This window comes from Methylomonas sp. 2BW1-5-20 (assembly GCF_052474515.1).
Genome location: NZ_CP184127.1, coordinates 3,445,180 through 3,560,522, shown reverse-complemented (window position 1 = coordinate 3,560,522; position 115,343 = coordinate 3,445,180). Strand labels below are relative to the sequence as shown.

The window sequence follows — 115,343 nt, the reverse complement described above, 5'->3', positions numbered from 1 at the left end:
GGAAGTGAAACCGCTTAGCGCCGATGATAGTGTGGCAGGTTGCCATGTGAAAGTAGGTCATCGCCAAGCGCCTAAACCAAAAGCCCTGCTGATACCAGCAGGGCTTTTTTTTTGACCGTTTGCTCCGCAGCGGTAACCGCTTTAAATTTGCAACAGCGGTTGCTAGAATCGGGCGATGTTAATTTTTTGAGTGAGAATAGCCATGAGTGCAATAGAACGAATCCAAGCCCAATTAACCGGTAACCCGGTAGTGTTGTACATGAAGGGCACGCCCGATTTTCCGCAGTGCGGGTTTTCCAGTCGAGTGGTTCAAGTCTTGGAGGCCTGTAATGCGGCGTATGCGCACGTTAACATCTTTGACGATCCGGAACTGCGCGAAGCCCTCAAGGCCTATTCAAACTGGCCTACCTATCCTCAGCTATATGTCCAAGGCGAGTTGATCGGCGGCTGCGACATCGTTTTGGATTTGTACAGCAAAGGCGAGCTGACGACATTACTGGCAGGTGCCGGCGCTACGCTTTAAGTCTAAAAGACTCATAATAGGCCGAATCTAACTGTTGTTCACCCTCTTTGCAGTTCAGAAAAGGGGTATTGATTGATGAGGATGTGCAATCACCTCATCGGGTATGCGGCGCTACTAAAGTGACAATGATCATGATATTGTCTGCCAGTGTGTAGCTCTGCTAAGGATCAACCGACTGCGCGCATGGGATATAATGTATGGCTAAATGCAACTCGCGTAAGTCGGTCAGGATTTAAATGGTCACTGGCGCTTATTTTTGGAGTCGGTAGATCGGTTTCAAAATCCTGACCTAATTTAGGCTGGATACGGTTAGGAATGAAGGACCGCTATGGGGGGCTTTTTGGTTACATTAGTCTTCCATTCGTAATTTTTCATCATGGGGACCGTAGTTTTACGATGTGCAATGGCTTCATTGTCGAGTGATTTGGCGATTCTAGGTACGCCGCATTCAGCTAAATACTCGATTCACTTCAATCGTTTGGCATGTCGCAAGGGTATGCTGGTTTTCTGTAAGCAACAAGTCCTCGAAGCTGATAAAACGCAATACATGAGGGCTCCAATTTACTGTCCATGGGCTTAAATTATGGTGTACTTAACTTTTCGGGGGGCCTCGCGAAGTGCCCGCAGCGAAGAAGAAACACGCTGTAGCCTTTTTACCGTCAAATTAAAGAGCGCTGACTAGGCCAAAATCCCTAGCTACCTAGGGGGAGAGTTGTCGCCGATAGCTTGTTCCGGATGCCGGGGAGCAAATTGAGCGATGATTGAGTGGTTTTCATCAGATGCATCAGTTTGTGACGTCGCTTTCTTGATTGGGCGTCCGGACATTGATGTTAATTATGGCGTCCACCGTAAGCGGCTCCGTTCCGTATGTTTGCTGAATAAAGAGTGCAAGGATATTTGAAGCAAGGGTTACTTAGGTGGCAATCTTAGATCAAATCCTTGACCGAGAGTCGGCATAAAAATGTTCAATTTATCTTGACAAGGATTGGTCAAGTGGTAGACTGCCACGCACCTCAAGGGACCGGGGTGTCTTCATAACGAAGGCTAGTAACATGGAAAAACAAAGAACTCCCGATACGATCGGGGATTTAGATAATCTTTTAGGAGGTAGAAATGGCTGCTACAACTGAATCAGTTAAGGCTGATGCTGCGGAAGCACCGCTTTTAAATCAAAAAAACCTGTGGGCAGGTATTACCCTGTACTTGGTTTTTTATTCTTTCATTCGTTGGTACGAAGGTGTTTACGGCTGGTCAGCTGGCTTAGACTCATTTGCTCCAGAGTTTGAAACATACTGGATGAACATGCTGTATATCGAGATTGTTATCGAAGTACTGTTGTTTGCTGGTATTAATGGCTATATCTGGAAAACTCGTGATCGTAAAGTAATGTCAATTACTCCACGTGAAGAACTGCGTCGTCATTTCACACACTGGACATGGTTGGTTTGCTACGGTTGGGCTATCTACTGGGGTGCTTCTTATTTCACAGAGCAAGACGGTACTTGGCATCAAACTATCGTTCGTGATACTGACTTCACTCCAAGTCACATCATCGAGTTCTACCTGTCATACCCAATCTACATCATTACTGGTTCAGCTTCTTTCATGTATGCAAAAACAAGACTGCCTACATACCATGAAGGTCTGCACTTGATGTATCTGATTGCGGTTATCGGTCCATTCATGATTCTGCCAAACGTTGGTTTGAACGAGTGGGGTCACACATTCTGGTTTATGGAAGAGTTGTTCGTTGCTCCATTGCATTACGGTTTCGTATTCTTTGGTTGGGCTGCTCTGGCTGTAATGGGTGTTGTGAACACCGAAGTAATGGCAATTGCAAAATTGCTGAAAAAAGATTTGGCTTAATAGCTTATCTTTAAAAGTAAAATACTATCTCCTTTCCTGCCGTTGCTTTTAAATAAGTGGCGGTAGGATAAAGAGAAGTGAAAAAAATATAATTTTAATTCTTTAGGAGGTAAGCTAATGAGCGCATCTCAATCAGCTGTACGTTCACGTGCGGAAGCGGTACAAGTTTCCCGTACGTTTGACTGGATGATTCTTTTTACACTGTTCACCGCAGTATTGGGTGGCTATCACATTCACTACATGTTGACCGGTGGTGACTGGGATTTTTGGACCGACTGGAAAGATAGACGTCTATGGGTAACCGTAGCTCCTATCGTTTCTATTACATTCCCTGCGGCTGTTCAAGCTTGCTTGTGGTGGAGATACCGTTTACCAGTTGGAGCGACTTTGTCTGTTGTTGCTCTGATGATTGGTGAGTGGATCAACCGTTACATGAACTTCTGGGGCTGGACATATTTCCCAGTTAACATTTGCTTCCCATCTAACCTGTTGCCAGGTGCCATTGTTCTTGACGTTATCCTGATGTTGGGTAATAGCATGACTCTGACAGCTGTTGTTGGTGGTTTAGCTTATGGTCTGTTGTTCTACCCAGGTAACTGGCCTGTTATCGCTCCATTGCACGTGCCTGTAGAATACAACGGCATGATGATGACTTTGGCTGACTTACAAGGTTACCACTATGTTCGTACAGGTACACCTGAGTACATCCGTATGGTAGAGAAAGGTACATTAAGAACTTTCGGTAAAGACGTTGCTCCTGTATCAGCGTTCTTCTCTGGATTCGTTTCTATCATTATTTACTTCTTGTGGCACTTCTTCGGCAGATGGTTCGCTAAAACCGACTTCATCGCTGACGACGCGTCTTAATTAGAAGAATAGTAAGAAAATGAACCTGGTGATTATTAGTCGCCAGAAAGTCTTAATTAAAATTCTCTAGTAATAGAGGAGGAAATATGAAAATAATAAAAGACAAAGTTGCAAAACTGTCCTTTGTCGCACTGTTGGTCGCAATGACAGCAGCGATGTTCTATGCTCCAACAGCATCTGCTCACGGTGAAAAATCACAGGCTGCGTTTATGCGTATGCGGACGATTCACTGGTTTGACCTGAACTGGTCAAAAGAAGAAGTGCCTGTTAATGAAACTATGACAATTTCTGGTAAATTCCTGGTATTCGCAGGTTGGCCAGAAACTGTTGATAAACCAGAAGTTTCATTTTTGAACGTTGGTATCCCTGGTCCTGTATTTATCCGTGCAGGTTCTTGGATCGGCGGTCAATTGGTTCCTCGTTCAGTTTCTTTGGAACTGGGCGAAGTTTATGAGTTCAAAGTTCTGTTGAAAGCTCGTCGTCCAGGTGACTGGCACGTTCACTCTATGATGAACGTTCAAGGCGGTGGTCCTATCATCGGTCCAGGCAAATGGGTAACCATTACTGGTTCTATGAGCGAGTTTGTTAACCCAGTTACTACTTTGACTGGTCAAACAATCAACTTGGAAAACTACGCACTGGACAACGTTTATTTCTGGCACGCAGTATGGTTCGCAATCGCGTTCGCATGGTTGTTGTTCTGGATCAAACGTCCATTGTTCGTTCCACGTCATATCGCTGTTAGCACTGGCAAAGCAGATTCTCTGATCTCAGCTGGCGATAAAAAAGTTGGTATCGTGTTTGCTGTTGGTACTCTGGTAATCGTTGCTGCATCCATGGGTGCAACAAATGAAAAATACCCTGTAACAACTCCATTACAAGCTGGTTTGTTGCGTGGTATGAAAACTTATCAACTGCCTGAAACTACTGTTTCGGTTAAAGTTGATGACGCTACCTACCGTGTGCCAGGTCGTGCAATGCAAATGACCTTGACCATCACAAACAATGGCGATTCAGCTGTGCGTTTGGGCGAGTTCAACACTGCAGGTGTACGTTTCTTAGATCCAGCGGTTCATGAAGATGATACAGCTTACCCAGATGATTTGCTGGCTGAAGAAGGCTTAACTGTTAGCGATAACAGCCCTCTGGCTCCAGGCGAAACACGTACAGTCGAAGTTACTGCTTCTGACGCTGCTTGGGAAGTATATCGTTTAGCTGACTTGATCTACGATCCAGACAGCCGCTTCGCAGGTCTGTTGTTCTTCTGGGATGAAAAAGGTAACCGTCAATTGGTAACAGTTGATGCTCCTCTGATCCCAACTTTCATCTAATAGTGAAAGTTTTCTAAGCCTAAAAACTTAGAAGGAAATTGAAACCCCCGCTATTGAAAGGTAGCGGGGGTTTTTTTTGGTAGAGCACTTGCGGAAATAAATGTTTTTAAGAGTAGAAATAATGAATAAAGTTTTATTGATTGTGGTAATGCTAGTCTTGAACGGTTGCGCTGAAAAAGAAGAGTATGAGAATGTGATTTTGGCACAAATGAAACAGGATAAAGATATTAAGGACTATGGAATCGAGCCCGAAATCATGACTAAATGTGTGATTGATAAATCCTCTAATAATATGCCCGGATTATTCTTAATAGATCCGGAAAGAAGGCAGGCTTATAAAAACTATACGAAAATGTTGGATCTTAATAAATCGACAGATCCGCAAAAGACATTAAATGATTTACGCGCAAGCTTCGGCGATCCGAAGAAATTAGCCGAAGCTCATTCAAATTATGTCGAGAGCGTAGTCGAATGTATGTCCGGTTTGGTTACTGGAGGCGAAGAAGGATTAAAAAAAGCTCAATAGCACTTTTGGCATTCCTAAATACAAGGATTGATAAAGTCTCTAAATTTTAAATCTATGTATGAATGTAAGTTGGCACATGCGGACGATAGTAGGTATTGAGTTTAAGTGGTATAAATTCGGTATGGTAGGGTGAAGCCTAAAATGTCAGGCGGAACTATTATTGAAGGCCTTATAAATAGTTCTTCAGGAGCACCGATTAATCGTAAGTTTGACTAGCTATAATCTGTTGCTTTGAAATCGGGATTTATTCATATGTAAATCCGAGACCGCAAGAAGCTTCAGTTAGCCTCCGGAGCTGATTTACGAACTTTGGCGAAGACCGGAATAGCATTCTGTTATGCATTTTTGACCTCATATCCCCTTTAAAGATCGATTCGGTACTTTTCGAAACATAAACTCCTCCACACGCGGTTTCAAACGTTTGCTGAACTGGCGCTACCGAAATACATTGACTATTATTCTGGCGTAGGTCAGTGAATAACGAATTGGGGGAGCGTATCGCTAAAAAATGATGTAAATTGTTGCGACAATTGGTTCAATTAAATTTAGGACGATAGTCGTGGCAATTATACTGAAAGTGCTTTCTTACAAAGGTTTGCCGCTACCAAGCGAATTATGTGTGGAGATCGATCAGCACGGCGGAACGATTGGGCGCAAACCTGGGAATAATATGGTGCTGCCGGATGCTGAAAGTTTTGTTTCCGGGCACCACGCAGAGATAATTTATTTGGGGGGGGATTATTTCATAAAAGATACGAGTAAGAATGGTACTTACCTAAGTAATGCGGCACAAAACTTAAATGATGCGCAAGCAGTCCTCACTAACAATGAAATATTACGTATAGGCGAGTATGAGATTCTGGTCGAAATATTGACCGAAAACGCAGTAAACGAAGCAATAAGTATCGAAAATATATTTTCTTCGCCTTTTGCCTCCCCATTTGCGAACGAACCGAAATCGGTGATTGATGAGCCATTAAGCTTTTCCCTTCCATTAAGCGCCACCGGAATGCCATTTTCCGAGCGTCCTCCAGTCTCCCCATTTCATGATAATTTTGCGGTACCAGATGTATCGCCCGCACAAAATGAAGGTAAAGACATAGCCGAATTTTTGAAGGGACTTGATTCCTTGAATGCGGTAGAGAAGCCGGTGTTTGCGTCCCCGGAAATGGATGATGCTATTTCGAAAAGCGCTAACGTATCGTTTATTCCCCCGTCCCTCAATTTATCGGAGCTCGACGAGATTGTCGAAACGACGGCGTCCGTGACAATTGAGCCGTCAAAGCCTGAACCAGTTTCTCCGAATAATAAAGCCGCATGGAAGCCACAATCGGAATTTGGCGGAACAAAAGCAGCCTCAAGCGATGGCGCACTAATGCATAAATTTTTAGAAGGTGCGGGAATAAAAGATCATGCCTTTTTGCCAGAGGAGCAATGGAGTGATGCGATGAAAGCAACCGGGCTATTATTCCGTAACTTGATCGAAGGATTAATGGATGTGTTACGAGCAAGGGCTGAAATGAAAAGTGAATTTCGCGTTTCTGTCACGACAATCCGCTCTTTTGACAATAACCCGCTAAAATTTAATCCCGACGTGGAAAGTGTGCTGAAACTGATGTTGGCACCCAATAATCCCGCATTCATCAACTCAAATGATGCAGTTAACGAAGCCTTCAAGGATATTAAGTATCATCAATTAGCTATGACATCGGGAATTCAAGCCGCACTTGCAGAGATTTTGCACCGCTTCGAGCCGGAAAGTTTTGAAAAAATATTGGGTGAAGGTATCGTTTTTCAAAAAAAAGCAAAATGCTGGGAGCTATATTGTGAAAAATATCCCGAGTTGAAAGCGCTCGCTATTGAAGGTTTTTTCGGAGATGAATTCGCGGAAGCATACGAAAAACAAATGCGATTGTTTGCGCGACGTTGATTTATTTACAGGTTTGCCAGTTAGCCCATTGCGTACGCTGGCGTTTCATTTAAATTGGTGACCAATAGAATATGTCAATCAACAATAGAGTTGTTTGGTCGGAAGGAATGTTCCTTAGACCCCAGCATTTTCAGCAGCACGACCGTTATCTGGAAAGTCTTATCGACGGCCGTTGTTACGGAATCCGCGCATACGATTGGGGATTCTCCGCGCTAAAGCTAGATACGGCACATTTGGCAATCGGCAAAATCAGTTTGACCGAAGCAAGGGGGATTTTTCAGGATGGTACGCCTTTTCATTTGCCGAATGAAGACGAACTACCATTACCATTGGAGGTCTCGGAAGGTATGGCCAATGAGATTGTCTATTTGGCGTTACCACTGAGGCGTCCTGATGCTGTGGAAGTAGATAGCGATAACAACCCCGATGGGTTAGCAAGATACCGAACTATTCATCGAGATGTCAGGGACAATAATGCCGGATACGACGGCCGTTACCCAGTCCAAATAGGCAGCATTCGGCCCAGGCTTATGCTAAGTAGCCAGGAACGCTCGGGGTATCTATGCTTAGGCATCGCCAATATAGTTGAAGTTCGCGCAGATAAAACTGTGGTATTGGACGACAGATATATTCCAGTCGTACTAAGGTCAGCTACCAGCAGTATTTTGTATGGTTTCCTTCGCGAGTTGCAGGGATTGTTACATACACGGGGCGAAGCTTTGGCCGCGCGCGTAGCGGGCACTTCGCAAGGCGCCGGTGTGGCCGAAGTCGCGGATTTTATGTTGCTGCAAACCATCAATCGTTATGAGCCTTTGCTAGCACATCTAACTGGAGATGCCGTGCTGCATCCGGAGTCGCTATTTTCCTTATGCTTACAATTGATGGGAGATCTTGCAACCTTTTACCGCCAAAATAAAAGGCCAGCAGTGTTGCCTGAATATCGGCATGACGATTTGCGCATTTGCTTCATTCCGTTAATCGAGGAGCTGCGACGCCTATTGAGCATGGTCCTCGAGCAGAATGCAATACAAATACCTTTAACCAAGCATAGTCCGTCGGTGTATTACTCCGGGCGTCCTGATCTTAAACTATTGGATCAGGCGATTTACGTGTTGGCGGCAAGCGCACAAGTGTCATCGGAGATGTTGCGGACGCATTTTCCGCCACAAGTCAAAATCGGTCCGGTCGAAGAGATCACGCAATTAGTCACGGCGGCGTTACCGGGTATCTCTATTCACCCATTACCGGTGGCGCCGAGGCAATTGCCGTATCACGCCGGATGCTCCTATTTCGAATTAGACAAGCAAAGCCCTTATTGGAAGAAAATGACCGATTCCGGCGGCTTCGCATTTCATATTGGCGGTAATTTTCCGGGATTGGAGTTGGAATTCTGGGCAATAAAAAAAGGGTGAAGACATGGTGCAACAAGGTCCGTTCGGCGATGACGACAAAACAGTGTTACGGCCTTCTCCGGGAGGAAGAATGCCGCAACAGCCGACATTCACACAAATATCGCCATCCCCTCAACCCCGCACAGCTCCTGATATAAACATTCCTGCGCTCAGCGTTTTTTCCGGTACGGATAACGATTCTTTATTGAGCATGGCGGCTGGAATACTTTCGTTGGCGGCAAGACTTAGGTCTACCGTTAGTTATGCCGGGGTTGACGAATTAAAGCAAAAGCTTGCGAAGGAAGTTAGGGAATTTGAAAATCGCGGTTTAAGCGCGGGCTTTCAGCAGGAATCCATGCGTATGGCTAGCTATGGCTTATGTACGTTTCTGGATGAAATTATCCAAAACACGCCCTGGGGCTCCCAAAGTAATTGGGGGCATCAGAGTTTGCTTATTCTATTCCATAAAGAAGCCTGGGGCGGTGAGCGTTTTTTTCAAATACTTGAACACTTGGTAAAACAGCCGGCGCAAAACCTGCCGCTCATTGAGCTCTGCTATGTGTTGCTCAGTTTCGGATTCGAAGGTAAATATCGAGTCATGGCGAATGGCAGCAACGAACTGGAAAAACAGCGGTTGGAACTGTATCAGCTGACTCAGCGAGTGCGGGGGGATTTTTCCCCGGAATTATCGCCCCGCTGGCACGGGCAAAAAACCGGTAATAGCTCTTTGATAACGCAAGTGCCGCTATGGGTATTTGCCAGCGCCGCAGGCGGGTTGCTGCTGCTTTGCTATCTCGGTTTTGCATATTTTATTAATTCGGCCTCCGACCCAGCGTATCGGGAACTGTTGAAGCTGGCCAAAGAGCCGGTACAGGTTTCCGCAGCGGTGACGATAACGCCGCCCGCGCCGGTTGTCGCCAATAGATTGGAACGTTTCAAGCCTTTATTACGGGACGAAATTTCCCAGAGTATGGTCGAAGTAGTCGACGATAGCATCATCCGCGTTCGTAATTCCTTTCCTTCGGGTAGTGACCAAGTCAAACCGGAGTTTCTGCCGATGCTAAAAAAAATCGCCAAGGAACTTGAGAATGAGCAAGACTCCATTTTGGTAACCGGACATACCGACGACAAACCCATCGTGTCGGCGCGTTTTCCGTCCAATTGGCATTTGTCCGCGGCACGCGCTAAAAACGTATTGGCGATTTTGACCGCATCCGCTCAATTAAAAGGTTCAGCCAGAGCGGAAGGCCGGGCTGACGGCGAGCCTTTGGCACCCAATGACACTCCTGAACATCGAGCCTTAAATCGGCGCGTCGACATCTTGATAAAGTGAGAATACCGCGTGGAACGGATAATCAGTTTTTTTAAAACAAAGTGGGTGCTTGAGCTGATCGGTATCGTGGTTTTGTCGGTATTGATTTGGTTTGTTGGGCCTTTAATAGCTATAGCCGGCACTGTGCCTTTGGAGTCCGATTTAAGCCGGATTATTACCATAGCGTTAGTAACCGGGATTTGGTTGATTTACCGATTAACAGTTTGGTTGGTATCGCGCAAGCGCGAGCAGCGTTTGATGGTCGATTTATCCGGCGGGACCGACGCAAACGATGCGCAATCGGCATCCGCCGCGGAGTTGGATGTTTTGAATCGCGGTTTCGACGAGGCCTTAACCTTGTTGAAAACGACTGGTTCCAAACAGCGGGGGCGTAAGCAATATCTTTACGAATTGCCTTGGTACGCCATTATCGGTGCACCGGGGTCGGGGAAAACCACGGCTTTGATTAATTCCGGGTTACATTTCCCCTTGGCTGAACGTTTAGGCAAGCATGCGGTAAAAGGCGTCAGCGGTACGCGAGATTGCGATTGGTGGTTCGCCGACGAAGCGATCTTATTGGATACGGCCGGCCGTTACACTACGCAAGACAGTCATCAAGAAGTGGACGCCTCGGCTTGGCACGGTTTCTTGCAGTTGTTAAAAAAGTATCGGCCACGCCGACCGCTAAACGGTGTGTTCGTGGCGGTGAGTGTCAGCGATTTAATACAGCAGACCGAGGAAGAGTTGCGTCGGCACGCGGCGGCGATTCGGCGGCGGATAATGGAACTCAATGGGCAGTTGGGTGTGCAATTGCCGGTATACGTATTGTTCACCAAAGCCGATCTCGTCGCCGGTTTTAGCGATTTTTTTGCCAATTTAACCGAAGACGAGCGCAGTCAGGTTTGGGGCGAAACCTTTATTCGTACCGACAACGATAAAGAGGATCTCGCCGCCCATTTAGCGCAGTTCGAACGAGCTTATGACGAATTGATTGGGCGATTGGTGCAGCGGCGCCTGAAACGCATTCAGGAGGAACGGGATGTCCATCGCCGCACGGCGATCTTCGATTTTCCACAGCAAATGATGTTGTTCAAATCGGTGGCAACCGGCTTTCTGGAGGCGGCGTTTTCCACCAATCGCTACGAAGAGCCTTTCCTATTACGCGGGGTTTATTTCAGCAGCGGTACCCAAGAAGGTACGCCAATAGACCGGGTGATGGCGGCACTGGCTTCGAGTTTTAGGTTGGAAAGGCAAGCAACGCCATTAATGAGTGGGCGAGGTAAAAGTTATTTTTTAACCAAGCTTTTGAAGCAAGTAGTATTTCCCGAAGCGGAATTAGTCGGGGTCGATCCAAAAGTCGAGCGGCGTTTCCGCTTGATGAATCTGGCAGGCTTTGCCGCTACCTTTGCGGTGGTGGCAATAGCTGTCGTGGTTTGGATGATCAGCTTTACCACCAATAAAATGGCGCTTGCCGATGTCGAGAAGCAGATAGAAGTTTATCGAGCCAGTAGTCTTGTCCCCACCGATTCGCGTTCCGGTTTTTTGGCGCTATTGCCAAAGCTAAATGCCCTGCAAGCCGCCAAGGATGTTTATAGTCAAACCGGCTGGAGCAGCGGCTTTGGTTTATACCAAGGCGATAAAATCGATTCGGCTGTCGATATTTCCTACCAACGCTTGCTTCGCGAAAATCTGCAGGGCTTGATTACCTTGCGTTTGAAAGAGCGTATGCAAGGCGATGAAGGCAAAAATCTGGATGTGCTTTATCAGCTGCTACGCGTCTATCTAATGTTCGGCGAGCCAAAACGGATGGATGCCAAAGTCGCTCAACCCTGGATCAAATTGGATTGGGAACAAATGTTTGCTACCGACCCGGAGGCCCAAGCCAAATTACAGTTGCATCTGGATAACTTGCTGGCCTTGAGCTTGGATCCGGCCGTTCTCGATAACGGTTTTGTCGATGCGGTACGGAATAAATTGACGCAAATTCCCTTGGTAAACCAAATCTATAGCCGTTTCAAAAGCGAAGCGCTGTTCGATCGCAGCCACGATATTGCGGTCGCCGGTCAATTGGCGCCCAATGGCGGCAGGGTGTTTACGGCAAACGGCAAGGAGTTGGATACGCTTATTGTCCCCGGCTTGTTTAGCAATTACGGTTATACCGAGCTGTTTCTGAAAAAAGGCATGTTTTACGTCAAGGAAGCCAGCGAACAAAATTGGGTGCTCGGAGCGGAGGGTGCTAGCACGCCTGTCGAAATTGACCGTTTATATGGCGATTTCAAACGTCTGTATTTGGGAGATTATCAAAAGACTTGGGACGGTGTGCTGACAGCGGTTAAATTTCGCCCGCAACCCAACAATAATCAGCTGGTAGATACCTTGGATCTGCTGTCCCGCCCCGATTCGCCGTTGAAGCTATTGTTGGAATTGGTTGAAAAAAATACCGCGTTAAGTAAGCTCTCATCCGAATTGGCCGATGCCTTGGCAAAATCTACCGGGGGCGCCTTGGCCGTGCCGGAGGCGGCGACCCAAAAACTGCTGGCGATGGCCAAACAAAGCGACGGCGGCGTTGATCCGGTTAAGGCCTTGGAGACTTATTTCGAACCTTACAATATGCAAGTGCGTGGCGCCGCCGACAGACCTGCTCCCATTGCCGCAACCTTGGCTAGCATTAAAAATCTGCATGATTACCTGATGCAGATTGGCTCGGCGCCGAATAGCGGCGGTCAAGCCCTGTCTACCGAGGCCGCGCGGTTTGCCGGTGGCGGCGTCGATCCTTTGCAAGCCGCCAAAATGGAGTTTGCTCGCTTACCGGGCCCGGTCGCGGCTTCGCTCAACGCCTTGACCAGCACGGGCGGACAGCAAATCAAAACCGGTGCGAAGGTCCAGTTGAACGAAATGCTGAAAACCGCCGTGACCATGCCCTGTAAAAGTGCATTGGCCGGACGTTATCCGTTCGCTAAAAATACCCAGCAGGATGTGTTGATGGCGGATTTCGGCAAAGTCTTCGCCAGTAACGGTATCGTCGATCAGTTTTTTAACGCCAATCTTAAGGCATTCGTCGATACTGCGGCGGTACAGTGGCAGGAGCTAGCCTCGGATAAGGCTTTGGGTTTGTCTGCAGTGAGTATTCGGCAGTTTCAGATCGCCTCGAAAATTCGCGACGCATTTTTTCCCGGTGGCGGGGCTGTGCCGCAAGTGCAGTTCGAATTAAAGCCATTGACGTTGGACGATAAAGTGGGAACTTTCAGATTAAACGTCGAAGGCCAGGAGTTGGTGTATCGCCACGGTCCGGAGCAGCTGACCAAGTTTCAGTGGCCCGGCACCAATAACAGTGCCGGCGTTAGAGTGGTGTTTGAAGCGTTGGACGGCAAACAGGTCAGTAAATCCAAGGAAGGCGCCTGGGCATTGTTCAGGATGTTCGACGAGTTTAATATCCAACCGACCGGCTTGCCGGACCGCTTCAATTTAACCGTGCAACTGGAAGGCTATACCGCCAAATTCGAGCTGCACGCGGCCAGCGTCAATAATCCGTTTGGTATCAGCGAGTATCAAAGCTTTCGTTGCCCGGAGACTTTATGAGTTCGCTCGATATGCTGAGCGTTGGTTTTTTTGGGAAAGTGCCCGGATTGGGCGATTTCGTCAGCCGGCGTTTGCCCAGGCATTTTATCGAGCCGTGGGACCAGTGGTTACAAGCCTCTATGCGTTCCAGCCAGGAAATATTAGGCCAGAACTGGTTATCCTTGTTTTTGGTTAGCCCGATTTGGCGATTTGCGCTTAGTCCCGGTGTTTGCGGCGCTAGCGCTTGGGCCGGCGTGATGATGCCTAGCGTCGATAGAGTTGGCCGTTATTATCCGTTGACCTTGGCGCAATCCGTTCCGGCAGACGTGTTACTGCCGCTGTTTTTACCGGAGTCCGATTGGTTTGCGCAATTGGAAGACGTCGCGCTGTCGGTATTGAACGAATCCTGCGATCTGGACAGCTTCGACAAAGGCCTGATGGCGATTGGCTCGGCTGAAAGCTGCGTGAGCCAACATTTTGCAGCGGATCTCGGCCGAGGACTCGGTACGGCCAATGGTAAGCTGGCGCTTGGTTTCGATTTGGAGAGTTTGGATCAGGCCGACGTCCTGTTTCCACGTTTGAGTCAGAGCCTGATCGAGCGTTTTTTTCCGTTGTACAGCATTTGGGCGAGCGAAGGCGGCCAGTCCAATCGGCCCAATTTGTTATTTTGCGAAGGTTTGCCGCCGATAGACACTTACGCGAGCTTCTTACAAGGTTTGCCGCAGACGGGCCGGTCCTGGCAGGTGCAGCGGTACCAGCAAACTCAAAGCGTAAAAAAAGTTGAGCGGGTTTTGAGCGTTGGGAAACCGGAAACGCTGGTAAATCAAGTTTCGGTGGCGTCCGAATCGGCTGCTTGGACTTCTTATGGGGTTACGGTGGTAGGCAACAAGCGTAAACACAATGAAGATGCGATGCTCGATTCCCCCGCTCTCGGCTTATGGGTTGTTGCCGATGGCATGGGTGGGCATCAGTCCGGCGACGTTGCCAGTCGCTTGGTGGTGGACTCTTTATCGACCTTGGAATTTGCCGAAAACCTGGATAGCCAGATAGAAGATGTTTGCAATAAATTACAGAAAATCAACGACGACTTATGCCGATTTGCCGCTGGAATCCAGCAAGGCAGTATTGTTGGCACCACAGTAGTGGCCTTGTTGGCGAAAAACGCGGATTGCGCGGCAATTTGGGCTGGCGACAGTCGCTTGTACCAATTGCGAAAGGGTGAATTTAAGCAGATTACCCGCGATCATACGCTGATTGACGAGTTGATGGATTCCGGTGTGATGAGCCGGGAAGTAGCCGCTCAGCAAGTTGGTGCCAATGTGATTACGCGGGCGGTTGGAGGACAATTGACCTTGGCGTTGGATGTTGTCCGTTTTCAAGCGGCGATTGGCGATCGTTATCTCTTATGCAGTGACGGTTTGGATAAAGAATTGTCGGAAGCCGAGATTGCGGAATCGATGGGGGCCGGCAGCTGTCAGCATGCTACCGAGGCTTTAATCAGTCAAGCTTTAAGCCGGCGTGGCCGAGATAACATTACTGTTTTAATCGCTGAATATAATGGCTGAGACGGCCGTTATGGGTCGGCGGTCTTTTCACGTAGTAGCGATTGCGCGCAACCGCTACTACTGCAAGCTCTAGAGATAGTTAAGAAGTTATTTAAACGCTATCTGCCGGTTTTATATTTCGGAATCGGACGCAGTAATTACCGAATACCGTATCTGTTACGAAATATCGTGCTAACTTTGTGCCACTGTGGCGGATATGATTCGTCATTCGAATGGTTTCTGATAAGTAACTTCTTTCCATATCAATGTTTTATGTTTTTTTGTTTGTCGTTTTCTATAGCTGGCACGCTTAATGATATCTATAAGTTATCTAATACGGCGCAAGCGAAATTTTAAGAATATCGAATTCGTTCAAATCGAAAGCGCTTTGTTTAATTCGCGACTTGAAAAAACGACTAGACTAACTCGGTTAGTTATAGGCGTAATGCAAAGGTGAAGAGAGCGGGCGGTAAACGAGAACTCAAGCCGATCAAAAGCAAGTTAGATAAATGCATTACATTGCTGCGGTTCATTGACGGAAACAATGTCATTACTAAAGAGGAGCGAAAATGGCGGATTTATCAGGGTTGTTAAGTGAGTTAAGCCCCGACAATCCCTGCGGAGAGAATCTTGAATACGACAACGCGCGTGTGGCGCTGGATAACGATATTCAGGGTACGCCGGAGAACCAGTTCAGCGGAGAAAAAGCATTACCGCCTAACTGGCGGGAAGTAAACAAACAGGCGATTGCGTTATTGCAAAAGTCTAGGGATTTGCAAGTAATTTTGTACTTAATTAGATCCTTGATTCCTTTGGAGGGGATTTGCGGGTTTCGCGATGGATTGCAGTATCTGGGGGAAGCGCTAAACCGTTATTGGGATTCCATCCATCCGCAGTTAGATGCCGATGACGGCTTCGACCCGACGATGAGGGTCAATATCCTAGAAGAATTGATTAATTTTGACTGGATATTAAGGCCTTTGAGTCTGGCGATACTTGTAGAGTCTAAAGCCGTCGGCCGGTTTAGTTTAAGGGACATTCAGTATGCCACAGACAAAATCGAGGCGCCGGCCGGCGTGGAAAAGCCGGATGTTAGTGCGATCAAAGCCGCTTTTTTGGATGTAGATAGCGAGGCATTGAATGCGTCGTATCAGGCGGTAATCGATAGCATTCGTAGTGTTGACCAATTGGACGCCTTCGTCGGTGAAAAAGTCGGGGTTGGTCAAAGGGCGAATTTATCGGGATTAAAAACACTCCTGAAGGACATCCTTTATCAATATGAACAATTCGGCGGCTCTAGGCTGGCAGGGGACGCTGAAGCGGAGCCGGAAAGCGAAAATACGGAGGTTGTGGCTGGCGGCGGTTCGGTTAAAGCAAAACCCATATCCGGAGCGATAGAGTCGAGGCAGGACGTATTGCGAACCTTGGATATGCTATGTAAGTACTACGCCGAAAATGAGCCATCCAGTCCGGTGCCGCTATTGCTAAAACGCGCTAAACACCTTGTGACGGCGGATTTTATGGAAATAGTCCAAAATTTGATGCCCGATGCACTTTCGCAAATTGATGCTATAAAAGGTCCTGATCCAAGTTAAAGTTTTTGGGGTCGTTAATCATAAGTAATTGGAGAATAAAATGGCAGAAAGCAGTCAGAAGTTTATACAACGAAACCGAGCTCCCCGCGTACAGATTGAATACGATGTCGAAGTCTATGGTTCTGAGAAAAAGGTGCAGTTACCCTTTGTAATGGGCGTATTGTCCGATTTGTCCGGCAAACCCGCGGAGCCGCTGCCACCCATAGCGGACCGGAAATTACTTGAGATAGACGTCGATAATTTTAATGAGCGCTTGAAGTCAATGAAGCCGCGAGCCGCTTTTCAGGTAGCCAACACGCTGACCGGCGAAGGTAACCTTAGCGTCGATATCACTTTTGAAAGTATGGATGATTTTTCACCGGCGGCGGTAGCCAAGAAAGTTGCCGGTCTGGATAAGGTACTGGAGGCCAGAACCCAATTGTCCAATTTAATCACTTATATGGACGGCAAGACCGGCGCGGAGGAACTAATCACCAAGCTAATTAACGATCCTGCCTTATTGCAAACCTTGGCATCCTCGGCAAAACCAAGCGAAGCCAAAGCCAGTGGTGAAGGCTCCGAAGGAACTGGGGAGTAAGACATGGCCGAATTAGATACCCAAACACAACAAGGCGCGACTCAAACACTTGAGCTGGACGACTTTTCGGCATTGCTGTCGAAGGAATTCAAGCCGGGAACCGAAGCCGCGAATCAAGTCACCACTGCGGTGGCTACTCTGGCGCAATATGCGCTGCAGGATGTTTCCAAAGTATCCGATGATGCAATCAAGAGCATTCAGGCCATCATCGCGGAGCTGGATCAAAAGATCTCCGAACAGCTTAGCTTGGTATTGCATCATCCCGATTTCCAAAAACTGGAAGGCGCTTGGCGGGGGCTGCATTATTTGGTGAACAACACCGAAACCGATGAAATGCTGAAAATCAAGGTGTTGAATGTATCCAAAAACGAACTGGGTAAAACCCTGAAGAAATTTAAGGGCACTGCCTGGGATCAAAGCCCGTTATTTAAAAAACTCTACGAGGAAGAATACGGCACCTTCGGCGGCGAACCTTTCGGTTGTTTGGTCGGCGATTACCATTTCGATCATAGTCCACCGGATGTGGAACTGCTCAGCGAGATGGCAAAAATCAGTGCCGCGGCGCATACCCCCTTCCTGTCCGGCGTGGCGCCGTCGGTTTTGCAAATGGAAAGTTGGTCTGAACTGGCCAATCCGCGCGATTTGACCAAAATCTTCCAAACACCCGAATATGCCGCTTGGCGGTCATTACGTGACTCCGAAGACTCTCGCTATATCGGTTTGGCGATGCCGCGCTTTCTGAGCCGATTGCCTTACGGCGCCAAGACCGATCCGGTAGATGAATTCGATTTCGAAGAAGATACCTCCGGCGCCGATAGCAGCAAATACACTTGGTCCAATGCGGCCTATGCGATGGCGGTCAACATCAATCGCTCGTTCAAGCTTTACGGCTGGTGTTCGCGGATTCGCGGTATTGAATCCGGCGGCGCGGTGGAAGGTTTGCCGGTGCATAGCTTTCCGACCGACGACGGCGGCGTGGATATGAAATGCCCAACCGAGATTGCGATTACCGACAGGCGCGAGGCGGAATTGGCAAAAAGCGGTTTCATGCCGCTGATCCATAAGAAAAATAGCGATTTCGCGGCATTTATCGGTGCGCAATCGCTGCAAAAGCCCGCCGAATATGACGACCCGGATGCAACGGCCAATGCCAATTTGGCGGCCCGCCTGCCTTATCTGTTCGCCACCTGCCGATTCGCACATTATCTGAAGTGCATCGTTCGCGACAAGATCGGTTCTTTCAAGGAGCGCGACGATATGCAAATTTGGCTGACCAGTTGGGTGAAAAATTATGTGGATCCCAATCCGGCGATGTCGGATGAATTGACCAAATCCAGAAAACCTCTATCGGCTGCCGAGGTGGTAGTGGAAGAAGTGGAAGGCAACCCCGGTTACTACACCTCTAAGTTTTACTTGCGTCCGCATTACCAGTTGGAAGGGCTTACGGTATCGTTGCGTCTGGTTTCCAAGTTGCCGTCGGTCAAGGGCGGTTAAGGTATCGAAGATTTTAATTTTCCGGGAGGTGCGTTTGAGATGATTCTGAGTTGTCAGATAGCTGTATTTCGTTAACAGATAGTTTTACATCAATTTAATTTTATTAGAAGAAAGGAGTAGGTTATGGCAGTAGATATGTTTATTAAAATCGATAATATTCCGGGTGAGTCCAAAGATCACAAACATAAAGGTCAAACCGATGTGCTGGCCTGGAGCTGGGGTTTGTCCCAATCAGGCACCATGCATGTCGGTGGTGGTGGTGGTGCCGGAAAAGTGAATGTTTCCGATATAAGTTTCACCAAATGGTTGGACAAAGGCAGTCCCGATCTGCTGAAAGCCTGCTGCAAAGGCACCCATATTAAAGAAGCGGTGTTGGTGGTTCGCAAAGCCGGCGATAAACCTTTGGAATATTTGACCATCACTATGGAAGAAGTCCTGATCTCCTCAGTTTCTACCGGTGGTTCAGGCGGCGAGGATAGGCTGACTGAAAATGTCACGCTTAATTTCGCCAAGGTAAAAGTCAAATATATCGAGCAAACCGAGAAAGGCGGCGAAGGTGATAAACCTGAAATGGCTTGGGATATTCAGGGAAACGTTCCTTATTAAGTTGTGCTGGAGTTCTGGTCGCGCGCCCGCCCGTGAGGGGGGCGCGTCCCTTTGCGAATCGACTTTCCGAATTTAAATGACTACAAGTACCGCAGAAATAAGTTTGAAAGAAGGGCGACTGGAGGATGCGCTGGCGCAATTGCAAGATCAGGTCCGTAAGAATCCGGACCAGGCTAAACATCGAATATTTTTGTTTCAGTTGCTGGCGTTGAACGGACAATGGGACAGAGCACTGAATCAGCTCAATGTCTGCGGCAATCTGGATGCGGCCAATTTGGCGATGGTACAAACCTATAGGGAAGCCATTCGTTGCGAAATGCTTCGAGAAAAAGTATTCCAAGGTCAAACCTCCCCGCTGGTTTTCGGCGAGCCCGAACAATGGATTGCCTTGCTGATCGAGGCCTGTAAGCTATCGGCCCAAGGGTGCCATGAGCAGGCTGGCGAGCTTCGCGATCAAGCGTATGAATTGGCGCCAGCTAGTTCCGGATCTTTCAACGGCGACGCTTTCGAGTGGATAGCAGACTCCGACACCCGCATCGGCCCGGTGGTGGAGGCGATAGTGAATGGCCGTTATTACTGGATACCCTTTTGCCGGATTGCCAGAATTGAGATAGAAGCGCCTAGCGATTTGCGCGATTTAGTCTGGTTACCGGCTCAATTTACCTGGGCCAACGGCGGCAATGCATTTGGCCTGATTCCTTCCCGCTATCCCGATTCGGATAAGGCCGCGGATGCGACGCTGCGTTTGGCCCGCAGGACCGAATGGCGGGAACTGCCCTTCGGCCATTATCACGGCTTGGGGCAGCGGCTCCTGGTGACGGATCAGGGCGAGCACTCATTATTCGAAGCTCGCCAGCTGATTGTAAATTCAACGGTCTCCATAGACCATGGCTGAACTGGCCGCTACCGAGCGCCTGCAGCCGTCGTTGCTGGATAGGCTGACCGACAACGCGCCGACGAATAAGACGGAATCGGGAGAACAGCGGGTTCTGTCGTATCGGCAGTTGCGGCAAAGCGTGTTGAGGGATTTGGGGTGGCTGTTAAATACCACGGCTTTCGAAGCATTGCAGGATTTGAGCGATGCACCGTATGTGGCACGTTCGGTCGTTAATTATGGCATTCCGGCATTGTCCGGCACCAATCTCAGCAGTACGGATGTCGGCAAGTTGGAGCGCAAGATCAAGCAAGCCATTGTCAATTTTGAACCGAGAATAATCGCCGCTTCGCTGAAAGTGCAGGTGGCTGTGGCCGATGAGAGGATGAGTCAGAAAGCCATTTGTTTCAAAATCGAAGGCGATTTATGGGCGCAGCCTTTGCCGGTGCATTTGTATATACGTAGCGATCTGGATCTGGAAACCGGGGAAGTCACGGTCAAGGATTTAGGGGGATAAGGGATGGACCCTCGTTTACTGAAATACTATAACCGGGAGCTTCAGCACGTTCGCGAGGTCGGCGCCGAGTTTGCCAGCGAATTTCCCAAAATTGCCGGTCGGCTGGGCCTGGATACTTTCGAATGTAGCGACCCCTATGTCGAACGGTTGTTTGAGGGCTTTGCTTTCATGGCCGCTCGGGTGCAACTCAAAGTTGATTCCGAGTTCCCCAATTTTACCCAGCATTTGCTGGATATTATTTATCCGCATTATTTGTCTTCGACGCCCTCGATGACCGTGGTCGAGTTCAAACCCGACTTGAGCGAAGAAGCTCTGGTTAAAGGGCTGACTATTCCAAAGGGTACCAGTCTGCGTAGTCTGGTGGCCAAAGGTGAACAGACGGCTTGCGAATATCGGACGGCGCAGCCATTGCAACTGTTTCCGCTGGAAATCAGCCAGTTGGAATATTTACCTACCTTGGCCGCTATTTCCAGTAACGGTTTGTCGTCGCCGAAATACCTGAGTCAGATCAAGGCTGCGTTACGCATCGTGTTACGCACCACTACCGGGGCGAAATTCAACCAACTAGCGCTGGACAAGCTACCGTTATTTTTACGAGGTTCCGGTAGCACTCCTTATCGGTTATACGAGCAATTTTTAGCTAACAGCAAGGCGATTGCCTGCAAATCGAAGCATGGCTCGTCGACCATGGTTAAATTTGCCGATGGCCGGCTGGTGCGTGGGGTAGGATTTGAGGAGGATGAGGCATTATTGCAACAACCCCCGCGTTCATTCGACGGCTATCGGATTTTGCAGGAATATTTTGCGTTTCCGGAACGCTACCTGTTTGTGGAGCTTGGCGAATTATCGGGTTTGATTGCGGAGTGTGAAAGCGACGAAATAGAGCTATTCGTCTTGTTGGATCGCAGCGACGCACAATTGGTTAATGCCGTGGATAAAACCAATCTGGCGTTGTTTTGCGTACCGGCTATCAATTTGTTTCCGAAGAAAGCGGACCGGATTCGCGTCGACCATCGCCAGTCGGAATACCATCTGGTTGTCGATCGCGGCCGGCCGATGGATTATGAAGTGTCCAGCGTCAAGCAGGTTGAAGGCTTTGGCAGCGGTCAGAGTGTTGAGCAAACCTTTTTACCGTTTTATGGCTCGAAGACGGCTTTTCACAGCCAAGCGGAAACGGCGTTCTACACATTACGCCGCCAGAAGCGGGTTCTCTCGACAAAACAGCGCCGCAAGGGCGTACGTTCCAGCTATATCGGCAGCGAAGTCTTCATTTCCCTGGTTGACGCCGCTCAGGCGCCCTATTCGGTCAATGTCGGCCAATTGGGTCTGGAAACCTTGTGTACCAATCGCGATTTGCCATTGGTTATGCCGGTTGGGCTTGGCGATACCGACTTTACCTTACAAATCAGCGCGCCGGTCAAATCGATACGCTGCATCGCCGGTCCGACCCGGCCGTTGCCGGCCGCATACGAAGCCGATACGGTTTGGCGCTTAATCAATCATCTTTCGCTGAATTATTTGTCGCTGGTCGATAACGATGCCAATACGGGCGCGACGGCATTGCGCGAGTTATTAAGTTTGTATGCGGAGAACCGTGAGCCGGCAATCAAAAAACAGATTGAAGGCGTGATTTCGGTCAGAACCAAAAATGTAGTCAGACGCATCGATGCCAATGGCCCTATGGTGTTCGGCAGGGGCTTGGAAATTACGGTGTTGTTAGACGAATCGGCTTTCGAAGGCGGCGGCTATTTTCTGTTGGGTACGGTGTTGGAACAGTTTTTTGCCCGTTATGTGTCGATCAACTCTTTTGTGGAAACGGTGATACGTACCACCGACCGCGGTGAGGTGGCCCGATGGCCAGTGAGAATCGGACGCCGCCACACGTTTTGATGGCGGAGTTGGAACAGGCGGCTCAAAGCTTCGATTTTTTCGAGGCGGTGCGGCTGATCGAATGTTTGAATGCCGACAGGCCCAGATTGGGCTCCAGCATTAAAGTCGGCGACGATCCGTTGCGTTTCGCCCAAGAACCGGAGTTGGAGTTTTCGCCTTCCACTATTGCCGCTTATGCCAGTCATGACCGAATTTCCGACAAGCCCCGGCTGGCGGTAAATTTTTTGGGGTTGTTCGGGCCACAAGGGCCGTTGCCGCTGCATTTGACAGAGTATGTTCGAGAGCGGCTGCGCCATCATCACGATCCAACCTTTGCCCGCTTCGCCGACATTTTTCATCATCGGATGATCAGCCTGTTTTATCGGGCTTGGGCCAATGCTCGGCCCACCGTGCAATACGACAGGCCGGAAACCGACCGCTTCGGATTTTATGTCGGTGCAATGCTGGGTATCGCCGGGCCAGCGCATCGGGACCGCGATGAGCTGGCCGATAGAGCCAAGCTATTTTATGCCGGACATTTTGCCGCGCAGACCAAGCATCCGGCCGGTTTGCAGTCTATTATTGCCGATGTGCTTAATGTGCGCGTGCGCATCGACGAATTTGTCGGCGAGTGGATGGATATTCAAGTTAGCGATCAAACCCGCCTCGGTGTCAGCGCCGATATTGCCTGTCTGGGTCAATCGGCGTTGTTGGGAGCGGCCGTCTGGGGATGCCAGCATAAATTCAATATTGCATTGGGACCTTTGCGTTTGCAGCAATACCTGGCCTTATTGCCGGGTGGCGAGGACTTACCGCAGCTGGTTGCTATCGTCCGTAATTATGTCGGCGACGAGTACGTGTGGGATGCGCAGTTGATACTGGAAAAATTCCAAGTACCAAATGAATTGGTCTTGGGCACCGCGGAGGCAGGCGATGGCCTGAGCATGAACGGCGACGCCCAGTTGGGGTGGAGTATGTGGCTGGGACTGCGGCGTAGCGCTTGCGATGCCGATGATTTGCGGCTGAATCCGTTCATCACCTTGGCTGTTGAGTGACAAACAATTTGTAAACTTTTACCGATAGGACATAAACCATGGCAGAAATTAGCCGAGTCAAGCTGTTTGGGAAATTAAACCGGGTCTGTTACAAAGCCATAGAGGGGGCGACGGTGTTTTGCAAGCTGCGCGGCAATCCCTATGTCGAACTGGTGCATTGGCTGAGCCAGTTATTGCAGTTGCCCGATTCGGATTTGCATAGATTGATTAAGCATTACAGTCTCGATTCGTCGGTGATTGCCAGGGACGTCACTAATTCCCTGGACCGCTTGCCGCGCGGTTCCACGGCAATTTCCGATTTTTCGCCGCACATTGAAGAGAGCGTCGAACGCGGCTGGGTTTATGGCACCTTGATGTTCGGCGAAAGTCAGGTTCGCAGTGGACATTTGCTGGTGGGTTTGTTGAAAACCAAATCGCTGCGCAATGAATTGCTGGGTATCTCCAAGGAGTTCGAAAAAATCAAACCGGATTTGCTTTCCGACGAATTGGCCGGGGTGACAGCCGGTTCGCCGGAGGACGGATTGTCGGCAACCGACGGTTTTCAAGGCGGAGCTGCGCCGGGCGAAGCCAGCGGCGCTATTGCACCGGCGGCGATGGGCAAGCAGGAAGCATTGAAACAATTTACCGTCGATCTCACCGAGCAGGCCCGCAACGGCAAGATCGATCCTATCGTCGGCCGCGACGAAGAAATCAGGCAGGTTATCGACATTTTGATGCGCCGCCGGCAAAACAACCCCATTCTGACCGGCGAGGCCGGGGTCGGTAAAACCGCCGTGGTGGAAGGCTTTGCGTTAAAGATAGTGGCTGGCGACGTGCCGCCTTCGCTGCGCGATGTGACCTTGCGTACCCTGGATGTGGGTTTGCTGCAAGCCGGTGCCAGTATGAAAGGCGAATTCGAGAACCGCTTGCGGCAAGTCATCGAAGAAGTGCAGTCTTCTCCCAAACCGATCATTTTGTTTATCGACGAAGCGCATACTTTGGTCGGCGCCGGTGGCGCAGCAGGTACCGGCGATGCCGCCAATCTATTAAAACCGGCGCTGGCGCGGGGCCAATTGCGCACCGTGGCTGCCACCACCTGGGCCGAATATAAAAAACATATCGAAAAAGACCCGGCTTTGACCCGCCGCTTCCAGGTGGTGCAGGTGCTGGAACCCAGCGAAGAGAAAGCGATTCGGATGATGCGCGGCGTCGTGACGGTACAGGAAAAGCATCATCAAGTGCTGATTCTGGACGAAGCGTTGGAAGCTGCGGTCAAGCTGTCGCATCGTTACATTCCTGCTCGGCAGTTGCCTGATAAGGCTGTCAGTTTGTTAGACACAGCTTGCGCGCGAGTCGGCATCAGTCAACATGCGGTGCCGGCGGAAGTCGACGATTGCCGTAAGCGCATCGAAGCCTTGGAAACCGAATTAGCGATCATCGGCCGGGAAAAGGCGGTAGGTGTCGAAGTAAGTGCCCGCGAACAATTGGCTAACGAGAAACTCGACGCGGAAAAGCTACGTCTGGCGGAACTGGATGTGCGTTGGAACGCCGAGAAAGAGTTGGTCGGTAAAATCCTGGACTTGCGTGCCAAACTCAGGGCGGCGGGCCATGCCGTGGACAATCCCGCGCCAGCGGCTGATGCAACGGAACAGCAGCAAGCCGGCGCGGAAGCCGTGGATCGTGAAGCATTACTCGGCGAATTGAAAACCTTGCAAACCCAGTTGCATGAGCAACAAGGCGAGTCGCCTCTGATTCTGCCGACCGTCGATCAACAAGCGGTCGGCGCGGTGGTGCAGGATTGGACCGGCATTCCGGTCGGACGGATGGTGAAAAACGAAATCGAAACCGTGTTGAAACTGCCGGATTTGTTGGAACAGCGCATCATCGGCCAACGCCACGCGCTGGAAATGATCGCCAAGCGGATTCAGACTTCCCGCGCCGGCCTCGACAATCCCAACAAGCCGATCGGCGTATTCATGCTGGCCGGTACTTCTGGCGTCGGCAAGACCGAAACCGCGCTGGCGCTGGCGGAAACCCTGTATGGCGGCGAGCAAAATGTCATCACCATCAACATGAGCGAATACCAGGAAGCGCATACCGTTTCCACGCTGAAAGGCGCGCCTCCGGGTTACGTCGGTTACGGCGAGGGCGGCGTACTGACCGAAGCCGTGCGACGCAGGCCCTATAGCGTGGTGTTATTGGACGAAGTGGAAAAAGCCCACCCTGACGTGCACGAGATCTTTTTCCAGGTCTTCGACAAAGGCTGGATGGAAGACGGCGAAGGTCGGGTGATCGATTTTAAAAATACGCTGATTTTGCTGACCACCAATGCCGGTACCGACTTGATCGCCGGATTGTGTGCCGACCCGGAACTGATGCCGGAACCGGAAGGCATCGCCAAGGCCTTGCGCGAGCCCTTGTTAAAAGTATTCCCGCCGGCTCTGCTGGGCCGTTTGGTGGTGATTCCTTACTATCCTTTGACTGACGAAATGATAGGTGCCATCGCCAGATTGCAATTGGGCCGCATTAAAAAACGCATCGCCGAAAGCCACAAGGTTCCGTTCAGTTACGACGACGAGGTGATCAAACTGATCGCCAGCCGTTGCACCGAACTGGAAAGCGGCGGCCGGATGATAGACGGGATCTTGACCAACACCGTATTGCCGCGAATCAGCGAAGAATTCTTAATCCGAATGATGGAAGGCAAGCCGATCAAGCGGGTGCATGTCAATGTCACGGATGGGGATTTTGGGTATGGGTTTGAGTAGTAATGCAGTGAGGGTGCGGCTCGAAACGAAATCGAGTCCGACGCAATTATTCGTTCTTTTTCGTTTTTAAATTATCTCTGGAATAGGTGGTTGAATATGAACGGTACAGTGAAGAAGAGCTCCGAACAATGGGGATGGGGTGTTTGCGGCTTTGTCTCAGTGTTGAGCGCGTTGCAGGACAATAAAGTGATCGATCTCGGTCACTACATACCAGACTCAAGGGAACACCGAGATCTGATTATTTCTCTTGTGAAAGACTTCTTGCGGCAACTCCAGAATGACAAGCCCTGCATCGCCAAGGAAATCGAGACTTTTACCCAGACATTCGGGGGAGACTTCGCAACTCAGACATTACAAGGGTTCCTTCAGCATGATCACTGATGCGGCCCGGCACAAAATGAAAAAATTGGCATCGCCATGACTCCGGACGGCGTGGTTGAGTTTCTGCACTACATCAAACAGGCTGCCGGGCGTCTCGATAGTCCAACGAGCGGAACTGGTGGCTCATGCATCATGGGGCTGGGGAAGAAAGACAGCACCCGTTGGAAAGGTTTGCGACATTGGGTCTACTACAAGTCAGACGCAGAAGTTTACACATGGGGAGACGTGCACACGCTTCAAGAATTGAAAGGGGGGCTTCCGGATATTTTATACAAAATTGCTTTTTAATTTGTGTCACAACGGAGACTTAGTCCGCGTAGGGCGGAACCGTACTTGGGTTCCGGCGGGTGGCATGGGGCCAACTTGGCCTTTGGTTGTCGCGGGGTTGTTTGGTGGGAGGTTCGTGCGACTATTTCCACAGGCTTGGCAAACGCCCATTAGGTTCTTATGTTACATGCCGGCAGCCTTGTAGGGTGCGCACCGCGCACCTATTAATGAAGAAGCAAACGAAAAACATAACGCCGAAAGCCACAAAGTGCCGTTCAGTTATGACGACGAAGTCATCAAACTGATCGCCGGCCGCCGCATCGAACTGTAAAGCGGCGGCCGGATGATAGATGCGATCCTGACAAATACCGTATTGCCGCGAATCAGCGAGGAGTTCTTAATCCGAATGATGGAAGGCAAGCCGATCGAGCGGGTGCATGTCAATGTCACGGATGGGGAGTTCGGGTATGGGTTTGAGTAGAGTCTAAGTAGATTATAAAAAGTGTTTTGGTTGATATTTATTATTAATTAAGTCATTTGAAATACTGGTTAAATTAAATTGGTTTTTCAAATTATTGTTGGGGGTAGGTATGGGGGATGCTAATTTAATTGGTATTTGGACTCATGATAATCATGGTAATTTACTTGATTCATTGGACGTGAGGTTGCAGCGTTTCAATCGCGTCTTGGATATGTTCGGTGCTGTTGTAAAAAGAGATAGTGCTTCGCTTTCGGATGGCAATCATGTTCAAGCGATTTTCGTGGCCCCTGAGTATTATTTTTCAGGGCCTGGTAAAACGCCAATTTCGGCAGCGGATCATGATAATACGCTTAGGCAATTGATGCAGTTAAGTACCAAATACCCAAATGTGTTGATTGTGCCGGGCACTATATATTACAGCCGTGATTTATCTGACGAAAAAGAAAGGCAGCGCTGGTTGAACGATTTGACGAAGGCCAAGAAAACCGCAAGAGACATCAAGAGAAGCGAAATCATAGATCAGGACATTCGGCTCGGCTCAAACAATAAAATTGTGCCTAAGCTAAATCAAGTTCATGTTAACGTTATGGTTGGAAAACCCATCCGAGTTTTAAATAACGCTTACATGCTTCGCAACGGTCAGATATTGTTTTTTTATGAAAAAACAGCGGATTTTTTAGAGGCACGAGGTGCGACGCCGGATAAGCAGATATTTATACCTGGCAATAGATCGGGCGATGCGCAAACTTGGGGTAGCCAGTTTTCTCTGAAGTTCGGGCTTGAAATATGTTTCGATCATTGTGTCGGTGTGTTAAAGCGGCATAATATTCCAGAATTGAATTATCATATTGTGGTGTCGGATTGGGTTAATACCGCGACAGCAAATTTCGCCATGGCAAATAAGGGATACTTTATTCATGCCTCAACCAACTATAATCAAAGTTCTATTTATTATAATTCGAATGGAACTGTTTTTAATTTAACTAACGATCGTGCTTATTGGAAATATCATAGTATTTTGGGTGGCGACAGCTATTTAGATTTTTACTCAATAGTGCCCCCTCCTCTGATTAAGTGATTGTTAACAACACAATTACCCGAGCGCAATATTTCGGGGATAACGTTCATGTCGCTCTAAACAAACAGTCATGGCAGAGATTACGCAGCGGTTACCCTTCGCCTTGAAAAGAATTTTGGCGGCCAGCCTTAGCGACTGCCTGACACCTTGGAGTTGCTTACTGGAAATTTATACTTCGGCTATGCTGGGTTTTTAATCGCCGCAGTGCGGCGCTGATATTACAGCTTGGTATGGCTGGACGAAGTTGAAAAGGCGTATCACGATGACCAGGAACTCTTGTGCCAGGTGTTCGACAAGGGTTGGATTGAAGATGGCGAAGGCCGGGGGGATCGATTTTAATAACACCCGGATTTTGCTGACTGCCAATGCCCGGCACCGGAATGATCTTGGGCCTATGCCCCTCCCCCGAACTGATGCCTGAGCCGGAAGGCATCGCCAAAGCCCCGCGCGAGCTGTTGCTAACAGTTCTTCCGCCCGCCCAGTTACGCCAACTGGCGGTGAGATCCTTACTATCCATTAAAGACGAAATGATAGGTGCCATCGCCACCGTTGCAACGAATTGAAAAGTTGCGGCCGGATATAATAGACGCGATCCTGATCAATACTGTATTGCCGTGAATCAGCGAGGAGTTTTTCGATCAGGATGATGGAAGGCAAAACGACAGAGCGGGTGTGTCAATAATGCAGTTACTATCACCCTAAAATGGTAATTTCCTCTAATATATCAATAATTTTCCAAGTATTGAAAATTATTGATAGTGTTTTTTCAAAGTTTTAGGCATGGAATATATATGCCTGCTCCCGTCTGTTCTTTTCAGGTGAAGGACGCCTTACGTCTTTTTGCCCAGTTCTTATTTTTCAGATTATTCTCATGTTTGACTGTTTGTAATAATTCGGAAAAAGCAGCTTTTGCTTTTCTTTCAATTGCCAATATACGGCAATAGCCTCCAAACGTTCCCAGGATACGATATTTCGTATTGCAAACGAAATATCGTATTGAAAACATTCAATATTAGGTCTCTTGCAGTTCGATTTTCTTGGATGTGATTGCGTAAAGAATATGCTAATCAAGCGCTTAGTTGTTTTTTAATGGATGAGTAATGAGTGGCACAAAAATTGATTACTAAATAAAGTATAGGCATTAGGGATGGGAATGGGTTGTGAACCCTATATAGAGGGCGGTTTCAAAGTCGAAGTACGACGCTACGATATTAATTAATGATATTAGATCTGGTTTTAGAGGTATGTAATTTTTAATTTCATGTCTTTTATTTTATATTAAAGTTACGGTTTTCTTGAGGATGTTGATATGACGGAAATAACAAGCGAAGAAAATGCCAAGGAAAGAATTAAGAAAATATTTGGAGATATTAAGGATATTGATTCGTATGCAAAAATAGCCTATTTTCTGAGTCAAGATAAAGAAGTTGTTACAGGTCTTAATAATGTTTCTGCAGATTTATGGGATGTCTATCTGGCGCAAAATGGATATTCTAGGTCTGGGGACAAGGCGTATGCCAGACCTCAAAATGCTCCGGAACAAAAGGGAAACCGATTTACACGAGCAATTCTTGAGTATGCGATAAACTTTGGATTTAGCTGCCAAAAAAATGTAGTGTTTACCGGGCCACTAACTTCAAATGATTTTCTAAAGTATGTCAAAGATGGGATTTTATGGAAGGATACATTTGCACCGGAACACGGTGAGTTTTCGCACAGTTTTCAATGGTTGGCAGCTGGGCGCGAAATATCTGCATTAGCAAAGCAGGACATAGCCCGGTTGTACAAAGGTTCGGCGGATATAATGAACATAGTTGATGTTCATTCCCGTGTCGAAGGTAACTGGACGGTACTTACTAAGGGGAAAGTGCCTTTATGGGCTTGGCTCGTTGATTGTTTTCCTGCAAAAACTGTTAGAAGTACGACGAAAATCGATCCGCTATTGAATATAGCGAGTGATAGTTGCAGAACTCCAAATAATATTACTAAAAAGGTACAAGGATTGGGTAATAATAGTTTTATTGCTCATTATGTGAGTTATCGCCAGAATGTGAAATTACATAATGCGAATGAATCAGGAAAAAGTGCTGATGTTTTAGAAATGAGAGATGGGAAAGAAGTTAAAAAACCCATTCAATACATTAAATCTCATCAAACAAATATGTATGAGAAAAAAAGTCAGAATGATAAAACTGGTTGGAAAGCTATAGGTAGTAGTGAGAAAGTTTGCACAGTAGCTAAACCAGATGAAAATAAAGAAGTACATCGAGCCTTTGAGAGGCAAACAAGTGATAGTAAATACACTGGAAAGATCGTGGGGGCGTGGACTATGAAGCAGGTTGAGTTTCATGGTAAGAAGGGATATGTTCCCGGTCATATATTTCAATTCGATTTGGCGAAATAATATTGTTGCTTATCTGCGTTTTGGAAATTTAGGCTAGACTGGTTAGCTCGAGTAATCAACTTTATGGCATTGGCGGATAGTTAGGCTTAGATGCTAAATATTAAATCTACAGTGAATTTTATGTTTCTTAACCAATTGGATAAACTGCTTTTCGAAAAACCCCTGGAATTTATGAAGCGCTATGCCGTTTCCCCGCCCGACGCCGCGGGAATGCAAACTGTGCCGGATCCAACTCGTCTAAATTTCGAGGGCATGCCTATGAATAAGACGGTTCCAGTACAGCCGGTGAGTTCATCGCCGCTGTGGGATGATACGACAGGGCTGGTCACTCAGGGACCAAAAAATTTTACGGCTATCCGTGTCACAGGCTGTGGCGTGGTGCACATCAATGTAGTTAATGTGGATAGGGACAAGCCTGGAGCCAAGACTTTTGACGTCTCGCCCATTGCCTCTCAAAGCCGAGTGCCGATACATTTTCTGCCTTGGAACAGTGGTTCATTAGTGGATATGAAACTACAGGATGTTGGGGCGGATTTGGATAATCCGGATAACCCCAGGATTTTTTTTACAGCCGCGCTGAGCGGTTGCAGTGTGTTTGTGGATGGTCACCCCGCGCGGCCGCGGATTGTCCATGCAGGTATTACTGGCAAGTTGGCCGTTGATGCGAAAGGCTTCTGGGAGGAAAGGTTGTTGGAGCTAGCTAAGCTGAGAGGGCAGCCGATAGACGACCATTTGAGATCGATCGACAAAAGCCGATATGTCGACACGATTTGGGGCATTGCATATAAAAATTGGCTGGAAAGTACCTATAAGGACTCGTTAACCATACAGGAAGTTAAAGAGTGGGCGAGTGTTTTCGGGATACGCTATGGCAGATTGTGGTCGTTTTATTTGCAGAAAAATGCCACTGTCAGCACCATTAGGTTGGTAAAAAAGTCCGAAGTTAGTACGCAACGGGATTCATCCGGTGTCAGGAAACATATACACACGGCGAGTAATCTTCACGTTGAAAAGCATGCTAAAGGTACTGGACTCATAGATCGCCATCGTAGCGTCTACCTGCTTAAACAATCTTATGCGCGGCCTATCATGATAGAAGAATTCTATCCTAATGCTTCGGGGCAAGGTGAAGCGAAAATTTCTGTCGAGGATAAATATTGCGCATTATTTTGAACCGAAGCGTTTTACGGCGAATTGTGATTTTTTTATAAAAACCTTTCCGTTCTTGACTATTAATTGTATTGCACATCCTGGCTAACAAATGTCCATCGAAGATGAAGTGTCAGAACAAGAAGTCGATCTGGATTATGCTCTGGGCGCAGCGATCAGGTTGCACCAAAGCGGTCAAGTTAATGACGCGGAAGCGGTTTATCGAACCATCCTTGACCAATTTCCAAAATGTCCGGAGGCCTTGCATTTTTTGGGGCTATTGAAACATCAGCAGGGTGACAGTGATGCCGCCATTCAGTTGATCGGTCAAGCGCTCGCCGAAGCGCCGCAATATTTCGATGCCTACAATAATCTGGGTAATATTTACATCAAGCTGGAGCAATTCACACAAGCCGCCGATGCATACTGCGAAGCTTTAAGGTTAAACCCGGCCAATGCCGAGACTTACGCTAACTTGGGCGTCGCCTATAAAAAGCAAGGCGACTTTGCGAGAGCGGCGGAAGCCTACAGACAGGTATTGGGGTTGCAGCCATATAACGCTGAAAACTATGAAAAGCTGTGTTTAATGCTGTATTTGCAGGGTAATTTAGAGGAAGCGATTGTGCTGGTCAAACAGTGGCTGGAACATGACCCTGACAATTCGCTGGCCCTGCACCGCTGGTCTTCCTACACCGGCGAGTTGTCGGAAACCAGAGCCTCGGATGACTATATTCGTAAGACATTCGACAGCTTTTCGGACAGTTTCGATATGGTGCTCAAGGGGCTTGAGTATAAAGCGCCGTTTTTGGTGGCCGACGCAGTTAAGGATATTTATCGAACAAGCCCGCAGGCTTTGACTATGCTTGATGCTGGTTGCGGAACAGGGCTGTGCGGGCCTCTTCTACAGCCCTATGCCAAACAAATAGTCGGCGTGGATTTGTCGGCCGGCATGTTGGCAAAGGCTGAGAAACGCGGCTGTTACGATGAATTGATTCAGTCCGAATTGACCGCATTTATCCAGGCCTATCCCGCCGGCTATGATGTCATCGTTTCGGCGGATACTCTGGTTTACTTTGGCGATCTGGCCGTGGTGGCAAAAGCCGTAGCCGGCGCATTGCGTCCAGGCGGACATTTCGTTTTTACGGTGGAGCGATCGGAACAGCCACTGGCACAAGGGTACCGGATACATCCGCACGGCAGATTTAGTCATACAGAGGACTATCTGCATTGGGTAATCAACTTGGCCGGTTTGACAATAAAAAGTCTTGATAAAGTGATGCTGCGTTATGAGGTGGCTACCCAGGTAGATGGGATTTTAGTCGTCGCTTATCGTAGTTGAAATCGGTACAGCCGAATGCGATAGCCGGGAACTGGGAGATGCCGACCCAAATCAGCATAAAAGCAGGTTTGGAGTGGGATTGAGTCGACTCTGTGCCTATGGATTTCGGTTACGCAGAGGTTTTCGGCGCGCCGGGTAGCTACGTTTTTTGATTTTCCACGCTCAATTTAGGCAAAACAGATGACTGTCGAACAAGAATTAACCGAAGATACTGTGGAACTGGAATATGCCTTGGCGGCGGCGATTAGACTGCATCAAACCGGGCAATTGGATGAAGCCGAAGCCTTGTACCGGCTTATTCTCGACCAATTTCCAAAATGTGCGGAAGCCCTGCATTTTTTCGGTTTGTTGCTGCATCAACAGGGCGATAGCGATGCGGCCATCAAATCGATTGAGCAGGCGTTGGCTGAAGCGCCGCAATATTCGGATGCCTACAATAATTTGGGCAATATTTACAACAAACTTGAGCGATTTGAACAAGCCGCGGATGCTTATAGTAAGGCGCTGGATTTAAACTCGGATAACGCAGCGGCCTATAGTAACTTTGGCATCGTTTTAGGGCATTTGTCTCGATTCGACGAAGCGGTTGAGGCGTTTTCCATAGCGGTAACCTTAAAGCCTGAGAACCCCGAGTTTTACCGGAACTTAGGCAATGTGTTTAAAAAGCAGGGCGACTTTGCAAAGTCAGCGGCCGCCTATCGGCAAGTATTGAATTTAAAGCCCTATAACGCCGAAAATTATGAAAATTTATGCGTGGTGTTGTATTTACAAGGCAACGTCGACGAGGCGATTCTGCTGGTAAAACAGTGGTTGGAGTATGACCCGGAAAATCCGCTGGCATTGCATCGCTTGGAGTCGTACACCGGCGAATTATCGTTGCCTCGAGCCTCTGACGAATATATCTGCAAGACTTTCGATGGCTTTTCCGATAGTTTTGATATGGTGCTGAAGGGGCTTGAGTACAAAGCGCCGTTTTTGGTGGCAGATGCGGTGAAGGACATCCATCGCAAAGCCGAAAACGTGTTGGATATTCTCGATGCCGGCTGTGGAACGGGTCTTTGCGGCCCGTTGCTGAAACCCTATGCCGGTACCATAAGCGGTGTGGATTTGTCCGGCAAAATGCTGGAAAAGGCCGAAAAGCGCGGCTGTTACGATGGATTAACCCAGTCGGAATTGACGGCATTTATCCAGCAGCATCCGCGTAGTTACGATGTGATAGTCTCTGCCGATACTTTGGTGTATTTCGGCGATCTTGAACCGGTGTGCAAGGCTGCGGTGGAAGCATTGCATCCCGGTGGTCATTTTGTGTTTACCGTCGAGCGCAATGAAAAACCGATTGCGGATGGATACACGATACACCCGCATGGACGTTTCAGTCATACTGAGAACTACCTGCGTAGCGTGATAAAATCGGCCGGGCTGCAGTTGAAAACACTCGATAAAGTTATGTTGCGTTATGAGGCTGGGGAACCGGTAAATGGCTTTTTGGTGGTGGCTAATAGCGAGTTGCATCGATAACGTAAAAAGAAAAATGGGGAACATATGGTTGGCGCGGCGTCTTTAACTAAAGTTTCAATCCCTAAAGCTCTGGCTATATGCCGGGATATTCAATTGGAGCCGGAAGCCTTGAAGTGTCTGGAGCCGGACCCTGAACCCGCCCAGTTTTTAAATGCCTTGGTGGCTCAACAGCTATTTCCCGACGCCGTGCGCTTTTTAGCGCGGGCCCTGCCCAAGCGCGAAGCGACTTGGTGGGCTTGTTTGTGCGCGCGCAGTGCCATCGACTCGACGAGTAAGCCCGAGGTTGTCAAGGCGTTGGAAGCGGCGGAGCAGTGGGTTTACAAACCCACCGAACCGAACCGCCGGCTTGCCAATAACGCCGCCCATGTCGCATCCTTTGAAAATGCCGCGGCCTGGGCAGCGATGGCGGCATTTTGGAGTGACGGCAGCATGGCGCCGGAAGATGCGCCATCCGTACCGCCGGCCGACAATTTAACGTCCAAGGCAGTGGCCGGCGCGGTCATGTTGGCGGCGGTGTTGAAACAGCCGGAAAAAGCCAAAGACAAATACCTGTTCTTTATCGAACAGGGCATCGACATCGCCAACGGCGGCAACGGCCGGGTTTGGCAGCCGGCTTAAGCAGGAGTAAACCATGGGCCAACCCGCCGCACGTATTACCGATATGCATGTTTGTCCGATGACCACAGGTCCGGTGCCGCATGTCGGTGGCCCGATATTGCCGCCGGGGGCGCCAACGGTGTTGATCGGTAATATGCCGGCCGCCCGCGCCACCGATATGGCAACTTGCGTTGGTCCGCCCGATACTATCGCAATGGGGTCGACGACAGTGCTGATCGGTAATATGCCGGCCGCCAGAATGGGCGATACCTGTGCGCACGGCGGCACAATTGTGGTCGGTTTTCCTACCGTACTGATTGGTTAAACATTCTCAAACATGCCGGCTAAAAGCTCGATATAGGACTAAACCATGGCTTACTCTCAAGATAATCGCGTTGCTTCCGTTACCGCACCGGCGGATGCGGGGCCGTTATTGCTTTATCGGATGACCGGTACGGAGCAACTCAGCCGCTTGTTCGAGTACGAATTGGAGCTGCTGAGCGAGAGCAATAGCGTCAATCTCCAGGGCTTGCTGGGCAAGGACATGACAGTCAAGCTGGAGCTGGCGGACGGCGAGTTCCGCTATTTCAACGGTCTGGTCACGCGGGTTAGCCAGTTCGGCATGCTGGGTAATCTCTATTATTACCGAGCCACCCTGCATCCCAAGATCTGGCTGTTGACCCGAGCCAACAATTGTCGAATCTCCCAATCGACTTCGGTTCCCGATATTGTGAAAGATGTCCTGTCCCGACACGGCTATACCGATGTGGACGATAGTTCGCTCGGCACTTACGCTACTCGAGAATACTGCGTGCAATATCGGGAAACCGATTTCAATTTCATCAGCCGTTTGCTGGAGGAAGAGGGCATCTATTATTACTTCAAACATAGCGAATCCGGCCATAGCATGGTGCTATGCGACAGTTTGGCCGCGCACGACGATGTCCCGGGGAGTGCCAATATTAAATATTATCCGATGGTCAATCAGGAGCAACGCGAGGAAGAAAATATCTACGAGTGGAGCCTAAGCCAGACTATCCAATCCGGCGCTTACCGCTTAAACGAATTCGATTTCGAAGCGCCTAGCGCGGACCTAAAAACCGAAGCGACTATCGCGGCCGAGCACGATCAGGCGGATAAGGAAGTTTACGATTATCCCGGCGAGTATAAGGAACGCGGCGAGGGCAGTCGCCTTGCCAATATCCGGATGGAGGAATTACGTGCCGAATTCGAACGGATTTCCGCGCGCGGTAATGTGCGCCGCCTGGCGACGGGGAGCAAGTTTACACTGACCGATTATCCGCGCGAAGATCAGAACCGGCAGTATCTGGCGGTGTCTACCCAGTTTCAGATTCAAAACAACGGTTACGAGTCTAATGGCATCGCCAATAGCATTCAAGAGTACCAATGCGCGTATACCGTCATCGCTACCGAATATGTATTTCGGCCTCCGCGCCTGAGTCGGGTCCCGATCGTACAAGGCGTACAAACCGCGATCGTCGTGGGCAGAAGCGGCGAAGAAATCACCACAGATGAATATGGTCGGGTCAAGGTGCAGTTTCACTGGGACAGAGTTGGGGCCAAAGACGAGAATAGTTCCTGCTGGGTGCGTGTCGCGCAAATTTGGGCCGGCAAAAACTGGGGAGGGATGTTCATTCCTCGCGTCGGCCAGGAAGTGATCGTCGATTTTCTGGAAGGCAATCCCGATTATCCGATCATCACCGGGCGGGTTTATAACGCCGAGCAAATGCCGCCCTACGACTTGGATGCCAATAAGACCCAAAGCGGTATCAAAACCCGCAGTACCCCGGACGGCGCGACCGACAATTTCAATGAGATTCGCTTCGAAGACAAAAAGGGTGAAGAAGAAGTCTATATGCACGCCGAGAAAAACTTCACGCGAATTGTCGAGAATAACGATGTGCAGAAAATCGGCTTCGAGAAAAAGGACGCCGGCGACCAGACTGTCGATATCTACAACAACCGGACGGTGACGCTCGATCAAGGCACCGACAAGTTGACGGTCAAGACCGGTGATCACACCGTGGAAATTGATAAAGGTAACGATAGTTTAACGGTCAGCCAAGGGAACCGGACGATCAAGGTTAATTCCGGCAGCATCTCCGAGGAAGCCGGGCAGTCTATAGAGTTGAAGGTTGGTTCCAACAGCATCAAAATAGACCAAAGCGGAGTCACTATCAAAGGCATGATGGTCAAAATCCAGGCAGACACTCAAGCGGAATTCAAAGGCTTGCAAACCGCTGTTAGCGGCGACGGGATGTTGACGCTGAAAGGCGGCCTGGTGCAGATAAATTAACGATTGGCCGCCCATGTCGGATCTAAAAAACTCGCCGTATAAAACTGCCGACGGCGTGATAAGTCACCCCGGCGCGCCCAGGGGCGGTGGCGGATCGGGCGGCGGCAGTGCTGTCGGTTCCCCGCTGGCGGATAGGGTGTTGACCAATGGTTTAATTCATCCCGACGCACCGGCGGCATCGGCGTGGTCGCCGCAACAAATCGCCGATCCGAGCCTGTACCAACGCGCCAAATGCATCTATCAAGTACTGGATCAGACCGAAGAGTTATGGCCGGCGGCGGTCTTCGAGGAAACCGGTTATCAACTGAAAGGCGTCTTGCAAAGCCTGATACCGGGCTTGCTGCAAATGCTGGCGCTGGTGGGGCTGAGTACGGTCGGCGGTGCGGCTGTCGGCGGCGGGATAGGCGCGTTGTTCGGCGGTGTTGGCGCCGTACCCGGCGCGGTAGTGGGCGCGCAGCTGGGCGCCGAACTCAGTACGGCCATTTTAACCTGGTTGGGACTGGGCTTTCTAATCGTCGCCATCGGCGACGGCCTGGGCGAGCTAACCTTTATGGTGTCCGACGCCTTCAGTATCGCCTGGCACGCCGCCGAAAACCCACAAGACAAAAAACTGCGCGTCAATCAGGCGGCCCGCGAGTTGGCACGAGCCATCGCGGTATTGGTCCGGCTTATTCTGCATGGCATCGTCGCCTACGTCTTAAAAAACGCCGGTATGGCAAGCGCCCGCGCCGGCGTATCCACGGCACGCACCACGGCCACGGCCGGTGTCAAAGCCACCGCCGAAACCAGTGTGGCGGAAGTGGCGGGATTAATCCGCAAAAGCAAATTACCCGATGAATTTGCCTTGTGGCTGGAGAAGAACTGGGATGATTTGACGCGGAATCCCAAGTTGATGCGGAAAACCGTATCACAAGCCACCAAGAATGAGTCTGGACCGACTAGCACGCCTTCACAATTGAAAGCTGAAATGGAACGGCAAAAACGTGTTGCCAATAGCGAGGAATCAACTAGCTCAGATTCTGTAAAACCGAAGAAAAAAACAAACGCAGAAAAAGGTGTATTTGGTGAAGCAAAAGCCGATGAATACATGGAAAATAAGGGCTTCAAAAAACTTAATGGGAATTTGGTTAAGGATGGTGATCGTCCAAAGGGAAGGGGGATTGATGGGATTTGGGAAAACACAAATCCACCACCAGATTATGTGATTACTGAAGCAAAATATGGGTCATCAAATCTGAATACGCTTAAAGATGGGACTAAGCAAATGAGTCCGGAGTGGATAGATGCTAGGCTTGATCGTGAGGTTGGGCCGACGACAGCGGCAAAAATTAGAGACGCTGATTTGGATGGCTCTGTCGAGCGTTGGGTTTTGAAAGTGGATGAGCCTGGAAACGTAACAAAAACAATCTTATTGGATGGAGAACCTTAATGGGTAGGCTAGATAATTTGATGAGCGAAGAATATTTTTTTGAAAGAAATGCATATCTGGAGAAGCGAATTCCGGAAATGGAGCAGAAACTAGCAGCCTCTAATGCTCCTCTACAGAAGAAAATGACGTATCAGTATTCTTTATTTCGAGAAACCTATCAACATTTGTTGATTCGTTATTCGTTGGGAGATGATTTTTTAAAATTGGATGTTTACTTTGGACGCATTCTGAGCGCGTTGGAAAAATACAGAAATATTGCCGTCGAAGTTGCCAAGCCTGGCCAGTATACCTTTCCTAAATTTTCTGAACTTGAAGATTATGTGGTTTCAATGTGGCTAATTTCCTTGGCGATTGCTTTAAATGTTGACGAGACGAAATTCATTCGTCTAATTAATTGTATTGGGAATATTGGGAAAGACGCGCTTTTTGAGCGGCTTGTTGCCACTAGGGTTAAAAGCAGACCAATAGCTTCTACCTTGGTATTCCCGGAAATATATCAATCGCTTTATGAGGCAATTGATGCGACGGAGCCGGAAAGAAGTAAATTGGTCTGTCAATTCCTAACTGGATGGTACGAAAATATGAAGCCGACGTATTGGTATGATTGTCACAAGGGACCGGAAGGAGGTGGATTTTTTGGTTATTGGGCGTTGGAAGTCGCTGGAGTTGTGAAAGCGTTTGATATTGACGATAGCGCTTTTTGTGATTTTGCACATTATCCTGGATTCAATTAGATATTTATCTATTCAACAAGTCATCGTTTCAGGTAAAAGCCTATGCCAACTCAAAAAATCGTTGTACTTAATCTCAACAATTATAGTTTCCTATCGCTTCGTGCAAAAGAAACCATCGATTTGTAGAGTAAGGCATGGGTAATATAGATTTGTTCCAGGCTATCCGTTTAAATGATGAGAATGCATTTTACTCAGAGATTGACCATGTGGATGTAAATCAAGTTAATGAAAATGGTCAAAATATGTTGTATGAAGCCGCGGCATATAACAATTTTCCTTTTGCAAAGGAGCTAATTAAAAGAAACATAGATGTCAATCATCGCGATATGAAATCTCAGGCACCGTTACATTATGCAGCAAATTATAGGGTCTTGGATATAGCTGAGTTGATTCTAAATAGTGGTGGTTCATTGAATGTTGAGGATGATTATGGAAATCAGCCAACGTGGACAGCCGTTTTTAGCGCTAGAGGGAATTATGAAATTGTAAACTGTTTTTTAAAATTTAAGCCCGATATAAGACATAAAAATAGGGCAGGTAGAAGTCCTTTGGATTTTGCAAATCAAATAAACGATCGGCAGTTAGTAACTATTCTAGTTTCTGTTGATACTTCGTCTTGATATTTTGAGTACAAAAAGGCAGTCTTTAGAAGACTTTGATAATTTTTTGATGGTGATGGACGATCAACTAAAAGCTCTTCAAGAAGAGGCGAGAAGGAGGCACTTGATTCTCGATTTTTCACTTGATGACCTTGAACGTTTAGAAAAACTGTTTGATTTAATGAATGATGGGGTTGATAACGATACCCGCTCGAGTTTGATCGTTTCATTCGGTAGGCATCTTGGTGAGGTGGTTCGTGAGAATTATGGTGGCAGATGGGTGGTGCCGCTGGATGATGAAAAAAACATTAATTTCAATAAGCCTGTCATCATCGGGCATACAAAAATTGAGGGTCTTGAGTTTGCACCGCTAACGGTGATGCGAGCATATTCACTCCGTAAAAAGCCAGGAACATTGCGGCGAGCAGTCGAGGCCGACGTTAACCCTCAAACGCTTGATCTAAGTGAACTGATCGAAAACTAACGCCCAACAGGCCTGGGATATATATTGAACGTAGTGGCCGATGTGCCTAGGTCAAAGTATCGCAAGTCGCTATTTTTCGTAGTGCAGGAAATCCGATAAGCGAAATGTTTGTGCAACTGCGCCACCACTTTGAATGACCGGCGGACGGCGGCATCACACGTTTTAGTTACGATTTGATCGGCGTGTCCGATGCGCTGGGTTTTAGCCAGCGCGTCAAGTACGACAAACAAGGCAATCCGCCCGAGCTGATCGAATACTGACATTGATTTCTTGAAAGAGAAAGCGTTTCCGGTATATCTGCGGAAATGAGGTGGGCTGGAAATGACTCGGTGGCGGTGCTATTTTGTGAGTTGATGTGTCGATTAGTCAATATTTGGCAGAGTATATACCTAACTATTTAAAGGGAAGATCAGATGTTGTTACCCAGATTGTTGCCGATTTTGTTCACTTCGCTGCTGGTTTCATGTGCCGAGGTGCCAGAGCAACCCGCGCCACCGCCCCCGACAGTTGTCGAGTTGACCCTAAATAGCGCTACCTCAATCAACCCTGATGCCGACGGCAAAGCGTCGCCGGTGGTGTTACGAATTTACGAGTTGCGGGAGCAGAGCGGTTTTAACGGTGCCGATTTTTTTGCCATATACGATAAAGAGCAGGCTACTTTGGGCGCGGATTTGGTACGTAAGCAAGAGTTGGTGTTAAAACCCGGCGAGAATAAAACCTTGCGGATCGAGCCGGCTGCGGATACCCGAATATTGGGTTTTTTTGCGGCTTTTCGTAAACTGGACAATGCCGGTTGGCGCACGTTGACAGAGTTGAAGGCGCATCAGAGCAATGCGGTTTTACTGAAGATTGATGCGAATAATTTAACCGTCAGCAATACGCCGACCGAGCTTGCACCCGCGGCACCTAAGGCAGAATAGCTGGCGATGCTAAACACAAAGTTTGCGGGACTATCGGTTGATGAACCGTTAGTTCCCGATCGTTTTAAGCGCTTAAAATTACGGTGCGACCAGCACGAACGCGATTACTGTCCAAATCTCAGTTTTGGTTTTTAAAGGCGCGTTGTGCCACAGGATTTTCAACTTATTTTTCAGGGTTTGCGAGCTGTCTTCGGCGGCGTGGATGCGTTTCAGAGCGCCTTTTAGCGCCTGACTTTCCTGCTGACGCCTCAAAAACCCAATTGCCTTGATGAATGACATCAAGGCAATGAGGGGGAGGGTTACGCTGCGATACCGTTATGTCTGAGCAAAGCGTCGATGTTGGGTTCGCGGCCGCGGAAGTTTTTGAACAATGTCATGGCGTCGCTGCTGCCACCTTGTTCCAGGATATTGTGTAGGAATGATTCGCCAGTGGTTTGGTCGAAAATGCCTTTTTCCTCGAACAAGGAAAAAGCATCCGCCGACAACACTTCCGCCCATTTGTAGCTGTAATACCCGGCCGCGTAACCGCCGGCGAAAATATGCGAAAAGCTGTGAGCGAAGCGATTGAATTCGGGCACCTTAACCACGGCGACTTGATCGCGGACTTGTTTGAGGACGCTATAGATCTGGCCGCCTTTGGCGGGGTCGTAATGCTGGTGCATCTTGAAATCGAACAAACTAAATTCCAATTGTCTTACCATCATCATGCCGGCCTGGAAGTTTTTCGCGGCCAACATCTTGTCGTACAAGGCATCCGGTAACGGCTCGCCGGTTTGATAATGGCCGGAGATCAGGCCCAGCGCTTCTTTTTCCCAGCACCAGTTTTCCATGAATTGGCTAGGCAGTTCCACCGCGTCCCATTCGACGCCGTTGATACCGGACACGCCGAGATGGTCGATCTGGGTCAGCATATGGTGCAGGCCGTGGCCGAACTCGTGGAACAGGGTTTCCACTTCGTCGTGAGTCAGCAGCGCCGGATCGTTGCCTGTCGGCGGGGTAAAATTGCAAGTCAGATAAGCCACCGGCGTTTGCAATTCGCCGCCGACTTTTTTACGGCAGACACAGTCGTCCATCCAGGCGCCGCCGCGTTTTTTGGCGCGGGCGTATAAGTCCAGGAAGAAGCGGCCGCGCAATTGGCCGTTCTTGTCCAAAATCCGGTAAAAGCGGGCGTCGGGGTGCCAGGTATCGAAGTCTTTGATTTCACTGATTTGCAAACCGTAGAGTTTTTCGACGATCGCAAACAGGCCGGGTATGACTTTGTTGTCGGGGAAATAGGCTTTCACTTCTTCTTGCGAGAGCTGATAAAAATGTTGGCGCATTTTTTCCGAGTAATAGCCAATGTCCCAGGCTTGCAAGTCGTTCAGGCCATGTTCGGCGGCGGCAAATTCTTTTAGCTCGGTCAAATCCCGCCGGGCCTGACGCCAGGATTTATCTGCCAGATCTTCCAGAAATTTCACCACATCGTCCGTGGATTTTGCCATCTTGGTGGCCAGCGAATATTCGGCATAGTTGTTAAAGCCCAATAGATTGGCTTTTTCGTGGCGTAGCGCCAGGATTTGTTCCATCAGTTCGGAATTATCCCATTGACCGGCGTTCGGACCTTGATCCGAGGCGCGGGTGCAGAATGCTTCGTAATGCTCGCGGCGCAGTTCGCGGTTATCGGCATAGGTCATCACCGCCAGATAGGATGGAAATTGCAGATTGATCAGCCAGCCGTCTTTGCCTTCGGCTTCGGCGGCTTGTTTGGCTAACGCAAGAGACGATTCGGGTAGGCCGGCCAAGTCTTCGATATGGGTTATCTGTTTGTGCCAGGCGTTGGTGGCATCTAAAAGATTCTCTTCGTATTGGCTGGCCAGTTTCGATAATTGTTGGTTGATCTCTTTATACCGAGCCTGTTGTTCGGGCGGCAAGTCCACGCCGGATAAATGAAAGTCGCGCAATGCGTTGTTGACGATTTTTTGCTGAGCGTGGTCTAGTTCAGAAAATTCGGCGCTGTCGCGGATCGCGTGATAAGCCTCATACAATGCCCGATTCTGGCCGGTTTCGGTGGCGTATTCGCTGAGTTTTCCCAAACAGGCGTTGTAGGCATCGCGCATCGCTTCGCTGTTGACCACCGAATTCATATGGCTGACCGGCGACCAGGCTTTGTTCAAGCGGTCTTCGGCGGTTTCGATGGGTTCGATCAGATTTTGCCAAGTGTAAGGGCCGCCGGTTTGCAATTGCCGATCTATGGTTTGCCGTGCTTCCGTCAGCAATTGGCTGATGGCCGGTTCGACGTGTTCGGGTAGGATTTTAGAAAATTGCGGTAGTTCGGTGTTTTCTAGCAAGGGATTGGTCATGTCGTTAGCCAGTCAAGGATGAGTGTAGGAATTTCAGAACAACAGCTGCATAGCCGCATTGACGCGGGCTTGGGCTTTTTGCAATACCATCAGCGAGAAGTCCGGATTGAGTTTGCCGCTGATGAGTTTGCTGTATGCGGGGATCGAATTGATATAAGGCAAATCGCGCGCGTTGCCGGAGCCGAAATAGCTGTGCAGTTTGGCCAGAATTACTATATCGGTCATCGTCAGTTCCGGGCCGCTGTCGTATAGCCAGTTTTCGGAATGATGCGGAATATTGCCGAGTTGTTCGGGAAAGCCCAGCGTATGCAGTACCAGTGCTCCAACCGGGCCGCGCAAATAGGGTAAGGCGGTTTGCAATTCCTGGAAGCTGGGGCCGCCGTCCGGGAATTGTTCGGCAAAATGCAGCAAAGGGATAGCGCCGATATCGGCAATCAAGCCGCCCAAAAGAGCGTCTTCCGGGTTAATTCTGCTGCACTCCTGAGCCAAGACAAAACTCAAGCTGGATACATACAGGCTGTTTTTCCATAGAGTCTGCATGCCCTTCATCAGCGCCGGGTCGGTACAACTAAAAAGCTGTTTCATGCTGATCCCCATCACCAGATTGCGAGTGGCATTCAGACCGATGCGAACTACGGCGTCATGACAATTGTTGATTTGGGTTTCCGTGGCATACAGCGGGCTATTCGCCACTTGAATCAATTTGGCGACGATGGGCGGGTCGAGCTGGATGATTTCCACTGCGCCGTGGATGCCAATGTCTTTTTGTATCGCGTCTTTCAGTTTTAGTGCGACATCGGGTAGCGATGGCAGACGCAGCTTGTTTTCCCGATAGGCCTGGGCGAAACTGTTAAAGAAGCGGCTGCCGTTAATTGGGGCAGGTAATTGAATGTCGATCAATTCCACGCAATCCGCACTTTCCTGGCTTTTATCCGCCCACAGGCGATTGAGCTCGATGGGGATTTCCAATATTCGTACATCGGTTAATGCGGTGGCGGTGGCTCCGCAACGCTTGCCGCTGTTTAAAGGCAGGTTGGCTAGCGAGGAATCGGCAGCGATTTGGTAGCTGTTTTCGCTATCCGGCTGCATCGCCAATTGGCCTGCCAATAAATAAAATACGCTGTCGGTTTGTTGTCCCAATGCAAAAATGACCGCGTCCTTGGCATAGGACAAGACAAGGTGCGGCAGGGCGGCCAAGCTGGCGTCGTCAAGGTCGCGTAACGGGGCGAATTTTCGTAACTGCGCCAATGTGAGAGATTGCCGGGTCGCAGCTAACGGCGGCGTCACGATCTCGCTAATTGCCCGGCTGGCTTGGTTTTCCGCGGTGGACGCTATTGCACCGTGATTCCGCAGTTTGTGGTCGGTATTTTTTTCCAGCAGTTTGGAAAGCCAGTTCATTTTATGTCCTGAAAAAACTTATAGCCTCGGCAATTTGTTGTTTGGCGTCCTGCAGCGCTTTCAGCGACATATCCGGCGTTAATGCGCTATCGTCCAGTTTTTGAAATGCGGGTAAGGTATTAAGCGGCGGCAGTTTTTGTGTATTTGCGCTGCCCAGCTGGGCGTGGAATTTTGCCAACAAAACCACGTCGTGTAACTGCAGGCCTTGGCCGTCGTCGTAATACCAGTGACAAGTATTCAACGGAATTTGCTGGAAGCTTTCCGGGAAATGCCACTTTTTCAAGATATGCGAACCCAACAAGCCGTGTAGGCAGTCGATACTGGTGTTTAATTCCTGCTCAGTGTACCGTGAAATATCGATGCCTTCGGCAAATGTGACGATAGGTAGCGCGCCGATATTGTGAATCAGGCCCGCCAACAAGGCTTCGTCGGCGTTTACTTTCCGAGTCAGGCCGGCAAGCGTATGGCTGAGGCTGGCGATCTGAATGCTTTGTCTCCAGAGGTTCTGAATGATATTGTTGAGTTGCCTGTTACGGCTTCTGAACAGCTGGTGCAGGCTAATGCTGGTCACCAGGTTTTGCGTGGTTTTGAAGCCTAGCCGGTTGACCGCGTCGTGACTGCTGGTAATTGGGTTGTTGCCTCGGTAAATCGGGCTGTTGGCTACCTGAATCAGTTTTGAAGAAATGACTGGATCCAGGTTAAGAATTTTTACAGCATCGGCAATGCTGATGTCTTTTTGTAAGGCGCTACGTAAGCGTAACGCGACATCCGGCAGGCTGGGCACATGCAGATTATCCGCGCGAAAGGCGTCGCAAAAACTGTCGAAAAAAAAGCTGCCGCGCAACGCGGGGGGAATGCTTTCGGAATTGATCAGCGGATTATTGATCGGTTTACTGCTGCGCTGCAGATTGGAGAGTGGCATGTAGATCACTTGCGTCGGCGATTTGGCAATCGCGCTGAAGGCGTGCTCCCCAGAGGTCGCTAGCGGATAAAATGCTTTAAAGGTATCGGCTTCTACGGTGTACCCCGTGCCATTATTGGCTTCCAGGAATACGGCGCCGGTATAGAGATAGGTTAATTGCTCGGTTTCCGCGCCGCGATTGAAGATGATGTCGCCGGGGCTGAAGTTGCGCATGGTTACCGGAACCGCCAACAATTCCGCCGCCGGCAAGTCTCCAAGCGGGATAAGCTTGTGTAGATAGCTCAACGGCAGCTGGCTGACAGTAGAGTCTGGAATGCTGGTTTCGGCCGGGGCCTTGGTTTCGGTCTTTTTGCGAAAATTCCAGAACATACGGCTATGCGGAGAATATGCTGAGTGCCTCGTGAATTTTGGTTTTGGCATCGTGCAGGATGGCCAAGGTGTTTTCCGGGGATAAGGAAAAGTTTTTTAATTTGGCTGCAGCCGGGATGGCGGTAATCGCCGGCAGATCGGCGGTCGCTTTTTTACCGATTAATGAATGTAGTCTGGATAGAACGACGATGTCCGTCAGTGTTAAGGTGTCGCCACTGCTTTGGTACCAGTCGCTGGAGAATTTGGCGACATCGACGAATTCCTCGGCAAAATCCCATTCCTTCAACACCACCGCGCCTACCGGGCCTTTGATGATAGGCATGGCTTGCTCGATTTCGGCGTCGTTATGATATTCGGGCGGTAGGTTCGCCACAAAGCTCAGAAAGGGAATCATGCCGATATCGCAGACCAACCCGGCCAGCAAGGCGTTTTCCGGATTTTGTTGCAGGCTGTGGCTGGCGAGCACATGGCTTAGCCCGGACAGATAGAGACTCTGCTTCCACAATTCTTCCAGATGGTTTTTAATCAGCGGCGATTTGCTTTTGAAAATCTGCTTCATGCTGATTGCCGTCACCAGATTGCGTGTGGCGTTCAGGCCGATCCGCACGACCGCGTCCTTACAATTTTTTGCCGGTACTGTGGTCAGGTATAGCGGGCAGTTGGCGACTTCTATCAGTTTGGCGGAGATAGCAGGATCGAGCTGGATAATTTTGACGGCATCGTCGATGCTGACGTCCTTCTGGATTGCTTTACGCAAATTGAGGGCCACTTCCGGCAGCGACGGAATTTCTATTTCGTGGTCGTTATTCTCGAAATGTTCGATAAACAGGCTTAATAGCCGGTTGTTGTGCAAATCTTCCGGGATATACAGTTTACCGTGGTCTTGTCTGCTCGGCGTCAACATGATTTTTAGCGATACCCGCAGCAGATCGACCTCGGTTTTTGCGGTGGCGGTGGCGGTGTGTTTGATGCCGCTGCAAATGGGGAATTTGGCTTGCGCGCTACCTGCGGAGATTTCGTAACTGTTGCCGTTGTGGTCGGCCAGGATAACAGTACCGCGCAATAGATAAATCGCGCAAGTGGCTTGCTGATTGACGTTGAACAGTATGCTATCCGCCGGCAAGGTTTCCACATGATTTTCGGTGGCGAAGGTTTGTAAGATCTCGTCGCTTAAATTCCTAATTGGGAATAATTGCTTTAGCGTTTCCGGCGTAATGCGTTGGCCGCCGCGCTGAGGTTTGCCTTTAGTTTGGGATTTTTCAAAAAAAGCTCTGATTCCACTCATATTATTCCAGTAAACGTTGATGGCTGGCGGTTTGGGATGATTGTTACCATGGACATCGCCCCGGTCAATAGTTTCATTGTTTGGCGTTATTAAATTCTCGTTCGGCGTTTAATAGCGCGATCACGGGCAAGGTTTGCGGACGAAGGCCTCGCCAGAGATAAAAAGCTTCGGCCGCCTGTTCCACTAACATGCCCAGACCGTCCAGACTATGAATCGCGCTATTGCTCATACTCCATTGCACGAAAGCGGTGGGCCGGTTGGCGTAAGCCAAATCGTAGCAACTGCCGCCGGCATGCAGCAGCGATTTTGGTAAAGGTGGGAGGTCGCCGCTCAGGCTGGCCGAGGTGGCGTTAATTATCAAATCGAATCGTTGCCCCGGCAGGTTGGTGTAATCGCAAGCCTGAGCCGCGCCCAAGGCTGCGAAATCCGCGGCAATGGCCTGCGCTTTGCCGACGGTACGATTAACGATTACCACTTCCGACGGTTGTTGTTCCAGCAATGGGGGAACGATGCCGCGCGTGGCGCCGCCAGCGCCCAGGATCAGAATTTTAATACCCTTTAGCCGGATGCCGTGGTTAATTGTCAAGTCGTTCACTAAGCCGACGCCGTCGGTGTTATCGCCCAAAATACTGCCATCGGCTTGGCGGGCTAAGGTATTGACGGCTTTTGCCAGTCGAGCCCGCTCGGTCAGTTGGTCGGCATACTGCCAAGCCAGTTCCTTGAGCGGCACCGTGCAATTCGAGCCTTTGCCGCCCTCGGCAAAAAATTGCGTTGCTGCCGCCGTGAAGTTTTCCGCCGGCACTTCTTGTGCGAGGTATTCCATGATCTCGCCGGATTGATCAGCAAATAACTTGTGTATACGTGGCGATTTACTGTGGCCGATCGGGTAACCGAACACCGCATAAGTATCAATTTTCATCATCGGTAGTGTATTTGCGGCGCCAATATTCCCATAAGAAAGTGGATGCTATTACCAGCACGCCCAGGGTAATGCAAACCGACATAAATTTTTCGAAGTAGGCGACGATAAGCGAGCAAGTTGCAAGAAAAAATCCGAGCAAGCTAAATTGCCAGCCGATACGTACCCCGTCCAACATGGTTGCTAAAGCTAGAATTAACAATATCACCAGGGTGGCGCTCATTTCGGATAAATGTTCGGATTTATTCAGCAAGGATGCGGCAATCACAATAATTAGTGTGTGAAACCAATGTAGGCCTTGGGCTTTGACGATTTCGCCAAAATCGTTTTCGCTGGTCTTGGTTTGTAGCCAGGATACGAAAATTGACAGCATCCCGAACACCACGACCATAAATAACCAGTAGCCGTAACCGTCATGCGGATTAAAGTCGGTAATAGCAATGCCCAGCAGCGATAAAATGACCAGCAGGATAAATACTGCTTGTTCAAGGCCGAAGTAGCGGCGCCGTCTAGGCTGAAAGTCGGCCGAATTGTTGTCGTTAAGCTCAAAGTCGTCGCTCATATTGGGTCCCTTTATGTAGTTGTTATTGTTGTTGTTTTAACCACCGGGCTGCGGATTTGGCATAGTAGGTCAGTATCGCATCGCAGCCTGCCCGCTTGAACGCCAGCAGGGATTCCATCACCACTTGTTGCTCGTCCAACCAGCCGTTTTGCGATGCGGCTTTCAGCATGGCGTATTCGCCGCTGACCTGATAGGCAAAGGTCGGTACGCCGAATTCTTCTTTGGCGCGGCGGATGATGTCCAGATAGGGCATGCCGGGTTTGATCATGATCATATCGGCGCCTTCGCGTAAGTCCAACTCTATTTCCCGTAGGGCTTCGTTGGAGTTGGCGGGGTCCATTTGATAGCTGTATTTGTTACCTCCGCCAAGATTGCCGGCCGAGCCGACTGCATCGCGGAAAGGGCCGTAGAAACTGGATGCATATTTGGCCGAATAAGCCAGAATTCGGGTATTGATGTGGCCGTGCGCTTCCAACGCGGATCGAATCGCACCGATTCGCCCGTCCATCATATCGGAGGGCGCGACAATATCGGCGCCGGCTTCAGCATGCGACAAAGCTTGCTTGCAGAGCACTGCGACTGTTTCATCGTTGACCACATAGCCTTGTGCATTGAGCAAGCCGTCTTGACCGTGCGAGGTAAACGGATCCAACGCCACGTCGGTAATCACGCCGAGTTCCGGCAGTTCGGCTTTCAAGGCTCTGATGCAACGTTGCGCCAAGCCCTCCGGATTAAAGGCTTCTTTGGCGTCTAAGGACTTTTTGTCCGGGGCGGTTACTGGGAACAGCGCAATCGCCGGGACGCCGAGGCCTAGTAAAGTTTCAGCTTCCTTGAGAATCAGGTCAATGGATAACCGGTTGACGCCGGGCATGGAAGCCACGGCTTCCTGTTTATGGTTGCCTTCGATAACGAATAACGGGCAGATTAAATCATCGCTGCTTAAACGATTTTCCCGCATCAGCCGCCGGGAGAAGGTTTGGTAGCGCATGCGGCGCATGCGCGTGGCCGGGAAAAAGTCGTTAGGGTGTGGCATCTCTTCCATAGTAATATAATAGGGTACTTGCTGAACCGATGGGTTAGCTAGGATCTGGAGCCGGGTTAGCGCTTCGGCCTTTATTTTAGCAGTGTATCGAATGAAGGCGGTTGAAATTAGCCGGCGATACCTTTTTGAGATGGTTTTTATGAATATCAAACGTCATATGCATTTTATATTTGTAGTAGTTTTTAGCTTGTTTGCCGGAATGTTTTTGTCCTTGCCCGCTGCCGCGGCCGATTTGAGCGAGCCGCAACGCGCTATCGAAGATGCATCCAATAAACTGAAGCAGCGCTTGCAGGATCCGTCTTTTCCGCATGATTTTCAAAAAATCAATGCCTTTGTCCAGGAGGTCATTTATCCGAATGTGGATTTCGACCTGATTTCTTCGCTGGTGCTGGGAAAAATGTGGAAGGACGCTTCGCCAGCCGAAAAAGATAGCTTTAAAAAAGAGTTTCAAATTTTGTTGATCAGAACTTACTCCCGTGCCTTCTTTGAGTTCAAAGATTGGTCGGTACGGTTTTTGCCGATCACGCCGGAAGAAGACGAAAGAAAAGTGTTGATCAAAACTGAAGTGCTGCAGCCCGGCTTGCAGCCGATTGCCGTCAACTATCGGATGCTGAACGTCAAAGGACAATGGAAAGCTTACGATATCTTGATTGAAGGCGTGAGTTTGGTCACAAATTACCGCACCAGCTTCAAAAACGAAGTGGAGCGTACCGGCTCTTTGCAAGAAGTCATCAACCAATTGGCTAAACGCAATACCGAGGCCTTAAGCCACAAAAATAACTCGTAAGGCTTCTCTTCAAGGATTCCCGGCCGTGTTTTGTCGGCGGGCCGGGAATAACCATCAGTATGCAATCCGCTAAAGACTCTCTTTACGCCAGTCCGCTGGGCCAAATCAGCGCATTTACGTTCGACGAAACTGTTGTCAAAGTCTTTCCGGACATGATTCAGCGTTCGGTGCCCGGCTATTCCACGATCATCTCGGCCATCGGACTGTTGGCCGCGCGTTTTGCCACGGAAAATAGCGTTTGCTACGACTTGGGTTGCTCCTTGGGTGCTGCGACCTTAGCCATGCGCCAACACATCACGACAAGGAATTGCCGGATCGTTGCGGTGGATTGTTCCTCCGCGATGATCGAGCAATGCCGGCGAAATTTGTCGGTTGCGTTCGACGGCGCTGATATAGAAGTCTTATGCGCGGATATTCGCGATATTGCTATTAGCAATGCCTCCGTGGTGGTGGTGAATTTTACTTTGCAGTTTATTCCGTTGGCGGATCGGCAGGCTTTTTTGGCCACTATCTATCGCGGACTGCTGCCGGGCGGAATTTTGATTTTGTCGGAGAAACTGGCATTTGACGACGCTCGCCAGCAGACTTTACAAAACGATATGCATCATCTATTCAAGAAAGCGCAAGGCTACAGCGAACTGGAAATCAGTCAAAAGCGCAGTGCGCTGGAAAATGTGCTGATTCCGGAAACTTTGGCCGCACATCAACAGCGTTTGAAAGCAGCAGGGTTTGCAAGTGCGGAAGTTTGGTTCCAGTATTTCAATTTTGCTTCGATGATTGCATTGAAATGACCGCATACCAAGGCCTCTATCATACCTTGGCGGCGGCAGGAGCCGAAGCCTGGGTGAGTCGCCTGCCCGGCCAACTGGCTTCGGCCTTTGCCGATTCATCGCATGGCGATCTAAAACGTTGGCAGCAGGCCGTAGACGATTTGCCGGACTTCAGGCCATCGAGTGTCGATTTGTTGGAGAGCGTCAGAATAGGTCAGGCAGCGGATATTTCCGAAGAGATGCGGGCTGGTTTGCGCGAACAATTGATGCAACTGCATCCTTGGCGAAAAGGGCCTTATGCGATATTTGGCATCGACATCGATACCGAATGGCGCTCGGATTGGAAATGGAATCGCGTGAAGGAGCAGATTGCGCCGCTCAATAATCGGCTGGTTTTAGATGTCGGTTGCGGTAACGGCTATCACTGCTGGCGGATGTTGGGGGCAGGAGCGAGGCTGGTGGTCGGTATCGATCCGACTTTGCTTAGTGTGATGCAGTTTCAAGCTGTCCGTAAATTGTATGGTGAGGCGCCGATTTATTTATTGCCGTTGGGGATTGAAGATGTGCCGCCTAACCTGGGCGTGTTCGATACAGTGTTTTCGATGGGAGTGTTATATCACCGCCGTTCGCCTATCGATCATTTGCTGGAGTTGAAAGCTTGTTTGCGCCCGGGTGGTGAATTGATTTTGGAGACTCTGGTCGTCGAAGGCGATGCCGCGCAAGTGTTAGTGCCAGAGGGGCGCTATGCGCAAATGCGTAATGTTTGGTTTTTGCCGAGCTGCTCAGCATTAATGTTATGGATGCGACGCTGCGGATTTAAAAATATCCGCTTGGCGGATATTTCTAAAACTTCCGTTCAGGAGCAACGCAGTACTGAATGGATGCGATTTCATTCCTTGGCGGATTTTCTCGATCCACATCGTCCGGATTTGACTTGCGAAGGCCTGCCTGCGCCGGTTCGTGCCGTGATTGTGGCTAGTGTCGATTAACTAGTGGATTTTTGTTTGCGGATTGTAAAATCTAAAGAACGGTCTAAGATTCTCTAGCTTGCAATATCAGCTGATATGGTTGCTGTGCTGATTCATTCGGGCATTCAATTTAATTCAACCGGAGAAAATCCATGAAAAAGTTATTCATACTTTTAATGCTGTGTTCTTTTGCCGTTTTTGCCGATCCCATCAATATTAACCAAGCCGATACTGAAGCTATTTCCAAAGCGTTGACAGGTGTAGGGCCGAAGAAGGCTGAAGCCATAGTGCAATACCGCAAGGAGCATGGGGATTTTAAGACGTTGAAAGACCTGGAAAATGTGTCCGGAATCGGCGCAAAAACCGCGCAGCAAAATGAAAAAAATATTGTGTTTGGTGAGGGAGCGGCAGCTCCGGCCGTGAAATCAGACAAGTCTGAGAAAGCCGAAAAACCGGAAGAGCCTAAAAAAGCCAAATAAGGCGACTGAGTTGGCGCGCTTGATCCTCCGGCGCGCCAACTTCATCTGGCTAGTGACTGTCTTCGTAAAGCTTCTCAGACAGTTAAAACGAATAACAATTCGTGTTAGCAAAATTTGGCGCGGGTCTTCGGCGCTGAAAGTTATTCGATCAACCGAAGGTCGATCCGTCCCAGCCCCAGAATTCGGCGGGGCAATTACTAAATTCGATATATATCCGATCCTTTGGCAATGAGAGTCGATTGTTCAACAGTTGGCATATTGACGCAGACAAGTTTTTTGCTTGGGTGATGCTAAGGCCAATGCTTTTGCATTCCAGATAGGCCAAGGGAGTAGAGGTGCCGGCAAACGCCATGTCATTGTCGCCCGAGAGTTTGACCATGACATAACGTTCCGGTTTGCCGGTTTCTTTTGCTAACAATTGCGATAGTTCTTTTAGCAGTTGTGGTCTCTGTTCGGTGTCGATAGTTACGTTAGTGTCCAGCTTTAAAAATGGCATGGGTGGTATCCTGATTTTTAAGATGCGAGAGGGTTAGTCGACGGCCAGTGTTCCAGAATTTCGTAGTCAACGACATTATCTGTTAAGCGGGATTCCACTAAACAAAATCCGTCCGATTGCCAGAAAACCGGTTCGAAATCGATGTGGATGGGTTGGTGGACATTTTTTATTAAGGTGATATGCGGTTTAAATGGTCTTTCGTCGATGTTAATTTGGTGCTGTTTGGCGATAGCCGTCAATTGTTGGTTTAGTTGCAGGATGTGCTGATCTGTTCGGTTGGTCGTTAGGCACAGCACCGCGGGTTTTTTCCAGAAGCTTAGATGGTCGAATGTCAGTCTTGCAGACGATGTTCGAAGCTGGCCGGCTTCTTTGACTAGCGACGCTTGCTGTTTGGAGGTGATTCGGCCTAAAAACAACAACGTAACATGTAAATTCGTTACGGTCATCGGTCGGCCGACACAATTAAGTTTAGTGATTACGTTCACGCATTGTTGGCGGGTGGGTTGCTCGGGCCATAAGGCAAAAAAGAGGCGTTTCAAGTTGGGCTCCTCGGATTGAATTGGATTGAAAGTGCAAATTTTCTACATATTTTGGCGGGTTCGTGAAAACTCTATTCCGTTTGTCTGTGGTTGATTTTTGAGTTAATACCCTATGTTCTAGTAAGGTTTATCGCTAAGCCGAGCATTGACGTTAAAAAAAATATGCTGATTAATCAGCTTGTAACGCTTGGGTCTTAAGCTCGAGTTTCGGTTTTCAGCGTGTGCTAGGCAAGTCGGTTTAGGTTAAGGTTTCGGCGTAGAATTGCCTAGCGACGAATTATCCGTCAGTCTGCGTGTGGCGCGGTGTTGCTAAGCATTGACATATATCCCATTTCTATCTTACAGTTACAAATGCATCACACGTACGTGACAAGCCTAGCGGGTTGTGGCAGTTTGCAAGAATCGGCTATTACTAAAAATTAAAAACTTTCGGAGCACATCACATGGCAAGACCATTAATTCAAATGGCGTTGGATTCACTGGATTTCAACCAAACCGTTGCGTTGGCGGATCAAGTAGCACCTTATGTCGACATTTTTGAAATCGGCACCCCTTGCATCAAATACAACGGTATCAATCTGGTTAAAGAACTGAGACAACGTTTCCCAGACAAACTGTTGTTGGTTGACTTGAAAACCATGGACGCTGGCGAATACGAAGCCGGTGCATTCTACGCGGAAGGCGCGGATATCGTTACCGTACTGGGTGTTTCAGGTTTGGCAACTATTGCCGGCGTTGTTAAAGCCGCAAAAAAACACGGTGCTGAAACTCAAATCGACTTGATCAACGTCGAAGACAAAGCTTATATCGCTAAAGAATCAGTGAAATTGGGTGCGCAAATCGTCGGTATTCACACGGGTCTTGATGCACAAGCTGCGGGTCACACACCGTTTACCGATCTGAACGACATTGCTCGTCTTGGATTGAATGTTCGTATCTCGGTTGCCGGCGGTATTAAACAAGCTACTGTGCAACAAGTGGTTGAAGCTGGCGCAAACATTATCGTGGTTGGTGCAGCTATCTACGGCGCACCATCACCTGCTGAAGCGGCTCGTGAAATCCGTGAACTGGTTGATGCAGCGGCGGTATAAGTCATGCATCAGCAGTTAATTATTGACAAAATTTCAGGAATTCTGGAAGCGACACCCGATTCGCACGACAAAACCTTGGTCGACATGCTGGATCAAGCTAAGCGCATTTTTATTTCAGGCGCTGGCCGTTCAAAGCTTGTCGGTAATTTCTTTGCTATGCGTTTGATGCATGGCGGTTATGACGTTAGCGTCGTTGGCGAAATCGTCACACCAAGCATTAAAGCGGGCGATTTGTTAATTATTATCTCGGGCTCTGGTGAGACCGAGCAATTGGTGGCTTTCACTAAAAAAGCTAAAGAAGTCGGCGCTAAAATCGTGCTAATTTCAGCCAAGGATGATTCGACTATCGGCGATTTGGCTGATGTTACTTTACAGATTGGCCGAGCTGAACAGTACGGTAAAGTCAAAGGCATGCCTATGGGTACTGTGTTTGAGTTGTCAACTTTGTTTTTCCTGGAAGCGACCATTTCTCATGTGATTCATGACAAAGGTATTGCAGAAGAAGAAATGAGATCAAGACACGCCAATTTGGAATAATTTGGCGTGCGGGCCTGTGATCGGAGCGATTCGGTCACAGGCTTTTAATTATTATTTGGGCGTCAAGGTGATCCCGATTCCAGCAGTCTAGAAATAACGAGAGTGTGGTTTTGGTCGCCCTTGTATTTACCTGCCTCATCCAGAGCGATGTCGAGCCATCGATTCGCAACTAAAAAATAACAAAATATAAAGGAGACCAACATGCCTTCGCGCCGAGACTTAGCGAACGCCATCCGCGCACTTAGCATGGACGCGGTACAGAAAGCCAACTCAGGGCACCCGGGTGCGCCGATGGGTATGGCCGACATAGCCGAAGTATTGTGGAACGATTTTCTGCAACACAACCCCGGCAACCCCAAATGGCCGAACCGCGACCGCTTCATCCTGTCCAACGGTCATGGCTCCATGCTGATTTATTCCTTGCTGCATTTGGCCGGCTACAACCTGCCGATCGAAGAACTGAAACAGTTCCGCCAACTGCACTCGCAAACCCCGGGTCATCCTGAATACGGCTATACCGAAGGTGTCGAAACCACCACCGGTCCCTTGGGACAAGGCATTACCAATGCCGTGGGTTTTGCCTTGGCGGAACGCACCCTGGCCGGCCAATTCAACCGTCCCGGTCACGACATCGTCGACCACCACACCTACGTGTTCCTGGGCGACGGTTGCTTGATGGAAGGTATTTCCCACGAAGCCTGCTCATTGGCCGGCTCCATGAAACTGGGCAAACTGATCGCCTTCTACGACGACAACAACATCTCCATCGATGGTGAAGTGCGTGGACACGGCAACGTGCATGGCTGGTTCCTGGACAACACCCCGCAACGTTTCGAAGCCTACGGCTGGCACGTCATTCCTAAGGTTGACGGTCACGACGCCGACGCCGTCAAAGTCGCCATCGAAGCCGCGAAAAAAGTCACCGACAAACCGACCATCATCTGCTGCCAAACCACCATCGGTTTCGGTTCGCCGAACAAACAAGGCAAAGAAGAATGCCACGGTGCCGCCCTGGGTGAAGCCGAGGTGGCTGCCACGCGCGAAAACCTAGGCTGGCCGCATGCGCCGTTCGAAATCCCTGCCGATATCAAAGCCGGATGGGATGCCAACGCCAAAGGTGCCCAACTGGAAAGCGCCTGGAACGCCAAATTTGCCGCCTACAAAGCTGCGCACCCTGAACTCGCTGCCGAATTCGAGCGCCGAGTCATCAAAAATGAACTGCCTGCCGACTGGGCCGAAAAATCCAACGCCTTCGTCGCGGCGGTCAACGAAAAAGGCGAAACCATCGCCAGCCGCAAAGCCTCACAAAACACCCTGAACGGTTTTGGCCCCTTGTTGCCCGAACTGTTGGGCGGCTCTGCCGACCTGGCCGGCTCCAACCTGACTTTGTGGTCCGGTTGCAAAGACGTCAACCAGCCCGGCTTCGACGGCAACTACGTCTACTACGGTGTGCGCGAATTCGGTATGTCCGCCATCATGAACGGCATTACCTTGCACGGCGGATTCAAACCCTACGGCGCGACCTTCCTGATGTTCAGCGAATACGCCCGTAACGCCCTGCGCATGGCCGCGTTGATGAAAATTCCGACCATCTTCGTCTACACCCATGACTCTATCGGCCTGGGCGAAGACGGCCCGACCCATCAACCCGTCGAACAAACCGCCACCCTGCGCATGATCCCCAACATGCACGTCTGGCGTCCGGCCGATGCGGTGGAATCTGCGGTCAGCTGGAAAGCCGCCATCGAACGTCAAGACGGCCCTAGCACCCTGATCTTCTCGCGTCAAAACCTGCCGCACACTGCGCGGACCCAGGCCCAAATTGACGCGATCAGCAAAGGTGGCTACATCCTGACAGACAGCGATGGTGCCCCGGAAGCGATCATCATTGCCACCGGTTCCGAAGTCGAATTGGCACTGAAAGCCGCCGACGCGTTAACGGCAAAAGGCAAAAAAATCCGCGTGGTGTCCTTGCCATCGACCAACGTCTTCGAAGCGCAAGATCAAGCGTACAAAGACAGCGTATTGCCGCCTAGCGTGACCAAACGCGTGGTAGTAGAAGCGGGTGTGACCGACAGCTGGTGGAAATATGCCGGCAGCGCGGGTAGAGTCGTAGGATTGGACCGTTTCGGCGAATCGGCCCCGGCAGGTCAGCTCTTCAAAGAGTTCGGCTTTACCGTGGACAATGTCGTCGCTAATGTGGAAGCCGTTCTTTAATTTTGGTAAACAGTAGGTGGGGCTTTGGTTTTTGATTGGTCAATTATTAAAGTCTCACGTTTCTAACAGCATAGGTGATAGACGTGAAAATAAATGAATTAACGAAAGGTGTTATGGCAGCGCTGCTGCTGACCAGTTCCTTGGCGATGGCAGAAGAATATCCTGCGGCCGATTATCAACCAAAGGTGCTTTATACCAATCCAGACTATAATGGGGAAGCCAGCAGCTCTTCAGCGGCAAAGCCAGCTGCTAAAGCTAAGGAAGTTGAGGTTGTAGAGCAAGACGCAAATTACCCGGCGGCTAATTATCAGCCAAAGGTTTTGTTCACTGACCCGGCATACAAGCATGACAAGTCTGCGCCGCAAGCTGCTTCGGGAAGTAGCGTTGCGTCGTCGGTTGCTAGCAGCGAATCAGAGTCGGTCGGTTCTACGCCATCTGAAGAAAAAGGTTCTACCAATAGCTTGTTAGGTTTAGCTGTATTGGCCGCTGCCGGTGTTTTCTTATATAGCAAGAAATCCGGTTCTAAATCTGGTGCTGCTGGCTCTAGTGCTAGTTATGTAGACGCAGGGGGCGCTACAGGCGTAGAAAAATACCTAGATAAAATTGGCGCCAATAAAACTGGCGTAGCCAAATACTTGGAAAAACAAGACTCTAATCCCGCGACTGGTGTTGCTAAATACATGGCAAAGCAAATCGTGAAAGACAGAGAGGCTGCTGCCGCGAAAGCGACAGGCGTAGAAAAGTATTTGCGCGATAGAGGGTAAGGCATCAGCAAGTTTTTGATACTGATGGCCGGTGCGTTAGGATAAAAAGTTAAAAAATCACCGGTAGTTTTAAAAAGAATCGCCACTTCGTATGTTTTAAACTGCAGTACGCTGCTTTAAAACATACGAAGTGGCGATTCAGTATTGTCAAATCTAAAAATTACAGGGTTTCTTCACCAGGGACTCTTATGAAATCAATCTCCTGCAAGAATTGCTGAACATCTTTTATTGGTAAGGCTCAGTTCAAACTAGGGGGACAAATTAATAACAATTCGAGGACATTCCTATGGCAAAAAATTTACTTGAACAACTACGTGAAGTAACTGTCGTCGTTGCCGACACTGGCGACATTCAAGCGATCGAAACATTCAAACCGCGCGATGCGACCACCAATCCATCTTTGATTACTGCTGCTGCCCAAATGCCGCAATATCAAGGTATTGTTGACGATACCTTGAAAGGTGCGCGCGCAACTTTAGGTGCGGCTGCCTCGGCTGCCGACGTTGTAACGCTGGCGTTTGATCGTTTAGCGGTATCTTTCGGTTTGAAAATTCTGGAAATCATCGAAGGCCGCGTATCGACTGAAGTCGATGCGCGCCTGTCTTATGATACCGAAGGCACTATTGCTAAAGGTCGTGATTTGATCAAGCAATATGAAGCCGCCGGTATTTCCAAAGAACGCGTGCTGATCAAAATTGCTGCAACATGGGAAGGCATCCAAGCTGCCGCCGTATTGGAAAAAGAAGGCATTCACACCAACCTGACATTGTTGTTTGGTTTGCATCAAGCGATTGCCTGCGCGGAAAATGGCATTACGCTGATTTCTCCATTTGTTGGCCGTATTCTGGATTGGTACAAAAAAGACACTGGCCGCGATTCTTACGCGCCTACAGAAGATCCAGGTGTATTGTCAGTAACTGAAATCTACAACTATTACAAAAAATTCGGCTACAAAACCGAAGTAATGGGCGCAAGTTTCAGAAACATCGGGGAAATCACCGAGTTGGCCGGTAGTGATCTGTTAACTATTGCGCCATCCTTACTGGCTGAATTGCAATCCGTTGAAGGCGAGCTGCCGCGTAAATTGGATCCGGCTAATGCGGCGAATGCTACGATCGAAAAAATCACTGTCGACAAAGCGACTTTCGATCGTATGCACGAAGAAAACCGCATGGCAAAAGAAAAATTGGCGGAAGGTATAGACGGTTTCGCCAAAGCTTTGGAAGCTTTGGAAAAATTGTTGTCAGAGCGTTTGGCTAGCTTGGAAGCTTAACAAAGATAGCTGGCAGTGAGTTATTCTCGTTGCCAGCGTTCCATTACGATTTATCTCGGATTGTCTGTTTATTCGGCAATCCGATTCCTAAGCAGGATTTATGGCATGTCACAGAAAATATTAGATGTTGTTAAGCCCGGTGTCGTTACCGGTGAAGATGTTCAAAAAATCTTTGCAATATGCAAAGAAAACAAATTTGCTTTACCTGCCGTGAATGTGATCAGCACCGATACCATTAACTCGGTATTGGAGGCGGCGGCGAAAGTAAAATCACCAGTGGTCATCCAGTTTTCAAACGGTGGCGCCGCGTTTGTTGCCGGTAAAGGCTTAAAATTGGAAGGGCAAGGCAATTCAATTGTCGGTGCGATTTCAGGTGCTCACCACGTTCATGCGCTGGCTGAACATTATGGCGTTCCCGTAATTCTACACACCGACCACGCAGCAAAAAAACTGCTGCCTTGGATTGATGGTTTGTTAGATGCCGGTGAAAAACATTTTGCGGCAACTGGTAAACCGTTATTTAGCTCGCACATGCTGGATTTGTCGGAAGAAAGTCTCGCGGAAAACATTGAAATTTGCGCTAAATATTTGGAGCGTATGTCGAAATTGGGCATGACGTTGGAAATCGAGTTGGGTGTTACCGGCGGCGAAGAAGACGGTGTCGATAACAGTGGCGTGGATCATTCATCCTTGTACACCCAACCTGAAGATGTAGCCTATGCTTACGAGCATTTGAGCAAAGTCAGCCACCGTTTCACTATCGCGGCGTCGTTCGGTAACGTGCATGGCGTGTATTCGCCTGGCAATGTTAAATTGACACCAAAAATTTTGGATAACTCACAAAAATACGTTTCCGAAAAATTCGGTTTGCCGCATAACACCTTGAATTTTGTGTTCCACGGTGGTTCCGGATCATCGCCGGAAGAAATCAAAGAATCGATTAGTTACGGCGTTGTGAAAATGAACATCGACACTGATACCCAGTGGGCAAGCTGGGAAGGTGTGATGAATTATTACAAGAAAAACGAAGCTTATTTGCAAGGTCAAATCGGTAACCCTGATGGCGCCGATAAACCAAACAAAAAATACTACGATCCACGGGTTTGGCAACGTGCCGGTCAAGTTGGTATGGTGACTCGTTTAGAGCAAGCTTTCCAGGAATTAAACGCAGTTAATTCTTTGTAATATGTGATAAAGCTGCAAAGACCGGACGGTCTTTGCAGCCCTTTCTTTAAGATATTCGCAATTTAAGTCAAAAATTTGACTTAAGGGCTACAATCCTTTCAGGTGTTTTTCAAAATACCTAAATCCCGCATCATTGCCTAACTGCTTTCCAGTGACGGCTATACTATTATTCTACAACGATGTTTTTTCTTGTATGATCGAATCCGGATGGCTTTGTAAATAAGCTATGGGGTTGGGTGTGAATATTTTGGCGCAAATTGTGCTTTAAAAATTTATAGGTGGAAAATGGCAGAGGCCCAAGGGAAAGACGAAGGCAAGAAGTCTTCCAAAAAAATGATAGTAATAATTGCCGTAGCAGTATTGGTTTTAGCGGGTGCTGGTGGCGGTGCTTATTTTTATATGAATAAGCAAGCGAGTGCAGAGCATAAGGAAGAAGGCGATGGCAAACAAGGCAAGGAAGAACACAAGGAGGACGCTGCTAAAGAAGAGGATGCCGAGCATGAAAAAGTCGCTGAACCCGATATTTATTACGATTTGCCTACGCCGTTGCTGGTCAATTTTCCTGCCGGTTCGGGCGCAAAAGTTATCCGAATCTCGTTAACCATACTCACAAAAGGCGAGGCGAGTGTGGATGCGATGAAAAAACACGAGCCAATGATACGCAATAATTTATTGATGGCTATCAGTGCTTTAGGTGCCGAGAAAGCGAAAACCTTGGCAGGAAAACAAGAGCTGAAAGAGATGATGCAGGTGGAAATCGGCAAGGTACTGGAAAAAATGGCCGGTAAAAATACCGTTAAAGATGTGTATTTCACTGAATTTGTAATGCAATAAATGTCAACCGCAGACTTATTATCACAAGACGAAATTGACGCGCTACTACATGGTGTGGACGACGGCGACGTCGATACCGGTGCTGACGATGATGAATATAGCCGGGGTACGGCTAGAGTCTATGATTTTAATAGTCAGGAGCGTATTGTCCGCGGACGTATGCCAACCTTGGAAATGGTTAACGAGCGTTTTGCTAGGCATTTTCGGATCGCGCTATTTAATTTTTTACGCCGTGCCGCGGAGATTTCGGTTTCCGGGATTCAGGTGCAGAAATTCTCGGAATTTATTCAGGGTCTGTTCGTACCGACTAACTTAAACGTGATACGGATGTCGCCTTTGCGCGGACGGGCGCTAATCGTGATGGAGCCGCGTTTGGTGTTTACAGCAGTAGATAATTTTTTCGGTGGCGGCGGCCAGTTTTATAACAAGGTCGAAGGCCGGGAGTTTACACCGACCGAAATGCGCATCATCCGCCTGATTATTGACATGATATTCAAGGACTTGGCCGAGGCGTGGAAGCCGGTGATGGACATCGAGTTCGAATACATCAACTCAGAAGTGAATCCGCAATTTGCCAACATCGTCAGCCCTTCGGAAATCGTGGTGATTTCCACTATTCATGTGGAATTGGAGGGCGGCGGCGGCGACATCAATATCGCGATGCCGTACTCCATGATAGAACCCATTAGAGAGCTGCTGGATGCAGTGACGAGTGATCGCGGTGAGGTCGATGGCCGTTGGCAAGACTCACTAAGAGTCGAAATAATGCGTAGCGAAGTGGTGGTTAACAGTAAGCTGATAGAAAAGGAAATGTCTATCAGCGAAGTGATTGAACTTAAAAAAGGCGATGTGATTCCAATCGAAATGCCGGAAACCGTGCTGCTGGAAGTAGAAGATGTGCCGGTTTTTCGCGGCAAACTAGGGCTTTCGGATGGCAACTACGCCATCGAAATTATAGAAAAAATGACGCTGGATAATATTTAACAGCAGGGAAGGTAAGTATGAGTGAAAACGACGATATTGGCGATGACTGGGCGGCCGCGATGAACGAACAGGCCGAGGCTGAGGCGGATTGGGGCGAGGCATTGAAAGAGCAAGCCGGCGCTGCTAAAAATAGTGCTCAAGGTTTTGCCGCGGCGGAATTTCCGGAATTCGCCGAACAAAAGTCCAAAAATAATGGGCCCAGCAGCGATGAGGTTAAGTTGGATGTGATTCTCGATGTGCCGGTCACGGTGTCATTAGAGATCGGTCGGACCAAAATTAATATTAGAAATTTATTGCAACTCAACCAGGGGTCGGTAGTGGAGCTGGATCGTTTTGCCGGTGAACCCATGGACGTGTTGGTAAACGGAACCTTGGTGGCGCACGGCGAAGTGGTGGTGGTCAACGACAAGTTCGGTATTCGGTTAACGGACATCATTAGCCCGTCGGAACGGGTTAGAAAGCTGGGCTGATGTCTGCGCGAACCTTGGTTATTCTGGCGGTTGCCACGCTGTTCTCGCCCCGAGCCTGGGCCGAAGAGGTTACAGCGGTTCCCAGGCAAACTGCAAAAGTAGTTTCTTCCGGGGATGTTGCGCAATGGCTTTTGGCGTTGTTACTGGTCTTGGCGGTATTTTTTCTGTCGGTATGGTTATTGCGCAAAAGCGGCAGTTTGGCCTTTGTCAGTAAAGGACAATTGACCATATTGGCTGGATTATCCCTGGGGATGCGTGAAAAGCTGGTGTTGGTCAAAGTCGGTGAGAAACAACTATTGCTGGGTGTTAGCAGCGGACGCATCGACAAACTACTTGAGCTCGAAGGCGATCAGCGTTTATTTATGAATGGTCCGGATAGCCAAGAAAGCAGCGCATTTGCCAAAAAGTTGCTGCAAGTTATGCAGGGTAAGCAAAATGATTAAGTTGATCTCTTCTTGTTTGATCCTGATCGGTTTGATGCTGCTGCCGGCAACGGTTTCGGCAGCGGTCGGTATAGATGCGATCACCGTCACCAGCAACCCTAAAGGTGGCGAAACCTATACGGTTACCATTCAGATTTTAGCCTTGATGACCATGCTGACTTTATTGCCGGCATTGTTGTTATCGATGACTTCGTTCACGCGGATTATGATCGTGCTGGGCTTGCTGCGGCAAGCTATCGGCGCAGCTCAAGCGCCAAGCAATCAAGTGTTATTGGGTTTGTCCTTGTTTTTAACCATTTTTATCATGATGCCGGTGCTGGAAAAGGTTAACGAAACCGCTGTGCAGCCGTATATGGAAGAAAAAATCGACGCGGTGACCGCGTTGCAGAGAGCCTCGGAGCCGTTCAAACAGTTCATGCTCAAGCAAACCCGCGAGGCCGATTTGGATACTTTTGTGCGCATTTCCGGCCGCGAACAAATCGACAAACCGGAGGATGTGCCGTTTTCCTTGTTGGTACCGGCTTATGTGACCAGTGAATTAAAAACGGCTTTTCAGATCGGTTTTCTGATTTTTCTGCCATTTTTGGTGATTGATCTGGTGGTAGCCAGCGTGCTGATGTCTATGGGTATGATGATGCTATCGCCGATGATCGTGTCGTTGCCGTTCAAGATCATGTTGTTTGTGTTGGCGGACGGTTGGACCATGGTACTTGAAATGCTGGCCGCCAGTTTTTACGTATAGGCCAATACCATGATGACACCGGAGACTATCTCGGTAATTGCGCAAGACACCGTATTGATTTCCTTGAAATTAATGGGGCCTATCCTGATCTCGTCCTTGATTGTCGGCTTGTTGGTGTCGATGTTTCAGGCGGCGACGTCGATTCAGGAGCAGACCTTGACATTTATCCCTAAGCTGGCGACAGTTATTGCGGTACTGATGATAGCCGGTCCCGGTATGCTGCAAATGCTCATCGATTATTTTCAGGATTTGATGCGCGATATTCCTACGTTAATAGGATGAACTTTAGCGAAGAGGAATTGCTGCAGTATCTTGCTTCGTTTGTCTGGCCATTCTTTCGCATCAGCTCCATGTTTATTAGCGTGCCGGTGTTTAGCGTTAGAGCGTTACCAGCGAAAGTTAGAGTGATGCTTAGCGCGTTGATTACGTTCGTCATCATGCCGACCTTGCCGGCAATGCCCAATATCCAAGTCTTTGGTTATCAAGGCGTAATGGTTACTCTGCAGCAAGTGGTCTTGGGCCTGACCTCCGGGTTTATCCTACAGATGGTGTTTTCAATTATGTTATTCGCCGGACAGACTATTGCTTACAGCATGGGTTTGGGCTTTGCATCCATGGTCGATCCGGCGACCGGCGTACAAGTGCCGGTAATTGCCCAATTGTTCGTGATCGGCGGTAGCTTGTTGTTTTTAGCTGTGGACGGTCATTTATTGCTGATCGAGATGTTAGCGCAAAGTTTTCATACCTTGCCGGTGGGTACGATAGGTATGGACAAGACTGATTTATGGCGAGTGATTAGTTGGAGCAGCCTGATTTTTGCCGACGGTTTATTGTTATCGATGCCGGTGATGGCGACATTGCTGTTCGTTAATATCAGTTTTGGCGTGGCCTCCAAAGCGGCGCCGCAATTACAGATTTTTGGTGTCGGCTTTCCGATTACTATCATGCTGGGCATGGTCTTAATCTGGATTGGCTTGCCGACCATGCTGGAAGGCTTCAGCGATATGCTGCACAGCGGCTTCGCGTTGATTGGCGAGCTGCTGAGGTTGAATTAAATGGCTGAAGATTCCGGTCAAGACAAAACCGAAGACCCCACTGGTAAGCGACTTTCCGATTCGCGAAAAAAAGGTCAGGTGCCCCGCTCCAAGGAGCTTAATACCTTTGTGACCTTGATTACCAGTTCTGCGCTGTTTTTTTATTCCGGTCAAGGTATGTGGCGCAGTATGCTGGAGATGATGAAACGTCCCTTGCAATTGACGCGGGAGGCCGTGTTCGATCCGGCCACACCTTTGATTTACCTTAAAGCGGCGTTTGCCGACGGCCTATGGGTGATTCTGCCTTTTCTGGTGGTGTTGGTGATAGCCGATTTGGCGGCGGCATTAATGTTCGGCGGTTGGAACTTTGCCAGCGAAGCCTTCGAAATCAAGTTTTCCAAGCTGAATCCGTTGACCGGGGTGAAAAAAATCATCGGGATTCAAGGCATCGTCGAACTGATCAAGGCTATCCTCAAAGTCATCTTGGTCTCGATCGTCTCCTGGAATTTGTTCAAGCTGTATTTCGACGATTTCATGGGCTTGAGCCGTTTGCCTATCGATCAAGCTATTCACCATGCCGGCGCTATTATTTCGTTCTGTTTACTGATTCTGAGTGCCACCTTTTTGCTTTTGGTGATGCTGGATGCGCCTTATCAATTGTGGAATCATCAGCGGCAGTTGAAAATGACCAAGCAGGAAGTGCGTGACGAAAACAAGGATCAGGAGGGAAATCCCGAAGTTAAGGGCAAAATCCGCCGGATGCAGATGGAGGCGGCGCAACGACGGATGATGGATGCGGTGCCGAGTGCCGATGTCATCGTCACCAATCCCACCCATTTCGCGGTAGCCTTAAAATACGACCAAAACGGTAATGCCGCGCCCTTGCTGGTTGCCAAAGGTACCGATTTGGTTGCCGCGAAGATACGGCAGTTGGCAATGGCCTCACAAGTGCCTTTGGTCGCGGCGCCTTCGCTGGCGAGAGCCTTGTATTATTCCACCGACCTGAATCAGGAAATACCACGGGGGTTATTTTTGGCCGTGGCCCAGGTCTTGGCCTACGTTTTTCAATTGCGGGCTTCGACGCAGTATGGCTGGAACAAACCGGTTCCGCCCGCCGATGTAGAAGTGCCCGACGACTTTAAGCAATAGCAAGGTATCGAGCTAAATTATGGATTTTACGAAAATACTCAACGCGCTGAAAGCACTGAATGGGCTAGGTTTGGGTGCGCCGCTGTTGATTATCATGTTGCTGGCATTACTCATTTTGCCGTTGCCGCCGTTCGTATTGGATCTGTTTTTTACCTTCAATATCGCATTTTCGTTAATCATATTATTAGTGGTGATATACACGCTTAAGCCCTTGGAATTTGCCTCGTTTCCTACCGTGATTTTAGTCGCTACCTTGTTGCGGCTATCTTTGAACGTCGCTTCCACCAGGGTAGTGTTGATACGTGGTCATGAAGGTGGCGATGCCGCTGGCAAAGTCATCGAAGCCTTCGGCTCATTCGTAATCGGTGGCAATTTTGCAGTGGGTATCGTGGTGTTTGCAATATTGGTAGTCATCAATTTTATGGTGGTTACCAAGGGAGCCGGCAGGGTGGCGGAAGTGAGCGCCCGTTTTACCTTGGACGCGATGCCGGGCAAACAGATGGCTATCGATGCCGATTTGAATTCCGGTTTGATCAATCAGGATGAAGCTCGCGCGCGCCGGGAAGAAGTGGCCGCCGAAGCCGATTTTTACGGTTCGATGGATGGTGCCAGTAAATTTGTACGTGGCGACGCGGTAGCCGGCATCATCATTTTGTTCGTGAATATGATAGGCGGTTTGGCGATAGGCGTGGGTCAGCACGGCATGAGCTTTGCCGACGCCGCCAATGTTTACGTGTTGCTGACCATCGGTGATGGATTGGTGGCGCAGATTCCGTCGCTACTATTATCGGTCGCCGCCGCGATGGTGGTGACGCGGGTCCGCGGTAGCAAGCAGGACATCGGCAAGCAGTTGAGCTCGCAACTGTTCGAAGACCCGCGCACGCTGCTGGTTACTGCGGTGGTAATGGGCATCTTGGGTATCATTCCCGGTATGCCGAATCTGGTTTTCATTTTGCTGGCGTTGACGCTGGTTGGCGGTGCGTATCTTATCGACAGGCGCCGTAAGCTTGAGGAAGAAAAAGCCCTGGAAATGGAACGCATCGTCTCGCCGCAGCAGCTGGCCAAAACCGAGATCAAGGAATTGGGTTGGGACGATGTGATGCCGGTCGATGCAATTGGCCTGGAAGTGGGGTATCGCTTGATTCCGCTAGTGGATAGAAATCAGGGCGGACAATTAATGATGCGCATCAAGGGTGTGCGCAAGAAATTGTCGCAAGAGCTAGGCTTTCTGATTCCGTCCGTACATATTCGCGACAACCTGGATTTGTCGCCTACCGAATACCGGATTTCCTTGATGGGGGTGAGCGTCGGCGAAGCCAATATCATGCCCGAGAAAGAAATGGCGATTAATCCCGGCCGGGTGTTCGGCACTTTGCAAGGCGCGCCTTGCAAGGATCCGGCGTTTGGTTTGGATGCGATCTGGATCGATGCCAATCAGAAAGACCAGGCGCAAACTCTGGGTTACACGGTGGTCGATCCCAGCACCGTGGTGGCCACGCATCTCAGTCATATTCTGCAAAGTAATGCGCACGAATTGTTCGGTTACGAAGAGGCGCAGCAGTTGCTGGATAATTTGTCCAAAGTAGCGCCGAAGTTGGTCGAGGATCTGGTACCAAAAACCTTGCCCTTGGGTATTTTGGTGAAGGTTTTACAAAATTTGCTGCAAGAGCGGGTTTCGATTCGGGATTTACGGACCATCGCCGAAACTTTGGCGGAGTACGGGGTGAAGAGTCAAGATCCGGACATCTTGACTTCGGCGGTACGGGCGGCTTTGGGACGCTCAATTGTCCATGAAATCAATGGCGTACAGACAGAGATCCCGGTTATTACACTTGATCCTGGATTGGAACAGATATTGCATAGGTCATTGCAGACGGCGGGCGAAGGTGGTGCGGGTTTAGAACCTGGCCTAGCCGAGCAGATGCACAAATCCTTGGAGGAAAGTGCGCAAAGGATGGAAATGGAAGGTCAAACCGCAGTGTTGTTGGTGTCTTCTTATATTCGTCCCTGGTTGGCTCGCTTCGTTCGTCATTCGATATCCGGCTTACATGTGCTGGCCTATAATGAAATCCCTCAAGATCGGCAGATCAGGGTGGTTTCCACAGTGGGACAGCGTGGACAATAAAACAGAGGTTGCGCGATGAAAATTAAACGCTTTTTTGCAGCAGATATACGGCAGGCCATGCGCATGGTCAAAGAAGAATTGGGCGCCGATGCAGTGATTATGTCCAACCGTTCGGTGGATGGCGGCGTGGAAATCGTTGCGGCCCGCGACTTTGACGAGCAGGTCATTCATAAAAATCTCAAGCAGCGCGAAGACGAAAAATCGCCGCCCAATGAAGTTAAAAAAGTCGATTTGCCCGATCTCGAAGCTGAAAAAAAATCGCTGCACGTGCTAAGTAGCGCCAGAAAACGCGGCGCGGAAGGCAGCATTCCGGAAAATCCGATCCGTCGCAACCTGGATCAATACGTCGGTTATGCCGAAAAACTGCAGGTTGGCCATAACAACGCGCAGAAGATCTCCGAAAAAGTTCGTCAAGTTGAAAAGCCTGCCTGGGCGAGTGCCGATCCCAAAATTAAACCGTTGACCGAGCCACGGCCGGTTCAATCGCACAACGGCGATAAATTCATCGACGAAATGCGTGCGGAGATGAAAGAGCTGCGGACGATGTTGGACAGCAAGCTGTCAAATATAGTCATGCAAATGCCGCAACACGGACTACCTTTACACGACGATTTGCGCGACCGGATGTTTGAGTGCGGCTTCTCGAAAAATTTGGCGGGCAAGATAGCCAACCGGCTGGGTAGTCATAAGCAATTCGATTTGGCCATCGGCAAAGCTCAAGAAATGTTGGCCAAACTGGTGCCGATAGCCGACGACAACTTGCTGGATCAAGGCGGTATCGCCGCATTGGTCGGCTCGACCGGCGTCGGTAAAACCACCACAGTTGCTAAATTGGCCGCGCAGTTTATTTTAAAACACGGTTCCCGGCAGATCGCGCTGATTACCACCGACAATTATCGGATCGGCGCTCACGAGCAAATCAATACTTACGGCAGGATCCTGGATGTACCAGTCAGAGTGGCGGGCGATGCGGAAGAGTTGCGCAGGCATATCAATAGTTTTTCCGATAAACGCCTGATTTTGATCGACACCGCCGGCATGAGTCAGCGCGACATGCGCTTGGCCGAGCAGCTGAAAACCTTGCAACACGGCGATTTGCCGATCCGCTCCTATTTGGTGGTGTCCGCAACCACTCAATACAAAGCAATGCTGGAAATTATGGACGCGTTCCGAATACTCGAACCACAAGCGACTATACTAACCAAGTTTGATGAGGCAGTTAGCAAAGGTACCGCGTTGTCGGCGATTATCGAGCGGCGTATGCCATTGTCATTTATTACTGACGGTCAGCAGGTTCCGGAAGATATTTACTTGCCCGATGCCGATGCTTTGATTCAGCAGTGTATGGAAAGTGTCGATCAGGACCATGGCGATGGCGACAATGTGAATGTTGAAGACTGGCTGGCGGAAAGCCATGCATAAGTCATTCGATCAGGCAGCTGGAATTAGACAAATGAGACATATGAAACCGGTGCGAGTAATCGCGGTAACAAGTGGCAAGGGTGGGGTTGGTAAAACCAATCTTTCCGTGAATATCGGCGTGGCACTATCCAAAATGGGCAGGCGGGTGGCGATACTCGACGCCGACATGGGCTTGGCCAATGTCGATATTTTGCTGGGCATGTTTCCCGAATTCAATTTGTCGCACGTATTGAGCGGCGAAAAAAGTTTGAAGGAAATCATGATGACCGGACCTTCCGGGCTGAAAATCATTCCGGCTTCTTCAGGTATTCAGCGGATGTCCGATTTGTCGAGTATCGAGCAAGCCGGCGTGATACGGGCTTTTAGCGAAATCGACCGAGAGCTGGATGTGTTGATAGTCGATACCGCAGCCGGTATTTCGGCAAGCGTGGTGAATTTTGCCCGTGCTTGCCAGGAAATCATTGTGGTGGTGTGTGATGAGCCTACCTCGCTGGCTGACGCCTATGCTTACATCAAATTGTTGAATAGAGATTACGGACTCAATAGTTTTCACATCATTACGAATATGGTGCAGTCGGCTGAGCACGGACAAGCATTGTTCAATAAACTGAGTAAAGTGACAGATCGCTATTTGGATGTGGCCTTGCATTTTGTCGGCGCGGTGCCGCAGGACGAATATTTGAAAAAATCCGTGCAAAAACAAACGCCGGTGGTGGAAGCATTCCCGCAAAGTAAAGCGGCGCTGGCCATCAAGAATTTGGCGCGGAAAATCGACAGTTGGCCCATCAAGCCTAAAGCGGGCGGCTACCTGGAGTTTTTTGTCGAACGAATGATTCAGTACAGCGCCAAAGAGGATGTTGCATGAGCGGAGCGGCAATGTATGCTGCCGTGCAGGCTGGAAATGTTGATGCCTTAGTCATTCAACATGCGCCGCTGGTAAAACGCATTGCCTACCACTTGATGGGGCGGCTGCCCGATACGGTGCAGCTCGATGATTTGATTCAATCCGGCATGCTGGGTTTGCTGGAAGCGCTAAAGCACTATGACGCGGGCCAAGGCGCCAGCTTCGAAACTTACGCCGGCATCCGAATCCGTGGGGCCATGCTGGACGAATTGCGCCGTTCCGATTGGACGCCGCGCTCGGTGCATAAAAAAGCCCGGATGGTGGCGGAGGCGATACGGGAAGTTGAAAACCAACTGGGACGCGACGCCAAGGATAATGAGGTCGCCGGACATATGGGTATCGGCCTTAATGAATACCACCATATTTTACAGGATGCGGTGTCCTGCAAGACCTTTAGCGTCGAAGAATTGGTGCAAGGCGAAGATAGTGTCATTGACGATGTGCATGGCAATCAGCAGCCGGAAGATTTGCTGATTCAGCAGAATTTTCAAAAAGCCTTAGCCAAAGCGATTTCGGAATTACCGGAGCGCGAACGTCTGGTCATCTCGCTCTATTACGATGAAGAGCTGAATTTGCGCGAAATAGGCAAGGTGCTGGATGTTAGCGAATCGCGGGTTAGCCAAATTTGTAGTCAGGCTATGTTGCGTTTACGCGCTAGACTTGCGGATTGGGTGGAAGGGAAAGATAATGAAAAGTGCGGCTAATTTGCGGTTATTGCAGGAGTTTTGCGCAAATATTGACGACAATTCATTTGTTTCTTTAACGATTAAGTAATCTGGGTGGAGATTATCCTTGGATAAAAATATGCGTATTCTGATTGTCGATGACTTTTCGACAATGCGGAGAATAGTAAAAAACCTATTGAAAGATCTGGGTTTTACCAATACCGTCGAGGCGGATGACGGTAAAACGGCGCTGCCTATTTTGGAGAAAGGTGGTATCGATTTTTTAATCACCGACTGGAATATGCCTGGCATGACCGGTATAGATCTATTGAAAGCTGTCAGGTCTACTCCCAGTCTCGCCAACTTACCGGTGTTAATGGTCACTGCGGAAGCCAAGCGCGAACAAATCATTATGGCCGCGCAAGCCGGGGTCAACGGTTATGTGATCAAGCCTTTTACCGCTGCTACGCTTAAAGAGAAAATCGAAAAGATTTTTGAGCGCATCGACGGCTAAAACTCAGGGAGATGAATATGAATACTGACCTGCTGAGTTTGGCCCGGGATTTGGTCGCGGCATTGGAAAAATGCGATGACGCGGCTGCCGATGAAATTCTCGATCAAGTGGCCGGCTTGAGAGAAACCCAATTATTTAAGGAAATTGGCCGTCTGACCCGGCAACTGCACGACACCATGGTTAGTTTCTCGGTGGATTCCAAAATTACCGCAATGGCGGAGCACGATATTCCGGATGCCAAGGAGCGTCTGCATTACGTTATAGCCATGACAGAACAGGCGGCGAATCAAACACTAACCGCTGTTGAGGACTTGTTGCCGGTTGCCGACGAGTTGAGCGGACAGGTTAATCAATTGTCCGGGCAATGGAATCGTTTTCTGGACCGGGAAATGCCCTTCGAAGAGTTCAAGGCGATGAGTGCCGACCTCAGCCAGTATTTTGAGCAGTCGCGAGTGTCGCTCGACAAAATTCAGGCCGGTTTAAGCGACATTTTAATGGCGCAAGGTTTTCAGGATATTACTGGGCAGATTATCCGCCGGGTTATCGATTTGGTGCAGGATCTCGAAGGCAGCATGGTCAATCTGATCAAAATTTCCAGCCGTAAAGTCACACCATCCAGCAGTCCCGCCCTTCAGCCGGAAGTGCCCGGGCCGGTCGTGCCGGGAGTGGATGACAGGGCCGGCGATGTCGCCACCAGTCAGGTCGATGTCGATGACTTACTGTCTAGTCTAGGTTTCTGAGGAAAACAACATGGCGATCGATCTGGACGACGAAATATTGCAAGACTTTCTGGTCGAGGCCGGGGAGATTCTCGATTCTTTGGGCGAACAACTGGTAGAACTGGAGCAGTCGCCAGGCGATCTGGACCTTCTCAACTCCATATTTCGCGGGTTCCACACCATAAAAGGCGGAGCCGGTTTTTTGGCTATCAGTGCCTTGGTCGATATTTGCCATAACGCCGAAGACGTGTTCAACGTGCTAAGACAGGGCGATCGCCAAGTTACTCCGGATTTAATGGATGTGATCCTGCAAGTCGTCGACATCGTCAACGAAATGTTCGGACAAGTTCGCTCGGGTAATACGCCAAAATCGGCCGATCAAGGTTTGTTGAAACGATTGAAAGCCTATGCCGGCCCCGCCGAAGCGGAATCGCCAGCTCCCGTGGCCGTGGAAACGGCCGTATTGAGCGAAGCGGCTGTATCGCACCCGCTATCGCCTCAGGAAACGGCGGTGCAAGACTATGATGCGATGCTAGATCCCGAGGAGTTGTTGGCGAGTGACTCGGTTGCCGGCGACGCGGACGAGATCACCGAACAGGAATTCGAAGACTTGTTGGACGCTTTGCATGGTAAAGGTGGCTCTCCTACCGTGCACGTCGCATCGCCATCGGCGCCAGCAGCGGACGATGAGATTACCGAAGACGAATTTGAAAATCTGCTGGACGAATTGCATGGCAAAGGTAAGTTTTCGGTAAATGCCGAGCCGGTTGCGCAAGTGAGCGATTCCGGCGATATCACCGACGAGGAGTTTGATAAGGTTCTCGATGCCTTGCACGGTAAGGGTAAGTTCGATGCCGCCAATTTGAGCAAGATTGACGAGCAAGCGGCGAAAGATGCCGTAACTCAAAATTTAGTAGCGGCGCCTGTTGAAAAATCGGCTCCGGTGGTTAAGCCGGAGCCGGTTGTGGAAGCTCCTGCGAGCAATGCCGAATCGGAAAGAAGTGTCGGCAAAGTGACATCTGCAATAGATTTGAGCTCTGACAAGAGTAAAGCCGCAACGCCGCAAGCCGATACCACGGTCAGGGTGGATACCCAGATTCTGGACGACATAATGAATATGGTTGGAGAGTTGGTGTTGGTGCGTAACCGCTTCCAAACCCTAAAAGCCAATGCTGAAGCCGGGGAGCAGTTGTCCAAAGCCATATCCAATCTGGACGTGGTAACCGCCGATTTACAATTGGCGGTGATGAAAACCCGGATGCAGCCTATTAAGAAAGTGTTTGGCCGGTTTCCGCGCGTGGTGCGGGATTTGGCTAGAAGTTTGAAAAAAGAGATCCGGCTTGAATTGGTCGGAGAGGAAACCGATCTGGACAAAAACCTGGTCGAGGCATTGGCAGACCCCTTGGTGCATTTGGTTAGAAATGCGGTCGATCATGGTATCGAATCGCCGGATGAGCGTGGAGCCAAAGGTAAACCCCGCGAAGGCGTAGTAATTTTAAAAGCGTCTCAAGAGGGAGATCATATTCAGTTATCCATCAAAGACGACGGCAAAGGAATGAATCCCGATGTATTGCGTGCGAAAGTGGTGGAAAAAGGCTTGATGGATGAAGAAAGTGCCGCGCGCCTCGACGATAGGGAATGTTACAACCTGATTTTTCTGCCAGGGTTTTCGACCAAAACCGAGATTTCCGATGTGTCCGGGCGGGGTGTCGGTATGGATGTGGTGAAAACGCGTATCGCGCAAATGAACGGTGTGGTGGAAATCGATTCCGTGGAAGGCAAGGGCAGTACCATTATCATCAAGGTGCCTTTGACTTTAGCCATTATGCCGACCCTAATGGTGAAGCTGCGTGGGCAGGCGTTTGCGTTGCCCTTGGCCAGCGTTTTGGAAATTCTCGATTTGGATTTAAGCAAGACCAACAAAGTCGACGGCCAGTTGGTGGTTATGGTCAGAAACAAGGCTTTACCGCTGTTTTATTTGAGCGAGTGGTTGGTGAGAGGATCTTATTTTTCCGGTGAAACTCAGCCCACCAATCATGTGGTGGTGGTGAATGCGGGCGGTAGGCACGTCGGTTTTGTGGTCGATCAACTGATAGGGCAAGAGGAAGTGGTGATTAAGGCCTTAGGCGCCAAATTGCACGGCCTGGAAGGTCTGGCGGGCGCCACCATTACTGGCGACGGCAAGATAGCGCTGATTCTGGATGTGCCGGGCTTGATGAAGAAGTATGCGATGTGATGCGGCAATATGACCATTCGGGTGCTGATTGTCGACGATTCCAGTTTTATCTGCAAAAGAGTCCGGGAAATTCTCGAAGAGGATCAAGAGTTCAAGGTTATCGGATTTGCCCATAACGGTCGCGAAGCGGTTGAGTTAGCCGCCAGTCTGCATCCGGATGTGATTACCATGGATGTGGAAATGCCGGTAATGGATGGTATCACCGCAGTCAAAAAAATCATGGACACCCGTCCGTGTCCGATTCTAATGTTTTCCGCAATGACCCAGGTAGGGGCTAAAGCTACGCTGGATGCGTTACATGCCGGCGCGATCGATTTTTTGCCCAAGCAGCTTGAGGATATAGATGCCAACCGCGACACGGCCCGTTATCTACTAAGGTACAGAGTGAGGACGGTAGCCGCGCAGGCGGTGAGAATGTCGGCTCGAACGACGACAGCTCTCGCCGCCGAACAACGACCGGCGTTAAATGCCGAAAAACCAGCAGCCAAGCCGGTACTCGAAAGCGCAACGCGGCCTAAGCTGTCGTCGAGCGATAACAGTAAAATCAATTTATTGGTGGTCGCCGCATCGACGGGCGGGCCGGTTGCCATGCAGCATGTGCTCAGTAAAATTCCGGCGAATTGTTCGATGCCGATATTGTTGGTGCAGCACATGCCGCCAAATTTCACCAAAAGTTTTGCCGATCGACTGAATTTACTTTGCAACATCACTGTCCGGGAGGCTCAGGACGGTGATGTGTTGCAGCCGGGAACCGCATTATTGGGACCCGGCGCGATGCAGATGCAAATTAAACAGGGGGCGGGAACGTGGCAGATTGCGCTAAGACCCAAGCAAATGGGAGAGATCTATAGTCCCAGTGTCGATATTACCTTCTGCTCGTTAGCCGAAGTATTTTCTGGACATGTATTGGCGGTGGTGTTAACCGGTATGGGCGCCGACGGCAAGGCCGGTGCGATCAAGTTAAGACAGCGCGGCGCGCAAATATGGGCGCAAGACGAGGCTACCAGTACCATTTATGGTATGCCGAAAGCGATAGCGGAAGCCGGTCTGGCGGATCGTATTTATTCTCTGGACGAAATCGCCAACCAATTTAAAAAATTACAGTAATGGATATTCTCAGTGTTTTGGGTGTGCTGATCGGTTTCGCCGCTATTATCGGCGGCAACCTAATGGGTGGTGGCGAACTCGGGTCCCTGGTCAATTTTCATGCTTTTGTTATCGTGGTGGGCGGTACGCTGGGCGCCACGTTGTTGCAATTTCCGCCCAGGGTGTTTCTGCGTAGTTTACGGATTTTGAGTTGGATTTTCGTGCCGGAAAATTTGCAGCTCAAAAAGCAAATCGACAAAATCGTGCGTTGGAGTTCGTTGGCTAGAAAGGAGGGCTTGCTGGGCCTGGAATCGATTATCGAAACCGAAAAAGACAGTTTTGCCAAAAAAGGTTTGCAACTATTGGTGGACGGCAACGAGCCGGAAGTGATTCGCGATTGTCTGGAGGTTGAACTGACCACCAAAGAGCATCTGGATACCCAGGCCGCCAGAGTATTCGAGGCGATGGGGGGCTATGCGCCCACCATCGGTATCATCGGCGCGGTGATCGGCTTAATTCATGTGATGCAGAATCTGGCCAAGCCGGAGTTGTTGGGTAGCGGTATTGCCACAGCGTTTGTTGCGACGATTTACGGGGTTGGTTTGGCTAATCTATTGTTTATTCCGATCGCCAATAAACTGAAGAGCCTGATTTTCGAAGCGTCGCAAGCTCGGGAAATGGTGATAGAAGGCATTTCCTCGATAGCCGAGGGTGAAAACCCGCGTAATATCGAGTTGAAATTATCCGGTTTTTTATTGGAAAAATGATGGAGGCCTTATGAGTCGGCGTAGACGTAAGCCGTTGCCACAGGCCGATAATCATGATCGCTGGATGGTGTCCTACGCGGATTTTGTCACCCTGCTGTTCGCGTTTTTTGTGGTGATGTATTCGATTTCTTCGGTCAATAAAGGTAAATACGAAACCTTTTCCGAATCGCTCGATCAAGCACTGTTTCATAACGAAAAAATTCAGAAAGACGCCGAACCGATTCAAATCGGTACGATTCCGACAACCGTCCAGCCTATCGAATTGCCCAATCTGGATACTGCGGAGGAGCGTGAGCTCAGCGAGGAAATTCTGCAGGAGAAGCAAAGGCTAAGCGAGGTGTCCGAGCAGTTTCAAGGCGCTTTGCAACCGTATGTGGAAAGTAAACTGGTGGGCATCAAGAAACACGATTTTTGGGTGGAGTTGGAAATGAACAGCGAATTGTTGTTCGCCAGCGGTAAGGCGGAGCTGTCCGCTAAAGCGCTTCCCGTGTTGCAAAAAGTCGCGGAAGTGATTCGCGATGTGCCCAACGTGATTAATGTCGAAGGCTATACCGATAATGTACCGATTTCCACCGGCTTTTACCCTTCCAATTGGGACTTGTCCTCGGCCCGAGCAACCAGCGTGGTCAAGGAATTGGTAAAAAATAATATTCCCGCAACGCGATTGTCTGCGGTGGGCTATGGAGAATTTCATCCGATAGCCGATAACAAAGACGAAGAAGGGCGCTTTAAGAATCGGCGGGTGGTGTTGGTATTGATGTCGCAAGCTTTTGCCCGTTACGGCATGAGTGACGACGAACGCGCGAAAGTGCTGAATTTGGCGCCGTCGCAGCCCAGCCCGTCACCTGAAACCGCAGTTGAAAAGACGCCGGAACCGTCGGCTCAGTTATGAAAATATGGTCAATTTCCAATCAAAAAGGTGGCGTCGGTAAAACGACCACAGTGGTAACGCTTGGCGGCTTATTGTCTTCCTGGGGATTTAGAGTGTTGTTGGTGGATTTAGACCCGCACGGATCGCTGACCAGCTATTTCAAAATGAACCCGGATGAGATCGAATCCAGTGTTTACAATTTATTCTTGGATGCCAGCGAAAAAAAGAAAAACGTCGATCCGCGGGTGTATATCGCCAAGACCGAATTTGACGGGATAGACGTTTTACCGGCATCGACCGCCATTGCCACCTTGGACAGGCAGGTGGCAGCCATTGGCGGGATGGGCTTGGTGGTTGCTACCGCGCTTAACAAGGTGGCGGAACAATACGATTATGTCATCATCGATAGTCCGCCGATGTTGGGGGTGTTGATGATCAATGCGTTGGCGGCTTGCGACCACTTAGTGATACCGGTGCTAGCCGAATTTCTGGCCTTAAAAGGTCTGGAGCGAATGGTTCATACGATTAAGATGGTCTTCCATTCCCGAAAAACGCCACCCAAATTTACCATTGTGCCGACTATGTTCGACAAGCGCACGAAAGCCGCGCGGGACAGTTTGCTGGCGTTGTATCAACAATATCCTGAAAATGCCTGGAAGTCGGTAATCCCGGTGGATACCAAAGTCAGGGATGCTAGTCAGGCCGGGATGCCGTTACCATTTTTCGACAAGGGCGCGCGTGCGGCCGAAGCCTACGCCGAATTGTTGGAACTGTTATTGCTTGATAAGAGCGGAGACAAAAAATTGGCGCCGCATTCATGACTCAGGCAAAACCACCACCCAGTATTGTTCATCAGCAATTGGCGCTCGATGCATATCTTCAGACTTTGTTGGATGAAGTTTCCGATGCGGACGAGACCGTTGTCGTCAAAGCCGCGGTTGAGGCGGAACGGGCTGTTGTCGATACCTTAAGCCAGCGGCTGACTAATGTTCCGGCAGTCATCGACGCGCCCAAGGTCAAAATCAAAGCCGTAGTTAGAAACCGGCAAAGTAAGCTTGTAGAGCAGGAAAATCCGGCTAAACTACAAGCATTGTCGGTGATGCCCGATTGGGCTCAGTACGAGTTTCAGGCTTTGTTTTTTAAAGTCGATAAGCTGATTTTGGCAACGCCGCTGATCGAATTGTCGAGAACCATTAAAATCGACCGTAAACCCACTAAAATTCCGGGACAACCTTCCTGGTTTCTGGGCTTGCTGGATGAGCAGGATAGCCGTATCGGTGTGCTCGATACCTGTCAGCTGATTTTTGGCAAGAGCCGGGGCATGCACCGTAATCTTGAAGAATTTCCCGCCGAGCGCATTTTAATTACGCAGGATAAGAAATGGGGTTTGGTCTGCGATGAAATTCTCTCCATAGGCAAAGTTAAGCCAGATGGCGTCAGGTGGCGAACGGCTAGACAAAAAAAGCCTTGGTTGATCGGGACGGTAATAGACGAGTTGACGGCGATTGTCGATGTTAAGCAGCTAGTGCCGCATAGAAAAAATAGTTAAACAGCATCCGGATGAAGCAAAATGAGCGAAGATAAAAAACAGGGCGACCCTATCATGCAATGGGTGACTTTTTGTCTAGGCGACGAAAAGTACGGCATCAATGTCATGCAAGTGCAAGAGGTATTGCGCATAACCGAGATAGCCCCGGTTCCCGGCGCACCTTCCTACGTATTGGGCATTATCAATTTGCGCGGTAACGTAGTTACCGTGATCGATACCCGCAATCGTTTCGGCTTGCCGTCCAAGGAGACCGACGATGCCTCTCGGGTGGTGATTATCGAAACCGACCGACATATCATCGGCATTTTGGTGGACAGCGTCGCCGAAGTTGTCGAAATGCGCGCTTCCGAGATTGAAACTGCGCCGAATGTCGGTAATGAGGAAAGCTCAAAATACATACAAGGCGTCACCAGTCGCGACAATCAGTTATTGATATTGGTGGATTTGAATAAATTTCTCAGTGACGACGAAAAAGCCGAATTGGACATGTTCTGATTAGCCACGGCTGGATATGCGAGGTGCACATATGGCCGAGATAACACCGATCACGCCTTACCCTCCCGTTCATGCCATACAAAAGGTCGAGCGTGACGAGCGTCAAAAACGGAATCCGCCGAAACAGCAGCAACCCAAACCGGATCAGACCAAGACCGATAACCTGCCAGCCGAACATATCGACGAAATAGTGTGATGACCGATTATTTGCTGTGGGCCTTGGCTGGCGTGATGGTTTTTGTTTTGGTGATCCTGATCCGTTTGTTGCGCGACTTTCAAAAACTGAAACAGACGCTTGAATTGCTAGAGGCTCGGATGCAGCGTAACAATGAGGATGTCGCCGGACTTTGTTCGGCTGCCGTCGCTGTCGACAGACGGTTGGCCGCCAACGATAATCGTCTGAATAGTATCGTCGACCAAGTCAGCACTCAACAGCATGCGGTTGTGTCCTCCGTGCCGTCTATCCCGGATGAAATCAAGCCCGCGCAAGGCTACGAAGACGTTATTCAGAAAATCCGGCGCGGCGTTGGGATAGAAGAATTGGTTAGGGACTGTGGCTTAACTCGCGACGAAGCTGTTCTGCTGATGCGTTTGCATGGCGGCGGCCGACGCTCGGTTTAAGTTAGCTTAGGCCTTTTCGACATACTGATCGACACCGCGTTCGGCCCGAATCACAGCCTCATCGGCAACACGCCGGAGTAAACGCTGATAATTTTCGTCATGCCGACTTCTGTCGTTATGCCGATGCCAAAGATGCAATACCGGGGCCGCAAACCGGCCCTCCTTGCGATGGATGCCGTGGTGGATCAAGCGAATCACCAAGTCGGAATCTTCATAACCCCAGCCTTCAAACACTTCGTCGAATCCGTTCACTGCCAGGAAGTCGTTTTTCCAGACCGCCAGATTGCAGGTCATGGCTTTTTGCCAGTTATGCGGCCGGCGATAACGCCAGCGGTTCAAAGGTAAATACAGCAGGGGCAGAACGCGATTGATGCGGCGGCATAGCCATTGCACAACGAAAAAACTGAACGATTGCCGGTGTAATGGTATTTTTTGCTTTAACAGCTGCTCGGTATAGTTTTGGTCTAAGAGTACTCGGTTGCCAGGGACAAAATAGCCTGTTTCCGCCAGTTGTCGGTGCCGGAGGATAAAATCCGGTAGCGTTAAACAGTCACCATCGATAAACAACAGATAATCGCCACGACTGGTGGCAACTGCCTTATTACGAATGGTGCCGGCCCGAAACCCATGATCTTCGTGCCATACATGACGGGTCGGAATCGGGCTGGTTTCGATAAAGTCTGTAACCAGCCGTTGTGTTACGGGGGTGGAGCCGTCATCGGCGATGACGATTTCGAATTGACGATCCTGCTGATCCGACAAACTAAGCAAGCAGGCAGCCAGTGCCTCCGTCCAGTTATAGGTGGTAACAATGACCGAGATCAGGCCGTTCATTTTGCTCTGGTTTTGTTGCGCAGGTCGCGTAGTTTCAGGTATTTATAGTAACTGCCTTCGGCGTTGGAAATGGCCAGCATCAGGCCTTCGGGGCCGTCCAGGATGGCTGCCTTGATGAAATAGGTACGGATGAAAGTCCAAAAGCCTTTAGCGATTGCCAAACCCAGATTGGCGCTTTGATCGTTACTGAGAAGTTTTTGGGCGCCAAGCGAGGAATAACTGTTGATTTTGCGCAAGACTTCTTCCGGATCGACGAAGGCTTCGTGCCGTAACGGGTTGAGTAGACGGTTGATCGTGCCGTTTACCGTGATACGTTCATGAACCACATCAGCGCTGAAGCGGCCGGCGTCGCGGCGAAACAGTCGCAGCACATAATCCGGCCACCAGCCACCGTGTCTAATCTGCCGGCCGCAATAGCTGGACAATCGCGGTATCTCAAAGCCCTGCGCATTGTGGGTTTGCATGGCTTCCAATATTTCGGCTTTTAACTCAGGACTGACCTCTTCATCCGCATCGAGAGAAAGTACCCAATCGCCGCGAGCCTTATCCAAGGCCCGCTGTTTTTGCGGACCGAAGCCGGGCCAGTCGGTCACAAATACTTGGTCTGTGAAGGATTGGCAAATAGCTATCGTGTCATCCGTGCTGCCGGAATCGAGCACAATAATTTCATCCGCCCAAGCTACCGACGCTAAACAGCGGCCTATATGTTCCGCTTCGTTTTTGGTGATGACGATTACGCTAAGCATTGGTTCTCACAATTGCCGTGTTTTCGTTGGGTTGGCTTAACAATGCGCCGAGGAAAAATGCCAGCAAATAGCCTTCGGCATAAGTCTTAAAATGGGAATTGAATAGGCTTGATGCGCAGATCGCCACTAAAAAGCTGGCGGCGATCGGGCCGTAGGGCCGGTTGTTCAGACCTTGGCGTAGGGCTACGAAAATATAGGCAAAAAACAGTAGCACGCCGAACAGGCCGTTTTCCAACCAGACGAACAGGTATTGGTTATGTGGATCGCCGGTGCTGATACCGTGCCAATCTTGGGCTTTGCCTGCTGCGTAGGTGCTGTAAACGGATTTGAAGGATGAGGTGCCATAGCCGAACCAGGGCTTTTCCTGGATTAGTTCCAAGGTATTCTTGTAAAACACTGCCCGTAAACCTATGGACGTTTCGTTGCTACTGGTTTGATAGTTGGCTTTTTCGTCCAAGGCCAGCTTGATGCGATCTTGCAGGGTATTTGAGCTAATGATCAGAACCAGCACAGCGAGAGTCGCCGCGCCTAATATATGCGGGAGTTTGCGGTAACCGTAAATCGAGCCCACGGCAAAAACGGCGGCAATAGGCAGCGCAAAATAACCGCTTCTGGCTGGACTGATGAAAAAGATGTTGAACAGAAATAAGCCTATTGCTGACCAGACATAATATTTTTGCCGTTTCGTCAGCGGTTCCTGGAGCAAAAAAATGCAGGCTAGAACGGCGGCGACAAAGGCCATGCTTTGCGTGGCGTGATTCGTCATAAAAATACCGGCTTCGCGGCCGTTTCTGACGACTAAATCCAATGCCCATAATGGCACGGCTAAAACTGCAGCGATGAACATCGCGATCACATAGCTACGGACGAACCGTTTTTGCCATGCGGCCTCCTGAAAAAAGCCGAGCAACAAAAAGGTGTAAAACAGTTTCTTCCAGCTTGATAAAGTTTGTAATCGGCTCGGCCAGTCCGTTTCGGCGTATAGCGTGCCGATGATGAGCCAAGCGAAAAACAGTACAATCATTTTACCGAGCGGTTGTTGCCAAGATAACTTTAGGGACTGTATGGCATGACCGGAGAGCAACCAAAAAATCGGCAATGCAACACAGGCGATACTGGCGATGCTGGTGGATATAGGAGCGGCGATGGCGGCTGTGACCGCCAAGTAGCGGCTTATCGCCAGCGACGATTCAGCAAATGTGGAATGGGCAAACATCGGTACCGGTCCTTAACGCCATAATTGATAAATGTATTTGCGCTTGAGTTTTTCCCAGCCGAAAAAAATCGCTTTTAACCAGGTTGGTGGATCGGCTTCCAGCGCACTCTGAAATAAGCCGTTTTTACTGCCTTGTTCGATAACTGGGTCTTCCAGCCAAAGAATTTGGATGCCGAGTAGTCTGTCTATGTGGTCGAATTGATTGTCTATCGAGAGCGAAATCTTGTGCGAACGCAGCCATTCCAAACGCACCTGTGCCGTATTGCTGTCGATAATGTAAGAGTCGGTAAACCGGCCTCGCTTGCCGACATAGAGATATTGCCCCGGCCTACGTTGGCTTTTCGGCGTGAAAAAGTTACCACCCGAGCCAATGTAAACGACTTTATTACCCGGAAACTGTGCGCTTTGTTCCATGGCGCGTTGCAGGCCTAAGTGGAGATCCTTGCCGAAAACGGCGTCATCTTCCAGCACGAGCGCGAATTGGCAATTGCCGGCAGCGATTTTTTGTAGCGCGGTCACATGCTTCAGTGCGCAGGATTGCTGAGCCGGCGTGAGTTGGTCGCCGCTGAAATACTCGGCAATTATGCTTTCGGTTAAATCTTCGATATCCCAGTCGAATACAAATTCGACGGTCAGACCGAATTTAGTCAGCTGCTGCTCCATAAACCTTCGGCGTTGTTCGAATTTTTTGACGTTCAATACCAAAATACGATCTAGGCTGGGAGATGCCGTCATGGGAGTTTTTATAGTGTTTAATGGTGGCAAAGTGTCGGGATTATCGGTGGTTTTTCGGAAAATAACATCATCAGGATGGTTTGGATCTTATAAGCTCCGGGCATGGTTTGGCGTTTGTGCCCTAAGCGTTTGATCGATGATGTTGATCACCTGCTCGGCGGTTAACTGGTCGAGGCAGGCGCTACGGCTTTCGCGGTGCCGGTCGCAACCTTCCAATTGGCAGGGAAGACAGTCTTGGTCTGTTTGCCCCTGAAGCAGATAAACATTGTTCACGAGACTGGAGCCCCGCGACGGAAATGGTGCATAATCTTTGCGGTAGCCGTGCGGCCACGGCGCCCATTTTTTCGGGTCGGTGGGGCCGAATAAGGCGAAGGTCAATGTGCCCGTGGCGGCCGCGAGATGGGTGATACCCGTATCCGGGCCGACGAATAGATCTGCGTCGCTAATTATTTCGGTCAATTGCGCCAGGGATAATTGGCCGGCTAGATTGAGCGCGCTAGCAGGGAACTGTTTCTGTAAAGTTTGCAAGGCGCGTTGTTCCGCGGTTTGACCGCTACCAGTCAGTACAATCTGGTAGCCTTGTCGGTCCAGGAACTCGACAAGTTGCCGCCAGCCCTCTGCGTGCCATTGTTTATAACGCCATTGCGGCATAATATGCAGCACCGCGTAAGGACTGTTTGGCTTGGACGGTATTGCTGTAAGGGTGTGAGGGGGCGTCAAACAATAGCTGCGCTGGATGTGCAAAAGCTCACAGAAGCGCAAGTTTTCCAACACGGCGTTATCGTAGTCGGGGCCGAATATCAAGTAGCGGGTTAATAATAGCCGCTTCCACCAGGCTTTAGCCGGGTCGCTGGGAATAAAACCGATGCTGGTTTTGCCTGCCGCAGCCGCGATCAAAGTAGGCCTGTCGCCAGCCTGAGTCGAAACAGCCAAGTCGTATCGGCGAAATAGCCCAAGCAGTAGTTTGCAGAAAGCTTTTAGGCCGGATTTGCCCGGCATGGCGAGCAATCGATCGACGTCCGGATTGCCTTCCAGCATGCCGAGATTGCCGCTTGGCAGCAATACGTCTATCTTCGCATCCGGATACGCTTGCTTTAATGAGCTGATCAATGGCGTTGTCAGCAGAGTGTCGCCCAGATAACGCAGGGTTATCACCAAAATGCGTTTAGGTTGTATATTGAGCGGTTTTGGATTGGGCATGACGCGCGATGTGATCGACATAGGCGCTCATTTTAAAGGTAAACAGTATTGAACACGTTACAAAATTCGCGCAAAACCATGACAGACGGCCAGGTTTACAAGCGCTTGCTGGCGTTTGTGCTGCCGTATTGGCGGCTTTTTTTAGTCAGCGCCCTGGGTTTTGCGATCTATGCAGCCACCGAGCCGGCGGTGGTGATGATTATTCAGCGCATCATCGACAGCTTTGGTGCGCCGGATCGAAGCGATATTCAGTATCTGCCGTTGGCGTTCGTCGTGTTATTTTTGGTCCGTGGCATAGGCTCTTTTTTGGGTAACTATTATCTGGCGCGGATTTCCGGCAATTTGATTCACAAATTGCGGTGTGAAATTTTTAATCAGTATACGCGCTTGTCGGTGCAATATTTCGATGCGCACAACAGCGGTTACATGATTTCGCGGATTACCAATAATATCGGCGAAGTCACGCGCGCCACTTCCGATTCGATTCGCTCCTTCGTGCGCGAGGGCTTCACTGCGGTGGGTTTGCTGGGTTATCTGGCGTACACCAACTGGCAACTATCCTTGGTGTTTTTGGCGATTGCGCCGGTGGTAGCGGTGATGGTGCGTTATGTCGGCAAGCGCTTGAAACGGCTGAGCCGCAATATGCAGGATACGGTTGGCGATTTGACGCATATCACCTCGGAAATGGTGGCTGGCAATCGGATTGTGAAAAGTTTCGGCGGCGAAGACTATGAGCGGCAAAGGTTTAAGACGGCCAGTCTGGAGAATCGTACCCAATATCGCAAACTGATCATGACCGTGTCGCTGAATAACCCCCTCATGCAGTTGGTGATTTCCTTCGCCTTGGCCGGCATGATGTATTTGGCCTTGATCTTGATGAAAGCCTCCAGTCCGGGCGAGTTTGTCGGTTTTTTCACGGCTGCGTTTTTACTGCCTAAACCGATTCGCCAGTTGAGCGACGCCAATTCCGAGATTTTGCGCGGGATTGCCGCTGCCGAATCCTTGTTCGAGGTGCTGGACGAGCCGACTGAAGTCGACGACGGCGATTACCAAGTGGAGCGTAGCCAAGGGCGTATCGAGTTTAGAGATCTAAGCTTTAGCTATGTCGGTAGCGACACGCCGGCGCTTAACAATATCAATCTGACCATCGAGCCGGGCCAGACTGTCGCCTTGGTCGGTGCTTCCGGCGGCGGGAAGAGCACGATGATCAATTTATTGCCGCGCTTTTACGAGTACGAGCATGGCGAGATTTTGATCGATGGTGTCGAGTTGAAACGTTATCGGCGCGATAGCTTGCGCCGACAGATTGCGATGGTGACGCAGAATGTCACCTTATTCAATGCTTCAGTGGCTAACAATATCGCGTATGGGACGCTGCAAGGCGCTGCTCGGGAACAGATAGAGCAGGCTGCGACCGATGCCTATGCGATGGATTTTGTTGGGAAAATGCCGCAAGGGCTGGATACCGAAATTGGTGAAAATGGCGTCAAACTGTCCGGCGGCCAGCGTCAACGTTTGGCTTTGGCGCGAGCTTTGTTAAAAGACGCGCCGATTCTGATTCTGGACGAAGCCACTTCGGCGCTGGATACCGAATCGGAACGCTATATCCAGGCTGCGCTAAATCGGGTGATGCAAGGCCGTACTACCCTGGTGGTGGCGCATCGTTTGTCGACTATCGAAAGTGCGGATATAATTTTGGTGATGGATAAAGGCCGGATTGTCGAGCAAGGTTCGCATCGCGAGTTATTAGCTCGCGATGGGGCGTATGCCAAGTTGCATAAAATGCAGTTTCAGGATGTCGGTCAAACTGAACCACTCGAGCAATCTGTGGGGCTAGCGCCGCACTAGTTATTACTCAGCCGGCGGCTCGAGCCGCCGGAGCAAACAACTAATTAGAATTGTTTGGAGTTTTTACTATTGCGAAACACCAGCGGTTTTTCCCTGTCCGATAAAGCTAGTTCGCGCGCCGAATTGATCGCAGCATCGATTCGGTGCCGTTCCGGGGATTTGCTGCACACCGGGTCGGTACTGTACATGTCGCCGTTGAACAAGTAGGCCTGGCAGCGGCAGCCGCCAAAGTCTTTGAATTTCTCGTCGCAGCTGTGGCAAGGCTCCTGCATCCATTCCGTGCCACGGAAGAAGTTGAAGGTTTTCGATTCGTTCCAGATCTCGGCTATGCTGAAATCCTTAACGTTCGGGCAATCCAAACCGGGCAGTTCGCGTGCGGAATGGCAAGGCAGCGCGGTGCCGTCGGGGGCGATGGTCAAAAATGTCGTGCCCCAGCCGTTCATGCAGGCTTTCGGCCTGTCTTCGTAGTAATCCGGCACCACGTAATAAATCTTCATTTTGCCGGCGACTTTTTCTTTATAAGCCTGCGCAATCTTTTCTGCTTCCTGAAACTGCTCGCGGGTTGGCAGCAATGCATCCCTATTCAAATGCGCCCAGCCGTAATATTGGGTGTTGGCCAGTTCCAGATAATCGGCGCCGAGGTTTTCGGCCATCTCCAATATCTGCGGCATTTGGTGAATGTTTTCGCGGTGGATTACCACGCATAGCACCATCGGATAGCCGTGTTTTTTAATCAGTTTCGCCACGTCCTGTTTGTGTTGATAGGTGGCGGTGCCGGCGATGTGATCGTTCAGTTCCTGAGTGCTGGCCTGGATACTGATTTGGATATGGTCTAGACCCGCTTGTTTCAATTCGACGATTTTTTCTTCGGTCAAGCCGTAGCCGGAGGTGATCAGGTTAGAGTAGTAACCCAACTCGCGCGCATATCCGACCAATTCGGTCAAATCTTGGCGGGTTAGCGGTTCGCCACCGGAAAATCCCAGCTGCACCGCACCCATTTTGCGGGCCTGGCTTAATACGCGTTTCCAATCCTCGGTGCTTAATTCGTTCGGATATTTAGCGTAATCCAGCGGATTGGAGCAGTACGGGCATTGCAGTGGGCACTTGTAGCTGAGCTCGGCCAGCAGCCAGCGCGGCGGGGTGATATTAAGCTTGCTTGATCCAGCCATTTTGTAATGCCACGTTCAAAAAGTTAGTGATGTCGTTGCTCAGGCCGGAGGTGGCGAATTTTTCTTCCAATTCGGCGACGATTTGCCCAGGCATCCGGCTGCCGTCGCACAGCTTGAGTATTTCCGCCGAGCTTTGGTTCAACTCGACCATGCCTTCCGGATACAGAATCACATATTTTTGCTGAGCTTCTTCCCATTGCAGCCGGTGTAGCGGCGAGAATTGGATAAGTTGATCGGGGGTGATGGTCATAGAGTTCCGGTGTGTAAGCTAACGGCTGGAGAATCAGGCCGTTTCGATGTCTTCAAAAATTTCCGTCAGTGGCAGGCTGAGATTCAAACTGTGTAATTGGCAATCTACTTCGCCGAGGTAATCGTGCAACAGCCAATCATTATCGGGAGTGCGGCGGAAGCATTCCACTCGGCGCGCGTCGATGTCGACGATCAGGTATTCCTGAAGCGATTCCAGTGTGCGGTAAGCGACGAATTTACCGCCACGGTCATAGTTGGCGGTTGAATCAGACAGTACTTCGACGATCAATGTCGGTTGTGACAAATACTGTTTGGCTTTATTGTCTTCCGGGTGGCACGACACCATCACATCAGGGTAGAAAAATGCATCGGCGGCCTCGACGCGTAATTTCAGGTCAGTGATGTAGGCTTGGCAGGGTGAGCCGCGTAACCATTGTTTTAAGGCCGAGGCAATATTAAGGCTCACAACAACATGTTCACGCCGAGTGCCCGTCATCGCAAACACTTCCCCCGCAACGAATTCGTGCTTTTCGGCTTGGGATTCCTCCCAAGTCAAAAAGTCGGCGGCGCTAAAACGAAGCTGTTCGGCTGTTTGCATTATTGCTCGATGTTGAAATACGGCGGCATGTCGGCCACATAAGCCAGATACATCGCATCGGCCATGCTCCACAATACATCCAGTTTAAATTTCAGAATTTGCACCATGCGTTCTTGCTGTTCGCGGGTTTTGTACCAGTCCAGGGTCAGCTCCAGACCGTGCTCGACATCGCGGCGGGCTTCGGTCAAGCGTTTGCGGAAGTACGTGTAACCCTCTTGTTCGACCCAAGGATAGACGTCGGGCCAGTTGTCGAGCCTTTGTTGATGGATTTTTGGAGCGAATAGTTCCGTCAGCGAGGAACTGGCGGCTTCGTGCCATTCCGCGCGGCGGGCGAAATTGACATAAGCATCGACCGCGAAACGCACGCCTGGCAGCACGTGTTCCAGCGAAGTGATCTCTTCACGGGTTAGCCCAACTGCGATGCCCAAACGTATCCAGGCTTCGATGCCGCCGGGGTCGCCGGGGTGGCCGTCGTGGTCGAGAATGCGTTGCACCCATTTTGCGCGGGTTTCACGATCCGGACAGTTGGCCATGATATTGGCGTCCTTGATAGGAATCATCACCTGATAGTAAAAGCGGTTGGCGACCCAGCCTTGCAATTGCTGTTTGGTCAGTTTGCCCTCGTTCATCAGCGTGTGCATCGGATGATGAATGTGGTAGAACTTTTCCATGCCGCGCAGTTTGGCTTCGAATTCTTCGCGGCTCCAGGGTTGATTATCAGCAGTCATGTAACACCTTTGTTATAAGTCAATTTCCAGTCCGTCGTAAGCCACTTCGATGCCGTTGGCATCCAGGGTTTTACGCTCCGGCGAATCTTCGTCGAGAATCGGGTTGGTGTTGTTGATATGAATCAAAATTTTCCGGGCCTTGGGTACGCCATTTAGAACTTCAATCATGCCGCCGGGGCCGGATTGCGGCAAATGGCCGATCTCTCGGGCATGTTTGTGACTGATGCCGCGTGTGACCATTTCGTCGTCGGTCCAGAAGGTGCCGTCCACCATCAGGCAGTCTACATTCAGCATCGCCTGCAATACGTGCGGTTCGATTTCGCCCAGGCCCGGTGAGTAATACAGTTTTTTGCCGGTGGAAATCTGCTCGACGATGACGCCGATATTGTCACCGTCGTGTGGATCATGGCGGTGCGGCGAATAGGGCGGTGCCTTGCTTTTCAGGGCATGGGCATAAATACGGATGTCATCGATGCCGGGAATCTCGAACGGAGTTTCGTCGCAGGCAATCGGATGATGATTGACCGTGCAATAGTCTTTCAGCATGTTGAACAGCGGGAAACCGCTGGTCAAATCCTGCTTGACCATTTCGGTGCAATACACATTCAAAGGTTTGCCTTCGCGCAGCATCAGCATGCCGGTGGTGTGGTCGATCTGGCTGTCAATCAACAGCACGGCTTTGATGCCAGTGTCGCGGATGCCTTCTTTCGGCTGGATGGCCGGAAACGCTTCCAATTGGGCGCGAATGTCCGGGGATGTATTGAACAGCAGCCAGTTGCGGTTGTCGGTGCTGATCGCTATCGACGATTGGGTGCGGGCTTTGCCATTGAATTGGCCATCGCGCAGGCGTCGGCAATTGTCGCAATTGCAGTTCCATTGCGGAAAGCCGCCGCCGGCGCTGGCGCCGAGAACTCTAATCTTCATGTTCGCTTAAAGGGGTTGGTGAACGAGCGGGGCATGATACGGGATTAAAAAACGCCAGGCAAAAAAAAGGGGCAGGAAAATGCCCCTTTCTCATGGTCAACCGTAATGATTAACGGTTGTAGATGTACATGGTAACTTCAAAACCGAAACGCATGTCATTGTAAGCTGGTGTTTCCCATTTCATTTGTAATACCCTCCAGAGGTTCTGTTGTTGTGTGCGATAGCTTGATCGAGAAAGCTGCGCCGAAGTATACGATGAAGTTTTTCTTTGCGCAACAGAGCAATCAAACCCGAACTAGCAGCGATTCGAGCGATGTCTCGGCGCTTAAGTTCCCTGATTTACCAAGCCATTTTTAACGCGAGCGCCACCAGCACAATTGCAAAATAACGTTTCAATTTTTGGGCTGGCAAGCGGTGAGCTAATTTGGCACCCAAGGGTGCGGTAAAGATGCTGGTCAGCACGACGCCGGCAAATGCGGGGAGATATAGATAGCCAAGGCTGCCCGCAGGTAATTGAGTATCTTGCCAGCCCAATATGGCATAGCTGGCCGCCGCCGAGAGGGCGATGGGTATTGCGCAGGAGCTGGAAGTGGCGACGGCGTTTTTCATGATCAAGCCGTTATTCACCAGATAGGGCACGGTCATGGTGCCGCCGCCGATGCCCAATATAGCCGACAATATGCCGATCAGTAGGCCTATCGGGTAGTCCAGAAATTGTTTTGCGGAATGGGTTGAGGCTTTTGTATGCTTGGGCATTGCCATTTGCACGCTGGTATAAAGCAGATAGGCAACGAAAAACCAGCGTAGTAAATCCGCGCTGATATATTCGGCCAACACCGCGCCGCCGCCGGCGCCGAATAACATGCTTGGGGCTAGATGTCGTGCTCGTCGCCAATCGATGTTACCTAATTTGTGGTGGGTAAGTACCGAAGCCGCCGAAGTGAATATCGCGGTTGCCAAAGATGTGGCAACCGCTATCAGCATAATTTGTTCGGGGTTGAACTGCCGGATCTGGAACAGCCAGACCAATACCGGCACGATCAGCGCGCCGCCGCCGATGCCGAATAAACCGGCAGAGATGCCGGCAAAAATGCCCAGTAACAGGCTGGCTAAAAAAATTTCCGTCATGATGATTAATGGCTGGGGAATAAGCAAAGCGCTATGATAGCGAGTCATTTATACTGTGTCTTTTAATCCATATTGAAGGCGAGTTGGTAAGGCATGAAAACATATCTGGTCGGCGGCGCCGTTCGCGATCGTTTGCTGGATTATCCTGTCAAGGAACGCGATTGGCTGGTAGTCGGCGAGACGGCGGAAGCAATGTTGGCTCTTGGTTTTCGGCCGGTGGGAAAAGATTTTCCGGTATTTTTGCATCCGGCCAGTAACGAAGAATATGCGCTGGCCCGAACCGAACGCAAAACCGCCCCAGGTTATAAGGGTTTTGCTGTGTACACCGCACCGGATGTGACGCTGGAACAGGATTTATTACGCCGCGATTTGACCGTCAATGCGATGGCGATAGCCGAGGACGGCGAGTTGTTCGATCCGTTTAACGGGCGGCGCGATTTGGAAAACCGTGTTCTGCGGCATGTGTCTCCGGCTTTTAGTGAAGACCCTGTGCGAATTTTGCGTGTCGCCCGCTTCGCGGCGCGTTATGCCCATTTGGGATTTAGCGTGGCCGAGGAAACACTGCAATTGATGCGAAAGATGGTCGCCGCCGGCGAGGCCGATTATCTGGTCGCCGAGCGGGTTTGGGCGGAAGTGCATAAAGCCTTATTGGAGCGGACGCCCGCGGCGTTTTTTCAGGTATTGAGGGATTGCGGCGCGTTGCGGGTGGTTTTTCCGGAAATCGACGCCTTATTCGGCGTGCCGCAACCGGAGAAATATCATCCGGAGATCGACACCGGCGTACATGCCTTAATGGTGCTAAGCCAAGCGGCGCGCTTATCCGAAAATGCGGAAGTGCGCCTGGCGGCTTTACTTCACGACCTGGGCAAAGCGCTGACACCGAGTCATCACTGGCCCAGCCACCATGGTCACGAACAAAAAGGTTTGCCTGTGCTAGCCAGTATGTGTGAAAGACTGCGAGTCCCCAACAGCTTTAAAGCCTTATCCTCTCAAGTTATGCAATATCATACTCATTGCCATCGGGCGCTGGAATTGCGTGCCGATACCTTGGTCGATATGTTACAGGTTATAGGCGCATTTAAGCCCGACAGTCGGCTGGACGATTTTTTACTGGCTTGCGAGGCCGATGCGCGTGGCCGGACCGGTTTCGAGGATCGCCTATATCCGCAGGCCGAATATATTCGCGGTGCGGCGGCGGCGGCTGTCGCCGTCGATACGGCCGCAGTTCTGCAAAGCGGATTGCAAGGCGCCCAGATTGGCGCCGCGATCCAGAAGTTACGCGGCAAGGCCGTCAACGACTATAAGCAACGCTACCAGGCGACAATAGCCATGGAATTCTCATGAATGCCATCCTGATTTCAGCCGGCCTATTAATTTGCAGCAATGTGTTTATGACCTTTGCCTGGTATGCGCACCTTAAAGAGCTGAATAACAAACCCTGGCTTTTGGCTGCGTTTGTCAGTTGGGGGATTGCGTTGTTCGAATACCTGTTGCAAGTGCCGGCAAATCGTATCGGTTATACGCAGTGTAGCGTTGCGCAGTTGAAGATTTTGCAAGAAGTCATCGCCTTGAGCGTATTCGTGCCGTTCTCGGTTTACTACATGAAAGAGCCCCTGAAGCTGGATTATCTTTGGGCTGGCCTGTGTTTGCTGGGAGCGGTGTTTTTTATGTTCAGAGCAAAATTGAGCTGAGCATGTCTGGAACTGAATAATAAAAATATGGATAGACAGCATGCTTAGTTACCGTCACGGTTTTCATGCCGGCAATTTTGCCGACGTGTTGAAGCACAGTTTGCTTACGCTGGTCGTGAATGCGCTGAAACAAAAGGAGAAGCCTTTTGTTTACATCGATACGCACGCCGGTGCCGGCAAATATTCCTTTAAATCCGAATTTGCCCAAAAAACCGGCGAATACCGGCATGGCATCGCCAGATTATGGGATAGTCAGGATGCGCCGCCGGAATTGAAAGATTATTTATCCGCGGTGCGCGCGGAAAATACCGGTCGGCAACTGGTGCGCTATCCCGGATCGCCGCAATTGGTGAAGCGCTTGGTCAGGTCTCAAGATCGGTTACTATTGTCGGAATTGCACAGTAGCGATTTTGAAGCCTTGCAGCAATTGTTTGCCGGCGACAAGCAAGTCTCGGTTGCCAAGGAAGATGGCTTGCAAACCCTAAGTAAGAAATTGCCGCCGATTCAAAAACGCGGCTTGACTCTGATCGACCCCAGTTATGAGATGCGGGACGAATATAAAAAAATCATCGCGGCGTTAACGGCAGCGTATCGGCACTTCGCTACCGGCGTTTATGCGCTTTGGTATCCGGTTATCGAGCGGGCGGCGACGGAAAATTTCATGCGGCAATTGGTGATGACCGGTATTCCCCGCCAGTTGCGGATAGAGCATTGTGTCGCCGACGACGGCCCTGGGCGCGGTATGACCGGTTCCGGCATGCTGTTTATCAATCCGCCTTGGCAATTGGACAGTCAGGCTGAACTGATGTTGCCTTGGTTGAGCCAGATCTTGGCTGAGGGCCAAGGCCATTGGAAAGTCGAGTGGCAAGTGCCGGAGTCTGCGGTGGAGAGCGTGGTAAGGAATTAGCAATGATTAGAAAGAATCTCGATTTGATTATCGTCGGTTTTGTGGTGGTTGCTATCGTCATGTACGATGTGACCCTGGAATTGCTGGGCGAACTCATGCATTTGCTGTTTGAAGGCTTTCATGTGGCGTTTGAATACGTCGAATTGGGTATTGAGGAAGCCGTCGAATTAGTATTCCACGTCCTGGATGTGGGCGAGATCATCGAGTACTTATTCGAGTCCGATCGTCACGGTAGCCAGGTCGTGACGTTTTACATTTTGCTGACCATTGCCTGGTTTGGCTTTTATAAGCTCTGGAAATTCGTGCCCCGGCTTTACGAGTTTTTTAAACAATGGCTGCTGTACTCTTGGGTCCGGAGAAAAACCGAATTCCAGTTGTATTGGCTTTCGCTGACCATGCTGCATAAAACCGCGCTGGCGATTACCGCGCTGGTCGTGGCCTATCTGGCCTCGTTTTTCGTAATTTAATCGACGCGAAGTTCCGACGAAACCGTTTTATTTTTAATTTTCCTATGCCATTACTAGAACAAGTAACCCAATCCATTCTTGCCGTCAATGGCCTGTATACCCAGGACATCGATCGGGTGATGGCGACGCTGCTGAGTGTGCCTGTCGATGCGGCCGACATTTATTTTCAATCCAGCCACTTCGAATCCTGGTCCATGGAGGGCGGTATTATCAAGGAGGGTAGTCATTCCATAGAGCACGGTGCAGGGGTGCGAGTCGTCAGCGGCGATAAAACCGGCTTTGCTTACAGCGATCGCATCGAACTGCCGATATTGCTGGAAGCCGCCAACAACGTCAAAGCCATCGTTCGGCAGGGTCAGCAGGCGCAGCGTAAGATCGAAGCCGCCAACAGCTGGCCGCAGTTGTATCAACCGCTGAATCCTTTAAAGTCCTTGGACGACCAAGAAAAAATCGATTTGTTGAAGCGCGTCGATAGCGAAACCCGCAAGCTGGACAGCCGCATCGAAGAAGTGATGGTCAGTCTGATCGCTGCTTACGATAGCGTGCTGATCGCTAATCAGGACGGTTCGCTAGCCGCCGATGTAAGGCCTTTGGTGCGGATGAACGTGACAGTGATCATGGTCGAAAACGGCCGGCGCGAGCAGGGCAGCATGGGCGGCGGCGGGCGCAGCGATTACAGTTTCTTTCTGGAAAACGACCGGGCTTTTGAATACGGACGCGAAGCGGTGCGTTTGGCTCAAGTCAATCTGCAGGCCCAGGATGCGCCGGCCGGCAATATGACCGTGGTGTTGGGGCCGGGTTGGCCGGGGATTTTGCTGCACGAAGCCATCGGGCACGGCTTGGAAGGCGATTTCAACCGTAAGGGAACTTCAGCGTTTAGCGGTCGCGTCGGCGAACGGGTGGCCTCGGACTTATGTACCGTTGTCGACGATGGCACCTTGGTTGGACGGCGCGGGTCCTTGAATATCGACGATGAAGGTACGCCTACCGAAAACACCGTGCTAATCGAAAAAGGTATTTTAAAAGGCTATATGCAAGACAAGCTCAATGCCCGCTTGATGGGCGTGAAGCCGACCGGCAACGGTCGCCGTGAATCGTATGCGCATTTGCCAATGCCGCGTATGACCAATACTTATATGTTGCCGGGCAGCAGCGACCCGGACGAGATCATTCGCTCGGTCAAAAAAGGTTTGTACGCCCGAAATTTTGGTGGTGGGCAGGTGGATATTACCTCCGGTAAGTTCGTGTTTTCTACGAGCGAAGCCTATCTGATTGAAGACGGCAAAATTACTCGCCCCGTCAAAGGCGCCACGCTGATCGGAAACGGTCCCGACGTGTTGACGAAGGTATCGATGGTCGGCAACGACATGGCCCTGGATAGCGGCGTCGGCACCTGCGGCAAGGACGGGCAAAGCGTGCCGGTCGGTGTTGGTCAGCCCACCTTGAAGATCGACGGTTTGACCGTTGGCGGCACCAGCGTTTAATGCCTCGGGCCGCTATGTGTCGGCCCACATGTAATCGAACTCTAAGAGACTCACCGTGCAAAATCAGGAAGAAATTAATCGCTTGAAAAATGTCGTTCAGCAGTTATTGGACGAAGCCAAACAGCAAGGCGCCAGTGCCGCCGAGGCGGCATTCAGCGTCGACAACGGCCTGTCGGTGTCGGCGCGCCTGGGAGAAGTGGAAACCGTCGAATATCACTGCGATCAGGGCATAGGCGTTACCGTCTATTTCGGGCAGAAAAAAGGCTCGGCCAGCACCAATGATATTTCCGCCGATTCTTTGAAGGAGACCGTCAAGGCAGCCTGCAGCATCGCCCGCTATGCCAGCGACGACGCCTATGCTGGGATTCCGGATGCCGAGTTGTTGGCAACCGAGTTTCAGGATCTGGACCTGAATCATCCCTGGGATATTAATGCCGAACAAGCCATAAATATCGCTATCGAATGCGAGAACGCCGCGCGCGGCTACGATAAGGCGATTAGCAATTCGGAAGGTGCTTCGGTGAATACGCACCAAGGTACGCGGGTATTCGGTAATTCGCTGGGTTTTTTGCAGGGTTACCAGTCCAGTCGGCATTCCCTGAGTTGCTCCGTGTTAGCCGGCAGCGGCGATGCCATGCAACGCGATTATTGGTACAGCGTGGCTCGCAAGCCCGCTGCGCTGGAATCGGCGCGGCAGGTTGGCGAGAAAGCGGCGCAGCGCACGGTGGCTAGATTGGATGCGCGCAGCCTCAGTACTCGGCAGTGCCCGGTATTGTTTGCATCGGAAATGGCTTCGGGTTTAATAGGAGCGATGATAGGTGCGATCAGCGGCGGCAGTTTGTATCGCAAGTCTTCGTTTTTATTGGATACGCTGGATACGCAAATTTTGCCGGACTTTGTGCGTATCCACGAACAGCCTTTTCTGCAAGGCGCATTGGGCAGCGCCAATTATGATGCGGAAGGCGTGGCCACCAAGGTGCGGGATATTGTCAGCGACGGTATCTTACGGTCTTATGTGCTCAGTACCTATTCGGCGCGGAAGCTGGGTATGCAAACTACCGGCAACGCCGGGGGCGTGCACAATCTAACAGTTGAACCCGGCAAAAACGATTTTGCCGGCATGCTGAAATTGCTGGATACCGGTTTGCTGGTGACCGAATTAATGGGGCAGGGCGTTAACCGCGTTACCGGCGATTATTCTCGTGGCGCTTCGGGGTATTGGGTGGAAAACGGCGTAATTCAATTTCCGGTACAGGAAATCACCATCGCCGGCAATCTCAGAACCATGCTGCGCAATATCGTCGCCATCGGTAATGACGTGGATATGCGCGGCAATATTCGTGTGGGTTCTATATTGCTGGAACAAATGGCAATTGCTGGTGAGTAAATGCCACCGGATTGTATGGGCCGATAATATAAATCCACCCGTCTAGACTTCGTCTACATCAAAAGTAGGCACTTGACCACACGTTATCTAGGCACGGTTTTCTACGGATCTATCAGTGAAACATGGGTTACGTAGCTTATTAAGCCTGTACTTTACCTTTGAGACCGTTGCGCTGGTTTAAAGATGCTTGCTCCGGAGACTTGGACTTCGAAGAGTAACGAGGCTGGAAAATCAGGAAATTGAAACCTAACTGGCGTTTTGAAATAACCACGTTTCTTTTCGTTCAAAACGCTTTTTGAACTACAAAACTCTATCAGCTCCAAACTCGGAGTTGATTGTTATTCGTCCCCTCTCTTCTGTGTGAACTTAACACCTGCTTATCAATAATTGCTGGAGATTCGCAAATCCAGGCTCTATTACCAAACCAAGCGATCGTCTTGGTGCATGAGAGATTTTTCTGGAACTCTCCAATCATTCCACCAACGCACAAGTCTTCATTAGCCGTGTATGGGTAAAGCCATAGCGCTTCAATCGCTATCCGGCATCACAAAGCGTAGTGGGCGAGTGCCGATTCTTGCCCCGGTTACCTCGTCGATGGCTACCGGTTTAATATACTCTCCCGTTTCAACATCCTGGATACGCACCAACGGCCCGTCGCCGCGATACTGGCTTCCCCAGGCGCCAATCATCATGAGCACCGGTAGAAAGTCGCGGCCGGCGGCCGTCAACACATACTCCTCACGCGGCGGACGCTCCGAATAGAGCCGTTTTTCCAGCATACCTTCATCCGTCAGCGTTGCCAATCGCCGGGTCAGAATTGTCGGCGCGATACCAAGACTTTTCCGAAACTGGTCGAAGCGGGTCAGGCCAATATGGGCGTCCCGCAGAATCAATAGACTCCAGGTGTCTCCAAGAAAAGCCAGGCAGCGAGCGATCGGGCAAGGGTCGGCGCAAATATTTTTATCGTTCATACGTTTTTAGTAGTGACTAAGTTTCATTTTGATAGTAACATTGCTTTCAAAATGATAGTAACACTTAGTCGACAGACTATCCACCCCCACAAGGAGATTTGATATGAACAATAAAGACAAAGCTGTAGCTCTGATTACCGGCGCATCCTCGGGCATCGGTCTGGTAACGGCCAAGGCCCTGCAAGATGCGGGTTACTGCGTATTTGGAACCAGCCGCAAGGCGCTTGCCAGCCTAGACGGCATCACGATGCTGACCTGTGACGTGACCGACGAAACGTCTGTAAAGAATACGGTAGCCGAGGTATTGAAACAGGCTGGCCGGATCGACCTGCTGATCAATAATGCCGGTATCGGCCTTCTCGGTGCTGCGGAAGAGTCGTCCACTGCACAGGCCCAAGCTTTGTTCGACGTGAATGTGTTCGGCATTACTCGTGTGACCAATGCCGTGTTGCCGACCATGCGCAGCCAAAGGAAAGGCAGAATTGTCAATGTTAGCTCAGTCCTTGGGTTGATCCCGTCGCCTTACAACGCACTCTATGCCGCGACCAAACATGCGGTTGAAGGCTATTCCGAATCGCTTGACCACGAACTTCGCAGCTTAGGAATCCGGGTTGTTTTGGTCGAGCCGGGATTTACCCGGACTTCGTTCGAAGCAAGCATAACCAGGCCCGATCAGCCGATTGCCGTTTATGACTCAGTGCGTGCGGGCATGGCAGCGCTCATGCGGAATGGGGTAAATACAGGCGATGCCCCGGAAGTGGTAGCCGATACGGTAGTGAAAGCCGCGACTATTGCCGCACCGAGACTGCGCTATACCGCTGGAAAACAAGCAAGCCAAGTGCGTTTCCTGCGTCGATTCCTCCCGGAAGCCTTGGTAGATAAGAGTTTACGGAAGTTTAATAACTTGCCGGCCTGAGTTGCTAAACGGAACAGAACGACATGATTCATTTTCGACGAATAGCAAAAGGGGAAAGCAACATGCCGAAGCCCATCACTTCATTACTGCCGACCAGCCCTGGCCGGCTGCAATTCCGCTTCACGCTGATAGGAGTGCTACTACTGACGATAAGCGTCGGATGCAGCGATCAGGATAGACAAAATCAACCTGTTTCCCGCCCGGTGAAGGTGTTTCGAATCGAGAAACCGGCCACAGCCGGTGTTAAGCGCTTTGCCGGGGAAGTCAGGGCAAGAATCGAGACACCGTTATCCTTCCGGGTGGCCGGTAAACTGCTGGAGCGGAAAGTAGATATCGGCGACCAGGTGCGCAAAGGCCAACTGCTGGCAATATTGGATGGCAATGATTACCGCCTTGCCGCTCAAAGCCTTAAGGCTCAACTGGCTTCCTTGCAGGCCGACAGCAATTTCCTGCGCGACGACCTGGCGAGATACCGTGAACTGCTGGCTCAACAAGTCATCAGTCCTCCGGAGTTCGAACGTCACGAAACTGCCTATACCACGGCGCGGGAGCGGACGGCGGCGCTGGAAGCGCAATTGGCCCAGGCGCTTAACCAGCTGACCTATACCGAGCTGCATGCCGACCGCGACGGCGTAGTCACGGCGCTGGCTGTCGACGTCGGGCAAGTGCTGGCCGCCGGCCTGGCCGTAGTGACGCTGGCCCAACTCGACGAAAAGGAAATCCATTTCGACGTGCCCGAACATCGCCTGGCAGAAATTCAGCGCCAACAAACCGTTAACGTGTCTTTATGGTCTGAGGATAATCGGCTGATCAAAGCCAGAATTCGCGAAATCGCCTCGGCGGCCGATTCGGCCAGCCGCACCTATCGCGTCAAGGCAAGCTTGCTGGAAGGACTGGACGCCGCGCAATTAGGCATGACGGCGACGGTTCATATCGAGGCTAACACCGCTTCCGGCATCGCCATCCCGCTTTCCGCCGTATACACCCCACAAAATCAGCCTGATCGTCCCTTAGTCTGGCTGGTTGACGAGCAGGCCGCCACCGTCAAATCCGCGCCGGTTCGGCTGGGTGAAACGCTCTCAGGCGAACGCATTGCCGTCGAGGGAGTAGCACCTGGTCAATTGCTCGTCAGCGCCGGCGTTCAACGTCTGGAGGAGGGGCAAACTGTCCGCTTGCGGGAAGAAAATGCATTGGCTGGGCATGGTGCAATAGAGGGATCACTATGAAAGCCTTCAACCTCAGCGAATGGGTGCTCAAGCATCGTTCTTTCACCGGCTTTATGCTGGCATTGGTAGTGCTCGGCGGCCTATTCGCATATTACCGGCTCGGTCAGCAGGAAGATCCGCCTTTCACGTTCCGGGTGATGGTGGTCAAAACTCTCTATCCCGGCGCCACCGCACTGGAAGTCGAGCAACAGTTAACCGATAGACTGGAAAAGAAAATCCAGGAGCTGCCCAATCTGGATTATCTGCGTAGTTACTCCAAACCCGGCGAATCGGTGATTTTCGTCACGCCCCGCGAGGACACGCCGCCCAAGGACATTCCCGAGCTTTGGTATCAAGTGCGCAAGAAGGTCGACGACATCCGCATGACGCTGCCGCCCGGCAGCATCGGGCCGTTTTTCAACGACGAATTCGGCGATACCTATAGCCTGATCTACGCCTTTTCCGGCGAGGGCTTTAGTTATGCCGATCTGAAAGAGGCGGCCGATTCGGTCCGCCAACAGCTTTTGCGGGTCAAGGATGTCGAGAAAGTCGATCTGATCGGCGTACAGGACGAAAAGATTTTCGTCGAATTTTCTGACAAAAAGTTGGCCGAACTGGGCCTGGATACTTCGGCGGTCGCCCAGGCCTTGCAGGCGCAGAACGGTATGGCGCCGGCCGGCACGGTGTTTTCCGCGCAGCGCAATCTACCGATACGCCTGACCGGCTCGTTCGACTCGGAAGATAGCGTCGCCAATATGGCGGTGCGCATCGCTAATCGCACCTTCAAGGTCGGCGACTTTGCCAAGGTGACGCGCGGCTATGTCGATCCCGCTGAATTTAAGATGCGTTTCAATGGCAAACCGGCCCTCGGTCTTGGCGTGACGATGAACAAGAAAGGCAATGTAATCGACCTGGAGCAAGCTTTGGATGAGACGCTGGCCCGCGTAACAACCGAGTTGCCGTTAGGCGTGGACGTGGAGCCGGTCGCCAATCAAGGCCATGTGGTTAAAAAGCAGATGGCGGAATTTGGCGGTACCTTCTTCGAAGCCCTGGTCACCGTGTTGGTGGTGAGTTTCTTGAGCCTGGGCTGGCGCACCGGGTCCGTGGTGGCGCTGACCGTGCCGCTGGTGCTGGCCGCCACCTTGCTGGTCATGCTGCTGTGCGGTATCGATCTGCAACGGATTTCATTGGGCGCTTTGATTCTGGCACTGGGCCTGCTGGTGGACGATGCGATGATTGCCGTCGAGATGATGGCCCGCAAGCTGGAAGAAGGCTGGGATCGGATGCGCGCCGCGACTTATGCTTATAGCGCCACGGCTTTTCCGATGCTGACCGGCACCTTGATCACCATCGCCGGTTTCTTGCCGGTGGGTTTGGCGCAATCCTCGGCCGGCGAATATACCGTGGCGATCTTTCAGGTGGTGGGCATTTCATTGATACTGTCGTGGATAGGCGCGGTGGTATTCACCCCGTATTTGGGATTTTTGATACTCAAGGTGCATGCCAACGGCGATGGTCCGGCCCACGACCTGTTCGATGCGCCGTTCTACAACCGATTGCGTCGTTGGGTGGATGCCTGCGTAACGCATCGCAAGAAAGTGATTTTTTCCACTCTGGCCCTGTTCGGTCTCGGTGTCGTGGCGTTAGCTCATGTCCCCGAACAATTCTTCCCGTTATCCAACCGGCCGGAAGTCATCGTCGACCTGTGGCTGCCGGAGGGAAGTGCCTTCGAGCAAACCGAAGCCGTCGCCAAACGCATGGAAGCGCTATTAGCCAAGGACGAGGATGTGGAACATGTCGCCAGCTATATCGGCAGCGGCACGCCGAGGTTTTTCATGTTGATCGTGCAACAACTGGCGAATACCAATCTGGCCGAATTGGTGGTGATGACCAAGGATAACCAGGCCCGCGAACGGGTCATGCAGCGCGTTCGGCAGATTCTGGTGACGGATTTCCCGGCTGTCCGCGGCCGGGTGAAGCGGCTCAATGTCGGGCCGCCGATGGATTATCCGTTGGCATTCAGGGTGCTTGGCGAAAACCCTAACATCGTGCGCGACATCGCCGACCGGGTGGCCGAAGTCGTGCGTAACCATCCCGGCACCGTGGATGTCAACGACGACTGGCATGACCGCATGCCGTCGTTCCGCTTAGTTCTGGATCAGGACAAGGCCCGAGCGCTCGGCGTTTCGACGGCCAGCTTGTCGCAAGCCTTGCAGGCGCATTACGCCGGCATCCCGGTCGGACAACTGCGCGAGCAGGATAAGCTGATCGACATCGTCTGGCGGGCCAGTCCCGAATTGCGCACCGCCGCCGACGAATTGCCGGACGTTGCGGTTCGCACGGCTAATGGCAAATCGGTATCGCTATCGCAGTTCGTCAAATTCGAGACCGTGTTCGAAGACGGCGTGCGCTGGCGCCGTAACCGCTTCCCGGCCATCTCGGTACGTGCCGACGTGGCCGACGGCAAGATGGCCCCGGACGTGGCGGCGGAAATCGTCCCGAAACTTAAACCGATACAGGATAGCCTGCCGGCCGGTTATTTCATCGAAACCGGCGGCTCCAAGGAAGACGCGGTAACCGCGCAGAAGTCGATTCTGATCTGGATTCCGCTGGTGCTGATCGTCACGCTGATCTTATTGATGATGCAGTTGCAGAATCTGTCCAGGACTTTCATGGTGTTCAGCACCGCGCCGCTGGGCGTGATCGGCGCGGCCTTCGCCTTACTGTTGTTCGGAGCGCCGTTCGGCTTCATGGCCTTGCTCGGCATCCTGGCGCTGGCCGGGATGATCATGCGCAACTCGGTGATCTTGGTGGATCAAATCGATCAGGACGAACAATCAGGACTCGACACCTGGTCGGCCATCGTCGAATCGACGGTGCGGCGGTTCCGGCCGATCATGCTGACCGCCGCGGCCGCGATCCTCGCGATGATACCGTTGTCGCGCAACGATTTCTTCGGCCCGCAGGCCATCGCCATCATGGGCGGCCTGACGGTGGCGACTGTGTTGACGGTGTTTTTCCTGCCGGCGCTGTATGCGGCGTGGTTTAGGGTGGAACGTGGGCAGTCGGATGCCGAATCGTCCTCAGCCAGTTTGCCACTGAATGAGGACACACTCACTCCCACTAAAGCCTAATTTGGAGGCTATTGATGAATAATCGATATTTAACACCGCTAGCCCTTCTGTCCCTGGCTTGGTTAAGCGCCTGTACGCCGACCCGCGTCGGCGATCAAGTGGCACTCAATAGCCCGGCAACCTGGCAACACGCGTCCAATGCTAAAGCCACCGATGCGGTTGACCTGAAGACTTGGTGGCAAGGGTTTAACGACCCTTTGCTGAATGAATTGATAGACAAAGCCTTGGCCGCCAACCACGATCTGAAAATCGCCACCGCTCGCGTCCGCGAAGCTAACGCGATGGTCACCGTTGCCGAAGCAGCGCTATATCCCAGTCTCGATTTCTCACTCTCCGGCGGCCGGGAAAAACGTATTGACCGCATCGTCGGCGTACCGAGCGGGCAAGGCATCAAATTGATTACGCCTACCGCCGATGCTGTCAGCGGCGGATTGGCGGCGCGGTGGGAAATCGACTTGTTCGGCGGACGGCATTTGGAAGCGGAAGCCGCCGCCTCTCAAGCCGAAGGCAGCAAGGAAGGCTTGCATGCGGCGCAAGTCGGTCTGCTGGCCCAGGTGGCGACAAACTATATGGAGCTGCGCGGCGTGCAGCAACGTACCGGCATTCTGCAAAGCAATATAGCCTTGCAACGCGAGCGGCTGAGGACTTTGCAGGTATTTGCCAAAGCCGGACTGGCTAACGAGGCGGATCTGGCCCGCCAGCAGACGCTGTTGCAGGGCACGGAAGCGACGCTGCCGCAACTGACCAATGTCGGGCAAAAGCTCGTCCATCGCTTGGCCGTGTTGTTGGGCGAGCCACCGGAAAGCCTGGAAAAGCGGTTGGTCGCCGCCGGTCCGTTGCCGAAACAAGAGCCGGCCATGCCCAAGTTGTTGCCGGCTGATTTGCTGGCGCAACGTCCCGATTTGCGTCTAGCGCAAACCGAAGTCAGCGCTGCGGCGGCCAGCTTGGGTTCGGCGCGAGCCGATCTTTATCCCAAGCTGGTGCTGTCGGTCAGTGGTGGTGTTGGCGCACTGGCGGTCGGCGGTTTTCCGAGTCTGGCCGATAGCGTTTATGCGCTGGGCTCGGGCTTTTCGGCGCCGATCTTCAATGCCGGTCGCATCCGCGCCCATATCACCGTCGCCGATGCGCGGCTGGACCAAGTCGCCGCCAATTACGAGAAGATTTTTTTGCTGGCCTTGGAAGACGTGGAAAACGCCTTCGTCGCGCACCGTTCCGCCACAGATAGCTTTGGCCAATTGACTGAAGCGGAAGCCTCGGCGGAAAACGCTTACCGGCTGCTTGACGCCTTGTATCAGCGCGGTGCGAGGGATTATCTCGCCGTCTTGGATGCTCAACGCAGCAAGCTGGCGGCCAGCGACGAACGCGCCAAAGCTGAAACGGCGGTGAGCGTGGCGACGGTGTCGCTTTACCGGGCTTTTGGTGGCGGTTGGACGGTTGATTCGTCGGTAAGCGCCATCGAAAATGCCTCGGCACGTTAATCGACGCTGGTTTGGGAATTCGGGGTCAGTTCTTGGGAAAGCGCGGAACACAAACAAGGATAAGATGACCCTATCAACAGTTAAGTTTGATAAGGTCGGATGGGGTGTCTAAGCAATTAGATGGTGCTTAAGATCTCATCAATCAATTTGGGCCCTCGATAGATCAAGCCGCTATAAATCTGTACCAAGCTGGCGCCGGCGGCTATTTTCTCCTGGGCGTCTGCGGCGCTCAATATCCCGCCGGCTGCAATAATCGGCAGTTTGCCTTGTAATTCCGCCGCCAAACCTTTTACGACGCGAGTCGAACTGTCTTTGACCGGCGCGCCACTCAAGCCGCCTGCTTCATTGGCAAGGTTATGGCCCTGGATTTTGTCGCGGGCGATGGTGGTGTTGGTAGCAATCACGCCGTCGATAGCAAATTCCAACAGCAATGCCGCGATGTGGCTTATTTCCTCATCCGTTAAATCCGGGGCGATTTTCACCGCGATGGGTGTGTATTTATCCTGCGCCGCCTGAAGTTTCAATTGTTCGTCCTTCAAAGCGCTTAACAATTGCCTGATTTCGTCGCCTTGCTGCAACTGGCGCAAGTTTTTGGTGTTGGGTGAGGAAATGTTGATCGTGATATAGCTTGCCGCCGCATAGCTTTTGCGCAGGCCAATCAGATAATCTTCGGTAGCGTTCTCTAAAGGCGTATCGGCGTTTTTGCCGATATTGATACCTATCACGCCACGGTATTTACATTTGCCAACCTGTTCCAGCAAATGGTCGATACCCAGATTGTTAAACCCCATCCGGTTGATGATGGCTTGATGTTCCGGCAGACGGAACAGGCGCGGCTTGGGGTTGCCGGGTTGCGGGCGGGGGGTGACGGTACCGATTTCGATAAAGCCGAAACCCAGCTCCGCCAAGGCGTCGATGTAATCGCCGTTTTTATCCAAGCCCGCCGCCAGTCCCAGTGGGTTTTTAAAGGTCAAACCCATCACATTCACAGGCTTTTCGCTAACTGTCGGTTCGCTTAAAGCCGACAAGCCGGTTTGCCGTGCCAGTTTTAAAAGATCCAACGTGACGTGATGCGCGGTTTCCGGGTCCAGGGAAAACAGTAATGGGCGAAGTAAGGGGTATAAGTTCATGGCGCGATTGCTCGGGTTGGCGAATAAGGCGTAGGGTCTATGTCGGTTGGGCGTTGCAGGATCAGGTCGGCCAATAGTTTTGCCGATGCCGGTCCCATCACCAGGCCGTTTCTGAAATGGCCGGCATTGACGCTGAGATTTGCAATCTGCGGGTGCCGGCCGATGTAGGGAATGCCTTGCGGACTGCCGGGACGCAGGCCGGCCCAATGATGGCAAACCGGATAATGTTTCAATGCCGGTAATAATCCGGTGGCGAATTGGTAAAGCTGCTGTTTGGCGTCCTCGGTGGTGATCTTATTAAAGCCTGCCTGTTCGACGGTACTGCCGGCCAGGATTTTGCCGTCGCGGCGCGGAATCAAATATTGGTCGCCGTCCAGAACCATGTGCAGCAGCGTGGTCGGTAGGGCGTCGAACAGCAGTATTTGGCCTCTGACCGGCTGAATTTGCAGGTCTAGCGGCCAGTCCGGCAGTAATTCGTTGAGTAAATCGGTAGTCCAGGCGCCGGCACTGATAATGAGTTCTTTTGTCGTGTAAGTTTGATCGGCTGTTTCGACTTGTTGGATTTGCCGGTTCGCAATGCTAATTCCCTTGACTTCGGTGTTGTCGAGGAAGCGTACGCCGGTTTGCCGCAAATAGGCATGCAAGGATTTTAATAGCCTTGGATTGCGGGCTTGGGCAATGCCCGGCAGCCACAGCGGCAGGTGATAATCGCTGGTAAAAGGCTCCAGCAATTCGGCGGCTGCCGGCTGATGGGCTATGCCGTAATGTTTGCACCATCGGGTGGCTTGTTCGTAGTCGGGGTTTTTGCAGATCAGCATGCCGCAGTCATACCACTCGGGATCTATACCGGTAGCTGCGAGCAGTTCCTGGCTCAAGGCGGGATATTTTTTTAAGCTGTTTACCGCCAGTTCGGAGATGGCCGGTGCTTGGCGCCAAGGGTAGATCGGTAGCAAAATGCCGCCGCCGGCCCATGAGGCTTCCAGTCCCGGTTTGGATTTGTCGAGAATTGTCACCTCGCGCCCGGCTAGGCGCAGTTCTCGGGCGACGAGCAGGCCGCTGATGCCGCCGCCGATGATCAGAGTATCCAGGTGTATGGTCATGCAAATGCTTGGGAAATCGGAGATATAAATGCTTTTTTAAAGTAACACGAAGCCGGTCCGCTTAGATAGGGCTTGCCGGCTGTCGGTGGGTGTGTAAAAAAGCAAAGGGCTGTTGTTAATTTTTGACAATTATTGATTGTAGTTTACAAAGTATTTGTATCTTATTGATATAAAACAAAGTTTTTAATGATAAAAAATAGACTTAAAACTTGTAAGGCTGGTATTTTGCTGCTATTATTGCCCACGTGAAGAAATCCTGTGTTGCTATAAAGCCAATTCAGTCTTAACAATAATTACCCTTGGGGGGAACAACAATGAGTTTTACTAACACCAAATTAGCGCTGGGCGTTGCCGCAGCGACTTTGACAATGGCTGGAGCAATGGTTGCCCCGCAAGCCCAAGCTGCCGGATCCAGTGCTGAGCGTGTAGCCGATGCGGCTGCAAGAAAAACCGAAGCCCTGGAAGCGCAAATGCAACAAATGGCTGCGCAAATGCAAGCCATGCAAGCGGAATTGAGCCGCGTTAAATCTTCATCTGCCGATGCCTCGACCGCGAATGCAAAAGTGCAAGAGCTGGATCAGTGGATGGCTTCCGTTAAATCGACACCTGCGCAAGCGTCTGCAAAAGACAACTTGGTAGCGGTTCGTGGTGGTTGGTCTGCTTTGGATCACGCCAGAGGAAATACCACGCCTTTAACAGACGGCGCTTTGTTGTCAAACAATCGTAACAACGAAGGTTTTTACTTCGGCGGTGCATTTGACTTCAACGTAAATAATGATTTGTTTGGTTTGGTTGACGATACCTCGTTCGCTATTGAATTGGGTGTTGAATATGCTCAATACGGTACAGGAACTAACGCATTGACAGACGGTACGTTGACAGCGTTGCAAACCGCCAACGGCGATACAATCGTGCTTAACGGTCATTCACCAAGAGCAACGGATTCTCGTTTGAGAATCAATGCTTCTCCAAAAATCAAATTCTTGCACGGCAGTAAATTCCGTCCTTGGTTGATTCCGGTTGGTCTGGATATCAACATCCTGGGCGTTCCGTCCAACGCAGTTTCCGTGTTGAACGCAGGTTTGAACTTCGGTGCTGGCGCCGAGTATGACTTGTTCAGAGGTATCGTATTGGGTACCGACGTGCGTTACCACTACTCAACTAGCAAATTGGACGGTACACCTACCGACGGTTTCAACGCTGGCGGCTACGTAGGTTTCAAATTCTAATTTGACGCTTAGTTAGCACCCAAAAAGGGAAGGTGTTACAGCCTTCCCTTTTTTTATGGATGAAAAATAATGAAAACGCTCTATCCGGAAATCTCACCGTTCCATACATTCTATCTGGAAACCGGTAGCGACCATCGCGTGTATGTCGAGCAATCCGGTAATCCTGCCGGCATTCCGGCAATTTTTTTACACGGAGGACCGTGTTCCGGCACTAAGCCGGATCATCGCCGGTTTTTCGATCCCGAGCTATACCATATTATTTTGATGGATCAGCGCGGTTGCGGATTATCTCAGCCGTTTGGCGAATTGCAGGGTAATACAACTCAGGATTTGCTGGCGGATATCGAGCGGATCCGGCAGGCGCTGCGGGTTGAACGATGGTTGTTATTCGGCGGTTCTTGGGGTGGCACCTTGGCTTTGCTTTATGCGCAGCAGTACCCGGATCGCGTGTCGGCAATGATTTTGCGCGGCGTGTTTTTGGCGCGCCAAGCCGACATGGATTGGTTTTTGAATGGCGGTGTGAATAGGATTTACCCTGAGCGCTGGCAGATATTGCTGGATAATTTGCCTGATCTGCCGGACGCCAATGTGCTAGAGCGCTTGGTGGAGGCCGTATTCGGTGCCGACCAGGATGTAGCCAAACGGGCGGCGCAACAATGGCAAGCCTGGAGTGGTCAGGTGGCGTTGGGGAATGATTATGTGGAAAGTATGGAGTCCGTTAGCGAGCAAATGTTACGGCAAGTGAAAATGGAGTTGTCTTATGCGATCCACGACTATTTTGTTGCCGAAAACCAGATTCTGGAAAACTGTGCCGCGTTAAGGTCTATACCGACCGTCATCATTCACGGCCGAAACGATTTGACTTGCCCGTTGGAGGCGGGCTGGCGCCTGCATGGCGCTTTACCGCAGTCGCGGTATATTGTGTTGCCGAACGCTGGGCACATTGCGCGTGGCGAGGAAATGTTTGATGCCTTGGTGTCGGCAACAGATGAAATGGCTAAAATTCTGGCGTAAACGAAAATTATGATGGACAAAAAAAGGCTGGTCGTTGCCATGACTGGCGCCACCGGTGCCATTTACGGTGTGCGGATGTTACAGGTTTTGCAGGAGCGGGCAGAGTGGGAAACGCATTTGGTGATTTCCGCCGCGGGTTTGGTGAATCTGAAATACGAGTTGGATATGGATCGCGCGGCTTTGTATGCGTTGGCCGACGTTACGCACGGTATTAACGATATTGCTTCCTGTATTGCCAGTGGTTCGTATAAAACCGAGGGCGTGGTGATTGCGCCTTGCTCGATGAAAACTCTGGCGGCGGTGGCGCACGGTTTTGGTGACAATCTGATTTCGCGGGCGGCTGATGTGGCTTTGAAAGAGCGGCGTAAAACGGTACTGGTGCCGCGCGAAACGCCGCTAAATTTGGCGCATATTCGAAATATGGCCAGCGTCACGGAAATGGGCGGCATTATCTTTCCGCCGATGCCTGCGTTTTACAATAAGAGCGATTCGGTGCGGGCCATGGTCGATGAAGGCGTTGGGCGGATTCTGGATATGTTTGGCGTCGATGCGGCCGGGCTATACCGGTCATGGACGGGACTTGGCGAGTAAGATATCCGGCTATCCCGGCAAATAAAAAGGTTTTGGCGAGTAAATAGGCTCTCTTCAATTGACAGGGTGCCGCATTCTGATTTAGAGTTGCGCCACTCGCGAAAACTGCCCATCGATACAGGCTTGCGGCGCTCTCGATTTAAAGGCCGAAAAAGGGCTTTGTTTGAGGGGTGGGTCTTAAAAAACAATAACTGTAACTATAACAATCGGAGCACATTAGTATGGCAAGACCGTTAATTCAAATGGCGTTGGATTCACTGGATTTCAACCAAACCGTTGCATTGGCTGATCAAGTAGCGCCTTATGTTGACATTTTTGAAATTGGTACCCCTTGCATCAAATACAACGGTATCAATCTGGTTAAAGAACTGAGACAACGTTTCCCAGACAAACTGTTGTTGGTTGACTTGAAAACCATGGACGCTGGCGAATACGAAGCCGGTGCTTTCTACGCAGCTGGTGCGGACATCGTTACAGTGCTGGGCGTATCCGGTCTGGCTACTATCGCTGGTGTTATCAAAGCCGCGAAAAAACATGCCGCGGAAACTCAAATCGACTTGATCAACGTCGAAGACAAAGCTTATATCGCTAAAGAATCAGTGAAATTGGGTGCGCAAATCGTCGGTATTCACACCGGTCTGGATGCGCAAGCAGCTGGTCAAACTCCATTTTCCGACTTGAACGACATCGCGCGTCTGGGTCTGAACGTCCGCATCTCGGTTGCTGGCGGTATTAAACAAGCCACTGTGCAACAAGTGGTTGAAGCTGGCGCAAATATCATTGTGGTTGGTGCTGCTATCTACGGCGCGCCATCACCTGCTGAATCAGCCCGCGAAATTCGCGAATTGGTTGACGCTGCCGCTGCATAAGCCAGCTTTGGCAATACCTATTTATTAGGAAATATTAAGGACGGGTGGTTAGCGCCACTCGTCCTTTCGTTCGTTATAACCCCCAGTTTTTAACGGGCGCGGCCGATAGTGAGCCGGCTCGTACAATTAAGAGATTACAAAGGAGAACCAAACATGCCTTCGCGTCGAGACTTAGCGAACGCCATCCGCGCACTTAGCATGGACGCGGTACAGAAAGCCAACTCAGGGCACCCGGGTGCGCCGATGGGTATGGCCGACATAGCCGAAGTATTGTGGAACGATTTTCTGCAACACAACCCCGGCAACCCCAAATGGCCGAACCGCGACCGCTTCATCCTGTCCAACGGTCATGGCTCCATGCTGATTTATTCCTTGCTGCATTTGGCCGGCTACAACCTGCCGATCGAAGAACTGAAACAGTTCCGCCAACTGCACTCGCAAACCCCGGGTCATCCTGAATACGGCTATACCGAAGGTGTCGAAACCACCACCGGTCCCTTGGGACAAGGCATTACCAATGCCGTGGGTTTTGCCTTGGCGGAACGCACCCTGGCCGGCCAATTCAACCGTCCCGGTCACGACATCGTCGACCACCACACCTACGTGTTCCTGGGCGACGGTTGCTTGATGGAAGGTATTTCCCACGAAGCCTGCTCATTGGCCGGCTCCATGAAACTGGGCAAACTGATCGCCTTCTACGACGACAACAACATCTCCATCGATGGTGAAGTGCGTGGACACGGCAACGTGCATGGCTGGTTCCTGGACAACACCCCGCAACGTTTCGAAGCCTACGGCTGGCACGTCATTCCTAAGGTTGACGGTCACGACGCCGACGCCGTCAAAGTCGCCATCGAAGCCGCGAAAAAAGTCACCGACAAACCGACCATCATCTGCTGCCAAACCACCATCGGTTTCGGTTCGCCGAACAAACAAGGCAAAGAAGAATGCCACGGTGCCGCCCTGGGTGAAGCCGAGGTGGCTGCCACGCGCGAAAACCTAGGCTGGCCGCATGCGCCGTTCGAAATCCCTGCCGATATCAAAGCCGGATGGGATGCCAACGCCAAAGGTGCCCAACTGGAAAGCGCCTGGAACGCCAAATTTGCCGCCTACAAAGCTGCGCACCCTGAACTCGCTGCCGAATTCGAGCGCCGAGTCATCAAAAATGAACTGCCTGCCGACTGGGCCGAAAAATCCAACGCCTTCGTCGCGGCGGTCAACGAAAAAGGCGAAACCATCGCCAGCCGCAAAGCCTCACAAAACACCCTGAACGGTTTTGGCCCCTTGTTGCCCGAACTGTTGGGCGGCTCTGCCGACCTGGCCGGCTCCAACCTGACTTTGTGGTCCGGTTGCAAAGACGTCAACCAGCCCGGCTTCGACGGCAACTACGTCTACTACGGTGTGCGCGAATTCGGTATGTCCGCCATCATGAACGGCATTACCTTGCACGGCGGATTCAAACCCTACGGCGCGACCTTCCTGATGTTCAGCGAATACGCCCGTAACGCCCTGCGCATGGCCGCGTTGATGAAAATTCCGACCATCTTCGTCTACACCCATGACTCTATCGGCCTGGGCGAAGACGGCCCGACCCATCAACCCGTCGAACAAACCGCCACCCTGCGCATGATCCCCAACATGCACGTCTGGCGTCCGGCCGATGCGGTGGAATCTGCGGTCAGCTGGAAAGCCGCCATCGAACGTCAAGACGGCCCTAGCACCCTGATCTTCTCGCGTCAAAACCTGCCGCACACTGCGCGGACCCAGGCCCAAATTGACGCGATCAGCAAAGGTGGCTACATCCTGACAGACAGCGATGGTGCCCCGGAAGCGATCATCATTGCCACCGGTTCCGAAGTCGAATTGGCACTGAAAGCCGCCGACGCGTTAACGGCAAAAGGCAAAAAAATCCGCGTGGTGTCCTTGCCATCGACCAACGTCTTCGAAGCGCAAGATCAAGCGTACAAAGACAGCGTATTGCCGCCTAGCGTGACCAAACGCGTGGTAGTAGAAGCGGGTGTGACCGACAGCTGGTGGAAATATGCCGGCAGCGCGGGTAGAGTCGTAGGATTGGACCGTTTCGGCGAATCGGCCCCGGCAGGTCAGCTCTTCAAAGAGTTCGGCTTTACCGTGGACAATGTCGTCGCTAATGTGGAAGCTGTGCTTTAATAAGCGCTGCGAAATAGGCCTCGGCCGGTAATTTGTCCGGCTGAGGTCGTCATTTAATCAATAGAATAGGGCGGAAAAGATTATGAACACGCAATTGGTTAAGGGCTTTTGGTTTGGATTGGGATTGATGGTGTCGGCAATTGCTGGCGCTCAAGACTATCCTGCGGCGGATTTTCAACCTAAGGTTCTCTACAGGGATCCGTCAATTGTAACGGCCGCTCCTACAGCTGCGACGGCTGCTAGCGCCAGCAACGCAAGCGTTCCTTGTGCGTCAAAACAAGAGTCTGCCGAGGTTGATGCAAAGTACCCCGCAGCTAGCTTTCAACCCAAGGTGCTATTTAGCGCTGCGGGTTCGTAGTACTTTTAAGGCGTTATCGCTAATTTGACGGACTAGTCGTTAAGACACATAACAATTATTACATTCAGGAGTATTCTCAAATGACAACTAGCAGTTTGATGAATAGCTTATTCGGCTTTTTATTCGACAAACCAGCAGATAGCGCGAGTCGGGCAGAAGCTTATTTACGCGTGGATAGCGAAAGCGATCAATTAACAGGTGTTGCTCGTTATTTACAAAAACTTGAGCCACCAAAGCCGGAGCTGGACGACAACGGTAATCCCTTAACTGGCGTGGCGAAATATCTGGCTTTGCAAGCGCAATTGGAAAAAGCCAAGCAAGCGGTTGAAGAAGCGGTCGTCGTTGAGCCGGTTGTCGAAGAAGTTTTGGCTGAAGAGATTATCGAGGAAATCATACAGGAAGAGGCGCCTGAGATCA

At 50.6% G+C, this 115,343-nt stretch carries 113 protein-coding genes and 1 rRNA gene (2 of these 114 only partly in view); 89 read left to right on the top strand and 25 right to left on the bottom strand.

The genetic code is table 11. The annotated features are described in order from the left end of the window. The 38 genes from rrf to tssJ form a co-directional block, all read left to right on the top strand. A 5S ribosomal RNA gene (gene rrf, locus ACH50O_RS16525) occupies positions 1-69 on the top strand; it begins 47 nt to the left of the window's first position. Positions 70-202: 133 nt separating this feature from the next. Further along, positions 203-523 carry a Grx4 family monothiol glutaredoxin gene (grxD, locus tag ACH50O_RS16520; protein WP_446808060.1) on the top strand — a complete coding sequence of 107 codons (321 nt, stop codon included), beginning with the start codon at positions 203-205 and terminating at the stop codon, positions 521-523. A 1,113-nt stretch (positions 524-1,636) separates the two neighbouring features. Further along, complete coding sequence (amoC, locus tag ACH50O_RS16515; RefSeq protein WP_192372476.1) at positions 1,637-2,389, top strand: bacterial ammonia monooxygenase, subunit AmoC; 753 nt, start codon at positions 1,637-1,639, stop codon at positions 2,387-2,389. A gap of 117 nt (positions 2,390-2,506) precedes the next feature. Beyond that, positions 2,507-3,256 carry a bacterial ammonia monooxygenase, subunit AmoA gene (gene amoA / locus ACH50O_RS16510; RefSeq protein ID WP_036280011.1) on the top strand — a complete coding sequence of 250 codons (750 nt, stop codon included), beginning with the start codon at positions 2,507-2,509 and terminating at the stop codon, positions 3,254-3,256. A gap of 86 nt (positions 3,257-3,342) precedes the next feature. Beyond that, complete coding sequence (amoB, locus tag ACH50O_RS16505; protein WP_446808853.1) at positions 3,343-4,587, top strand: bacterial ammonia monooxygenase, subunit AmoB; 1,245 nt, start codon at positions 3,343-3,345, stop codon at positions 4,585-4,587. A 121-nt stretch (positions 4,588-4,708) separates the two neighbouring features. Further along, entirely contained in the window at positions 4,709-5,113 is a 405-nt protein-coding gene (locus tag ACH50O_RS16500; protein WP_446808852.1) for a hypothetical protein, read from the top strand. A gap of 559 nt (positions 5,114-5,672) precedes the next feature. Next, on the top strand, positions 5,673-7,043 hold the full coding sequence (gene tagH, locus ACH50O_RS16495; protein ID WP_446808851.1) for a type VI secretion system-associated FHA domain protein TagH: 1,371 nt from the start codon (positions 5,673-5,675) through the stop codon (positions 7,041-7,043). Between the two features lie 107 nt (positions 7,044-7,150). After that, a complete protein-coding gene (gene tssK, locus ACH50O_RS16490; RefSeq protein WP_446808850.1) occupies positions 7,151-8,455 on the top strand; it encodes a type VI secretion system baseplate subunit TssK in 1,305 nt (434 codons plus the stop codon). A gap of 4 nt (positions 8,456-8,459) precedes the next feature. After that, positions 8,460-9,767 (top strand): type IVB secretion system protein IcmH/DotU, encoded by a 1,308-nt coding sequence (gene icmH, locus ACH50O_RS16485; RefSeq protein WP_446808849.1) that lies wholly within the window; start codon positions 8,460-8,462, stop codon positions 9,765-9,767. 9 nt (positions 9,768-9,776) lie between these two features. After that, the gene (gene tssM, locus ACH50O_RS16480) at positions 9,777-13,325 is read left to right on the top strand and encodes a type VI secretion system membrane subunit TssM (RefSeq protein ID WP_446808848.1); all 3,549 of its coding nucleotides are present in this window, start codon (positions 9,777-9,779) and stop codon (positions 13,323-13,325) included. Further along, positions 13,322-14,869 (top strand): type VI secretion system-associated protein TagF, encoded by a 1,548-nt coding sequence (tagF, locus tag ACH50O_RS16475; RefSeq protein WP_446808847.1) that lies wholly within the window; start codon positions 13,322-13,324, stop codon positions 14,867-14,869. Before tssM ends, tagF begins: the two co-directional genes overlap by 4 nt. Before the next feature lie 548 nt (positions 14,870-15,417). Continuing rightward, positions 15,418-16,443 (top strand): type VI secretion system protein TssA, encoded by a 1,026-nt coding sequence (tssA, locus tag ACH50O_RS16470; RefSeq protein WP_446808846.1) that lies wholly within the window; start codon positions 15,418-15,420, stop codon positions 16,441-16,443. Positions 16,444-16,483: 40 nt separating this feature from the next. Further along, positions 16,484-17,020 carry a type VI secretion system contractile sheath small subunit gene (gene tssB, locus ACH50O_RS16465; protein WP_446808845.1) on the top strand — a complete coding sequence of 179 codons (537 nt, stop codon included), beginning with the start codon at positions 16,484-16,486 and terminating at the stop codon, positions 17,018-17,020. Between the two features lie 3 nt (positions 17,021-17,023). After that, positions 17,024-18,514 carry a type VI secretion system contractile sheath large subunit gene (tssC, locus tag ACH50O_RS16460; protein ID WP_446808844.1) on the top strand — a complete coding sequence of 497 codons (1,491 nt, stop codon included), beginning with the start codon at positions 17,024-17,026 and terminating at the stop codon, positions 18,512-18,514. 123 nt (positions 18,515-18,637) lie between these two features. Continuing rightward, positions 18,638-19,120, top strand: a complete 483-nt coding sequence (locus ACH50O_RS16455; RefSeq protein ID WP_446808843.1) for an Hcp family type VI secretion system effector — start codon at positions 18,638-18,640, stop codon at positions 19,118-19,120. 76 nt (positions 19,121-19,196) lie between these two features. Then, positions 19,197-20,015 carry a type VI secretion system accessory protein TagJ gene (locus ACH50O_RS16450; RefSeq protein WP_446808842.1) on the top strand — a complete coding sequence of 273 codons (819 nt, stop codon included), beginning with the start codon at positions 19,197-19,199 and terminating at the stop codon, positions 20,013-20,015. After that, positions 20,008-20,511, top strand: a complete 504-nt coding sequence (gene tssE, locus ACH50O_RS16445) for a type VI secretion system baseplate subunit TssE (RefSeq protein WP_446808841.1) — start codon at positions 20,008-20,010, stop codon at positions 20,509-20,511. The genes ACH50O_RS16450 and tssE overlap by 8 nt, the downstream gene beginning before the upstream one ends. Before the next feature lie 3 nt (positions 20,512-20,514). Next, positions 20,515-22,401 carry a type VI secretion system baseplate subunit TssF gene (gene tssF / locus ACH50O_RS16440; protein WP_446808840.1) on the top strand — a complete coding sequence of 629 codons (1,887 nt, stop codon included), beginning with the start codon at positions 20,515-20,517 and terminating at the stop codon, positions 22,399-22,401. Next, positions 22,365-23,435 carry a type VI secretion system baseplate subunit TssG gene (gene tssG / locus ACH50O_RS16435; RefSeq protein WP_446808839.1) on the top strand — a complete coding sequence of 357 codons (1,071 nt, stop codon included), beginning with the start codon at positions 22,365-22,367 and terminating at the stop codon, positions 23,433-23,435. The genes tssF and tssG overlap by 37 nt, the downstream gene beginning before the upstream one ends. Before the next feature lie 38 nt (positions 23,436-23,473). Continuing rightward, entirely contained in the window at positions 23,474-26,182 is a 2,709-nt protein-coding gene (gene tssH, locus ACH50O_RS16430) for a type VI secretion system ATPase TssH (RefSeq protein WP_446808838.1), read from the top strand. 96 nt (positions 26,183-26,278) lie between these two features. Then, positions 26,279-26,563, top strand: a complete 285-nt coding sequence (locus tag ACH50O_RS16425; RefSeq protein ID WP_446808837.1) for a hypothetical protein — start codon at positions 26,279-26,281, stop codon at positions 26,561-26,563. A gap of 36 nt (positions 26,564-26,599) precedes the next feature. Continuing rightward, entirely contained in the window at positions 26,600-26,851 is a 252-nt protein-coding gene (locus tag ACH50O_RS16420) for a hypothetical protein (protein ID WP_446808836.1), read from the top strand. Between the two features lie 322 nt (positions 26,852-27,173). After that, positions 27,174-27,311: a hypothetical protein gene (locus ACH50O_RS16415; protein ID WP_446808835.1), complete on the top strand. Its 138-nt coding sequence runs from the start codon at positions 27,174-27,176 to the stop codon at positions 27,309-27,311. A 109-nt stretch (positions 27,312-27,420) separates the two neighbouring features. Then, positions 27,421-28,389 carry a hypothetical protein gene (locus ACH50O_RS16410; protein ID WP_446808834.1) on the top strand — a complete coding sequence of 323 codons (969 nt, stop codon included), beginning with the start codon at positions 27,421-27,423 and terminating at the stop codon, positions 28,387-28,389. 225 nt (positions 28,390-28,614) lie between these two features. Continuing rightward, positions 28,615-28,728, top strand: a complete 114-nt coding sequence (locus ACH50O_RS16405; RefSeq protein WP_446808833.1) for a hypothetical protein — start codon at positions 28,615-28,617, stop codon at positions 28,726-28,728. A 26-nt stretch (positions 28,729-28,754) separates the two neighbouring features. Continuing rightward, positions 28,755-28,952, top strand: coding sequence for a hypothetical protein (locus tag ACH50O_RS16400; RefSeq protein ID WP_446808832.1), 198 nt, complete (start codon positions 28,755-28,757; stop codon positions 28,950-28,952). A 746-nt stretch (positions 28,953-29,698) separates the two neighbouring features. Further along, complete coding sequence (locus tag ACH50O_RS16395; protein WP_446808831.1) at positions 29,699-30,793, top strand: LirA/MavJ family T4SS effector; 1,095 nt, start codon at positions 29,699-29,701, stop codon at positions 30,791-30,793. Between the two features lie 90 nt (positions 30,794-30,883). Continuing rightward, positions 30,884-31,966 (top strand): hypothetical protein, encoded by a 1,083-nt coding sequence (locus ACH50O_RS16390; protein ID WP_446808830.1) that lies wholly within the window; start codon positions 30,884-30,886, stop codon positions 31,964-31,966. An 88-nt stretch (positions 31,967-32,054) separates the two neighbouring features. Then, complete coding sequence (locus tag ACH50O_RS16385; protein WP_446808829.1) at positions 32,055-33,281, top strand: tetratricopeptide repeat protein; 1,227 nt, start codon at positions 32,055-32,057, stop codon at positions 33,279-33,281. Positions 33,282-33,461: 180 nt separating this feature from the next. Continuing rightward, positions 33,462-34,799 carry a tetratricopeptide repeat protein gene (locus ACH50O_RS16380; protein ID WP_446808828.1) on the top strand — a complete coding sequence of 446 codons (1,338 nt, stop codon included), beginning with the start codon at positions 33,462-33,464 and terminating at the stop codon, positions 34,797-34,799. Positions 34,800-34,823: 24 nt separating this feature from the next. Next, entirely contained in the window at positions 34,824-35,417 is a 594-nt protein-coding gene (locus ACH50O_RS16375; protein WP_446808827.1) for a DUF6931 family protein, read from the top strand. A 13-nt stretch (positions 35,418-35,430) separates the two neighbouring features. After that, complete coding sequence (locus ACH50O_RS16370) at positions 35,431-35,721, top strand: PAAR domain-containing protein (RefSeq protein WP_446808826.1); 291 nt, start codon at positions 35,431-35,433, stop codon at positions 35,719-35,721. Between the two features lie 45 nt (positions 35,722-35,766). Next, entirely contained in the window at positions 35,767-37,713 is a 1,947-nt protein-coding gene (locus tag ACH50O_RS16365) for a type VI secretion system Vgr family protein (RefSeq protein WP_446808825.1), read from the top strand. 13 nt (positions 37,714-37,726) lie between these two features. Beyond that, the gene (locus tag ACH50O_RS16360; protein ID WP_446808824.1) at positions 37,727-39,142 is read left to right on the top strand and encodes a DUF6861 domain-containing protein; all 1,416 of its coding nucleotides are present in this window, start codon (positions 37,727-37,729) and stop codon (positions 39,140-39,142) included. Positions 39,143-39,162: 20 nt separating this feature from the next. Next, positions 39,163-39,876, top strand: coding sequence for a PoNe immunity protein domain-containing protein (locus ACH50O_RS16355; RefSeq protein WP_446808823.1), 714 nt, complete (start codon positions 39,163-39,165; stop codon positions 39,874-39,876). Between the two features lie 134 nt (positions 39,877-40,010). Beyond that, a complete protein-coding gene (locus ACH50O_RS16350) occupies positions 40,011-40,496 on the top strand; it encodes an ankyrin repeat domain-containing protein (RefSeq protein ID WP_446808822.1) in 486 nt (161 codons plus the stop codon). Further along, positions 40,480-40,959 (top strand): hypothetical protein, encoded by a 480-nt coding sequence (locus tag ACH50O_RS16345; protein ID WP_446808821.1) that lies wholly within the window; start codon positions 40,480-40,482, stop codon positions 40,957-40,959. The genes ACH50O_RS16350 and ACH50O_RS16345 overlap by 17 nt, the downstream gene beginning before the upstream one ends. Positions 40,960-41,372: 413 nt before the next feature. Further along, positions 41,373-41,879 (top strand): type VI secretion system lipoprotein TssJ, encoded by a 507-nt coding sequence (gene tssJ / locus ACH50O_RS16340; RefSeq protein ID WP_446808820.1) that lies wholly within the window; start codon positions 41,373-41,375, stop codon positions 41,877-41,879. Between the two features lie 78 nt (positions 41,880-41,957). On the opposite strand, the gene ACH50O_RS16335 is transcribed toward tssJ, so the two are convergent. From ACH50O_RS16335 to hemB, 8 genes are all read right to left on the bottom strand, one after another. After that, a complete protein-coding gene (locus ACH50O_RS16335) occupies positions 41,958-42,158 on the bottom strand; it encodes a hypothetical protein (protein ID WP_446808819.1) in 201 nt (66 codons plus the stop codon). Positions 42,159-42,178: 20 nt separating this feature from the next. After that, positions 42,179-44,218 carry an oligopeptidase A gene (prlC, locus tag ACH50O_RS16330; RefSeq protein WP_446808818.1) on the bottom strand — a complete coding sequence of 680 codons (2,040 nt, stop codon included), beginning with the start codon at positions 44,216-44,218 and terminating at the stop codon, positions 42,179-42,181. Positions 44,219-44,251: 33 nt separating this feature from the next. Beyond that, the gene (locus tag ACH50O_RS16325; protein WP_446808817.1) at positions 44,252-45,616 is read right to left on the bottom strand and encodes an HDOD domain-containing protein; all 1,365 of its coding nucleotides are present in this window, start codon (positions 45,614-45,616) and stop codon (positions 44,252-44,254) included. A 1-nt stretch (position 45,617) separates the two neighbouring features. Then, positions 45,618-46,907 carry an HDOD domain-containing protein gene (locus ACH50O_RS16320; RefSeq protein WP_446808816.1) on the bottom strand — a complete coding sequence of 430 codons (1,290 nt, stop codon included), beginning with the start codon at positions 46,905-46,907 and terminating at the stop codon, positions 45,618-45,620. Positions 46,908-46,911: 4 nt separating this feature from the next. Continuing rightward, positions 46,912-48,192 (bottom strand): HDOD domain-containing protein, encoded by a 1,281-nt coding sequence (locus ACH50O_RS16315; RefSeq protein WP_446808815.1) that lies wholly within the window; start codon positions 48,190-48,192, stop codon positions 46,912-46,914. Positions 48,193-48,265: 73 nt separating this feature from the next. Next, entirely contained in the window at positions 48,266-49,114 is an 849-nt protein-coding gene (gene aroE, locus ACH50O_RS16310) for a shikimate dehydrogenase (protein WP_446808814.1), read from the bottom strand. Further along, positions 49,101-49,673, bottom strand: coding sequence for a hypothetical protein (locus ACH50O_RS16305; protein WP_446808813.1), 573 nt, complete (start codon positions 49,671-49,673; stop codon positions 49,101-49,103). The genes aroE and ACH50O_RS16305 overlap by 14 nt, the downstream gene beginning before the upstream one ends. 22 nt (positions 49,674-49,695) lie before the next feature. After that, the gene (hemB, locus tag ACH50O_RS16300) at positions 49,696-50,715 is read right to left on the bottom strand and encodes a porphobilinogen synthase (RefSeq protein ID WP_446808812.1); all 1,020 of its coding nucleotides are present in this window, start codon (positions 50,713-50,715) and stop codon (positions 49,696-49,698) included. 139 nt (positions 50,716-50,854) lie between these two features. On the opposite strand from hemB, the gene ACH50O_RS16295 reads away from it, so the two are divergent. The 4 genes from ACH50O_RS16295 (at position 50,855) to ACH50O_RS16280 (ending at position 53,719) form a co-directional block, all read left to right on the top strand. Beyond that, a complete protein-coding gene (locus ACH50O_RS16295; RefSeq protein WP_446808811.1) occupies positions 50,855-51,502 on the top strand; it encodes an MlaC/ttg2D family ABC transporter substrate-binding protein in 648 nt (215 codons plus the stop codon). A gap of 59 nt (positions 51,503-51,561) precedes the next feature. Further along, entirely contained in the window at positions 51,562-52,293 is a 732-nt protein-coding gene (gene cmoA / locus ACH50O_RS16290; RefSeq protein WP_446808810.1) for a carboxy-S-adenosyl-L-methionine synthase CmoA, read from the top strand. Next, positions 52,290-53,261 (top strand): tRNA 5-methoxyuridine(34)/uridine 5-oxyacetic acid(34) synthase CmoB, encoded by a 972-nt coding sequence (gene cmoB / locus ACH50O_RS16285; RefSeq protein ID WP_446808809.1) that lies wholly within the window; start codon positions 52,290-52,292, stop codon positions 53,259-53,261. The genes cmoA and cmoB overlap by 4 nt, the downstream gene beginning before the upstream one ends. A gap of 131 nt (positions 53,262-53,392) precedes the next feature. Next, positions 53,393-53,719 carry a ComEA family DNA-binding protein gene (locus ACH50O_RS16280; RefSeq protein WP_446808808.1) on the top strand — a complete coding sequence of 109 codons (327 nt, stop codon included), beginning with the start codon at positions 53,393-53,395 and terminating at the stop codon, positions 53,717-53,719. Between the two features lie 148 nt (positions 53,720-53,867). Here ACH50O_RS16280 and ACH50O_RS16275 read toward each other — a convergent pair whose 3' ends face one another. Together ACH50O_RS16275 and thpR are read right to left on the bottom strand one after the other, a co-directional pair. Continuing rightward, positions 53,868-54,215, bottom strand: coding sequence for a phenylpyruvate tautomerase MIF-related protein (locus ACH50O_RS16275; protein WP_446808807.1), 348 nt, complete (start codon positions 54,213-54,215; stop codon positions 53,868-53,870). Positions 54,216-54,232: 17 nt separating this feature from the next. Beyond that, complete coding sequence (gene thpR / locus ACH50O_RS16270) at positions 54,233-54,754, bottom strand: RNA 2',3'-cyclic phosphodiesterase (protein WP_446808806.1); 522 nt, start codon at positions 54,752-54,754, stop codon at positions 54,233-54,235. Between the two features lie 443 nt (positions 54,755-55,197). Here thpR and hxlA (ACH50O_RS16265) point away from each other — a divergent pair, with 443 nt between their 5' ends. The 29 genes from hxlA (ACH50O_RS16265) to ACH50O_RS16125 all read left to right on the top strand — a co-directional run bounded on the left by hxlA (ACH50O_RS16265) (position 55,198) and on the right by ACH50O_RS16125 (position 81,451). After that, complete coding sequence (gene hxlA / locus ACH50O_RS16265; RefSeq protein WP_301936208.1) at positions 55,198-55,845, top strand: 3-hexulose-6-phosphate synthase; 648 nt, start codon at positions 55,198-55,200, stop codon at positions 55,843-55,845. Positions 55,846-55,848: 3 nt separating this feature from the next. Continuing rightward, the gene (hxlB, locus tag ACH50O_RS16260) at positions 55,849-56,382 is read left to right on the top strand and encodes a 6-phospho-3-hexuloisomerase (protein WP_446808805.1); all 534 of its coding nucleotides are present in this window, start codon (positions 55,849-55,851) and stop codon (positions 56,380-56,382) included. A gap of 201 nt (positions 56,383-56,583) precedes the next feature. After that, positions 56,584-58,599 carry a transketolase gene (tkt, locus tag ACH50O_RS16255; protein ID WP_446808754.1) on the top strand — a complete coding sequence of 672 codons (2,016 nt, stop codon included), beginning with the start codon at positions 56,584-56,586 and terminating at the stop codon, positions 58,597-58,599. An 83-nt stretch (positions 58,600-58,682) separates the two neighbouring features. Further along, positions 58,683-59,363, top strand: coding sequence for a hypothetical protein (locus ACH50O_RS16250; RefSeq protein WP_446808804.1), 681 nt, complete (start codon positions 58,683-58,685; stop codon positions 59,361-59,363). A gap of 286 nt (positions 59,364-59,649) precedes the next feature. Beyond that, complete coding sequence (locus ACH50O_RS16245) at positions 59,650-60,636, top strand: transaldolase (protein ID WP_446808803.1); 987 nt, start codon at positions 59,650-59,652, stop codon at positions 60,634-60,636. 105 nt (positions 60,637-60,741) lie between these two features. Next, complete coding sequence (gene fbaA / locus ACH50O_RS16240) at positions 60,742-61,821, top strand: class II fructose-bisphosphate aldolase (RefSeq protein ID WP_446808802.1); 1,080 nt, start codon at positions 60,742-60,744, stop codon at positions 61,819-61,821. Between the two features lie 285 nt (positions 61,822-62,106). Beyond that, positions 62,107-62,655 (top strand): flagellar basal body-associated FliL family protein, encoded by a 549-nt coding sequence (locus ACH50O_RS16235; RefSeq protein ID WP_446808801.1) that lies wholly within the window; start codon positions 62,107-62,109, stop codon positions 62,653-62,655. Next, positions 62,656-63,639, top strand: a complete 984-nt coding sequence (gene fliM / locus ACH50O_RS16230; protein ID WP_446808800.1) for a flagellar motor switch protein FliM — start codon at positions 62,656-62,658, stop codon at positions 63,637-63,639. 17 nt (positions 63,640-63,656) lie between these two features. Then, positions 63,657-64,109: a flagellar motor switch protein FliN gene (gene fliN, locus ACH50O_RS16225; protein ID WP_446808799.1), complete on the top strand. Its 453-nt coding sequence runs from the start codon at positions 63,657-63,659 to the stop codon at positions 64,107-64,109. Then, positions 64,109-64,552 carry a flagellar biosynthetic protein FliO gene (fliO, locus tag ACH50O_RS16220; RefSeq protein ID WP_446808798.1) on the top strand — a complete coding sequence of 148 codons (444 nt, stop codon included), beginning with the start codon at positions 64,109-64,111 and terminating at the stop codon, positions 64,550-64,552. The genes fliN and fliO overlap by 1 nt, the downstream gene beginning before the upstream one ends. 34 nt (positions 64,553-64,586) lie before the next feature. Beyond that, positions 64,587-65,294, top strand: a complete 708-nt coding sequence (fliP, locus tag ACH50O_RS16215; RefSeq protein WP_446812163.1) for a flagellar type III secretion system pore protein FliP — start codon at positions 64,587-64,589, stop codon at positions 65,292-65,294. Between the two features lie 9 nt (positions 65,295-65,303). After that, on the top strand, positions 65,304-65,576 hold the full coding sequence (fliQ, locus tag ACH50O_RS16210) for a flagellar biosynthesis protein FliQ (protein WP_446808797.1): 273 nt from the start codon (positions 65,304-65,306) through the stop codon (positions 65,574-65,576). Next, positions 65,573-66,349: a flagellar biosynthetic protein FliR gene (gene fliR, locus ACH50O_RS16205; RefSeq protein WP_446808796.1), complete on the top strand. Its 777-nt coding sequence runs from the start codon at positions 65,573-65,575 to the stop codon at positions 66,347-66,349. The genes fliQ and fliR overlap by 4 nt, the downstream gene beginning before the upstream one ends. Continuing rightward, positions 66,350-67,477 carry a flagellar biosynthesis protein FlhB gene (gene flhB / locus ACH50O_RS16200; protein WP_446808795.1) on the top strand — a complete coding sequence of 376 codons (1,128 nt, stop codon included), beginning with the start codon at positions 66,350-66,352 and terminating at the stop codon, positions 67,475-67,477. A 19-nt stretch (positions 67,478-67,496) separates the two neighbouring features. Next, positions 67,497-69,602: a flagellar biosynthesis protein FlhA gene (gene flhA, locus ACH50O_RS16195; RefSeq protein WP_446808794.1), complete on the top strand. Its 2,106-nt coding sequence runs from the start codon at positions 67,497-67,499 to the stop codon at positions 69,600-69,602. 15 nt (positions 69,603-69,617) lie between these two features. Then, positions 69,618-71,024 (top strand): flagellar biosynthesis protein FlhF, encoded by a 1,407-nt coding sequence (gene flhF / locus ACH50O_RS16190; protein ID WP_446808793.1) that lies wholly within the window; start codon positions 69,618-69,620, stop codon positions 71,022-71,024. A 31-nt stretch (positions 71,025-71,055) separates the two neighbouring features. After that, the gene (locus ACH50O_RS16185) at positions 71,056-71,889 is read left to right on the top strand and encodes a MinD/ParA family protein (RefSeq protein WP_062329866.1); all 834 of its coding nucleotides are present in this window, start codon (positions 71,056-71,058) and stop codon (positions 71,887-71,889) included. Continuing rightward, positions 71,886-72,632 (top strand): RNA polymerase sigma factor FliA, encoded by a 747-nt coding sequence (locus tag ACH50O_RS16180; protein WP_446808792.1) that lies wholly within the window; start codon positions 71,886-71,888, stop codon positions 72,630-72,632. The genes ACH50O_RS16185 and ACH50O_RS16180 overlap by 4 nt, the downstream gene beginning before the upstream one ends. A 100-nt stretch (positions 72,633-72,732) precedes the next feature. Further along, the gene (locus ACH50O_RS16175) at positions 72,733-73,107 is read left to right on the top strand and encodes a chemotaxis response regulator CheY (RefSeq protein WP_064023334.1); all 375 of its coding nucleotides are present in this window, start codon (positions 72,733-72,735) and stop codon (positions 73,105-73,107) included. 17 nt (positions 73,108-73,124) lie between these two features. Next, positions 73,125-73,847 carry a protein phosphatase CheZ gene (locus ACH50O_RS16170; protein WP_446808791.1) on the top strand — a complete coding sequence of 241 codons (723 nt, stop codon included), beginning with the start codon at positions 73,125-73,127 and terminating at the stop codon, positions 73,845-73,847. Between the two features lie 10 nt (positions 73,848-73,857). Continuing rightward, positions 73,858-76,062 carry a chemotaxis protein CheA gene (locus ACH50O_RS16165; RefSeq protein WP_446808790.1) on the top strand — a complete coding sequence of 735 codons (2,205 nt, stop codon included), beginning with the start codon at positions 73,858-73,860 and terminating at the stop codon, positions 76,060-76,062. Positions 76,063-76,071: 9 nt separating this feature from the next. Then, entirely contained in the window at positions 76,072-77,169 is a 1,098-nt protein-coding gene (locus ACH50O_RS16160) for a protein-glutamate methylesterase/protein-glutamine glutaminase (protein ID WP_446808789.1), read from the top strand. Continuing rightward, positions 77,169-77,915 carry a flagellar motor protein gene (locus ACH50O_RS16155; protein ID WP_446808788.1) on the top strand — a complete coding sequence of 249 codons (747 nt, stop codon included), beginning with the start codon at positions 77,169-77,171 and terminating at the stop codon, positions 77,913-77,915. Before ACH50O_RS16160 ends, ACH50O_RS16155 begins: the two co-directional genes overlap by 1 nt. Positions 77,916-77,925: 10 nt before the next feature. After that, the gene (gene motD, locus ACH50O_RS16150; RefSeq protein ID WP_446808787.1) at positions 77,926-78,807 is read left to right on the top strand and encodes a flagellar motor protein MotD; all 882 of its coding nucleotides are present in this window, start codon (positions 77,926-77,928) and stop codon (positions 78,805-78,807) included. Further along, a complete protein-coding gene (locus ACH50O_RS16145; protein WP_446808786.1) occupies positions 78,804-79,607 on the top strand; it encodes a ParA family protein in 804 nt (267 codons plus the stop codon). The genes motD and ACH50O_RS16145 overlap by 4 nt, the downstream gene beginning before the upstream one ends. Continuing rightward, the gene (locus ACH50O_RS16140) at positions 79,604-80,335 is read left to right on the top strand and encodes a chemotaxis protein CheW (protein ID WP_446808785.1); all 732 of its coding nucleotides are present in this window, start codon (positions 79,604-79,606) and stop codon (positions 80,333-80,335) included. Before ACH50O_RS16145 ends, ACH50O_RS16140 begins: the two co-directional genes overlap by 4 nt. A gap of 21 nt (positions 80,336-80,356) precedes the next feature. Continuing rightward, positions 80,357-80,830 carry a chemotaxis protein CheW gene (locus ACH50O_RS16135; protein WP_446808784.1) on the top strand — a complete coding sequence of 158 codons (474 nt, stop codon included), beginning with the start codon at positions 80,357-80,359 and terminating at the stop codon, positions 80,828-80,830. Between the two features lie 31 nt (positions 80,831-80,861). Next, on the top strand, positions 80,862-81,026 hold the full coding sequence (locus ACH50O_RS16130; protein WP_446808783.1) for a hypothetical protein: 165 nt from the start codon (positions 80,862-80,864) through the stop codon (positions 81,024-81,026). Beyond that, complete coding sequence (locus ACH50O_RS16125; protein WP_446808782.1) at positions 81,026-81,451, top strand: DUF2802 domain-containing protein; 426 nt, start codon at positions 81,026-81,028, stop codon at positions 81,449-81,451. The genes ACH50O_RS16130 and ACH50O_RS16125 overlap by 1 nt, the downstream gene beginning before the upstream one ends. Before the next feature lie 6 nt (positions 81,452-81,457). Here the strand turns inward: ACH50O_RS16125 and ACH50O_RS16120 are convergent, their stop codons facing one another. The 5 genes from ACH50O_RS16120 to ACH50O_RS16100 all read right to left on the bottom strand — a co-directional run bounded on the left by ACH50O_RS16120 (position 81,458) and on the right by ACH50O_RS16100 (position 86,203). After that, positions 81,458-82,285, bottom strand: a complete 828-nt coding sequence (locus ACH50O_RS16120) for a glycosyltransferase family 2 protein (RefSeq protein ID WP_446808781.1) — start codon at positions 82,283-82,285, stop codon at positions 81,458-81,460. Continuing rightward, positions 82,282-83,031 (bottom strand): glycosyltransferase family 2 protein, encoded by a 750-nt coding sequence (locus ACH50O_RS16115; protein ID WP_446808780.1) that lies wholly within the window; start codon positions 83,029-83,031, stop codon positions 82,282-82,284. Before ACH50O_RS16115 ends, ACH50O_RS16120 begins: the two co-directional genes overlap by 4 nt. Beyond that, positions 83,024-84,247, bottom strand: coding sequence for an O-antigen ligase family protein (locus tag ACH50O_RS16110; RefSeq protein WP_446808779.1), 1,224 nt, complete (start codon positions 84,245-84,247; stop codon positions 83,024-83,026). Before ACH50O_RS16110 ends, ACH50O_RS16115 begins: the two co-directional genes overlap by 8 nt. Positions 84,248-84,259: 12 nt before the next feature. Continuing rightward, the gene (locus tag ACH50O_RS16105) at positions 84,260-84,982 is read right to left on the bottom strand and encodes a glycosyltransferase family 25 protein (RefSeq protein ID WP_446808778.1); all 723 of its coding nucleotides are present in this window, start codon (positions 84,980-84,982) and stop codon (positions 84,260-84,262) included. An 87-nt stretch (positions 84,983-85,069) separates the two neighbouring features. Further along, a complete protein-coding gene (locus ACH50O_RS16100; RefSeq protein WP_446808777.1) occupies positions 85,070-86,203 on the bottom strand; it encodes a glycosyltransferase family 9 protein in 1,134 nt (377 codons plus the stop codon). 57 nt (positions 86,204-86,260) lie between these two features. On the opposite strand from ACH50O_RS16100, the gene msbA reads away from it, so the two are divergent. Further along, entirely contained in the window at positions 86,261-88,030 is a 1,770-nt protein-coding gene (gene msbA / locus ACH50O_RS16095; RefSeq protein ID WP_446812162.1) for a lipid A export permease/ATP-binding protein MsbA, read from the top strand. A gap of 44 nt (positions 88,031-88,074) precedes the next feature. On the opposite strand, the gene pqqE is transcribed toward msbA, so the two are convergent. The 7 genes from pqqE to ACH50O_RS16060 form a co-directional block, all read right to left on the bottom strand. Beyond that, a complete protein-coding gene (gene pqqE, locus ACH50O_RS16090; RefSeq protein WP_446808776.1) occupies positions 88,075-89,199 on the bottom strand; it encodes a pyrroloquinoline quinone biosynthesis protein PqqE in 1,125 nt (374 codons plus the stop codon). Continuing rightward, entirely contained in the window at positions 89,177-89,449 is a 273-nt protein-coding gene (gene pqqD, locus ACH50O_RS16085) for a pyrroloquinoline quinone biosynthesis peptide chaperone PqqD (RefSeq protein WP_446808775.1), read from the bottom strand. The genes pqqE and pqqD overlap by 23 nt, the downstream gene beginning before the upstream one ends. A gap of 33 nt (positions 89,450-89,482) precedes the next feature. Further along, entirely contained in the window at positions 89,483-90,046 is a 564-nt protein-coding gene (locus ACH50O_RS16080) for a Uma2 family endonuclease (RefSeq protein ID WP_446808774.1), read from the bottom strand. Further along, positions 90,046-90,774 (bottom strand): pyrroloquinoline-quinone synthase PqqC, encoded by a 729-nt coding sequence (gene pqqC / locus ACH50O_RS16075; protein ID WP_071158761.1) that lies wholly within the window; start codon positions 90,772-90,774, stop codon positions 90,046-90,048. Before pqqC ends, ACH50O_RS16080 begins: the two co-directional genes overlap by 1 nt. A gap of 12 nt (positions 90,775-90,786) precedes the next feature. Continuing rightward, positions 90,787-91,698, bottom strand: coding sequence for a pyrroloquinoline quinone biosynthesis protein PqqB (gene pqqB / locus ACH50O_RS16070; protein WP_446808773.1), 912 nt, complete (start codon positions 91,696-91,698; stop codon positions 90,787-90,789). Positions 91,699-91,807: 109 nt separating this feature from the next. Continuing rightward, positions 91,808-91,882: a pyrroloquinoline quinone precursor peptide PqqA gene (pqqA, locus tag ACH50O_RS16065; protein ID WP_054760176.1), complete on the bottom strand. Its 75-nt coding sequence runs from the start codon at positions 91,880-91,882 to the stop codon at positions 91,808-91,810. Between the two features lie 155 nt (positions 91,883-92,037). Beyond that, positions 92,038-92,826, bottom strand: coding sequence for a sulfite exporter TauE/SafE family protein (locus ACH50O_RS16060; RefSeq protein WP_446808772.1), 789 nt, complete (start codon positions 92,824-92,826; stop codon positions 92,038-92,040). Between the two features lie 93 nt (positions 92,827-92,919). Between ACH50O_RS16060 and ACH50O_RS16055 the strand changes: the two genes are divergently transcribed. The 6 genes from ACH50O_RS16055 to pmbA are packed head-to-tail and all read left to right on the top strand — an operon-like array spanning position 92,920 to position 98,762. After that, entirely contained in the window at positions 92,920-94,170 is a 1,251-nt protein-coding gene (locus ACH50O_RS16055; protein ID WP_446808771.1) for a multifunctional CCA addition/repair protein, read from the top strand. Continuing rightward, positions 94,167-94,517, top strand: a complete 351-nt coding sequence (locus ACH50O_RS16050; RefSeq protein ID WP_446808770.1) for a DMT family protein — start codon at positions 94,167-94,169, stop codon at positions 94,515-94,517. Before ACH50O_RS16055 ends, ACH50O_RS16050 begins: the two co-directional genes overlap by 4 nt. Before the next feature lie 40 nt (positions 94,518-94,557). Then, positions 94,558-95,424, top strand: coding sequence for a 23S rRNA (adenine(2030)-N(6))-methyltransferase RlmJ (locus tag ACH50O_RS16045; protein WP_446808769.1), 867 nt, complete (start codon positions 94,558-94,560; stop codon positions 95,422-95,424). A gap of 2 nt (positions 95,425-95,426) precedes the next feature. After that, positions 95,427-95,891 (top strand): hypothetical protein, encoded by a 465-nt coding sequence (locus ACH50O_RS16040; RefSeq protein ID WP_446808768.1) that lies wholly within the window; start codon positions 95,427-95,429, stop codon positions 95,889-95,891. A gap of 44 nt (positions 95,892-95,935) precedes the next feature. Beyond that, entirely contained in the window at positions 95,936-97,375 is a 1,440-nt protein-coding gene (tldD, locus tag ACH50O_RS16035) for a metalloprotease TldD (protein ID WP_446808767.1), read from the top strand. 55 nt (positions 97,376-97,430) lie between these two features. Then, positions 97,431-98,762 (top strand): metalloprotease PmbA, encoded by a 1,332-nt coding sequence (gene pmbA, locus ACH50O_RS16030; protein WP_446808766.1) that lies wholly within the window; start codon positions 97,431-97,433, stop codon positions 98,760-98,762. A gap of 527 nt (positions 98,763-99,289) precedes the next feature. On the opposite strand, the gene ACH50O_RS16025 is transcribed toward pmbA, so the two are convergent. Beyond that, positions 99,290-99,733, bottom strand: a complete 444-nt coding sequence (locus ACH50O_RS16025) for a winged helix-turn-helix transcriptional regulator (protein WP_446808765.1) — start codon at positions 99,731-99,733, stop codon at positions 99,290-99,292. Positions 99,734-99,836: 103 nt separating this feature from the next. Between ACH50O_RS16025 and ACH50O_RS16020 the strand changes: the two genes are divergently transcribed. From ACH50O_RS16020 to ACH50O_RS16005, 4 genes are all read left to right on the top strand, one after another. Then, a complete protein-coding gene (locus ACH50O_RS16020) occupies positions 99,837-100,649 on the top strand; it encodes an oxidoreductase (RefSeq protein WP_446808764.1) in 813 nt (270 codons plus the stop codon). Positions 100,650-100,711: 62 nt separating this feature from the next. Then, a complete protein-coding gene (locus ACH50O_RS16015; RefSeq protein WP_446808763.1) occupies positions 100,712-101,875 on the top strand; it encodes an efflux RND transporter periplasmic adaptor subunit in 1,164 nt (387 codons plus the stop codon). Continuing rightward, on the top strand, positions 101,872-104,988 hold the full coding sequence (locus ACH50O_RS16010; RefSeq protein WP_446808762.1) for an efflux RND transporter permease subunit: 3,117 nt from the start codon (positions 101,872-101,874) through the stop codon (positions 104,986-104,988). The genes ACH50O_RS16015 and ACH50O_RS16010 overlap by 4 nt, the downstream gene beginning before the upstream one ends. A 14-nt stretch (positions 104,989-105,002) precedes the next feature. Next, positions 105,003-106,466, top strand: a complete 1,464-nt coding sequence (locus tag ACH50O_RS16005; protein WP_446808761.1) for an efflux transporter outer membrane subunit — start codon at positions 105,003-105,005, stop codon at positions 106,464-106,466. A gap of 116 nt (positions 106,467-106,582) precedes the next feature. Here ACH50O_RS16005 and ACH50O_RS16000 read toward each other — a convergent pair whose 3' ends face one another. Next, a complete protein-coding gene (locus ACH50O_RS16000; protein ID WP_446808760.1) occupies positions 106,583-107,596 on the bottom strand; it encodes a quinone-dependent dihydroorotate dehydrogenase in 1,014 nt (337 codons plus the stop codon). After that, positions 107,593-108,696 (bottom strand): NAD(P)/FAD-dependent oxidoreductase, encoded by a 1,104-nt coding sequence (locus ACH50O_RS15995; RefSeq protein WP_446808759.1) that lies wholly within the window; start codon positions 108,694-108,696, stop codon positions 107,593-107,595. Before ACH50O_RS15995 ends, ACH50O_RS16000 begins: the two co-directional genes overlap by 4 nt. 314 nt (positions 108,697-109,010) lie before the next feature. Here ACH50O_RS15995 and ACH50O_RS15990 point away from each other — a divergent pair, with 314 nt between their 5' ends. The 7 genes from ACH50O_RS15990 to ACH50O_RS15960 form a co-directional block, all read left to right on the top strand. Beyond that, positions 109,011-109,925 carry a hypothetical protein gene (locus ACH50O_RS15990; RefSeq protein WP_446808758.1) on the top strand — a complete coding sequence of 305 codons (915 nt, stop codon included), beginning with the start codon at positions 109,011-109,013 and terminating at the stop codon, positions 109,923-109,925. A 69-nt stretch (positions 109,926-109,994) separates the two neighbouring features. After that, a complete protein-coding gene (gene pip, locus ACH50O_RS15985) occupies positions 109,995-110,939 on the top strand; it encodes a prolyl aminopeptidase (RefSeq protein WP_446808757.1) in 945 nt (314 codons plus the stop codon). Positions 110,940-110,948: 9 nt separating this feature from the next. Continuing rightward, positions 110,949-111,530, top strand: a complete 582-nt coding sequence (locus ACH50O_RS15980; protein WP_446808756.1) for a UbiX family flavin prenyltransferase — start codon at positions 110,949-110,951, stop codon at positions 111,528-111,530. A 221-nt stretch (positions 111,531-111,751) separates the two neighbouring features. Then, the gene (hxlA, locus tag ACH50O_RS15975) at positions 111,752-112,399 is read left to right on the top strand and encodes a 3-hexulose-6-phosphate synthase (RefSeq protein WP_446808755.1); all 648 of its coding nucleotides are present in this window, start codon (positions 111,752-111,754) and stop codon (positions 112,397-112,399) included. Positions 112,400-112,552: 153 nt separating this feature from the next. Beyond that, complete coding sequence (gene tkt / locus ACH50O_RS15970; protein WP_446808754.1) at positions 112,553-114,568, top strand: transketolase; 2,016 nt, start codon at positions 112,553-112,555, stop codon at positions 114,566-114,568. Positions 114,569-114,650: 82 nt separating this feature from the next. Continuing rightward, the gene (locus ACH50O_RS15965; RefSeq protein WP_446808753.1) at positions 114,651-114,926 is read left to right on the top strand and encodes a hypothetical protein; all 276 of its coding nucleotides are present in this window, start codon (positions 114,651-114,653) and stop codon (positions 114,924-114,926) included. 80 nt (positions 114,927-115,006) lie between these two features. Then, positions 115,007-115,343, top strand: partial view of a hypothetical protein gene (locus ACH50O_RS15960; protein WP_446808752.1) — the beginning only. Its footprint extends 1,052 nt past the window's final position; the window shows 337 of its 1,389 coding nt (coding positions 1-337); the start codon lies at positions 115,007-115,009; its stop codon lies off the right edge, out of view.

Excerpts from the sequence above, each read along its gene's own strand:
- ACH50O_RS16000 (WP_446808760.1), bottom strand. The coding sequence starts at position 107,596 with ATGAACTTATACCCCTTACTTCGCCCATTACTGTTTTCCCTGGACCCG.
- ACH50O_RS16420 (WP_446808836.1), top strand. The coding sequence starts at position 26,600 with ATGACTCCGGACGGCGTGGTTGAGTTTCTGCACTACATCAAACAGGCT.
- ACH50O_RS16125 (WP_446808782.1), top strand. The coding sequence starts at position 81,026 with ATGACCGATTATTTGCTGTGGGCCTTGGCTGGCGTGATGGTTTTTGTT.
- ACH50O_RS16245 (WP_446808803.1), top strand. The coding sequence starts at position 59,650 with ATGGCAAAAAATTTACTTGAACAACTACGTGAAGTAACTGTCGTCGTT.
- ACH50O_RS16175 (WP_064023334.1), top strand. The coding sequence starts at position 72,733 with ATGCGTATTCTGATTGTCGATGACTTTTCGACAATGCGGAGAATAGTA.
- ACH50O_RS16305 (WP_446808813.1), bottom strand. The coding sequence starts at position 49,673 with ATGAGCGACGACTTTGAGCTTAACGACAACAATTCGGCCGACTTTCAG.
- pqqC (WP_071158761.1), bottom strand. The coding sequence starts at position 90,774 with ATGACTGCTGATAATCAACCCTGGAGCCGCGAAGAATTCGAAGCCAAA.
- ACH50O_RS16165 (WP_446808790.1), top strand. The coding sequence starts at position 73,858 with ATGGCGATCGATCTGGACGACGAAATATTGCAAGACTTTCTGGTCGAG.
- ACH50O_RS16235 (WP_446808801.1), top strand. The coding sequence starts at position 62,107 with ATGGCAGAGGCCCAAGGGAAAGACGAAGGCAAGAAGTCTTCCAAAAAA.
- tssK (WP_446808850.1), top strand. The coding sequence starts at position 7,151 with ATGTTCCTTAGACCCCAGCATTTTCAGCAGCACGACCGTTATCTGGAA.
- ACH50O_RS16410 (WP_446808834.1), top strand. The coding sequence starts at position 27,421 with ATGGGGGATGCTAATTTAATTGGTATTTGGACTCATGATAATCATGGT.
- ACH50O_RS16415 (WP_446808835.1), top strand. The coding sequence starts at position 27,174 with ATGATAGATGCGATCCTGACAAATACCGTATTGCCGCGAATCAGCGAG.
- tagF (WP_446808847.1), top strand. The coding sequence starts at position 13,322 with ATGAGTTCGCTCGATATGCTGAGCGTTGGTTTTTTTGGGAAAGTGCCC.
- ACH50O_RS16365 (WP_446808825.1), top strand. The coding sequence starts at position 35,767 with ATGGCTTACTCTCAAGATAATCGCGTTGCTTCCGTTACCGCACCGGCG.
- ACH50O_RS16350 (WP_446808822.1), top strand. The coding sequence starts at position 40,011 with ATGGGTAATATAGATTTGTTCCAGGCTATCCGTTTAAATGATGAGAAT.
- ACH50O_RS16280 (WP_446808808.1), top strand. The coding sequence starts at position 53,393 with ATGAAAAAGTTATTCATACTTTTAATGCTGTGTTCTTTTGCCGTTTTT.
- ACH50O_RS15980 (WP_446808756.1), top strand. The coding sequence starts at position 110,949 with ATGATGGACAAAAAAAGGCTGGTCGTTGCCATGACTGGCGCCACCGGT.
- ACH50O_RS16050 (WP_446808770.1), top strand. The coding sequence starts at position 94,167 with ATGAATGCCATCCTGATTTCAGCCGGCCTATTAATTTGCAGCAATGTG.
- fliM (WP_446808800.1), top strand. The coding sequence starts at position 62,656 with ATGTCAACCGCAGACTTATTATCACAAGACGAAATTGACGCGCTACTA.
- ACH50O_RS16010 (WP_446808762.1), top strand. The coding sequence starts at position 101,872 with ATGAAAGCCTTCAACCTCAGCGAATGGGTGCTCAAGCATCGTTCTTTC.
- flhF (WP_446808793.1), top strand. The coding sequence starts at position 69,618 with ATGAAAATTAAACGCTTTTTTGCAGCAGATATACGGCAGGCCATGCGC.
- amoC (WP_192372476.1), top strand. The coding sequence starts at position 1,637 with ATGGCTGCTACAACTGAATCAGTTAAGGCTGATGCTGCGGAAGCACCG.
- tssC (WP_446808844.1), top strand. The coding sequence starts at position 17,024 with ATGGCCGAATTAGATACCCAAACACAACAAGGCGCGACTCAAACACTT.
- tssF (WP_446808840.1), top strand. The coding sequence starts at position 20,515 with ATGGACCCTCGTTTACTGAAATACTATAACCGGGAGCTTCAGCACGTT.
- aroE (WP_446808814.1), bottom strand. The coding sequence starts at position 49,114 with ATGATGAAAATTGATACTTATGCGGTGTTCGGTTACCCGATCGGCCAC.
- tssB (WP_446808845.1), top strand. The coding sequence starts at position 16,484 with ATGGCAGAAAGCAGTCAGAAGTTTATACAACGAAACCGAGCTCCCCGC.
- fliN (WP_446808799.1), top strand. The coding sequence starts at position 63,657 with ATGAGTGAAAACGACGATATTGGCGATGACTGGGCGGCCGCGATGAAC.
- ACH50O_RS16185 (WP_062329866.1), top strand. The coding sequence starts at position 71,056 with ATGAGACATATGAAACCGGTGCGAGTAATCGCGGTAACAAGTGGCAAG.
- tssG (WP_446808839.1), top strand. The coding sequence starts at position 22,365 with ATGGCCAGTGAGAATCGGACGCCGCCACACGTTTTGATGGCGGAGTTG.
- ACH50O_RS16395 (WP_446808831.1), top strand. The coding sequence starts at position 29,699 with ATGACGGAAATAACAAGCGAAGAAAATGCCAAGGAAAGAATTAAGAAA.
- fliR (WP_446808796.1), top strand. The coding sequence starts at position 65,573 with ATGAACTTTAGCGAAGAGGAATTGCTGCAGTATCTTGCTTCGTTTGTC.
- ACH50O_RS16315 (WP_446808815.1), bottom strand. The coding sequence starts at position 48,192 with ATGAGTGGAATCAGAGCTTTTTTTGAAAAATCCCAAACTAAAGGCAAA.
- pqqB (WP_446808773.1), bottom strand. The coding sequence starts at position 91,698 with ATGAAGATTAGAGTTCTCGGCGCCAGCGCCGGCGGCGGCTTTCCGCAA.
- fbaA (WP_446808802.1), top strand. The coding sequence starts at position 60,742 with ATGTCACAGAAAATATTAGATGTTGTTAAGCCCGGTGTCGTTACCGGT.
- ACH50O_RS15965 (WP_446808753.1), top strand. The coding sequence starts at position 114,651 with ATGAACACGCAATTGGTTAAGGGCTTTTGGTTTGGATTGGGATTGATG.
- ACH50O_RS16100 (WP_446808777.1), bottom strand. The coding sequence starts at position 86,203 with ATGTCGATCACATCGCGCGTCATGCCCAATCCAAAACCGCTCAATATA.
- ACH50O_RS16105 (WP_446808778.1), bottom strand. The coding sequence starts at position 84,982 with ATGACGGCATCTCCCAGCCTAGATCGTATTTTGGTATTGAACGTCAAA.
- ACH50O_RS16040 (WP_446808768.1), top strand. The coding sequence starts at position 95,427 with ATGATTAGAAAGAATCTCGATTTGATTATCGTCGGTTTTGTGGTGGTT.
- fliQ (WP_446808797.1), top strand. The coding sequence starts at position 65,304 with ATGATGACACCGGAGACTATCTCGGTAATTGCGCAAGACACCGTATTG.
- ACH50O_RS16355 (WP_446808823.1), top strand. The coding sequence starts at position 39,163 with ATGAGCGAAGAATATTTTTTTGAAAGAAATGCATATCTGGAGAAGCGA.
- motD (WP_446808787.1), top strand. The coding sequence starts at position 77,926 with ATGAGTCGGCGTAGACGTAAGCCGTTGCCACAGGCCGATAATCATGAT.
- msbA (WP_446812162.1), top strand. The coding sequence starts at position 86,261 with ATGACAGACGGCCAGGTTTACAAGCGCTTGCTGGCGTTTGTGCTGCCG.
- ACH50O_RS16320 (WP_446808816.1), bottom strand. The coding sequence starts at position 46,907 with ATGTTCTGGAATTTTCGCAAAAAGACCGAAACCAAGGCCCCGGCCGAA.
- ACH50O_RS16115 (WP_446808780.1), bottom strand. The coding sequence starts at position 83,031 with ATGCTTAGCGTAATCGTCATCACCAAAAACGAAGCGGAACATATAGGC.
- flhB (WP_446808795.1), top strand. The coding sequence starts at position 66,350 with ATGGCTGAAGATTCCGGTCAAGACAAAACCGAAGACCCCACTGGTAAG.
- tkt (WP_446808754.1), top strand. The coding sequence starts at position 56,584 with ATGCCTTCGCGCCGAGACTTAGCGAACGCCATCCGCGCACTTAGCATG.
- ACH50O_RS16375 (WP_446808827.1), top strand. The coding sequence starts at position 34,824 with ATGGTTGGCGCGGCGTCTTTAACTAAAGTTTCAATCCCTAAAGCTCTG.
- ACH50O_RS16275 (WP_446808807.1), bottom strand. The coding sequence starts at position 54,215 with ATGCCATTTTTAAAGCTGGACACTAACGTAACTATCGACACCGAACAG.
- tkt (WP_446808754.1), top strand. The coding sequence starts at position 112,553 with ATGCCTTCGCGTCGAGACTTAGCGAACGCCATCCGCGCACTTAGCATG.
- ACH50O_RS16380 (WP_446808828.1), top strand. The coding sequence starts at position 33,462 with ATGACTGTCGAACAAGAATTAACCGAAGATACTGTGGAACTGGAATAT.
- ACH50O_RS16360 (WP_446808824.1), top strand. The coding sequence starts at position 37,727 with ATGTCGGATCTAAAAAACTCGCCGTATAAAACTGCCGACGGCGTGATA.
- ACH50O_RS16295 (WP_446808811.1), top strand. The coding sequence starts at position 50,855 with ATGAATATCAAACGTCATATGCATTTTATATTTGTAGTAGTTTTTAGC.
- tssJ (WP_446808820.1), top strand. The coding sequence starts at position 41,373 with ATGTTGTTACCCAGATTGTTGCCGATTTTGTTCACTTCGCTGCTGGTT.
- ACH50O_RS16425 (WP_446808837.1), top strand. The coding sequence starts at position 26,279 with ATGAACGGTACAGTGAAGAAGAGCTCCGAACAATGGGGATGGGGTGTT.
- fliP (WP_446812163.1), top strand. The coding sequence starts at position 64,587 with ATGCTGCTGCCGGCAACGGTTTCGGCAGCGGTCGGTATAGATGCGATC.
- hxlA (WP_301936208.1), top strand. The coding sequence starts at position 55,198 with ATGGCAAGACCATTAATTCAAATGGCGTTGGATTCACTGGATTTCAAC.
- ACH50O_RS16005 (WP_446808761.1), top strand. The coding sequence starts at position 105,003 with ATGAATAATCGATATTTAACACCGCTAGCCCTTCTGTCCCTGGCTTGG.
- ACH50O_RS16390 (WP_446808830.1), top strand. The coding sequence starts at position 30,884 with ATGCTAAATATTAAATCTACAGTGAATTTTATGTTTCTTAACCAATTG.
- flhA (WP_446808794.1), top strand. The coding sequence starts at position 67,497 with ATGGATTTTACGAAAATACTCAACGCGCTGAAAGCACTGAATGGGCTA.
- ACH50O_RS16020 (WP_446808764.1), top strand. The coding sequence starts at position 99,837 with ATGAACAATAAAGACAAAGCTGTAGCTCTGATTACCGGCGCATCCTCG.
- hxlA (WP_446808755.1), top strand. The coding sequence starts at position 111,752 with ATGGCAAGACCGTTAATTCAAATGGCGTTGGATTCACTGGATTTCAAC.
- amoA (WP_036280011.1), top strand. The coding sequence starts at position 2,507 with ATGAGCGCATCTCAATCAGCTGTACGTTCACGTGCGGAAGCGGTACAA.
- ACH50O_RS16455 (WP_446808843.1), top strand. The coding sequence starts at position 18,638 with ATGGCAGTAGATATGTTTATTAAAATCGATAATATTCCGGGTGAGTCC.
- tldD (WP_446808767.1), top strand. The coding sequence starts at position 95,936 with ATGCCATTACTAGAACAAGTAACCCAATCCATTCTTGCCGTCAATGGC.
- hxlB (WP_446808805.1), top strand. The coding sequence starts at position 55,849 with ATGCATCAGCAGTTAATTATTGACAAAATTTCAGGAATTCTGGAAGCG.
- hemB (WP_446808812.1), bottom strand. The coding sequence starts at position 50,715 with ATGGAAGAGATGCCACACCCTAACGACTTTTTCCCGGCCACGCGCATG.
- ACH50O_RS16120 (WP_446808781.1), bottom strand. The coding sequence starts at position 82,285 with ATGAACGGCCTGATCTCGGTCATTGTTACCACCTATAACTGGACGGAG.
- ACH50O_RS16140 (WP_446808785.1), top strand. The coding sequence starts at position 79,604 with ATGACTCAGGCAAAACCACCACCCAGTATTGTTCATCAGCAATTGGCG.
- ACH50O_RS16060 (WP_446808772.1), bottom strand. The coding sequence starts at position 92,826 with ATGACGGAAATTTTTTTAGCCAGCCTGTTACTGGGCATTTTTGCCGGC.
- cmoA (WP_446808810.1), top strand. The coding sequence starts at position 51,562 with ATGCAATCCGCTAAAGACTCTCTTTACGCCAGTCCGCTGGGCCAAATC.
- prlC (WP_446808818.1), bottom strand. The coding sequence starts at position 44,218 with ATGACCAATCCCTTGCTAGAAAACACCGAACTACCGCAATTTTCTAAA.
- ACH50O_RS16155 (WP_446808788.1), top strand. The coding sequence starts at position 77,169 with ATGGATATTCTCAGTGTTTTGGGTGTGCTGATCGGTTTCGCCGCTATT.
- ACH50O_RS16180 (WP_446808792.1), top strand. The coding sequence starts at position 71,886 with ATGAGCGGAGCGGCAATGTATGCTGCCGTGCAGGCTGGAAATGTTGAT.
- ACH50O_RS16145 (WP_446808786.1), top strand. The coding sequence starts at position 78,804 with ATGAAAATATGGTCAATTTCCAATCAAAAAGGTGGCGTCGGTAAAACG.
- tssE (WP_446808841.1), top strand. The coding sequence starts at position 20,008 with ATGGCTGAACTGGCCGCTACCGAGCGCCTGCAGCCGTCGTTGCTGGAT.
- pqqE (WP_446808776.1), bottom strand. The coding sequence starts at position 89,199 with ATGGCTGGATCAAGCAAGCTTAATATCACCCCGCCGCGCTGGCTGCTG.
- ACH50O_RS16400 (WP_446808832.1), top strand. The coding sequence starts at position 28,755 with ATGCCCGGCACCGGAATGATCTTGGGCCTATGCCCCTCCCCCGAACTG.
- amoB (WP_446808853.1), top strand. The coding sequence starts at position 3,343 with ATGAAAATAATAAAAGACAAAGTTGCAAAACTGTCCTTTGTCGCACTG.
- ACH50O_RS16055 (WP_446808771.1), top strand. The coding sequence starts at position 92,920 with ATGAAAACATATCTGGTCGGCGGCGCCGTTCGCGATCGTTTGCTGGAT.
- ACH50O_RS16130 (WP_446808783.1), top strand. The coding sequence starts at position 80,862 with ATGGCCGAGATAACACCGATCACGCCTTACCCTCCCGTTCATGCCATA.
- ACH50O_RS16110 (WP_446808779.1), bottom strand. The coding sequence starts at position 84,247 with ATGTTTGCCCATTCCACATTTGCTGAATCGTCGCTGGCGATAAGCCGC.
- fliO (WP_446808798.1), top strand. The coding sequence starts at position 64,109 with ATGTCTGCGCGAACCTTGGTTATTCTGGCGGTTGCCACGCTGTTCTCG.
- ACH50O_RS16045 (WP_446808769.1), top strand. The coding sequence starts at position 94,558 with ATGCTTAGTTACCGTCACGGTTTTCATGCCGGCAATTTTGCCGACGTG.
- ACH50O_RS16080 (WP_446808774.1), bottom strand. The coding sequence starts at position 90,046 with ATGCAAACAGCCGAACAGCTTCGTTTTAGCGCCGCCGACTTTTTGACT.
- pip (WP_446808757.1), top strand. The coding sequence starts at position 109,995 with ATGAAAACGCTCTATCCGGAAATCTCACCGTTCCATACATTCTATCTG.
- ACH50O_RS15990 (WP_446808758.1), top strand. The coding sequence starts at position 109,011 with ATGAGTTTTACTAACACCAAATTAGCGCTGGGCGTTGCCGCAGCGACT.
- ACH50O_RS16385 (WP_446808829.1), top strand. The coding sequence starts at position 32,055 with ATGTCCATCGAAGATGAAGTGTCAGAACAAGAAGTCGATCTGGATTAT.
- ACH50O_RS16015 (WP_446808763.1), top strand. The coding sequence starts at position 100,712 with ATGCCGAAGCCCATCACTTCATTACTGCCGACCAGCCCTGGCCGGCTG.
- tssH (WP_446808838.1), top strand. The coding sequence starts at position 23,474 with ATGGCAGAAATTAGCCGAGTCAAGCTGTTTGGGAAATTAAACCGGGTC.
- ACH50O_RS16335 (WP_446808819.1), bottom strand. The coding sequence starts at position 42,158 with ATGTCATTCATCAAGGCAATTGGGTTTTTGAGGCGTCAGCAGGAAAGT.
- ACH50O_RS16135 (WP_446808784.1), top strand. The coding sequence starts at position 80,357 with ATGAGCGAAGATAAAAAACAGGGCGACCCTATCATGCAATGGGTGACT.
- ACH50O_RS16025 (WP_446808765.1), bottom strand. The coding sequence starts at position 99,733 with ATGAACGATAAAAATATTTGCGCCGACCCTTGCCCGATCGCTCGCTGC.
- ACH50O_RS16370 (WP_446808826.1), top strand. The coding sequence starts at position 35,431 with ATGGGCCAACCCGCCGCACGTATTACCGATATGCATGTTTGTCCGATG.
- ACH50O_RS16325 (WP_446808817.1), bottom strand. The coding sequence starts at position 45,616 with ATGAACTGGCTTTCCAAACTGCTGGAAAAAAATACCGACCACAAACTG.
- ACH50O_RS15995 (WP_446808759.1), bottom strand. The coding sequence starts at position 108,696 with ATGACCATACACCTGGATACTCTGATCATCGGCGGCGGCATCAGCGGC.
- ACH50O_RS16160 (WP_446808789.1), top strand. The coding sequence starts at position 76,072 with ATGACCATTCGGGTGCTGATTGTCGACGATTCCAGTTTTATCTGCAAA.
- ACH50O_RS16170 (WP_446808791.1), top strand. The coding sequence starts at position 73,125 with ATGAATACTGACCTGCTGAGTTTGGCCCGGGATTTGGTCGCGGCATTG.
- ACH50O_RS16450 (WP_446808842.1), top strand. The coding sequence starts at position 19,197 with ATGACTACAAGTACCGCAGAAATAAGTTTGAAAGAAGGGCGACTGGAG.
- tssA (WP_446808846.1), top strand. The coding sequence starts at position 15,418 with ATGGCGGATTTATCAGGGTTGTTAAGTGAGTTAAGCCCCGACAATCCC.
- cmoB (WP_446808809.1), top strand. The coding sequence starts at position 52,290 with ATGACCGCATACCAAGGCCTCTATCATACCTTGGCGGCGGCAGGAGCC.
- grxD (WP_446808060.1), top strand. The coding sequence starts at position 203 with ATGAGTGCAATAGAACGAATCCAAGCCCAATTAACCGGTAACCCGGTA.
- ACH50O_RS16500 (WP_446808852.1), top strand. The coding sequence starts at position 4,709 with ATGAATAAAGTTTTATTGATTGTGGTAATGCTAGTCTTGAACGGTTGC.
- pqqD (WP_446808775.1), bottom strand. The coding sequence starts at position 89,449 with ATGACCATCACCCCCGATCAACTTATCCAATTCTCGCCGCTACACCGG.
- icmH (WP_446808849.1), top strand. The coding sequence starts at position 8,460 with ATGGTGCAACAAGGTCCGTTCGGCGATGACGACAAAACAGTGTTACGG.